The sequence below is a fragment of the Glacieibacterium frigidum genome (assembly GCF_007097155.1).
GTDB lineage: Bacteria > Pseudomonadota > Alphaproteobacteria > Sphingomonadales > Sphingomonadaceae > Glacieibacterium > Glacieibacterium frigidum.
In genome coordinates, this window is the sequence record NZ_VJWA01000001.1 from 1,344,496 (window position 1) to 1,457,733 (window position 113,238).

Annotated in this window: 108 protein-coding genes and 1 tRNA gene (2 of these 109 cut by a window edge); 66 read left to right on the forward strand and 43 right to left on the reverse strand. The window is 69.2% G+C overall.

Features of this window, described 5'->3' with window-relative positions:
- Positions 1-929, forward strand: the 3' portion of a protein-coding gene (gene araD1, locus FMM06_RS06460) for an AraD1 family protein (protein WP_144236467.1). The gene continues 55 nt to the left of window position 1, outside the view; 929 of the gene's 984 nt are visible here — the last part of the coding sequence; the start codon falls outside the window, past its left edge; the stop codon is at positions 927-929.
- 1 nt (position 930) lies between these two features.
- Here araD1 and FMM06_RS06465 read toward each other — a convergent pair whose 3' ends face one another.
- Together FMM06_RS06465 and FMM06_RS06470 are read right to left on the reverse strand one after the other, a co-directional pair.
- On the reverse strand, positions 931-1,947 hold the full coding sequence (locus tag FMM06_RS06465) for an LLM class flavin-dependent oxidoreductase (RefSeq protein WP_144236468.1): 1,017 nt from the start codon (positions 1,945-1,947) through the stop codon (positions 931-933).
- Complete coding sequence (locus FMM06_RS06470) at positions 1,944-2,861, reverse strand: ATP-grasp domain-containing protein (protein WP_144236469.1); 918 nt, start codon at positions 2,859-2,861, stop codon at positions 1,944-1,946. Before FMM06_RS06470 ends, FMM06_RS06465 begins: the two co-directional genes overlap by 4 nt.
- A gap of 222 nt (positions 2,862-3,083) precedes the next feature.
- Here FMM06_RS06470 and FMM06_RS06475 point away from each other — a divergent pair, with 222 nt between their 5' ends.
- Positions 3,084-3,758 (forward strand): PEPxxWA-CTERM sorting domain-containing protein, encoded by a 675-nt coding sequence (locus FMM06_RS06475; RefSeq protein WP_185965071.1) that lies wholly within the window; start codon positions 3,084-3,086, stop codon positions 3,756-3,758.
- A 62-nt stretch (positions 3,759-3,820) separates the two neighbouring features.
- Here FMM06_RS06475 and FMM06_RS06480 read toward each other — a convergent pair whose 3' ends face one another.
- Both FMM06_RS06480 and FMM06_RS06485 read right to left on the reverse strand, forming a co-directional pair.
- Positions 3,821-5,470, reverse strand: coding sequence for an FAD-dependent oxidoreductase (locus FMM06_RS06480; protein ID WP_144236471.1), 1,650 nt, complete (start codon positions 5,468-5,470; stop codon positions 3,821-3,823).
- 183 nt (positions 5,471-5,653) lie between these two features.
- On the reverse strand, positions 5,654-6,334 hold the full coding sequence (locus FMM06_RS06485; RefSeq protein ID WP_235889114.1) for a DUF1013 domain-containing protein: 681 nt from the start codon (positions 6,332-6,334) through the stop codon (positions 5,654-5,656).
- A 114-nt stretch (positions 6,335-6,448) separates the two neighbouring features.
- Here FMM06_RS06485 and kynU point away from each other — a divergent pair, with 114 nt between their 5' ends.
- Together kynU and FMM06_RS06495 are read left to right on the forward strand one after the other, a co-directional pair.
- Complete coding sequence (gene kynU / locus FMM06_RS06490; protein WP_144236472.1) at positions 6,449-7,660, forward strand: kynureninase; 1,212 nt, start codon at positions 6,449-6,451, stop codon at positions 7,658-7,660.
- Positions 7,657-8,409, forward strand: a complete 753-nt coding sequence (locus FMM06_RS06495) for a tryptophan 2,3-dioxygenase (RefSeq protein ID WP_144236473.1) — start codon at positions 7,657-7,659, stop codon at positions 8,407-8,409. The genes kynU and FMM06_RS06495 overlap by 4 nt, the downstream gene beginning before the upstream one ends.
- A gap of 41 nt (positions 8,410-8,450) precedes the next feature.
- Here the strand turns inward: FMM06_RS06495 and FMM06_RS06500 are convergent, their stop codons facing one another.
- A complete protein-coding gene (locus FMM06_RS06500; RefSeq protein ID WP_144236474.1) occupies positions 8,451-9,185 on the reverse strand; it encodes a GTP pyrophosphokinase in 735 nt (244 codons plus the stop codon).
- A 292-nt stretch (positions 9,186-9,477) separates the two neighbouring features.
- Here FMM06_RS06500 and FMM06_RS06505 point away from each other — a divergent pair, with 292 nt between their 5' ends.
- Both FMM06_RS06505 and FMM06_RS06510 read left to right on the forward strand, forming a co-directional pair.
- Positions 9,478-10,638, forward strand: a complete 1,161-nt coding sequence (locus FMM06_RS06505; protein WP_144236475.1) for an FAD-binding domain-containing protein — start codon at positions 9,478-9,480, stop codon at positions 10,636-10,638.
- A gap of 57 nt (positions 10,639-10,695) precedes the next feature.
- Positions 10,696-11,838 (forward strand): hypothetical protein, encoded by a 1,143-nt coding sequence (locus FMM06_RS06510; RefSeq protein WP_144236476.1) that lies wholly within the window; start codon positions 10,696-10,698, stop codon positions 11,836-11,838.
- Here FMM06_RS06510 and FMM06_RS06515 read toward each other — a convergent pair.
- Positions 11,835-12,821, reverse strand: a complete 987-nt coding sequence (locus FMM06_RS06515; protein ID WP_144236477.1) for an NAD(P)H-quinone oxidoreductase — start codon at positions 12,819-12,821, stop codon at positions 11,835-11,837. The two genes, FMM06_RS06510 and FMM06_RS06515, sit on opposite strands and share 4 nt — an antisense overlap.
- Before the next feature lie 46 nt (positions 12,822-12,867).
- On the opposite strand from FMM06_RS06515, the gene FMM06_RS06520 reads away from it, so the two are divergent.
- The 3 genes from FMM06_RS06520 to FMM06_RS06530 are packed head-to-tail and all read left to right on the forward strand — an operon-like array spanning position 12,868 to position 14,667.
- Positions 12,868-13,068, forward strand: coding sequence for a DUF1192 domain-containing protein (locus FMM06_RS06520; RefSeq protein WP_144236478.1), 201 nt, complete (start codon positions 12,868-12,870; stop codon positions 13,066-13,068).
- 1 nt (position 13,069) lies between these two features.
- Positions 13,070-13,954, forward strand: coding sequence for an aminotransferase class IV (locus FMM06_RS06525; RefSeq protein WP_144236479.1), 885 nt, complete (start codon positions 13,070-13,072; stop codon positions 13,952-13,954).
- Positions 13,951-14,667, forward strand: a complete 717-nt coding sequence (locus FMM06_RS06530; RefSeq protein ID WP_144236480.1) for a sulfotransferase-like domain-containing protein — start codon at positions 13,951-13,953, stop codon at positions 14,665-14,667. The genes FMM06_RS06525 and FMM06_RS06530 overlap by 4 nt, the downstream gene beginning before the upstream one ends.
- Here the strand turns inward: FMM06_RS06530 and FMM06_RS06535 are convergent.
- Positions 14,664-15,077 carry a hypothetical protein gene (locus FMM06_RS06535; protein WP_144236481.1) on the reverse strand — a complete coding sequence of 138 codons (414 nt, stop codon included), beginning with the start codon at positions 15,075-15,077 and terminating at the stop codon, positions 14,664-14,666. The genes FMM06_RS06530 and FMM06_RS06535 overlap by 4 nt on opposite strands.
- Before the next feature lie 110 nt (positions 15,078-15,187).
- On the opposite strand from FMM06_RS06535, the gene FMM06_RS06540 reads away from it, so the two are divergent.
- From FMM06_RS06540 to FMM06_RS06590, 11 genes are all read left to right on the forward strand, one after another.
- Entirely contained in the window at positions 15,188-16,288 is a 1,101-nt protein-coding gene (locus FMM06_RS06540) for an acyl-CoA dehydrogenase family protein (RefSeq protein WP_144236482.1), read from the forward strand.
- A 12-nt stretch (positions 16,289-16,300) separates the two neighbouring features.
- A complete protein-coding gene (locus tag FMM06_RS06545) occupies positions 16,301-17,515 on the forward strand; it encodes an acyl-CoA dehydrogenase family protein (protein WP_144236483.1) in 1,215 nt (404 codons plus the stop codon).
- A 135-nt stretch (positions 17,516-17,650) separates the two neighbouring features.
- The gene (locus FMM06_RS06550) at positions 17,651-18,265 is read left to right on the forward strand and encodes a PEPxxWA-CTERM sorting domain-containing protein (RefSeq protein ID WP_144236484.1); all 615 of its coding nucleotides are present in this window, start codon (positions 17,651-17,653) and stop codon (positions 18,263-18,265) included.
- 66 nt (positions 18,266-18,331) lie between these two features.
- Positions 18,332-18,613 (forward strand): exodeoxyribonuclease VII small subunit, encoded by a 282-nt coding sequence (locus FMM06_RS06555; RefSeq protein WP_407925187.1) that lies wholly within the window; start codon positions 18,332-18,334, stop codon positions 18,611-18,613.
- Complete coding sequence (locus FMM06_RS06560; protein ID WP_144236485.1) at positions 18,613-19,527, forward strand: polyprenyl synthetase family protein; 915 nt, start codon at positions 18,613-18,615, stop codon at positions 19,525-19,527. Before FMM06_RS06555 ends, FMM06_RS06560 begins: the two co-directional genes overlap by 1 nt.
- Positions 19,524-20,018, forward strand: coding sequence for a pantetheine-phosphate adenylyltransferase (coaD, locus tag FMM06_RS06565; RefSeq protein WP_144236486.1), 495 nt, complete (start codon positions 19,524-19,526; stop codon positions 20,016-20,018). Before FMM06_RS06560 ends, coaD begins: the two co-directional genes overlap by 4 nt.
- Positions 20,019-20,079: 61 nt before the next feature.
- On the forward strand, positions 20,080-20,766 hold the full coding sequence (locus tag FMM06_RS06570) for a peptidylprolyl isomerase (protein ID WP_144236487.1): 687 nt from the start codon (positions 20,080-20,082) through the stop codon (positions 20,764-20,766).
- Positions 20,767-21,789 (forward strand): tRNA preQ1(34) S-adenosylmethionine ribosyltransferase-isomerase QueA, encoded by a 1,023-nt coding sequence (gene queA / locus FMM06_RS06575; RefSeq protein WP_144236488.1) that lies wholly within the window; start codon positions 20,767-20,769, stop codon positions 21,787-21,789.
- An 83-nt stretch (positions 21,790-21,872) separates the two neighbouring features.
- Complete coding sequence (locus tag FMM06_RS06580; protein ID WP_235889116.1) at positions 21,873-22,463, forward strand: PEPxxWA-CTERM sorting domain-containing protein; 591 nt, start codon at positions 21,873-21,875, stop codon at positions 22,461-22,463.
- Positions 22,464-22,491: 28 nt separating this feature from the next.
- Entirely contained in the window at positions 22,492-23,610 is a 1,119-nt protein-coding gene (gene tgt, locus FMM06_RS06585; RefSeq protein ID WP_144236489.1) for a tRNA guanosine(34) transglycosylase Tgt, read from the forward strand.
- Positions 23,611-23,658: 48 nt separating this feature from the next.
- Positions 23,659-23,922 carry a PepSY domain-containing protein gene (locus tag FMM06_RS06590; protein ID WP_144236490.1) on the forward strand — a complete coding sequence of 88 codons (264 nt, stop codon included), beginning with the start codon at positions 23,659-23,661 and terminating at the stop codon, positions 23,920-23,922.
- Between the two features lie 9 nt (positions 23,923-23,931).
- Here the strand turns inward: FMM06_RS06590 and FMM06_RS06595 are convergent, their stop codons facing one another.
- From FMM06_RS06595 to FMM06_RS06615, 5 genes are all read right to left on the reverse strand, one after another.
- On the reverse strand, positions 23,932-24,621 hold the full coding sequence (locus tag FMM06_RS06595; protein WP_144236491.1) for a CPBP family glutamic-type intramembrane protease: 690 nt from the start codon (positions 24,619-24,621) through the stop codon (positions 23,932-23,934).
- Positions 24,618-25,421, reverse strand: coding sequence for an enoyl-CoA hydratase-related protein (locus FMM06_RS06600; RefSeq protein WP_144236492.1), 804 nt, complete (start codon positions 25,419-25,421; stop codon positions 24,618-24,620). The genes FMM06_RS06595 and FMM06_RS06600 overlap by 4 nt, the downstream gene beginning before the upstream one ends.
- Positions 25,422-25,482: 61 nt before the next feature.
- Positions 25,483-27,042, reverse strand: coding sequence for a DEAD/DEAH box helicase (locus tag FMM06_RS06605; RefSeq protein WP_144236493.1), 1,560 nt, complete (start codon positions 27,040-27,042; stop codon positions 25,483-25,485).
- A 137-nt stretch (positions 27,043-27,179) separates the two neighbouring features.
- Entirely contained in the window at positions 27,180-30,218 is a 3,039-nt protein-coding gene (locus FMM06_RS06610) for a TonB-dependent receptor (protein WP_144236494.1), read from the reverse strand.
- A gap of 187 nt (positions 30,219-30,405) precedes the next feature.
- Positions 30,406-30,831 (reverse strand): hypothetical protein, encoded by a 426-nt coding sequence (locus FMM06_RS06615; protein WP_144236495.1) that lies wholly within the window; start codon positions 30,829-30,831, stop codon positions 30,406-30,408.
- 157 nt (positions 30,832-30,988) lie between these two features.
- Between FMM06_RS06615 and FMM06_RS06620 the strand changes: the two genes are divergently transcribed.
- The 5 genes from FMM06_RS06620 (at position 30,989) to FMM06_RS06640 (ending at position 35,071) form a co-directional block, all read left to right on the forward strand.
- Positions 30,989-32,398 (forward strand): FAD-binding oxidoreductase, encoded by a 1,410-nt coding sequence (locus FMM06_RS06620; RefSeq protein WP_144236496.1) that lies wholly within the window; start codon positions 30,989-30,991, stop codon positions 32,396-32,398.
- Between the two features lie 100 nt (positions 32,399-32,498).
- Positions 32,499-33,263 (forward strand): SapC family protein, encoded by a 765-nt coding sequence (locus FMM06_RS06625; RefSeq protein ID WP_144236497.1) that lies wholly within the window; start codon positions 32,499-32,501, stop codon positions 33,261-33,263.
- Positions 33,264-33,360: 97 nt separating this feature from the next.
- The gene (locus FMM06_RS06630) at positions 33,361-33,966 is read left to right on the forward strand and encodes a YceI family protein (RefSeq protein WP_144236498.1); all 606 of its coding nucleotides are present in this window, start codon (positions 33,361-33,363) and stop codon (positions 33,964-33,966) included.
- A gap of 2 nt (positions 33,967-33,968) precedes the next feature.
- Complete coding sequence (locus FMM06_RS06635) at positions 33,969-34,523, forward strand: cytochrome b (RefSeq protein ID WP_144236499.1); 555 nt, start codon at positions 33,969-33,971, stop codon at positions 34,521-34,523.
- On the forward strand, positions 34,520-35,071 hold the full coding sequence (locus FMM06_RS06640) for a YceI family protein (protein WP_144236500.1): 552 nt from the start codon (positions 34,520-34,522) through the stop codon (positions 35,069-35,071). The genes FMM06_RS06635 and FMM06_RS06640 overlap by 4 nt, the downstream gene beginning before the upstream one ends.
- Positions 35,072-35,227: 156 nt before the next feature.
- On the opposite strand, the gene FMM06_RS06645 is transcribed toward FMM06_RS06640, so the two are convergent.
- Positions 35,228-36,112 (reverse strand): N-formylglutamate amidohydrolase, encoded by an 885-nt coding sequence (locus FMM06_RS06645; RefSeq protein WP_144236501.1) that lies wholly within the window; start codon positions 36,110-36,112, stop codon positions 35,228-35,230.
- 88 nt (positions 36,113-36,200) lie between these two features.
- Between FMM06_RS06645 and FMM06_RS06650 the strand changes: the two genes are divergently transcribed.
- The 4 genes from FMM06_RS06650 (at position 36,201) to FMM06_RS06665 (ending at position 40,587) form a co-directional block, all read left to right on the forward strand.
- Positions 36,201-36,275 (forward strand) — tRNA-Val (locus FMM06_RS06650).
- Positions 36,276-36,313: 38 nt separating this feature from the next.
- Positions 36,314-37,285 carry a glucokinase gene (gene glk / locus FMM06_RS06655; RefSeq protein WP_207790274.1) on the forward strand — a complete coding sequence of 324 codons (972 nt, stop codon included), beginning with the start codon at positions 36,314-36,316 and terminating at the stop codon, positions 37,283-37,285.
- A gap of 29 nt (positions 37,286-37,314) precedes the next feature.
- On the forward strand, positions 37,315-38,727 hold the full coding sequence (locus FMM06_RS06660; protein ID WP_144237118.1) for a mannitol dehydrogenase family protein: 1,413 nt from the start codon (positions 37,315-37,317) through the stop codon (positions 38,725-38,727).
- Between the two features lie 63 nt (positions 38,728-38,790).
- A complete protein-coding gene (locus tag FMM06_RS06665; RefSeq protein WP_144236503.1) occupies positions 38,791-40,587 on the forward strand; it encodes an IlvD/Edd family dehydratase in 1,797 nt (598 codons plus the stop codon).
- A 4-nt stretch (positions 40,588-40,591) separates the two neighbouring features.
- Here the strand turns inward: FMM06_RS06665 and FMM06_RS06670 are convergent, their stop codons facing one another.
- Positions 40,592-41,518 (reverse strand): Gfo/Idh/MocA family protein, encoded by a 927-nt coding sequence (locus FMM06_RS06670; protein ID WP_144236504.1) that lies wholly within the window; start codon positions 41,516-41,518, stop codon positions 40,592-40,594.
- Entirely contained in the window at positions 41,515-42,126 is a 612-nt protein-coding gene (gene eda, locus FMM06_RS06675) for a bifunctional 4-hydroxy-2-oxoglutarate aldolase/2-dehydro-3-deoxy-phosphogluconate aldolase (RefSeq protein WP_144236505.1), read from the reverse strand. Before eda ends, FMM06_RS06670 begins: the two co-directional genes overlap by 4 nt.
- Before the next feature lie 55 nt (positions 42,127-42,181).
- On the opposite strand from eda, the gene FMM06_RS06680 reads away from it, so the two are divergent.
- Entirely contained in the window at positions 42,182-43,828 is a 1,647-nt protein-coding gene (locus tag FMM06_RS06680; RefSeq protein ID WP_144236506.1) for a thiamine pyrophosphate-binding protein, read from the forward strand.
- Here the strand turns inward: FMM06_RS06680 and FMM06_RS06685 are convergent.
- The 3 genes from FMM06_RS06685 to FMM06_RS16730 form a co-directional block, all read right to left on the reverse strand.
- Positions 43,825-45,144 carry a sensor histidine kinase gene (locus FMM06_RS06685; RefSeq protein WP_144236507.1) on the reverse strand — a complete coding sequence of 440 codons (1,320 nt, stop codon included), beginning with the start codon at positions 45,142-45,144 and terminating at the stop codon, positions 43,825-43,827. The genes FMM06_RS06680 and FMM06_RS06685 overlap by 4 nt on opposite strands.
- Positions 45,141-45,821: a winged helix-turn-helix domain-containing protein gene (locus FMM06_RS06690; RefSeq protein ID WP_144236508.1), complete on the reverse strand. Its 681-nt coding sequence runs from the start codon at positions 45,819-45,821 to the stop codon at positions 45,141-45,143. Before FMM06_RS06690 ends, FMM06_RS06685 begins: the two co-directional genes overlap by 4 nt.
- Positions 45,822-45,920: 99 nt before the next feature.
- Positions 45,921-46,079: a hypothetical protein gene (locus FMM06_RS16730; RefSeq protein WP_185965072.1), complete on the reverse strand. Its 159-nt coding sequence runs from the start codon at positions 46,077-46,079 to the stop codon at positions 45,921-45,923.
- Positions 46,080-46,238: 159 nt separating this feature from the next.
- Here FMM06_RS16730 and FMM06_RS06695 point away from each other — a divergent pair, with 159 nt between their 5' ends.
- Entirely contained in the window at positions 46,239-47,765 is a 1,527-nt protein-coding gene (locus FMM06_RS06695; RefSeq protein WP_328591548.1) for a Ppx/GppA family phosphatase, read from the forward strand.
- Here FMM06_RS06695 and rnd read toward each other — a convergent pair.
- Together rnd and FMM06_RS06705 are read right to left on the reverse strand one after the other, a co-directional pair.
- The gene (gene rnd / locus FMM06_RS06700; RefSeq protein ID WP_185965073.1) at positions 47,762-48,925 is read right to left on the reverse strand and encodes a ribonuclease D; all 1,164 of its coding nucleotides are present in this window, start codon (positions 48,923-48,925) and stop codon (positions 47,762-47,764) included. The genes FMM06_RS06695 and rnd overlap by 4 nt on opposite strands.
- 76 nt (positions 48,926-49,001) lie before the next feature.
- Positions 49,002-49,733, reverse strand: a complete 732-nt coding sequence (locus FMM06_RS06705) for a PEPxxWA-CTERM sorting domain-containing protein (RefSeq protein ID WP_144237120.1) — start codon at positions 49,731-49,733, stop codon at positions 49,002-49,004.
- Positions 49,734-50,125: 392 nt separating this feature from the next.
- Here FMM06_RS06705 and aspS point away from each other — a divergent pair, with 392 nt between their 5' ends.
- Together aspS and FMM06_RS06715 are read left to right on the forward strand one after the other, a co-directional pair.
- Positions 50,126-52,018, forward strand: a complete 1,893-nt coding sequence (gene aspS / locus FMM06_RS06710; RefSeq protein WP_144236510.1) for an aspartate--tRNA ligase — start codon at positions 50,126-50,128, stop codon at positions 52,016-52,018.
- A 124-nt stretch (positions 52,019-52,142) separates the two neighbouring features.
- A complete protein-coding gene (locus tag FMM06_RS06715; protein WP_144236511.1) occupies positions 52,143-52,958 on the forward strand; it encodes a polyphosphate kinase 2 family protein in 816 nt (271 codons plus the stop codon).
- Here FMM06_RS06715 and FMM06_RS06720 read toward each other — a convergent pair.
- Entirely contained in the window at positions 52,915-54,912 is a 1,998-nt protein-coding gene (locus tag FMM06_RS06720; protein ID WP_185965074.1) for a lytic transglycosylase domain-containing protein, read from the reverse strand. The two genes, FMM06_RS06715 and FMM06_RS06720, sit on opposite strands and share 44 nt — an antisense overlap.
- 86 nt (positions 54,913-54,998) lie before the next feature.
- On the opposite strand from FMM06_RS06720, the gene dapA reads away from it, so the two are divergent.
- The 12 genes from dapA to FMM06_RS06780 all read left to right on the forward strand — a co-directional run bounded on the left by dapA (position 54,999) and on the right by FMM06_RS06780 (position 66,991).
- A complete protein-coding gene (gene dapA / locus FMM06_RS06725; protein ID WP_144236513.1) occupies positions 54,999-55,874 on the forward strand; it encodes a 4-hydroxy-tetrahydrodipicolinate synthase in 876 nt (291 codons plus the stop codon).
- Complete coding sequence (gene smpB / locus FMM06_RS06730) at positions 55,874-56,356, forward strand: SsrA-binding protein SmpB (protein WP_144236514.1); 483 nt, start codon at positions 55,874-55,876, stop codon at positions 56,354-56,356. The genes dapA and smpB overlap by 1 nt, the downstream gene beginning before the upstream one ends.
- A gap of 221 nt (positions 56,357-56,577) precedes the next feature.
- Entirely contained in the window at positions 56,578-57,225 is a 648-nt protein-coding gene (locus tag FMM06_RS06735) for a sulfite oxidase-like oxidoreductase (RefSeq protein WP_144236515.1), read from the forward strand.
- Positions 57,222-58,751: a hybrid sensor histidine kinase/response regulator gene (locus FMM06_RS06740; RefSeq protein WP_144236516.1), complete on the forward strand. Its 1,530-nt coding sequence runs from the start codon at positions 57,222-57,224 to the stop codon at positions 58,749-58,751. The genes FMM06_RS06735 and FMM06_RS06740 overlap by 4 nt, the downstream gene beginning before the upstream one ends.
- Before the next feature lie 132 nt (positions 58,752-58,883).
- The gene (locus tag FMM06_RS06745; protein ID WP_144236517.1) at positions 58,884-59,243 is read left to right on the forward strand and encodes a response regulator; all 360 of its coding nucleotides are present in this window, start codon (positions 58,884-58,886) and stop codon (positions 59,241-59,243) included.
- A 91-nt stretch (positions 59,244-59,334) separates the two neighbouring features.
- Complete coding sequence (gene recA / locus FMM06_RS06750) at positions 59,335-60,441, forward strand: recombinase RecA (RefSeq protein WP_185965075.1); 1,107 nt, start codon at positions 59,335-59,337, stop codon at positions 60,439-60,441.
- A 160-nt stretch (positions 60,442-60,601) separates the two neighbouring features.
- A complete protein-coding gene (locus FMM06_RS06755) occupies positions 60,602-61,969 on the forward strand; it encodes a dihydrolipoyl dehydrogenase family protein (protein ID WP_144236518.1) in 1,368 nt (455 codons plus the stop codon).
- 31 nt (positions 61,970-62,000) lie between these two features.
- On the forward strand, positions 62,001-62,915 hold the full coding sequence (locus FMM06_RS06760) for an acyl-CoA desaturase (RefSeq protein WP_235889118.1): 915 nt from the start codon (positions 62,001-62,003) through the stop codon (positions 62,913-62,915).
- A 31-nt stretch (positions 62,916-62,946) separates the two neighbouring features.
- Positions 62,947-65,604: an alanine--tRNA ligase gene (gene alaS / locus FMM06_RS06765; RefSeq protein ID WP_144236520.1), complete on the forward strand. Its 2,658-nt coding sequence runs from the start codon at positions 62,947-62,949 to the stop codon at positions 65,602-65,604.
- Positions 65,594-66,118, forward strand: coding sequence for a hypothetical protein (locus tag FMM06_RS06770; RefSeq protein WP_144236521.1), 525 nt, complete (start codon positions 65,594-65,596; stop codon positions 66,116-66,118). Before alaS ends, FMM06_RS06770 begins: the two co-directional genes overlap by 11 nt.
- Before the next feature lie 18 nt (positions 66,119-66,136).
- A complete protein-coding gene (locus FMM06_RS06775; protein ID WP_144236522.1) occupies positions 66,137-66,526 on the forward strand; it encodes a VOC family protein in 390 nt (129 codons plus the stop codon).
- 93 nt (positions 66,527-66,619) lie between these two features.
- Complete coding sequence (locus FMM06_RS06780) at positions 66,620-66,991, forward strand: YdbL family protein (RefSeq protein WP_235889120.1); 372 nt, start codon at positions 66,620-66,622, stop codon at positions 66,989-66,991.
- Between the two features lie 3 nt (positions 66,992-66,994).
- Here the strand turns inward: FMM06_RS06780 and FMM06_RS06785 are convergent, their stop codons facing one another.
- From FMM06_RS06785 to FMM06_RS06795, 3 genes are all read right to left on the reverse strand, one after another.
- Positions 66,995-68,749, reverse strand: a complete 1,755-nt coding sequence (locus FMM06_RS06785) for a cation:proton antiporter domain-containing protein (RefSeq protein ID WP_144236523.1) — start codon at positions 68,747-68,749, stop codon at positions 66,995-66,997.
- 113 nt (positions 68,750-68,862) lie between these two features.
- Positions 68,863-70,659, reverse strand: a complete 1,797-nt coding sequence (locus FMM06_RS06790; protein ID WP_144236524.1) for a DUF885 domain-containing protein — start codon at positions 70,657-70,659, stop codon at positions 68,863-68,865.
- On the reverse strand, positions 70,656-72,458 hold the full coding sequence (locus FMM06_RS06795; RefSeq protein WP_144236525.1) for a DUF885 domain-containing protein: 1,803 nt from the start codon (positions 72,456-72,458) through the stop codon (positions 70,656-70,658). The genes FMM06_RS06790 and FMM06_RS06795 overlap by 4 nt, the downstream gene beginning before the upstream one ends.
- A gap of 137 nt (positions 72,459-72,595) precedes the next feature.
- Here FMM06_RS06795 and FMM06_RS06800 point away from each other — a divergent pair, with 137 nt between their 5' ends.
- A complete protein-coding gene (locus tag FMM06_RS06800; RefSeq protein WP_144236526.1) occupies positions 72,596-73,234 on the forward strand; it encodes a retropepsin-like aspartic protease family protein in 639 nt (212 codons plus the stop codon).
- 315 nt (positions 73,235-73,549) lie between these two features.
- Here the strand turns inward: FMM06_RS06800 and FMM06_RS06805 are convergent, their stop codons facing one another.
- Positions 73,550-74,764, reverse strand: a complete 1,215-nt coding sequence (locus FMM06_RS06805; protein WP_144236527.1) for an NADP-dependent isocitrate dehydrogenase — start codon at positions 74,762-74,764, stop codon at positions 73,550-73,552.
- A gap of 8 nt (positions 74,765-74,772) precedes the next feature.
- Positions 74,773-75,348, reverse strand: coding sequence for an LOG family protein (locus tag FMM06_RS06810; protein ID WP_144236528.1), 576 nt, complete (start codon positions 75,346-75,348; stop codon positions 74,773-74,775).
- A 94-nt stretch (positions 75,349-75,442) separates the two neighbouring features.
- Here FMM06_RS06810 and FMM06_RS06815 point away from each other — a divergent pair, with 94 nt between their 5' ends.
- The 4 genes from FMM06_RS06815 to FMM06_RS06830 are packed head-to-tail and all read left to right on the forward strand — an operon-like array spanning position 75,443 to position 78,319.
- Positions 75,443-76,228 (forward strand): c-type cytochrome, encoded by a 786-nt coding sequence (locus FMM06_RS06815; protein ID WP_185965076.1) that lies wholly within the window; start codon positions 75,443-75,445, stop codon positions 76,226-76,228.
- A complete protein-coding gene (locus tag FMM06_RS06820; protein WP_144236530.1) occupies positions 76,225-76,701 on the forward strand; it encodes a GNAT family N-acetyltransferase in 477 nt (158 codons plus the stop codon). Before FMM06_RS06815 ends, FMM06_RS06820 begins: the two co-directional genes overlap by 4 nt.
- 38 nt (positions 76,702-76,739) lie before the next feature.
- Positions 76,740-77,507 (forward strand): phosphatidylserine decarboxylase, encoded by a 768-nt coding sequence (locus FMM06_RS06825; protein WP_144236531.1) that lies wholly within the window; start codon positions 76,740-76,742, stop codon positions 77,505-77,507.
- A 2-nt stretch (positions 77,508-77,509) separates the two neighbouring features.
- On the forward strand, positions 77,510-78,319 hold the full coding sequence (locus FMM06_RS06830; RefSeq protein WP_328591549.1) for a CDP-alcohol phosphatidyltransferase family protein: 810 nt from the start codon (positions 77,510-77,512) through the stop codon (positions 78,317-78,319).
- Here FMM06_RS06830 and FMM06_RS16735 read toward each other — a convergent pair.
- Positions 78,267-78,434 (reverse strand): hypothetical protein, encoded by a 168-nt coding sequence (locus FMM06_RS16735; RefSeq protein WP_185965077.1) that lies wholly within the window; start codon positions 78,432-78,434, stop codon positions 78,267-78,269. The two genes, FMM06_RS06830 and FMM06_RS16735, sit on opposite strands and share 53 nt — an antisense overlap.
- Positions 78,435-78,714: 280 nt before the next feature.
- Here FMM06_RS16735 and FMM06_RS06835 point away from each other — a divergent pair, with 280 nt between their 5' ends.
- Positions 78,715-80,346 (forward strand): long-chain-fatty-acid--CoA ligase, encoded by a 1,632-nt coding sequence (locus FMM06_RS06835; RefSeq protein ID WP_144236532.1) that lies wholly within the window; start codon positions 78,715-78,717, stop codon positions 80,344-80,346.
- A 10-nt stretch (positions 80,347-80,356) separates the two neighbouring features.
- On the opposite strand, the gene FMM06_RS06840 is transcribed toward FMM06_RS06835, so the two are convergent.
- The 5 genes from FMM06_RS06840 to FMM06_RS06860 all read right to left on the reverse strand — a co-directional run bounded on the left by FMM06_RS06840 (position 80,357) and on the right by FMM06_RS06860 (position 85,451).
- The gene (locus tag FMM06_RS06840; RefSeq protein WP_235889122.1) at positions 80,357-81,097 is read right to left on the reverse strand and encodes a TonB family protein; all 741 of its coding nucleotides are present in this window, start codon (positions 81,095-81,097) and stop codon (positions 80,357-80,359) included.
- 34 nt (positions 81,098-81,131) lie between these two features.
- Positions 81,132-82,202, reverse strand: coding sequence for a PA0069 family radical SAM protein (locus FMM06_RS06845; protein WP_144236533.1), 1,071 nt, complete (start codon positions 82,200-82,202; stop codon positions 81,132-81,134).
- 139 nt (positions 82,203-82,341) lie between these two features.
- Positions 82,342-82,869 carry a molybdenum cofactor biosynthesis protein B gene (gene moaB / locus FMM06_RS06850; RefSeq protein WP_144236534.1) on the reverse strand — a complete coding sequence of 176 codons (528 nt, stop codon included), beginning with the start codon at positions 82,867-82,869 and terminating at the stop codon, positions 82,342-82,344.
- Entirely contained in the window at positions 82,859-84,709 is a 1,851-nt protein-coding gene (locus FMM06_RS06855; protein ID WP_144236535.1) for a lytic transglycosylase domain-containing protein, read from the reverse strand. Before FMM06_RS06855 ends, moaB begins: the two co-directional genes overlap by 11 nt.
- Positions 84,702-85,451: a uracil-DNA glycosylase gene (locus FMM06_RS06860; protein ID WP_207790251.1), complete on the reverse strand. Its 750-nt coding sequence runs from the start codon at positions 85,449-85,451 to the stop codon at positions 84,702-84,704. Before FMM06_RS06860 ends, FMM06_RS06855 begins: the two co-directional genes overlap by 8 nt.
- 103 nt (positions 85,452-85,554) lie before the next feature.
- Between FMM06_RS06860 and FMM06_RS06865 the strand changes: the two genes are divergently transcribed.
- The 6 genes from FMM06_RS06865 to FMM06_RS06890 all read left to right on the forward strand — a co-directional run bounded on the left by FMM06_RS06865 (position 85,555) and on the right by FMM06_RS06890 (position 92,995).
- Complete coding sequence (locus FMM06_RS06865) at positions 85,555-87,201, forward strand: electron transfer flavoprotein-ubiquinone oxidoreductase (RefSeq protein WP_144236537.1); 1,647 nt, start codon at positions 85,555-85,557, stop codon at positions 87,199-87,201.
- Between the two features lie 109 nt (positions 87,202-87,310).
- On the forward strand, positions 87,311-89,197 hold the full coding sequence (locus FMM06_RS06870) for a S9 family peptidase (RefSeq protein WP_144236538.1): 1,887 nt from the start codon (positions 87,311-87,313) through the stop codon (positions 89,195-89,197).
- The gene (locus tag FMM06_RS06875; protein WP_144236539.1) at positions 89,194-90,906 is read left to right on the forward strand and encodes a tetratricopeptide repeat protein; all 1,713 of its coding nucleotides are present in this window, start codon (positions 89,194-89,196) and stop codon (positions 90,904-90,906) included. The genes FMM06_RS06870 and FMM06_RS06875 overlap by 4 nt, the downstream gene beginning before the upstream one ends.
- The gene (locus FMM06_RS06880) at positions 90,876-91,718 is read left to right on the forward strand and encodes a 4-(cytidine 5'-diphospho)-2-C-methyl-D-erythritol kinase (protein WP_144236540.1); all 843 of its coding nucleotides are present in this window, start codon (positions 90,876-90,878) and stop codon (positions 91,716-91,718) included. Before FMM06_RS06875 ends, FMM06_RS06880 begins: the two co-directional genes overlap by 31 nt.
- Positions 91,719-91,890: 172 nt before the next feature.
- A complete protein-coding gene (locus tag FMM06_RS06885; protein ID WP_144236541.1) occupies positions 91,891-92,199 on the forward strand; it encodes a hypothetical protein in 309 nt (102 codons plus the stop codon).
- A gap of 103 nt (positions 92,200-92,302) precedes the next feature.
- Entirely contained in the window at positions 92,303-92,995 is a 693-nt protein-coding gene (locus FMM06_RS06890; RefSeq protein ID WP_144236542.1) for an N-formylglutamate amidohydrolase, read from the forward strand.
- Here FMM06_RS06890 and glmM read toward each other — a convergent pair.
- Positions 92,992-94,332, reverse strand: a complete 1,341-nt coding sequence (glmM, locus tag FMM06_RS06895; protein WP_144236543.1) for a phosphoglucosamine mutase — start codon at positions 94,330-94,332, stop codon at positions 92,992-92,994. The genes FMM06_RS06890 and glmM overlap by 4 nt on opposite strands.
- Positions 94,333-94,376: 44 nt before the next feature.
- Here glmM and FMM06_RS06900 point away from each other — a divergent pair, with 44 nt between their 5' ends.
- The gene (locus tag FMM06_RS06900) at positions 94,377-95,372 is read left to right on the forward strand and encodes an aldo/keto reductase (RefSeq protein WP_144236544.1); all 996 of its coding nucleotides are present in this window, start codon (positions 94,377-94,379) and stop codon (positions 95,370-95,372) included.
- Positions 95,373-95,376: 4 nt separating this feature from the next.
- Here the strand turns inward: FMM06_RS06900 and FMM06_RS06905 are convergent, their stop codons facing one another.
- The 5 genes from FMM06_RS06905 to FMM06_RS06925 all read right to left on the reverse strand — a co-directional run bounded on the left by FMM06_RS06905 (position 95,377) and on the right by FMM06_RS06925 (position 101,431).
- Complete coding sequence (locus FMM06_RS06905; protein ID WP_144236545.1) at positions 95,377-96,180, reverse strand: SDR family NAD(P)-dependent oxidoreductase; 804 nt, start codon at positions 96,178-96,180, stop codon at positions 95,377-95,379.
- On the reverse strand, positions 96,177-96,833 hold the full coding sequence (locus FMM06_RS06910) for an NnrU family protein (RefSeq protein WP_144236546.1): 657 nt from the start codon (positions 96,831-96,833) through the stop codon (positions 96,177-96,179). The genes FMM06_RS06905 and FMM06_RS06910 overlap by 4 nt, the downstream gene beginning before the upstream one ends.
- 43 nt (positions 96,834-96,876) lie before the next feature.
- Entirely contained in the window at positions 96,877-98,160 is a 1,284-nt protein-coding gene (locus tag FMM06_RS06915; RefSeq protein ID WP_144236547.1) for an amidohydrolase family protein, read from the reverse strand.
- A gap of 89 nt (positions 98,161-98,249) precedes the next feature.
- On the reverse strand, positions 98,250-99,668 hold the full coding sequence (locus FMM06_RS06920) for an amidohydrolase (RefSeq protein WP_144236548.1): 1,419 nt from the start codon (positions 99,666-99,668) through the stop codon (positions 98,250-98,252).
- A complete protein-coding gene (locus tag FMM06_RS06925) occupies positions 99,668-101,431 on the reverse strand; it encodes a peptide MFS transporter (RefSeq protein WP_144236549.1) in 1,764 nt (587 codons plus the stop codon). Before FMM06_RS06925 ends, FMM06_RS06920 begins: the two co-directional genes overlap by 1 nt.
- 101 nt (positions 101,432-101,532) lie before the next feature.
- Between FMM06_RS06925 and FMM06_RS06930 the strand changes: the two genes are divergently transcribed.
- Genes FMM06_RS06930 through FMM06_RS06940 form a run of 3 tightly spaced genes read left to right on the forward strand, consistent with a single transcriptional unit; the run spans position 101,533 to position 103,273 of the window.
- Positions 101,533-102,096 (forward strand): nitroreductase family protein, encoded by a 564-nt coding sequence (locus tag FMM06_RS06930; protein WP_144236550.1) that lies wholly within the window; start codon positions 101,533-101,535, stop codon positions 102,094-102,096.
- Positions 102,097-102,128: 32 nt separating this feature from the next.
- Positions 102,129-102,470: a GntR family transcriptional regulator gene (locus tag FMM06_RS06935; protein ID WP_144236551.1), complete on the forward strand. Its 342-nt coding sequence runs from the start codon at positions 102,129-102,131 to the stop codon at positions 102,468-102,470.
- A 17-nt stretch (positions 102,471-102,487) separates the two neighbouring features.
- Positions 102,488-103,273, forward strand: a complete 786-nt coding sequence (locus FMM06_RS06940) for a 3'(2'),5'-bisphosphate nucleotidase CysQ family protein (protein WP_144236552.1) — start codon at positions 102,488-102,490, stop codon at positions 103,271-103,273.
- Here the strand turns inward: FMM06_RS06940 and FMM06_RS06945 are convergent.
- The gene (locus tag FMM06_RS06945) at positions 103,270-104,454 is read right to left on the reverse strand and encodes a class I SAM-dependent RNA methyltransferase (protein WP_144236553.1); all 1,185 of its coding nucleotides are present in this window, start codon (positions 104,452-104,454) and stop codon (positions 103,270-103,272) included. The genes FMM06_RS06940 and FMM06_RS06945 overlap by 4 nt on opposite strands.
- Positions 104,451-105,848 carry an NAD(P)H-hydrate dehydratase gene (locus FMM06_RS06950; RefSeq protein WP_235889124.1) on the reverse strand — a complete coding sequence of 466 codons (1,398 nt, stop codon included), beginning with the start codon at positions 105,846-105,848 and terminating at the stop codon, positions 104,451-104,453. The genes FMM06_RS06945 and FMM06_RS06950 overlap by 4 nt, the downstream gene beginning before the upstream one ends.
- 57 nt (positions 105,849-105,905) lie before the next feature.
- Between FMM06_RS06950 and FMM06_RS06955 the strand changes: the two genes are divergently transcribed.
- Entirely contained in the window at positions 105,906-106,133 is a 228-nt protein-coding gene (locus FMM06_RS06955; RefSeq protein WP_144236555.1) for a hypothetical protein, read from the forward strand.
- Here the strand turns inward: FMM06_RS06955 and FMM06_RS06960 are convergent.
- From FMM06_RS06960 to FMM06_RS06970, 3 genes are all read right to left on the reverse strand, one after another.
- The gene (locus FMM06_RS06960) at positions 106,127-106,735 is read right to left on the reverse strand and encodes an acyloxyacyl hydrolase (RefSeq protein WP_235889126.1); all 609 of its coding nucleotides are present in this window, start codon (positions 106,733-106,735) and stop codon (positions 106,127-106,129) included. The two genes, FMM06_RS06955 and FMM06_RS06960, sit on opposite strands and share 7 nt — an antisense overlap.
- A gap of 33 nt (positions 106,736-106,768) precedes the next feature.
- Positions 106,769-108,481 carry a dihydroxy-acid dehydratase gene (ilvD, locus tag FMM06_RS06965; protein WP_144236557.1) on the reverse strand — a complete coding sequence of 571 codons (1,713 nt, stop codon included), beginning with the start codon at positions 108,479-108,481 and terminating at the stop codon, positions 106,769-106,771.
- An 83-nt stretch (positions 108,482-108,564) separates the two neighbouring features.
- Positions 108,565-109,347: an EAL domain-containing protein gene (locus FMM06_RS06970; protein ID WP_456237316.1), complete on the reverse strand. Its 783-nt coding sequence runs from the start codon at positions 109,345-109,347 to the stop codon at positions 108,565-108,567.
- 221 nt (positions 109,348-109,568) lie between these two features.
- Here FMM06_RS06970 and thiD point away from each other — a divergent pair, with 221 nt between their 5' ends.
- The 4 genes from thiD to FMM06_RS06990 all read left to right on the forward strand — a co-directional run.
- Positions 109,569-110,342 (forward strand): bifunctional hydroxymethylpyrimidine kinase/phosphomethylpyrimidine kinase, encoded by a 774-nt coding sequence (gene thiD / locus FMM06_RS06975; RefSeq protein ID WP_144236558.1) that lies wholly within the window; start codon positions 109,569-109,571, stop codon positions 110,340-110,342.
- A complete protein-coding gene (locus tag FMM06_RS06980; protein ID WP_144236559.1) occupies positions 110,339-110,968 on the forward strand; it encodes a ribonuclease HII in 630 nt (209 codons plus the stop codon). The genes thiD and FMM06_RS06980 overlap by 4 nt, the downstream gene beginning before the upstream one ends.
- Positions 110,969-111,145: 177 nt before the next feature.
- Entirely contained in the window at positions 111,146-112,225 is a 1,080-nt protein-coding gene (locus tag FMM06_RS06985) for a DNA-methyltransferase (protein ID WP_144236560.1), read from the forward strand.
- Between the two features lie 18 nt (positions 112,226-112,243).
- Positions 112,244-113,238 carry the 5' portion of a CocE/NonD family hydrolase gene (locus tag FMM06_RS06990; RefSeq protein WP_144236561.1) on the forward strand. It continues 874 nt past the right edge of the window, so 995 of the gene's 1,869 nt are visible here — the first part of the coding sequence; the start codon lies at positions 112,244-112,246; its stop codon lies off the right edge, out of view.

Here is a 113,238-nt window from a genome sequence, read left to right on the forward strand (position 1 = left end):
CGGCGGACGGTGCCGACTGGCGGCGCGTCGCCGGCGTCGCCTCTATCCGCGAACTGGCGCAGCGGGCGATCGATACCGCGACCGGCCTCGAGGCCTTCGCGCGCGCGTCGCTCAGCGATGCGGTCGATGTCGCGGCGGCGCTCGACGAGGGGCGCCTGCTGCCGCCGATCGACCATCCCGATCCGGCGCATGTCTATCTGACGGGCACCGGACTGACCCACCTCGGCTCGGCGCACGGGCGCGACCAGATGCACCGCACTGCCGTTCAGGGCGTCACAGACAGTATGCGGATGTTCCAGTCGGGGCTGGAGGGCGGCAAGCCTCCGCTTGGCGAGATCGGCAGCCAGCCCGAGTGGTTCTACAAAGGCAACGGCAACTGCCTCGTCGGCACCGGTGCGGACCTTAGCATGCCAGCCTTTGCCCGCGACGGCGGCGAGGAGCCCGAGATTGCAGGGATCTACCTGATTGACGGCGCAGGGCAGCCTCGGCGGCTCGGCTACGCGCTCGCGAACGAGTTTTCGGATCACGTCACCGAGCGCGAGAACTATCTTTACCTCGCGCACTCCAAGCTGCGCGCTGCGGCGCTGGGCCCCGAGCTGATCGTCGGCGACCTGCCTGCCGAGGTGGTGGGTGTGTCACGCATCCGGCGTGGCGGCAGCGTGCTGTGGGAAAAGCCCTTTCTGTCGGGCGAGGCGAACATGTCTCACACGCTCGCCAACCTCGAGCATCACCATTTCAAGTACGCGCTGTTCCGCCAGCCGGGCGACGTCCACGTGCACTTCTTCGGTACCGCGACCCTGTCGTTCGCCGACGGCATCCAGACCGCCGAGGGCGACGTATTCGAGATCGAGGCGGCGCCCTTCACGCTGCCGCTCCGCAACCGCCTCGTGCGCGCCGCCGACACGCCGGTGCGGGTCGAGCCCCTCTAGGTCAGTTCATGACCTGCGCGGCGAAGCGCTCCATCTCCTCGGCCTGCGGGCTCATCTGGAGGAGCAGCAGGTCGACGCCCGCATCCTCGAACGCCGCGATGCGCTCGCGCAGCTGCTCGGGCGTGCCGACGAGGTCGGGGCGCAGGCCGCGGTTCGACACTGAATATTCCTGGACCTTCATCTCGCGCTCGAGCTGAGTCCCCGACAGCCACTGGTCGAAATTGGCATAGCCTGCGGGAGGCGGGCCGTTGAGCGTGGTGATGCGCGCCAGTTCGCGCCGCGCCTCCGCCTCGCTGTCGCGGACAATGGCATAGGCCGCCATGCCGTGGATCATCGGCGGCTTGCCGAGCGCTTCGCGCCGCGCGCGCATGTCGGCGATCTTCGGCGCGACCGCCTCGACCGGATCGCCGTGCATGACATAGGCGTCGCAGCGTTCGGCGATCATCGCCTTCGCGGCTTCGCTCTCGCCGCCGGCGTAGATCGTCGGGCGCGGTTTCGCGAGGGGCTTGGGGGCGCAGATCGCGCCTTGCGTGCGGTAAAAGCGCCCTTCGAAGTCGAAGCGCTCCTCGCGCCACATCCCGTCGACGACGCTCAGCCATTCGGCGGTGCGTGCGTAGCGGTCGTCGTGGACATCGAACTGCAGGCCGTACTGCTTCGCCTCGTCGGCCCACCATGACGACACGACGTTGAGCGACAGGCGCCCGCCGGCGATATTGTCGATGTTCGCCGCCTGCTTGGCGAACAGCGCCGGGTGGTGGAAGTTGGGGCGCACTGCGACCATCAGCTCGAGCTTCGTGGTGATCGCCGCCAGTGCCGCTGCGGTCGACCAGGCGTCGAGCGCGGGCTGCTCGATGCCCTTGATGTCGTTGAGGTTGAGCTCGGCAATGAGGGTCAGGTCATAGCCCAGTGCCTCGGCACGCAGCGTCAGGTCGCGCGCATAGGCCCAGCTCGCGGCGCGCTCGTCGGGGACGTTGCGCAGCCAGCCGCCGAACACCGGCATCCAGAAGCCGTACCTCATGACGCTTTCGTCTCCGCGATGACCGACTGGAGGTAGGCGACGAGATCGTCGTGCGGGTCCCAGCCCAGCACATTGACCGGGTCGGCGACGAAGTTCGACAGCGCGTTGATGTCGAAAAAGCGGGCGGTGCCGTCGCGGTCGTCGATCAGATACTCCATGCCCCCGACGTCGAGGTGTGCCGCCTGCGCGATGCGTTCGGCGGCGGCGATCATCTCGGGCGGCGGCTCGACGCGCGTCATGCTGATCGCCGGGCGGCCGACCGCGCAGGCATCGGCGGGGCATAGATCGAAAGTGTCGCCGCTGCTCTCGATGTCGATCGCGTAGAGGAATTTGCCGGCCAGCGTCTCGACGCGGGTGATCTTGCCGCCGCGCCGGGGCGAGTATTCCTGGACCAGGGTCACGCCGTTGATGCCCGCCGGCGTGCTGCGATCTGCGACGGCGGCGGCCAATTCGGCCGGTGCATCGTACTTCACGATGCCCGCACCGGCCCCGCCGATGTCGGCCTTGACGACGACCGGGAAGCGCAGGTCCGCGGCGGCACCTACAAGGTCGGCCGCCCGGTGCACGACGCGCGTCGCGGGCGCCTGCAGGCCAAGCGCGGCGATCAGCGACAGCTGCCGCGCCTTCGACGCGTCGATCGCCAGCGCGCGTGTGCCGTTGACGACCCGCGCGCCAAGACCCTCGAACTGCCCGAACAGCGCCTGCGCGTAGAAGATCGGATGCTCGGTCTCGCGCAGGAAGCTCGACATCGCGACGCGATTGAACACCACGTGAGCCGGCACGCCGGTCGCGGCGGGATCGAAGACATGATCGCCGATCGGCGTGGCGCTGTACGCGACGCCGGCGCGGTCGAGCGCGGCGAACAGCGGCACGAACCACGACGGGTGTTCGTAGAAGATTGCGAGGTCGGTCATCACCGCGCTTGTGGCTCAGCCCGGGCCGCCAGCCAACCGCCTGCACGACAAGAATTTCTTGGTCGCACCACAATGGCCCTCGTTACGGCAACCGTCGCCAATCTTTACACATTGCTGACAAACATTTCGGTGGCGTAACTCCATCTCGTTGTTTTTGCGCGTTCGGGTCCGTTGGCACGACGTTTGCTAGGAGACTGTAAACCTTTCTCCAGGAGCGTATCCGTGAAGACCTTGATCGCTATCGCCGCAGCCGCTTCTGCCCTCGTCGCCATTCCTGCCGCGGCAGTGACCTACGACGCCGCTGCGTCGTTCTCGCCGGCCGCCAACCCGTCGGGCCAGTTCACCTTCGGCAGCTATACCGGCGGTGTGTTCACCCCGTTCCCGGTCGGCGGCACATGCGACTTCGGCGGCACGATCTGCCTGACCGCCGGCAACTACCTCGGCGTGTTTGCGTCGCCGAACGGCCAGTTCTTCGAGAGCGGCACCGGCAACTTCCCGGCGTCGACCCTGGTCCTTCACCCGGGGCAGAACGGCGAGCTGTCCGTGATCCTGTTCACCGCACCGCGGGCGGGCAGCTACAGCATCAGCTTCAGCGCCCAGCAGTCCGATGACAACGCCGCGACACAGACGGTCGGCTACCTGCTCGGCGGCACGCCGACGCCGCTCGCCGACCTGACGACCTCCGCGCCGGGCTATACGAACGGCGGCAACCTGTTCCTTGCACAGGGCCAGCAGGTCGGCGTGTTCGTCGGCAACAACGGCGTTTACTTCAACGACGCCACAGCCGTCACTTTCTCGGCGTCGCTGGTCCCCGAGCCCGCGACCTGGGGCCTGCTGATCGCCGGCTTCGCGATGACCGGTGTTGCGATGCGCCGTCGCAAGGCCGTCGCCGCGTAAGGCTTTCGGCAGACCGATAACAGGGCGGGCCGCCGATGGGTGGCCCGCCTTTGTTCGTGGGCTCAGATCGGCGGGTGCAGGTAGGCGTGCACCGCCGCGATCACCACCGACCCCTCGCCGACGCCCGACGCGACGCGCTTGACCGACCCCGACCGCACATCTCCGATCGCGTAGATGCCCGGCCGCGCGGTGGCATAGGGCGAGGGCAGGGGGGTGCCGGCGTCGTCGGTCCCGGTGCGCACGAAGCCCTTGTCGTCGAGCGCCAGGCAGCCGCCCAGCCAGTCGGTGTTCGGCTCGGCGCCGAGCATCAGGAAGACGTTGCCGATGTCGTGCGTTTCGGTCGCGCCGTCGGTCGACCAGGTAACGCGCCGCAACCGGTCGTCGCCGTCGAGCGCGACGATCTCGGTGTGGGTGTGCAGCGTGATCTTCGGCGACTGCTCGATGCGCCGCACCAAATAATCGGACATCGTCGCCGCCAGCCCGCCGCTGCGCACCAGGATGTGGACATGGGCGCAGGTGCGCGACAGGAAGACCGCCGCCTGGCCCGCCGAATTGCCCCCGCCGACGACGATGACGACCTCGCCGCCGCACAGGCTCTGCTCCATCGCGGTCGCGGCATAGTGGATGCCGGCACCTTCGTACTTGTCGAAATTGGCGAGCGCGAGCTTGCGGTAGCGCGCTCCGGCGGCAACGATCACGGCATTCGCCAGCACCGCTGCGCCGTCGTCGAGGGTCAGGCGATACGGCCGCGTCTCGCAATCGAGCCCGGTGACATGGCGTGAGATCGCCAGCCGCGCGCCGAACTTCTGCGCCTGCACCTGTGCGCGGCCGGCGAGTGCCTGGCCCGAGATGCCGGTCGGAAAGCCGAGGTAGTTCTCGATCTTCGAACTCGTCCCCGCCTGGCCGCCGGGGGCGGTGCCTTCCAGCACGATCGTCTCCAGCCCCTCCGACGCCGCATAGACCGCCGCCGCCAAGCCTGCCGGCCCTGCGCCGACGATCGCGACCTCGTAGACATGGCTCGCGTCGCGCTCCTCGGTCATGCCGAGCGCGTCGGCGAGCGCGGGGGTGGAAGGATTGCGCAGCACGTCCGCCCCGCCCAGGATCACGACGGGCAGCTGGTCCGAAGTCACGTCGAAACAGTCGAGGAAGCCCGCCGCGTCCGGGTCGCTCGCGGTGTCGAGCAGCCGATGCGGGTAGCCATTGCGCGTCAGGAAGCGTTGCAGGCGCAATGTGTCGGCGGTGTGGGCGTCGCCGATCAGCACGACGCCGCCTTGCGCATGCTGGATCAGCCCGACGCGGCGCAGGATGAAGGCGCGCATCATGATCTCGGCGATGTCGGGCTCGCCGGTGACGAGGCGGCGGAAGTCGGTACGGGGCACGCGCACCACCTGCGTCGCGCCGCGCGTCCGGCCGGAGACGAGCACCATGCGGTCGTTGAACAGGTCGAGCTCGCCGGTGAACTGGCGCTCGCCGTGGGTGTGGAAGACGTGCGCGCCGCCGTGCTCGTCGGTGTCGAACACCTCGATCGCGCCGCTCAGCACGAAGAAAAAATCGACCGAGCGGTCGCCGCGGGCGAAGACTTCGGTGCCGTCGGGGAGGGTTTCGGTGCGGCCGTAGGCGGTGATGCGGGCCGCCATTTCGGGCGTGAGCTGCGGGAAGGTCTGCGGCTCGCGCTCGTAGGAGTCGGACTGCAGGTGTTCGGGCGTGGTCATGGCCGCGAAGTTAGGGTGACGCTAGCGTGACCGCAACGATTCGAAAGGCGAGGAAGAGCGTCGCGGCAAAGCCGCGCCGTCGGACGGGCGGCGGCTTATCCGCCGCTCCGCCGGCCGGTCTCGCGCGAGTCCGAGCCCAAGTCGACGAACGCGAAGGGCGTTCCTCGCTTTAATCTCGGCCGCTCATCGACGGAAAAGCGCATCCCCCTGCTGCTGCGCCGTCCCGACCTCGGTCGGTGCCGGGCCGTGCTCGGCGATGTAGGCGGCCTGAACGCGCTCGGCGTTAAGCTGCTCGATCATCGCGGCGCGGTCGTCGTTGAACTTGCCCATGTCGACGGTGATCTCGATGCCCGCCTTCTTGGCGGCGGCGGTGACCAGCGCGTCCATCTCGCGCTGCGTCGTCAGGCCCAGCGTGACCGGGTCCTTGGCGGTGATGTTCGCCATGTTCCAGTGCGACTTGTCGCGGATCTTGGCGATCGTATCCTTGGTCGTGCCGATCAGCTTCGAAATCTGGTTGTCGGTGATCTCGGGGTGGTTGCGGACGATCCAGTAGATGCCATCGGGCTTGTCCTGGCGCTTGCTGACCGGCGTGTAGCGCGGGCCCTTGGTGCGGCGCAGCTGCTCGGGCTGCTTCTCGAGCACGAGGCGCGCGTTCGGGTCCTGCGAGACGCGGTCGATTTCGGCCTGCGTCAGCTCGCCCGAACGGATCGGGTCGCGACCGGTCATCTTGGTCGCGGCGGTGTCGTCGGCGATCGCTTGGATCTCCAGGATATGCAGCCCGCAGAACTCGGCGATCTGCTGGAAAGTCAGCGCGGTGTTGTCGACGAGCCAGGCGGCGGTCGCGTGCGGCATCAAGGGAGTCATGGTCGGCTCTTTCGCGAATACAGGAACAGCCGCCCCTCGCGGGACGGCTGTGACAGTTCGATGTAATGCCAAGCGGGGTGATGTTTCAAGCGGAATGCAGCTATTGGTCCGCGAATGTTCACTCGCGCCGACGCCCTCGCCCTCGATGCCGACGACCCGCTCGCCTTCGCCCGCGCGCGCTTCAGCCTGCCGGTCGGCCTGACCTATCTCGACGGTAACTCACTGGGCGCATTGCCCAGGCGGACCGCGACGCGGGTGGGCGACACGATCGCGCGCGAGTGGGGGCAGGGCCTCGTCGGCAGTTGGAGCGAGTGGTTCGGCTGGCCGGCGAAGCTGGGTGCGAAGATCGCGCGGCTGATCGGCGCGGGTCCGGACGAGGTCATCGTCACCGACAATACCTCGGTCAACGTCTTCAAGCTCGCCGCCGCCGCGCTGTCGCTGCGCCCCGAACGACGCGTCATCGTCACCGAGGCAGGCAACTTCCCGACAGACCTGTACATGTTGCGCGGCCTGGGTAGCCTGACGGACATCGAGGTCCGCGCCGTCGCGCCGGCCGAGATCGCAGGCGCGCTCGACGAGCATGTCGCCCTGCTGTGGCTGACCCACACCCATTACCGCACCGGCGCGGTCCACGACATGGCAGCGCTGACCGCCGCCGCTCACGCCAAGGGCGCGCTGGCGGGGTGGGACCTCAGCCACTCCGCGGGCGCAGTCGCGGTCGACCTCAAGGCGGCGCAGGCCGACCTCGCGACGGGTTGCGGCTACAAATACCTGAACGGCGGCCCCGGAGCGCCCGCGTACGCCTATGTCGCGGGCCGCCACCACGAGGCACTGACGCAGCCGCTGACCGGCTGGATCGGTCACGCCGCACCCTTCGACTTCGGCGACGACTATGCCCCCGCGCGCGGCGTCGCGCGGCTGCTGACCGGCACTCCCGGCGTCCTCGGCCTAGCAGCGCTGGCGAGCGGGTTGGCGACCTTCGACGGCATCGACATGCCCGCCGCCGCCGCCAAGAGCCGCGCGCTCGGCGACCTGTTCCTCGACCTCGCCGCCGAGCACTGCCCGGCCCTCGAACCCGCCTGCCCGCGCGAGGGGCGCGGCGCGCAGGTCAGCCTCCGCCACCCCCACGCCGAGCCAATCATGCAGGCGCTGATCGCCCGCGGCGTTGTCGGCGACGTGCGCCCGCCCGACGTGCTGCGCTTCGGGTTCCCGGCGCTTTACACGCGCTACGTCGACGTCTGGGACGGCGTCGAAGCCCTCGCGCAGGTGCTGGAGAGTGGCGAGTGGCAGGACTCCCGCTTCGCCCAGCGGCGGGCCGTCACATGAGCGGCGCGTTCGAGAACCCCGATCTCAGCTACGGCGATTACCTCGGCCTCGACCGACTGCTCGCCGCGCAGGCGCCGCTGTCGGACAGCCACGATGAGTTGCTGTTCATCATCATCCACCAGGCGTCGGAGCTGTGGATCAAGCTGTCGATCCACGAACTGACCGGCGCGCGCGACCGCATCGCCGCCGACGACCTGGGCGCCGCGTTCAAGATGATCGCGCGCGTCAGCCGCATCCAGACGCAGCTGATCCAGTCGTGGGACGTGCTCGCGACGATGACGCCGAGCGACTACCACGCCTTTCGCCCCAGCCTCGGCCAGTCGAGCGGCTTCCAGTCCTTCCAATACCGCGAGCTCGAATTCCTGCTCGGCAACAAGACCGCCGGCATCGGCGTTCACGCGAGCGACCCCGAGATCCACACCCACCTGCAGGCCGTCCTCGCCGCCCCCAGCCTGTACGACGAGTGCATCGCACTCCTTCGCCGCCGCGGTTTCGCCGACAGCGTCGATGCGGCATGGCTGACAGTGTACCGCGAGCCCGAACGCCACTGGGACCTTTACGAACTCGCGGAGAAACTCGTCGACCTCGAATTCCGCTTCCAGCAATGGCGCTTCGCCCACCTCAAGACCGTCGAACGCATCATCGGCCACAAGATGGGGACTGGGGGCACGGGCGGCGTGTCGTACCTCGCAAAGGCGTTGGAACAGTCGTTCTTTCCGGAATTGTTGAAGGTGCGAACGTCTATTTAGCGACCGTGAAAACTGAATGTAAAAAACAGCTGACCGACGAATCAACTTTCGCGAAAGCCTTCCCGAGCGTCACTAGCAAGTTTTTCTTCAGCAAGTTCTTGATATGCGTCACGCAAAAGACGCAACGAACGATCTTCGCTAGCTAGGCGCTCCGAGATCTCGGACATCAACCTCTCGTAGGTCAGGTTTACAATACCTGCATTGGCTGCCTTGTAGTGAAACTCGTGAGTTAGATCGGCCCAGGCGTCCTGAAGCTTTGTTCGGATCTGAATCTCACATTTAATCTTGTCATCGACAACTATTACATTATTATATCGGTCGCGACGTACGGCATCATAACTTACGTCAGCAGTCAAATGCAACGAACGATAGCCCGACCCCTTCGGCTTAGAGATGTAGTCTTCTGCCTCTCCACCAATCGCAAGATGGTTTGATTTCTCAATAAAATGGCGAATACCCTCACAATCATCAATAAACCAGCATGTCACTCGAGCCCCGATCAAGTCTCCTACAACTTCGGTCGGATAGTAGAATTGCGGCCAATCTTTTCTGCTAAGCTTAAGAAGGAAGCTCTGAAGTGACTTTACTCGGGAGCCGATTGTCACAGCCTCCGGAGGTAGTTTGTTAGCGATAGTGTACGCAAGGGCGAGCTGGCTAAGCCGTATATTGAGCACCTCCCGTATTTGCTCGAGATCGCGCCCATAGCGGCTGTAGAAGCGCGTGGCGCGGGAGGTTAACTGTACAGAATCGAGTGGTAGCAAACTTTGGTCGATCATAAGCGTCCCCCGATTGAGCACCGTGTCTCAAATGCGGAAAACACTAGAACAGTCATTTACGAATGTGTCACTGCTTCGATCCGCGGATGTGACTCCGCCGCGTCGGGTGGGGCGCAACATCGGTTACCGGCCGCGCCCCAAGAAGAACAACGGCACAGTTCGCGCACGGGCGTGGCAGAAAGGACGTCTCGAATGCCGCTCGACATCTACGCAGGATGGCGTTGACAAGGGTGACGAGGCGGCGCGACCTTCTACCACGCGCCCATAATCGGGTTCGCCGCTACCACGCCCCATGCTCTTCACCCCCACCCGCGCCGCCGCCCTCGCCACACTCGCTGCCTTCGTCGACCGCGCGGGCCGCGACTATGCCGAGACGCGCAACTTCGACCATGGGCCGGGCGAGCGGGGCAACGTGTCGGGGTTGTCGCTCTATCTCCGCTACCGGCTGGTGACCGAGGACGAGGTCGTCGCCGCGGTGCGGGCTCGGCATCCGGGGCAGGCGGCCGACAAGTTCGTGCAGGAGGTGATCTGGCGGAGCTATTGGAAGGGGTGGCTCGAGCTGCGGCCGAGCGTGTGGACCGACTATCTGGGCGATGTCGCGCGGCTGGAGGGCCAGTCGGGCGGGTGGCGGCGCGATTATGAGCGGGCGCTTGTCGGGCGAACCGGGATCGACTGCTTCGACGCCTGGATCGCCGAGCTGGCCGAACACGGCTACCTCCACAACCACGCGCGGATGTGGTTCGCGAGCATCTGGATCTTCACGCTGAACCTGCCGTGGCAGCTCGGCGCGGCGCTGTTCGAGCATCATCTTTTCGACGGCGATCCGGCATCGAATACCTTGTCGTGGCGCTGGGTCGCAGGACTGCAGACGGTCGGCAAGACCTATCTGGCGACCGCCGGCAATATCGCGCGCTACACCGGGGGGCGGTTCGTGTCCGCCGGGCTGGCGACGCAGGCGCGGCCAATTGCCGGGCCACCGGTGCCGCCGGCGGGGACGCTCGCTGCGGCCGACCCGCGGCCGACCGGGCGGGTCGGGCTGTTGATCGGCGAGGACGATCTGTCGCCGGAAACGCTCGATTTGGGCGGACTGGAGATCGCGGCGGTCGCCGGCCTTGGCCAGACCCGAGGGCGCGCCGCCGCGGTCGAGACATTCGTTCGCGACGCCCTCGACGATGCCTGTGGACGCGCCGCCGCCGCGTGGCAGGTTCCCGCGACCGCCCTCACCGATGCCACGCCCGCCACGGTCGCGAAGTGGGCGTCCGCGCACGGTCTCGATCGGATCGTCGTCGCCCATGCCCCCGTCGGGCCGGGGGCGCAGCATCTGGCCGAGATCACGCAGGCTCTGCAGCAGCAGGGCATCACCGTCAGCCGCATCCGCCGTCCGTGGGACGAGCGCGCCTGGCCCCACGCGACGCGCGGGTACTTCGCTTTTCGCGAGCGTTTTCAGGCCTGAGAGGCACCGATCCGGCTTCCCGTCGTTACTGCGCCACACATGCGCAGGGAGGTCGCCATGTCCAGAGTCGGTGCCGTTGCCATTGTCCCCGTGGCGCTGCTGGCGGCGGCCGCGGCGCCGGCCGGGTGGGTCGAGCGGGCGGGGCAGGGGCCCGGGGTGGTGTACGACTCGAAGGCGGCTCCGATGACGTCGGTGATCGTATTTCCGCCGAATGCGGTACCCGGCTTCGGTGCCGAGACGCTGCGCAAGCTGATCGGCAGGATACCGGTCTGTCCGGTCGCGGGGCGGATCGACGCGCCGGCCGGCGAAGGCAGCCTGCGACTGATCGCCGGCGCCGCCGACCGGCGCTGCATCGTGCAGGCGCGGCAGCTGACGGGCGGTGAATGGCGGGTCGTGCTCGGCATGGCGTCGGGGCGCGGTGCGATGGCGGAGAGCGCGCTGCTGAGTGCGGTAGGGCAGTTCGCGGGCACGTCCGCAGCGCGCAGGCCTTCAACAACCTTGCCGGCTCCGGTCGGAACGCAGGCGCCGGGCATCGCAGCGTCGGTGCCGGCCGGCGGCAGGCTGCCACAGCCCGTCGGCGCGGTGATCCGCGGCGCGAGCAGCTTCGTCGGCTATCCGCCGATGATGACCTTCACCAACACGCCCTGGTTCCTGTTCCCCGGCGGCATCGCGACCGACTGTACGCAGGTCGCTCCCGGCGCGCCGCCGACGTTGGCGATGCTGCGGGCGCGCAAGGATTGTACGGGCGGGCGCTGGAGGCGCGCGGGCGGCAAGATCGCGCTGCAGGTCGAGGACGGCGACCCTTGGATCACCGACATGGTGCACGAACTGGCCCCGGTGCCGCGCGGCACCCGTCTCGACTTCCGCGGGCAGACGAAGAGCGGCGCAGGGTTCGACAACGCCATGGGCGGCGGCAGCACGTCGACGACGAGCTACGGCGGCTTCACGCTGACCGCGGACGGACGGATCGAGACGAGTATGTCGTCGTCGGTCAACTTCAGTAGCAGCAGCGCCGTCGCTTATGCGGGCGGCAGGAAGCAGGGGGTACGCGGGCGCTACGAGATCGACGGCTATGTGCTGCGCGTCGCGCTCGACGGCGGGCCGGTGACCGACCGCTATGTTCTGTTCGACAAGGGCGGCAAGCCGACCTACGGCCATGTCTATTTCGAGGGGCGGCAGTACTGGCTGCCGCGCCGCTAAGTCGCGAGGATGATCTTCCCAACGTGATCGCCCGCCTCCATGCGGCGGTGCGCCTGCGCGGCGTCGGTGAGGGGCAGGACGATGTCGGTCACGGACTTGAGCTGACCGCTCGCGAACAGTGGCCAGACCTCGCGCTCCAGCGCCGCTGCGATCGCCGCCTTGAACGCCTTCGGGCGGGGGCGGAGGGTGGAGCCGGTGAGGGTAAGGCGACGGCGCATGACGTCGCTGAAATTGACCTCCGCCTTCGGCCCGCGCTGGAAGGCGATCGAGACGTGGCGGCCGTCGTCGGCGAGGCTCGCGATGTTCTTCGGGATATAGTCGCCGCCGACCATGTCGAGGACGACGTCGACGCCCTTGCCGCCGGTGATCGCGGTGACCTCGGCGGCCCAGTCTTGTGTCTTGTAGTTGAGCGCGTGGTCGGCCCCCAGCGCACGTGCGGCGTCGCACTTGGCGTCGCTGCCGCAGGTGACGATCACCGTCAGCCCGCGCGCCTTCGCCAGCAGGATCGCGGTGACGCCGATGCCGCTGGTGCCGCCGTGGATCAGCACGGTCTCGCCCGCGGCGGCGCGGCCGCGCTCGAATAGGTTCGACCAGACGGTGAAATAGGTCTCGGGGATACCGGCGGCGTCGGTCAGGCTCATACCCGCCGGCACGGGCAGGCACTGGGCGGCGGGGGCGACGGCATATTCGGCATAGCCGCCGCCGGCGATCAGCGCGCAGACCGTGTCGCCTGCCTGCCAGCGCCCGCTGCCGGTGACGACCTCGCCCGCGACCTCGAGGCCGAGGATCGACGGCGTGCCCGGCGGCATCGGGTAGAGGCCGAGGCGCTGCAGCACGTCGGGGCGGTTCACGCCCGCGGCGGCGACGCGGATCAGGACTTCGCCGTCGCCGGGGATGGGGACGGGGCGGGTGACGGGGACCAACAGCTCAGGGCCGCCGGCACGCTCGGGGTCGATCGCGGTCATCGTTGTCGGGATGGTCATGGGGGCGATATTGACTTGGGGGCTCGCCGGGTCAACGATTCCGCGCATGGACATGGACGACCTGATGCCCCCGCCGCGCAAGGACGGCGCGCTCGCGCAGCTGCTGGCCGAGGACCTCGACCGGCTGTCGCTGACTGAGCTCGACGCCCGCATTGCGGCGCTGGAGGGGGAGGTGGCGCGCACCCGGGCAAAGCGCGCAGGGGCGACCGCCTTCCGCAGCGCCGCCGACAGCCTGTTCAAGCGCTAGGATGGCGGGCAGCCAGGACTTCGCGCCCGATCCGCGCAACGCCGACCTGAAGATCTGGCTGAACGGCACGCTGGTGTCGCGCGCCGAAGCCAAGGTGTCGGTGTTCGATGCGGGGTTCGTGCTCGGCGACGGCATCTGGGAGGGGCTGCGGCTGCACCGGGGGCGGCTGTTGTTCCAGGAGGCGCATCTCGACCGGCTGTATCGCGGCGCGACGAGCATCGCGCTCGACCTGCCGCCGCGCGCGTATTTCCTGGACGCGATGGTCGAGGTGCTGGCAGCGAACGACATGCACGACGGGGCGCATTTGCGGCTGATGGTGACGCGCGGCGAGAAGCGGGCGGCGAACCAGGATCCGCGCAATGCGCTGGGGGTGCCGACGGTGGTGGTGCTGGCGGAGTACAAGCAGCCGACGCCGAACATGACGCTTCGGCTGCACACGTCCACGATCCGAACGACTTCGGCGCAGATGTTCGACATGCGGATCAACTCGCACAGCCGCCTGCCGCTGATCCTCGCGCTCAACGAAGCGATCGCCGCCGGAGCGGACGAGGCGCTGATGCTCGATCCGCAGGGCAATATCGCGAGCTGCAACGCGACCAACTTCTTCTGGGTGCGGGACGGCGAGGTGCGGACGTCGAGCGGCGACTACTGCTTCAACGGCGTGACGCGCGCCAACGTCATCGCGCTGTGCGAGGCGAACGGGATACCGCTGCGATGCGGGGACTTCGCGCCGAGCAACCTCAAGGATGCGAGCGAGGCGTTCGTCACCGGCACCTTCGGCGGGCTGACACCGGTTTCCGCGATCGATGGGCGGGCATTGTCCACGGGACAGGTCACGTCGCGGCTTAAGGCGCTCTATGAAGCGCTGAAGGACGCCGACGCATGAGGATCGCGATGTGGTCGGGGCCGCGCAACCTGTCGACCGCGCTGATGCGCAGCTTCGGCGCGCGGGCGGACACGTTCGTCAGCGACGAGCCCTTCTACGGCGCTTACCTGCGCGAGACCGGCGACGATCAGCCGATGAAGGCGGAGGTGATCGCCTCGATGGACTGTGACTGGGCCTCGGTGGCCCGCACCATGTCCGGATCGATCCCGGGCGGCGCGCCGATCTGGTATCAGAAGCACATGGCGCACCACATGGAGGGGCCCGTCGGCATCGCCGATCTGTCCGGACATGCCCACGCCTTCCTGATCCGCGACCCGGCGCGGGTGATCGCCAGCTATGCCGCGAAGCGAGTGGCGGTGCGGGCGGACCATCTGGGCCTCGCGCGCCAATGCGAATATTTCGACCGCGAGGCCGACCGGCTGGGTCATGCGCCGCCGGTGGTCGATGCGGTCGACATCCTCCGCAACCCAGCGGACGTGCTGGGGCGGCTGTGTGTCGCGCTTAGGATCGCGTGGGATCCGGCGATGCTGAGCTGGGAGCCGGGGCGGCGCGCGACCGACGGCGTGTGGGCAGCGCACTGGTACGGTGCGGTCGAGGCCTCGACGGGGTTCGGCGCGCCTGACGACAGGGTGCCGTCAGTGCCTGACGAGGTGCTGCCCGTGCTCGACGCGTGCCGGCCGCATTACGACTATCTGGCGGGCTTCAGGCTCTAGACCAGCGGCGGCCCGTCGCTCGCCGCGATCAGCTTGCGCGCGACATCGTCACCGCTGCCGAACACGATCCACATCGGCGCACCCACCGCGGTCCCGAGCGCGGTCAGCACTGCGAACATGCCGCCGAACAGCGCGACCATCGCGGTCGCGCCCGCGACGCCGGCGCGCTCGGCGGGGGAGCGCTCGTCCCAGGCGTTGCGCTTGATCGCGTCGCCCAGGCGGCGGATGATCGGCCAGCCGGCCTTGCCGTCGATCGTCGCCATGAACGCCTCGCGCGACTTGCTGAACGGGTCGTCGCTGCTGCCCCGGATATCGAGCAGCTTCTGCGCCCAGGCGGCGATCGCGCGCCGCTCCTCGGGCGTGGAGCCCTCGATCAGTTCCTCGACGACCTTGGCTTCGACGCTGCTCATCGCTGCTGCTCCCGGTGTAGTGCCTTGCTCAAACACTGTGGCGATGCAGCGCCCCTTGCGCAAGGCTGACGTTAACGTAAGGTGCGCCGACCTCTGGGGAGAGCGACCGCGTGAATTTCGATTTTTCCGACGATGCCAAGGCGTTGCGCGAACAGGCGCGGCGCTTCCTCGACGAGCGCGCGACGACCAAGGTGGCGCGCACGCAGATGGCGGCCGACTCGCCTTATGACACGATGCTGTGGACGCAGGTCGTCGAGCTCGGCTGGACCGCGGCGCGCGTCCCCGAGGCGATGGGCGGCCTCGGCCTTGGCGGCGACGAGGCGTGCGTGCTGGCCGAGGAGATCGGCCGCAGCCTAGCGCCCGTGCCGTTCATGTCGACCCTGCTCGCCACCGAGGCGCTGGTGCTCGTCGGCACAGAGGAGCAGCAGACGCGCTGGCTCGGCGGCTTTGCCGAGGGCGCGCTGATCGGCTGCGTCGGCTGGGGGGAGGGCGATGCCGCCTCCCCGGCGCGCGCGGGCGCCAAGGTGACCGGCGACCGCATCACCGGCATCAAGGTGCCGGTGCCCGACCTGATGGCCGCCGACGTCGCGCTGGTCTCGGCGCAGGGGCCCGACGGGGTGCAGCTGTATGTGATCGACCTCAGCGATCCCGGCGTGACGCGCGAGGCGGCCGACACGATCGATCTCGTCCGCCGCCACGGCAGACTGACGCTGACCAATGCGCCGTGCGCACCGCTCGGCACCCCCGACACCTACCACGAGTGGCTCGACCGCGCCGCGATCCTGACCTCGTTCGAGGCGCTGGGGACGGCATCGGCGGCGATGGCGATGGCGATCGGCTATGCCAAGGAGCGCACCGCCTTCGGCCAGAAGATCGGTCGCTACCAGGGCGTCAAGCACAAGTGCGCCGACATGTACATCAAGCTCGAACTGGCCCGCGCGCACGCGCTGCACGGCGCCTGGGCGATGCAGGACGGGGCGGCCGAGCTGCGCCAGGCTGCGGCAGCAGCGCGCGTCGCCAGCCTCGATGCGCTCGCCTATTGTGCCGAGGAAAATCTGCAGATCCACGGCGGCACGGGGTTCACCTGGGACAGCGACTGCCAGTTTTACTACCGCCGCAACCGCGCGATCGTCGCGGCGCTGGGGTCGAAGACGTGGTGGTCGGACCGGCTGGTGCGTGCGCTTGAACGGCGCAACGCGCTGGCGGCTTGAGGGAGTAGCGACATGGACTTCAACGATACCCCCCAGGAAGCCGAGTATCGCACCAAGGTGCGTGCCTGGATCGACGCCAATATCGGCGAGTTCCGCGATGTGCCCGACACCATGGACCGCGCCGACTTCGTCGCGCGCTCGAAGCGCTGGCAGACCAAGAAGTACGAGGCCGGTTTCACCGGCATCACCTGGCCCAAGGCGTTCGGCGGGCAGGGTCTCGGCCCGATGAACCAGATCGTCTTCAACCAGGAGGAAAGCCGCTTCCACGCGCCTACCGAGCTGTTCTCGATCGGGCTCGGCATGTGCATCCCCACCGTGTTCAGCCACGGCTCGCAGGCGCTGATCGACCGCTATGTCGCCAAGGCGCTGAGCGGCGAGGAGGTCTGGTGCCAGCTGTTCTCCGAACCCGTCGCGGGATCCGACCTCGCGGGCATCCGCACCAAGGCGGTCAAGGACGGCGACGACTGGGTGATCGACGGCCAGAAGGTTTGGACGACCAACGCGCACCTCAGCGATTTCGGCATCATCGTCTGCCGCACCGATCCGTCGAAGCCCAAGCACAAGGGCCTGACGATGTTCATCGTCGACATGCACGCGCCGGGCGTCGAGGCGCGGCCGCTGAAGCAGATGTCAGGGGGCAGCGACTTCAACGAGGTGTTCTTCACCGGCGTGCGCGTGGCCGACAGCCACCGTGTCGGCGCCGAGGGCGACGGCTGGAAGGTCGCGCTGACCACGCTGATGAACGAGCGCCTCGCGGTCGGCGGCAAGCCGCGCCACGCGCCGGGCTATGCGACGCTACTCGACATGGCGAAGCGCGTGCAGCGCGACGACGGCGCGGCGATCGAGGCGGCCGACGTGCGCCAGCGTATCGCTGCGACGTACATCGCCGACGAGGGCATCAAGCTGACCCAGATGCGCGCGCTGTCGGCGCTGTCGAAAGGCGAGATGCCCGGGCCTGAGTCGTCGATCGCCAAGGTCGTCGTCGCCAAGACGATGCAGGACATGGCGGCGTTCGCGCTTGACCTGTCGGAGAGCGGCGGTTTCGTGACCGGCGCCGAGACCGACCCCGACGTGGCGCGCCTGCAGGGCAGCTATCTCTGGTCGGCGGGCCTGCGCATCGCCGGCGGCACCGACGAGATCCTGCGCAACATCATCGCCGAACGCGTGCTGGGCCTGCCGGGCGACCTGCGGCCCGACAAGGACCTGCCGTTCAACGCGGCGGCGTGATTTATCACCGATATGTCGGATAACCTTACATTCCGGTTCCGCAACGACTTGTAAGTCGTTGGATTGGCGTGTGCCGGAGTCTGGCACATCTATTGCATCTCGAAAATCATTCGTGCCGTTAGTGGAGTCGCAAAGATGTTCGCCAAGACTGTTCTGGGTTCGGTCATCGCGGCAACCGTGTCGGTCGCCGCGCACGCCGTCACCGTCGTGCCCGTCAGCGCCGTCGGCTCGTCGAGCTTCCCGACCTACAACGACACCTTCGCGATCGACCAGGGCCCGGGTTCGGCCACCACCGACTGGGCATCGCTCGGCCAGGGCAGCGCCTCGCGCCTCAACCTCGACCTCGGCGCGGTCTACACGCTCGACACCGCATTCGTCACCGACCGCGTCACCTCGGGCGGCGGCAACGGCGGCTATGTCGGCGGCACGACCGACTTCACCACCAGCTTCTTCCTGCAGGCCTATACCGACGCGACCTTCACCACGACGCTCGGCAGCGCGGTGATCGTCAACCAGGCGACGCCGGGCAGCCCGTCGGGTCCGTCGAGCTTCCTGAACACCGTGTCGCTGAGCGGCTTTACCGCGCGCTATATCCAGTACGGCGTGATCAGCTCGAACGGCGCCAACCCCGGCCTGTCGAACATCGCCTTCAACGCAGTGCCCGAGCCCGCGACCTGGGGCCTGCTGATCGCCGGCTTCGCCGTGGTCGGCATCGCCGCCCGCCGCCGCCGCACGGCCGTCGCCGCCTGAATTCGGCACGAGTGAAACGATCGACGGCGGCGGGTCACACCGCCGCCGTTTTCGTGAGCGCGCTGCATGCTTGACCCCCGCCAGCCGCCCGTCCATCACGTGCCGATGACCGATGCGCCGACCACCGACCTGAGCTTCGAGGACGCCCTCGCGCGGCTCGAGAAAATCGTCCAGCAGCTTGAGGCGGGCGATGCCCCGCTGGAGGCGTCGATCGACCTTTATACCGAGGGCCAGCGCCTGAAGGGCGTCTGCGAGGCGAAGCTCGCGGGCGCGACCGCTCGGATCGAGGCGATCCAGCAGAATGCCGACGGCCAGGCGGTCGGCACCCGCCCGTTCGACGCCGCCTGATGCCGGCGCTGCACTTGGTACAGGCCTCGATCAGTCTGAAGCCCGCGCTGGATGCCATCGGCAAGTCGATGGATCAGCGCTTCGACCGGCTGCTCGCCGTGCCCGACGACGGCCGCGCACGGCTGTACGAGGCAATGCGCCACGCGGTCATCGGCGGCGGCAAGCGGATGCGGCCGCTGCTCGTCGTCGCCGCCTGCGACCTGTTCCACGTCGACCGCGAGCGCGCGCTGCGCGTCGCCATCGCGATCGAGGCGGTGCACTGCTATTCGCTGATCCACGACGACCTGCCGTGCATGGACGACGACGACCTGCGTCGCGGCAAGCCGACCGTTCACAAGGCCTTCGACGAGGCGACCGCGGTGCTGGCTGGCGATTCGCTGCACGCGCTCGCCTTCGAGGTGCTGAGCGAGCCAGCGACGCACGAGGATCCGTTCGCGCGCGCCGAACTGGTGCTCGAACTCGCCCGCGCCAGCGGCCCGGCGGGCATGGCAGGCGGCCAGATGATGGACCTGACCGCCGAGCACGCGGCGTTCGACATCGGCGCCACCACCCGCCTGCAGCAGCTCAAAACAGGCGCGCTGATCGGCTTCTGCCTCGAGGCGGGCGCCATCATGGGGCGCATCCCCGAAAGCGGGCGCACGCCCCTGCGCGGCTATGCCCGCGACCTGGGCCTCGCGTTCCAGATCGCCGACGACCTGCTCGACGTCGAGGGTTCGTCGGCCAAGACCGGCAAGGCGGTGCAGAAGGATGCGGCCGCCGGCAAGGCGACCTTCGTCTCGCTGCTCGGCGTCGACCGCGCGCGCCAGCAGGCGACGATGCTGATCGACCAGGCGATCGAGCACCTCAAGGATTTCGGCCAGGAGGCCGACCTGTTGCGCGCCATCGCGCGCTTCGCGATCGAGCGCGACCGGTGACCACCCGCATCGGCGTCTATCCGGGCACGTTCGACCCCGTCACGCTGGGCCACATGGACATCATCCGGCGCGGTGCGAAGCTCGTCGACCGGCTCGTGATCGGCGTCGCGACCAACCCGTCGAAGTCGCCGATGTTCACGCTGGCCGAGCGCGTCGCGCATGTCCGGCGCGAGACCGAGGGCATGACGAATATCGCGGTCGTCGAGTTCGACGCGCTACTGATGAAGTTCGCCGAGAGCCAGGGCGCGTCGATGATCGTCCGCGGGCTGCGCGCCGTCGCCGATTTCGAGTATGAATACCAGATGGCGGGGATGAACCAGCAGCTCAACAGCCGGATCGAGACCGTCTTCCTGATGGCCGATGTCGCGCTGCAGCCGATCGCGTCGAAGCTGGTCAAGGAAATCGCGATGTACGACGGCGACGTCCGCAAGTTCGTCACGCCGCGCATCGCCGCCGACATCACGGCGCGCGTCGCGCAGCTGAAAGGGTGACGTTCAGCCCCGCGAAAGCGACAGGACGTTACGCGGCGAGCAACTTCATGGGGACCTGCACTTGATCCGACGTTCCATCCTGACCGGCCTGGCCGTGCTGGCGCTGAGCCCCGCCTTCGCGCAGGGGCGCAAGGAGCCCGAGGTCGCGACGACGCCCAAGCCGCTGCCGACGCAGACCAAGGACGTCGTGCTGACGACGCCGCCGGTGACGCCCGAGAATACGCTCAACCTCGACCTGTCGAGCGGCGGGCGCGTGTCGATCCAGATGCGCCCCGATGTCGCGCCGCTGCATGTCGAGCGCATCAAGACGCTGGTGCGCGAGAAATTCTACGACGGGCTGGTCTTCCATCGCGTCATCGAGGGCTTCATGGCGCAGGGCGGCGACCCGACCGCCACCGGCCAGGGCGGATCGAAGCTGCCCGACCTGAAGGCCGAATTCAACGACCTGCCGCACGTCCGCGGCGCGGTCGCGATGGCGCGCGCTACCAGTCCCGACAGCGCCAACAGCCAGTTCTACATCGTCTTCCAGCCGGTGCTGAAGCTCGACCGCAACTACACCGTCTGGGGCCGCGTGTTTGCGGGCATGGACATCGTCGACGCGATCGAGCGCGGCGAGCCGCCCGCCAACCCGACCAAGATCGTCCGCGCCTCGATCGGCAGCGACAACGTGCCCCCGCCGGCACCGAGCACGCCGATCCCCGCGGCGCCTGCGCCTGCGCCCGTCGTGCCGGGGACGCCGCAGCTCTAAGTGCGCGTCGCCGACTTCGATTTCGAACTGCCCCCCGACCGCATCGCGCTGCGCCCCGCCGAGCCGCGTGACAGCGCGCGCCTGCTCGAGGTCACGCCGCACGCGCTGAGCGACCTCGGCATCGCCGACCTGCCCGGGCGGTTACGGCGCGGCGATGTCCTCGTCTTCAACGACACGCGCGTCATCCCGGCGCAGCTGTCGGGCACCCGCGGCCAGGCGCGGATCGGCGTGACGCTCCACAAGCGCGAGGGCGTGTGGCGCTGGTGGGCGTTCGTCCGCAACGCGCGGCGGCTGGCGGTGGGCGACACGGTCGACTTCGGCCACGGGTTGTCCGGAAAGGTCCTCGAAAAGGCCGACGACGGCGCGATCCTGTGGGAGTTCGCGGCCAGCGTGCCGTTCGAAATCGCGCTCGCAGCCGCCGGGGTGATGCCGCTGCCGCCTTACATCGCGTCGAAGCGCCCCGCCGACGACCGTGACGCCGCCGACTACCAGACGATGTTCGCGCGGGAAGCCGGGGCAGTCGCCGCACCCACCGCCGGGCTGCACTTCACCCCCGCGCTGCTCGCCGCGCTCGACGCGGCGGGGATCGCGCGCGAGACGGTAACCCTCCACGTCGGCGCGGGCACCTTCCTGCCGGTCAAGGCCGAGGACACCGACGACCATGCGATGCACGCCGAATGGGGCAGCCTCGACGCCGCGACCGCCGCGCGCCTGCAGGCCGTCCGCGCGAGCGGCGGCCGGGTGATCGCCGTCGGCACGACAAGCCTGCGCGTACTGGAAAGCGCTGGGCTCGACGCCTGGTCGGGCGACACCCGCATCTTCATCACCCCCGGCTACCGCTTCCGCGCGGTCCACGGTTTGCTGACCAACTTTCATCTGCCGCGTTCGACCCTGTTCATGCTGGTCAGCGCAATGATGGGGCTGGACACCATGCGTGCCGCCTACGCGCACGCCGTCGCGCACGAATACCGCTTCTACAGCTATGGCGACGCATGTCTGCTGTTGCCCGATACGCAGGCGTAACAAGCTGAAACTTCACGATTAAGTAACGAAACTGTCGAACTCGCGGGGCTAGTCTGGCGCTGGAAATTGCCACCGGGAGCCCCATGATGCTGCGCAGCCTGTTGACCGTCCTCGCCCTTGCCGCAGCCGTGCCGCTGCACGCGGGCGTGCTGACCGAGGACTTCGGTTCGCCCTATGCCGGGTGGGAGACGCGCTGGTTCGCGCAAAATTCGAACGCCACGCGCGTGTTCTTCGATCCCAACGACCGCGGCAACAACGTCACCGGCCTGACCGTTTTCGACGGCAACCCCTTCGACGGCGGCCAGGTCCGCATCCTGTTCGATGCCGACTTCGCCCGCACGATCCGCAACTTCTCGTTCGATATCCTCGGCTACAACCAGCAGACGCTCGACGTCTTCGACATCGACGGCAACTCGCTGCTCAACGTCGTCATCACCCCCGTCGCCGGCCCGCCGTACGACTTCGCGCAGAGCGGCTACACCCGCTTCAGCGTCGATTCGACCAATGGCATCGGCGGCTTCTCGCTGCTGCCGTTCGGCGCCGAGTACAACTACTCGATCGACAACCTCGCCGCGACGGTTCCCGAGCCCGCGAGCTGGGCGCTGATGATCGGCGGCTTCGGGCTGGTCGGTGCGGCGCTGCGCCGTCGCCGCGGGGCGTCCGCGCTGGCGTGAGCCCGGGGCGGCGGCTACACGCCGCCGCATGACCACACGCTTCGAGTTCAGCATTCAGGCCCGCGATGGTGCCGCGCGTACCGGCACCATCGCGATGGCCCGCGGCACCATCCGCACGCCTGCCTTCATGCCCGTCGGCACCGCCGCGACGGTGAAGGCGATGCGCGCCAGCGAGGTGCGCGCGGCGGGCGCCGATATCATCTTGGGCAACACCTATCACCTGATGCTGCGCCCCGGGGCCGAGCGCGTCGCGCGGCTGGGCGGCCTGCACGATTTCATGGGCTGGTCGGGGCCGATCCTGACCGACAGCGGCGGCTATCAGGTGATGAGCCTGAGCACGCTGACCAAGCGCAGCGAGGAGGGGGTGGCGTTCGCGTCGCACCTCGACGGGTCTAAGCACATGGTGACCCCCGAACGCTCGATCGAGATCCAGCGCCTGCTCGGCTCCGACATCGTCATGGCGTTCGACGAGCTCGTCGCGCTGCCCGCCGAGCGCCCGGTGGTGGAGGCGGCGATGCAGCGATCGATGCGCTGGGCGGCGCGGTCGCGCACTGCGTTCGATGCGCTCGGCGACACCGGCGCGATCTTCGGCATCCAGCAGGGCGGTCTCGACGAGCGGCTGCGCGCCGAGAGCGCCGCCGCACTGACCGGCATCGGCTTCCACGGCTATGCGATCGGGGGCCTGGCGGTAGGGGAGGGGCAGGAGGCGATGTTCGGCGTCCTCGACTATGCGACCGCGCAACTGCCCGCCGAAGCGCCGCGCTACCTGATGGGGGTCGGCAAGCCCGACGACATCGTCGGCGCAGTCCGGCGCGGCGTCGACATGTTCGATTGCGTGCTGCCGACGCGCTCGGGGCGCAACGGCCAGGCCTTCACGCGCGACGGGCCAGTGAACCTGCGCAATGCGAAGCACGCCGAGGACAAGGCACCGCTCGATCCCGGCTGCGCCTGCCCGGTGTGCAACGGGCCGTCGCGCGCCTACCTCCACCACCTGACGAAGGCAGGCGAGATGCTCGGCGCCATGCTGCTGACCGAGCATAATATCTGGTTCTACCAGCAGCTGATGGCCGACCTGCGGGCGGCGATCGCGGAGGGGCGGTTGGAGGCATTCGCGGAGGGGTTCCTCGCGCGCTACCGCCAGGGTTGAGGGAACGACCTTTCGTCGCACCGGTTTGACCGGGCGAAGGAGAGACCAATGCTTAAGATCGTACTGCTCGCGACGACCCTCGCGGTTGCAACTCCGGCGCTGGCCGACGACCGTGCCCCCAACGCCGCCGAGACGGTCGCGCTGAAGAAGAGGATGGCCAGCCTCGGCTATGTCAGCTGGGAAGAGGTCGAGCTCGACGATGACGGTCCGTATTGGGAGATCGACGACGCCCGCAAGGCCGACGGCAAGCGCTTCGATGTGCGGCTGGCCCCCCGCACGCTTGCCCTGATCCGCGCGGTCGCCGACGACTGATCGCGGCGCCTAGCGCGTCCGCCGCCCGCCCGCCCAGGTCGCATAGGCGATCGCCGCGATCATCAGCGCGATCTGCGCGGGCCAGAACAGCATCTTCGCCGCCGCGTGCCAGGCGACCGCGACCGCGACCGAGCGTGTCCGACGGACTGCCTGCGCGAGGCCGAAGCTCGCGACGGCGACCAGCGCCGCAAAGCCCGCCGCGAATTGCAGGCTGTCGTACAGGTCGGCCAGGAAGGTCCAGTGCCAGGCGTACCACAAGGGCGCTGTGATGACCGCGACCTGCCATGTCTTCAGGCTCGCGAGTTCGTCGTGCAGCCAGCCGCGCCAGCCGAGCTCCTCCCCGATGCAGTAGATCACCACGGTTAGCGCGAAGGTGAAGCCGTCGACATGCGGCCCCAGGTGCGGCTTTGCGAGGCCGAAGGCAGCGACGAGGATGATGGGCGCGAGAAGCGCGAGCAACGCTGTGCGCGGGCTTTGGCCGAGGAAGGTCACGATATCAGGCCGCCGCCGCGTCACCAGCAGCGCCGCCATCGCGCCCGCCGCGGGTCCGAAGCCCACGAGGATCGAATCGTCGATACGCAGTGTCGTGTCGCCGACCGGAAAATGCAGCGCACCCCAGCGAGCCGCCGCCCAGGACCACAGGCACGCGACGACGAAGAACAGCGCGACCGCGCCCCAATTCGGTCGCCGCGTCGTCATTTGCCGCTGAACGCCGCCGGCCGCTTCTGCAGGAAGGCGCTGACGCCCTCGATGAAGTCCGGCGACCCGCCCGCCAGCCGCTGGTTGCGGCGTTCGAGCATCAGTGCCTCGGTCAGCGACTTGTCGAGCGAATCGCGAATACCGTGGCGGATCAGCGACAGCGCGCGCGTCGGGCCCTTCGCGAGCTTGGTGGCGATCGCGGTCGCGGTCGGCATCAGCTCGACATCGTCGACCACCTGGTAGATCATGCCCCAGTCGAGCGCGGTCGCGGCGGGAATGCGCTCGCCCAGCATCATCATCGCCTGCGCGCGCGCCTTGCCCGCGAGGCGCGGCAGCAGCCACGTCGAGCCGACGTCGGGGACGAGGCCGATGTTGACGAACGCCTGGAGGAAATACGCCGACTTCGCCGCGATCACGATGTCGCCGCTCAGCGCGAACGAGCAGCCGGCGCCCGCCGCGGGCCCGTTGACCGCGGTGACGAAGGGCACCGGCAGCGCGAACAGCCGCTCGAGCAGCGGATTGAAATGGGTTTCGAGTACTTTGCCCGCGTCTACCGCGCCGCCGCTAAGCGCGCTGCTCGCGGTATCTCCGCCCGCCAGGTCGGCCCCGCTCGAAAAGCCGCGGCCCGCGCCGGTCAGCAGCAGGCAGCGCGACTTGCCCTCGTCGCGAACCCGGTCGACGGCGTGGATCATCTCGGCGATCAGCGCGGTGTGCAGCGCGTTGAGCATCGCGGGGCGGTTGATCGTCAGCGTCGCGACGCCGTCGGTCTCGTCGAACAGGATATGCTCGTAGGTCGTCATGGTCGCCCCCAAGGTTGACGTTTGCGTCAACCCTAGCAGCTTTGCGCGCGACCGGAAGGCGTCAGATGACGACGGTCGCCTTGGCAAGCAGGAACGACGGGATGCCTTCCTCGCCGAACCCGACGAAGCTGGGTCCGTCGCCGTCGTCGCGGCGGCCGCGACGATCGTCGCCATCTTCGCGACGGCCACGGCCACGATCGGACTCGCGCCCACGATCGGACGTGCGGCCACGCTCGGGCTCGCGCTCACGGCGGGGCGGGGCGGGGCGCTCCTCGCGCGGCTCGCTGCGCGGGGCAGGGGCCTCGGCGACCGGAGCGGCCGCCTCGACAGCCTGCTCGGCACGCTCGCCACCGCTGCGACCCTTGCCGCCGCGACGGCGGCGCTTTCGCGGCGCTTCGCCATCAGCGCGCGGGGCGCGCTCTTCCTGCAGGGCCTCGGGGTCGGCAACGGCGTCGGTCGGGACCGCGAGCACTTCGGCGACCTCGGCGACTTCCTCGGGCGCGGCGGCGACGGCACCGTGGCGGGGCACCTTGTGGCCGATCAGCTTCTCGACCTCGCGGAGGTTCTCGTCCTCGTCGGGGGTCATCAGCGTGTAGGCAATGCCCGTGCGCCCGGCGCGGCCGGTGCGGCCGATGCGGTGGACATAATCCTCGGCATGGTGCGGCACGTCGTAATTCACGACATGGCTGACGCCCGGAACGTCGAGGCCGCGTGCCGCGACGTCGGAGGCGACGAGGATCAGGATCTCGCCCGACTTGAAGCGGTCGAGCTCGCGGATGCGGTCGCCCTGTTCCATGTCGCCGTGGATCTGGCCGGCGCTGAAGCCCGCCTTCTTGAGCACGTCGGCGAGCTCGCGGACGTCCTTCTTGCGGTTGCAGAACACGATGGCGTTGCGGACCTCGTCGTCGCGCAGCAGCTTGCGCAGCGCCTCGCGCTTGCCGCGGCTGGTCGTCTCGACGACGAACTGCGCGATCGACGCGTTGGTGGAGGCTGGCCGCGCGACCTCGATCGTCTTGGGATCGGTCATGAAGCGGTCGGCGAGCTTCTTGATCGGCGCGGGCATGGTGGCCGAGAACAACAGGGTCTGGCGCGGCGTCGGCAGCTTGGTGCAGATTTCCTCGATGTCGGGGATGAACCCCATGTCGAGCATGCGGTCGGCCTCGTCGATGACGAGCAGGCTGCACTGGTTCAACATGATCTTGCCGCGCCCGAACAGGTCCATCAGGCGGCCCGGCGTCGCGATCAGCACGTCGACGCCCTTTTCCAGCGCCGCGAGCTGGTCGCCCATCGACACGCCGCCGATCAGCAGCGCCATGCTGAGCTTGTGATACTTGCCATACTTGTCGAAATTCTCGCTGACCTGCTGCGCCAGTTCGCGCGTCGGCTCGAGGATCAGCGAGCGCGGCATGCGCGCCCGGCTGCGCGAGCCCGCCAGGATGTCGATCATCGGCAGCACGAACGACGCCGTCTTGCCGGTGCCGGTCTGTGCGACACCGACGATATCGCGGCCCATCAGGACCGACGGAATGGCCTGCTGCTGGATCGGCGACGGGGTCGTGTATCCGCTGTCTGCGACGGCGCGGAGCAATTCCTCCGACAGGCCGAGGGCTTCGAAACTCATGCAAATCCTAGGTCAGTGGCGGCGGTATCGCGCACCCGGCCCGCGCATGCGCAAGCTTTGAGGGAAAAGTCAATGTTGGCCCTAAGAAAAGGGCGGGGATTGCTCCCCGCCCTTGCCCCTGCTGACCAGCGGGAAGGCTAGAACTTGACGCCCGCCGCGATGCCGTAGCGGCGCGGTTCGAGGGTGAAGATGTTGGTGAACAGGCCCGACGACTGGTCGGTGACGTACTGGCCGGTCACCGCGTCGTTGTCGCCCAGGTTCTGGACGAAGCCGCGGACGAACCAGCGCTCGCCGGGGCCGTTGAGTTGGATCTGCGCATTCATGATCGTGTAGCTCGGGATGCGGTTGATCAGCTTCGTCTGGCCGGGCGTGTCGCCGTTGAAGACGCTGCCGAAGCTGTCGCCGGTCAGCACGATGTCGAAGCGCGGCACGACCGACCAGCCGTTGCTGCCGACGTCGGCCGTGTACTGGATGCCCGCCGACGCCTTGTAGTTCGGCGACTGCGGCAGCTCGTTGCCCTTGATGTTGACGGTCTGACCCTCGCTCAGCACCTGGATGCCGCCGAAGTTCGCGCCAGCCGCCGCCGCGACACCGGTCAGCGCCGCGCAGACGCTGAATGCGCCCGTCGCGCCGTTGATGCCGCTGCCCGCCGGGAAGGCGGTCGGGGCGCGCAAGCCCGCGCCGGCCATCAGGCCCGGGATACCACCGGCGTTGATCGTATTGTTGACGAACCCGACGAAGGCATTGGCACCCGCCGCATTGCCCGCCGTGGTCGGCACGACGGTGCAGTTCGAGCCGTTGGCGATGTCCTTGATGATCACCGCGTCGCTGCGGCCGCCCGACGGATCGCGCGGGTTCGACAGGAACTTGTCCTGCGCGACCTTGGTGTGGAGGTAGCTGATGCCGAAGTTGAGGACGAGGGCGCGGATCGGCGCGACGATCGCGTCGATCTCTAGGCCGTAGATGTTGGCGTTGACGTTGTCGTTGACCGACGTCCGCGCGACGATGCGGCTGAGCTGCAGCCCCTTGTACTTGTAGTAGAAGGCGGTTGCGTTGAGGCGCAGCGTGCCGTCGAGGAAGCTGTTCTTCGACCCGACCTCGAAGGCGTCGATGAACTCGGGGTCGAAGCTGTCGGTCACCGCGAACACTGGCGACAGCGGCGGGTTCACGCCGCCCGACTTGTAGCCGCGCGAGTAGGATGCGTAGAGCAGGTTGTCGTCGGTGATCTTCCAGTCGACCACGGCGCGCCCGGTGAACTCAGAGAAGTTGGCGTCGCGCTCTTGGAACAGCTGGTTGCCGGCGCGGCCCGGATCGGCGTCGAAGCTGCCGACGAACGGCGAGTTGAAGGCGTCGGTCGCGCTGTACGGCACCGGGAAGGCGGCGAGCGCGGTGCGCTGGCGCACGAACTTCTTGTCGTTGTTGTAGCGGACGCCGACGGTCACCTTCACCGTGTCGGTCAGGTTGTAATAGGCCTCGCCGAAGATGCCGTAGGACTTGAGCGTGAAGTCCTTCTGGTTGTTACGGAAGAACGGCGAGCCGAGATAGACCGGCGGGAAGCTGGTGTTGCCCGCCCCCTGCTGGCCCAGCGCCGTCGCCGCACCGAGGACGCCGGCGATATAGTCGATGCCGAACGCGTTGACATAATAGTCGACGTCGGTCGTCTCGACCCGGTTGTAGATCGCGCCGAGCAGGAAGTTGAAGGCGCCGTCGAACTGGCTGGAGAGCACTGCCTCGCCGGTATACGCCTTGTTCTTGTAGCTCGACCGGTCGTAGTCCTGCGCGGTCGCCGAGCAGACACCGTTGCCGCCGAAAACGCCGGTGCCGGTCGGCTCGGGCAGCGACGAGCACAGCTGGCCGGTCGGGCCGTTCGGGATGAGCGCACTGGCAACCGGCCTGAAGACGTTGGCGAGCGCCGCGCCGCCCGCACCGCCCGCATAGGCGGCGAGCGTGCCGAGGCCCTGTGCGTACAAGGCGCGGTTGGTCACCGACAGGTTGTAGTCCTGCGACGAGCGCAGCTGGTTCTGCTGATATTGGCCCGAAATCTTGATGCTGACGCCGCCGAAGTCGTGCGTGATGCGCGCCTGCGCCTGGATTTCGTCGGTGAAATAGGTCGGCGTGAAGTCGGTGTTGACGACGCGCGGGTCGGCCGGGTTGACGTTGCCCTGATAGGTGTCGGGGCCATACAGGCTGCCGAGGCCGAGCGCGCCGATCGCGGCGCCGCCCTGGGTCGTCAGGAATTCGCGCGACGACAGGGTGCCGACGAAGGTCGCGTTGTTGTTGGTCGTGCCATAGGCGGCGCCGCTGGGCAGGCAGCCCAGGATGCCGGTCGGGTCGCGGTCGCACAGCTGCTTCTGGATGCGCAGGCGGTTGTCGCTCTCGCGGAAATAATAGCCCATCAGGTCGATGGTCGTCGCGTCGGTCGGCTTCCAGCGGAGCGAGCCGCGGATCGCGTACTGGTCGCGGTCGTCGATGCGCGAATTGTCGAACAGGTTCTTCGTGTAGCCGTCGCGCTTCAGGTACGTGCCCGCGACGCGCGCCGACAGGTTCTCGCCGAGCGGGATATTGATGAAGCCCTTGGCCTTGTACGATTCGTAATTGCCGTACTCGCCTTCGATCCCGGCCTTGAACTCGCCGAGCACCGGCTTGGCGGTGATGAAGTTGACGACGCCCGCGGTGGCGTTGCGGCCGAACAGCGTGCCCTGGGGCCCGCGCAGCACCTCGACCCGCTCAATGTCGAAGAACTCGGTCTCGAACAGGCGCGTACCGAACAGCGGCAGGTCGTTGGCGTGGATCGCGGTCGCGCTGTCACAGGTGCCGCCGACGCACAGGTCGCCAACGCCGCGGATGGTGAAGGTGGAGCCGGTGAAGTTGCTCTTGGTGAAGGTGACGTTGGGCAGCGTCAGCTGAAGATCCGACGGGTTGTCGATCTGTTGCTTCTCCAGCGCCTCGGCGGTGAAGGCGCTGACGGCGATCGGCACGTCCTGCAGGCTCTGGCCGACGCGCTGGGCGGTGACGATGATGTCGTCGATGCCGCTCGACTCGTCGAGGGCGGCCGCAGCTGGGGCAGGGGCGGGCGGTGCCGCCGGCGCCTGAGCGGCCGCGGGCATCGAGAGCAGCGCAGCCGCGGAAACGCCCGAGACGAGCATGGCGCGCGTGAAATTATTGATAGGCCGCATGCGGCGATCCTCCCCTGTTTGCCCGCGACGCCGCACATGTTGCCCATGCAGTCGTCGACACCGCACGGGACCTACCGGCGGCTTCGGACCCGATACAACAGGCTTTGACGGCGCTTGTCCAGCGCAGGCGGCGCTTTGGACGCTGCAGGCCAAGTGCGGCCGCAAGCGTGGCCGATCTGCAACAATTTCAGCGTTGGCGGCGCGGGCGCTTCAGCGCCTTGATCGGCACGATGCTGGCGATCGCACACTCGCCTCCGGACCGCGCGATGATCGCGTCGCGTCCGGCGCACAACCGCCCCTGCTCGGCGCGGCGGTAGTAGAAGCCGTCGTAGAAGCTCAGCGCCGGGCAGGCCTGGGCGAAGTACATGCGCCAGCGCTTGCCGCCCTGCAGCGTCAGTTCGACCGAGGCATCACCGAACACTTGCGCGGCGGCGACGCGGCGGACGTCGACGCAGGCCGCGCGCCCCGATGCGGGCGGTGCCGGACGTACCGGCTGTTCCGCCGGTGCCGCGGGCTGTGCGGCGGGCGGCACCACCTTGATGCGCTCGACCTTCTTCTTGCCGAACGGCCAGAGGCCCGCCGCGGCAGGTGCCGGCAGCGTCAGCAGCGCCATGGCCAGGGCGCAGGCGGCAGATTCATAAAGATCGGGGATACGCATCGAACCGGCGTCGTTGGCCAGCGCGGCTTGAACGCCAAATGAATTTTCGCATGCGCCTTGCATCAGTGCCGCGACACTGGCCCGAAAGACACACTCGCGCTAAGTCCCGGGGATGCTGCCGATCCCTTCCGACGCCGCGCTCGACGCCCTGAAGGCGGCAGCGGGCAACTGGTCGGACGATCCCGCGACGCTCGCGCCGCACCTCGTCGACTGGCGCGGCAAGGTGCGTGGGAATTCGCCACTTCTGCTGATGCCCGCGACGACCGCGGCGGTCGCGGCCATCGTGCGGGCGGCGGCGGCATATCGCGTCGCGCTCGTCCCGCAGGGGGGGAACACCGGGCTGGTCGGCGGCGGCATTCCCGACGCGGGCGGGGGTGCGGTACTGGTGTCGCTGGCGCGGCTGAACCGCATCCGCGCGGTCGATGCGGCGGGCCTGACGCTGACGGCCGAGGCCGGCGTGATCCTCTCGACGGTCCACGACGCCGCGCTAGCGGAGGGGTGCGTGTTCCCGCTGTCGCTCGCCGCCAAGGGCAGCGCGACGATCGGCGGGCTGGTGTCGACCAACGCCGGCGGGGTGCAGGTGCTGCGCCACGGCACGATGCGGGCGCTTGTTGCAGGGATCGAGGCGGTGCTGCCCGATGGGTCGATCCTCGACCAGATCACCGGCCTCGCCAAGGACAACAGCGGTTACGACATCAAGCAGCTGCTGATTGGCGGGGAGGGGACGCTGGGCATCGTCACCGCCGCCGCTCTTCGCCTCGTGCCCGCGCCGCCGCACCGCGCGGTCGCCTGGGCGGGCGTCGAGGGGCCGCACGCTGCCCTCGCACTGCTGGCACGCCTGCGCCGTGCGTCGGGCGGGCAGGTCGAGAGCTTCGAGCTGATCCCCGCCGCCGGGGTCGATCTCGTCGTCCAGCATATCGCCGACCGCCGCGCGCCGTTGTCGAGTCCGCACCGCTGGCACGTGCTGATCGAACTGGCGGGCGCGGCGACGCTCGATGCGGTGCTTGAGGCGGCGCTCGGCGAGGCGGCAGCGGCTGGCGAGATCGAGGATGCCGTCATCGCCCAGTCGAGCGCGCAGGCCGCAGCGCTGTGGCGGATCCGCGAGGAACTGCCCGAGGCCGAGCGGCGCGACGGGCCGTCGCTGCACCACGATATCGCGGTCGCCGTCGCCGCGCTGCCGGGGTTCGCCGAGGCTGCGACGGCGCGGGTCGAGGCGGACTTCGCCTGGGCGCGGGTGCTGGCGTTCGGTCACCTCGGCGACGGCAATCTGCATTTCAACGTGCGCCCGCCGGCGGACAGCGACGCGGCGGCATGGGTCGCCTCACACGGTGCTGCGGTGACCGGCCTGGTCTTCGACCTCGTGACGGCGGCAGGCGGCTCGATTTCCGCCGAGCACGGCATCGGCAGCATCAAGCGTGCCGATCTGGCGCGTCTCGGTGATCCGGCGAAGCTTGCGGCGATGCGCGCAGTCAAGTCGGCGCTTGACCCGCTCGGCATCATGAACCCCGGCAAGGTGGTTTAGACCCCGCTTGCCAGTTCCGCGCGGCTTGCCTAAACGCACGGCTTCGCGGACCCCCGGGGGGTCTAGGTTCGCAACATCCGTATCGAAAGTATCCAGTTTCATGGCTACCAACGCACCCGCCGCAGATGCCGGCCAGCAGCTGCCCCTGTTCTACGGCTCGCTTGTCCCGCTGTCCTCGCAGTTCCACCCCAACCACGGCCTGAAGCAGCGCGACGGCTTCGCCTTCGCCAAGGTGACGCACGCCATCCCCGTCACCGTCGACGAGTTCGCCATTGTGCAGCGCCATTACCCGATCGTCTTCGGCTTGGGCGACAACCCTGCGCCGCTGGCGCTGGTCGGCCTGAGCGAAGGGCAGAACCTCTACGTCGACGCCGACGGCACCTGGCAGGCGGGCGCCTATATCCCGGCGTTCGTGCGCCGCTACCCGTTCATGCTGGCGAAGCTGCAGGAGAACACGCAGGAGCTGTCGCTGTGCTTCGACGACACCTCGGGCCAGGTCACGGCTGAAGCCGAGGACAAGCTGTTCAACGGCACCGAGCCGAGCGAGTCGACCAAGTCGATCCTGGCGTTCTGCGAGCAGTTCGAGCAGGCCGTTGCGCGCACCCGCGGCTTTATGGACGAGCTTGCAAAGCTCGACCTGCTGATCGACGGCGAAGTGACGATCCAGCAGCCGAACATGCCCGAGCCCGCGATCTACCGCGGTTTCCGCATGGTCGCCGAGGAGAAGCTGCAGAACATCCGCGGCGACCAGGCGCGCAAGATGGTCCAGAACGGCATGATGGGCCTGATCTACGCGCACCTGTTCGGTCTCGCGCAGATCGGCGGGCTGTTCGAGAAGCAGTCGGGCGCTCAGGCCACCGCCTGACACCAAGCTGCGCTTCGCCGGAGGCACAATGAAGTTGCTTCCGGCGGGCGCGACGCTGCGCTAGGCTGAGCTCCACGCCACTACAGGAGCTTCGTCGATGCGCGCGCTGATCGTTTCGCTTGCCTTGCTCACCGCCGCGCCGGCCCTTGCCGCGCCGCTCGACGCCCCGTCGGGCAAATACGATGTCGACCTGACGCACACCAGCGTGACGTGGCGCGTCAAGCACCTCGGCCTGTCGATGTACACGGCGCGCTTCGCCAAGGTCGCCTCGACCGTCCAGCTCGACGCAGCCAAGCCCGAGAATTCCAAGCTTGAAGTCACGATCGACGCCAATTCGGTGCGCACCGACTTCCCGTTCCCCGAGAAGGAGGACTTCGACAAGGTGATCGGCGGCGACGCGCGCTTCCTCGACGGCGGCAAGTTCCCCCAGATCAAGTTCGTCTCGACGAAGATCACGCCGACGGGGCCCAAGACCGGCAAGATCACCGGCGACTTGACGCTGCGCGGCGTCACCAAGCCGGTCACGCTCGACGCGACGTGGAACGGCAGCCTGGCGCCGAACGCGATGATGAAGACGCAGAAGATCGGCGTGTCGGCGCGCGGCATGATCAAGCGCACCGACTTCGGCATGACCTTCGGCACGCAGTTCCTCGGCGACGAGGTCGAATTGCAGATCGAGGCCGAATACAACAAGGCCGGTTGAGCGTGGCGATCCACGCCGGGCGAAGCCGCTATTCGAGCGTCGCGATCGCCTTCCACTGGGTGATTGCGGTGCTGCTGATCGGCAACCTCGCGGGCGGCCTGTTGTTCGACATCATCGAGGACGCCGACAAGTCGCTGTTCTTCACGCTGGTGCAGCTGCACAAGTCGACGGGCATCACCATCCTGGTGCTCGCGGTGCTGCGGCTGGCGTGGCGGCTGATGAACCCGGCGCCGCCGTTGCCCGATCACATGACTCCCGCCGAGCGCGTGCTGGCGAAGCTTTCGCATTGGGGCTTCTACGTCCTGATGATCGCACTGCCGCTCAGCGGCTGGGCGATGACGTCGACCGCCAAGATCAAGTTCCCGATGCTGTGGTACGGCCTGTTCGAGGTGCCGCCGCTGCCCGCGCCGACGGGCTGGAACTACCACGACTTCCACGGCATCCTGGGGTGGGTCGCGGTCGCGATGATCGTCCTGCATGTCGCCGCCGCGCTGAAGCACCAGTATTTCGACCGCGACGATATCTTCGCGCGCATGTCGATGAAAGGCCGGCGATGAGGGCTGCACTCGCAGCCCTCCTGCTGCTCGGCCCCGTGCCGGCGGCGGCAGTGCCGTGGACCGTCGCGCCGGCGCAGAGCCGTGTCGGCTTCACCGCGACCTGGCTGGGAAAGCCCGTTGTGGGAACTTTCCGCAGCTGGACCGCGGCAATTGATTTCGATCCCGCAGCACCTGCCAAGGCGAAGATCGCGGTGACCATCGACCTCGCCAGCGCGACGACCGGCGACAAGACCGTCGACGGCTCGCTGCCCGGCGACGACTGGTTCGCGGTCAAGGCGGGGCGCAATGCGCGCTTCGTCGCCACCAAGGTCGTGGCCGCCGGGCCAGGCCGCTACGTCGCGAGCGGCGCGCTGACGATCCGCGGACAGGCGGTGCCGGTGACACTGCCCTTCACGCTGGCACAGAGCGGCGACACCGCGACCGTGACCGGCCAGCTGACCGTCGACCGGCGTGCCTGGAAGATCGGCCTGGAGAGCGATGCGACCGCTGAGTATGTGGCGTTCGCGGTGCCCGTCACGGTGCGCGTCGTGGCGAAGCGCGCCCGCTGACCAACGGCGGCGCGTATTCGCACAATTTTTCAGAACCCCGGGTTGCAGCGCAGCATCCGCCTACCCATCTCCGTCTCAGCCGGGCGTTCCCCCCCTTTCGCCCGGTGTCTTCCCTGAACCTTGGCCGCTCCGCGCATCGCGCGGGGCGGCTTTTTTCTACTCCGCGGCCTCGGCGAAGCGTGGGCCGAGCCCAAGCGACGGCGCGGCGGCGAGCAGGTGCGCCACGAGGCCCTGCAGGTGCCCGGCAACCGCTGCAAAGCCCATGTGCCGCGTCAGGCGCTGCGGATCCATGTACAGAGCGCGGTCGATCTCGATCTGCACCGCGTGGATGCCGTGCTCGGGCCGCCCGTGGTGCGCGGTGGTGTAGCCGCCGGCATAAGGCACGTTACGCGCGACGCGCAGGCCGCAGCCCAGGAAATGCGCCTCGATCAGCGCGACCAGCGCCGACGCCGCGCTGCGCCCGTGCAGGTCGCCGATGACGATCTGCGGCGCACCGCCCGCGACCGGCGGCGGGGTCGGCATCGAGTGGCAGTCGAGCAGGATGGCGTAACCGTGGACGTCGCGGGCGGCCATCGTCAGTCGCTCGAGCGTCGCGTGCCACGGCGCGTGTACCGACGCGATGCGGGCACGCGCATCGTCGACCCGCAGACGCGTGGGATAGATGTCGAGGCCCTGCGCGGCGATCCGCGGCACGACCCCCAGCCCCGCGACGACGCGGTCGCTCGCCTGGTCGGCATGAGCGTCGAGCGGCTCGACGTACATCGCCGGGTCGAGCTCGTCGGGCGCGCGGTTGAGGTCGAGCCAGCTGCGTCCGAAGCGCGCGCTGAGCCGCGGTACCCCCAGCGCTGCGGCACCGTCGAGCAAGGTGTCGACATAGGGGTCCTCGGCCCGCCGCAGTTGCGCCAATGTCAGCCGGGTGCGTGCAAGGAATTCGGGCGGATAATCGCGCCCCGAATGCGGCGACGCGATGACCAGCGGCAGCGCGCCGTGCCGGTCGCCGGTGAAGACATGGCCGGGGGCAGGGATGACAGGATCGGGCACAGGCGCACTTTAAGCAGCGCAATCCGCAACCGCCAGCCGCGAAGAGGGTTGCGTCGTGCGGCGAAACTGTCTTAAAGCCCGCCACAGTGGACGCGTAGCTCAGTGGTAGAGCACTGTGTTGACATCGCAGGGGTCGCAAGTTCAATCCTTGCCGCGTCCACCATTCCCTTCCCGCCGTGTTGCCCCTAGCGGGAGATCATGATGCAGATCGTCGCGGCCGACATCGGCGGCACGCACGCGCGGTTCGCGCTGGCCGAGATCGACGGCGGGCGCGTCGTCGACATGGCCCCGCCGGTCGTCATGAAGGCGGTCGAGCACGCCAGCCTGCAGACCGCCTGGGAAGCCTTCGCCGACGCCGTCGGTCATCCACTGCCCCGCGCTGCCGCCATTGCCGTGGCGTGCCCGGTGCAGGGCGAGGTGCTCAAGCTGACCAACAACCCGTGGATCATCCGCCCGGCGCTGATCGGCGAGAAGCTCGGAGTCGACCGCTTCATCCTGTGCAACGATTTCACCGCTGTCGGCCACGCCGTCGCGCATGTCGGGGCGGACGCGCTGACGCATCTGTGCGGTCCCGACGTGCCGCTGCCGGCGACCGGCGTGACGAGCATCGTCGGACCCGGCACCGGGCTCGGCGTCGCGCAACTCGTGCGCGGTACCGGCCCCTATCAGGTTCTGCCGACCGAGGGCGGGCACATCGACTTCGCACCGCTCGACGGCATCGAGGATGCGATCCTGCAGCGCCTTCGCAAGCGCTTTCGCCGGGTGTCGGTCGAGCGCATCGTCGCGGGGCCGGGCCTCGTCGATATTCACGACGCGCTCGCCGCGCTCGAGGGGCGGACGACCGCGCCCGCCGACGACAAGGCGTTGTGGGCGGCGGCGCTGGCGGGTGAAGACAGTCTCGCGGCCGCGGCGCTCGACCGCTTCTGCCTCAGCCTCGGGTCGGTGGCGGGCGACATCGCGCTGACGCAGGGTGCCAACGGGCTGGTCATCGCCGGCGGCCTCGGGCTGCGGCTGGCGGCGCACCTGCCGAAGTCGGGGTTTCGCCAGCGCTTCGTCGCCAAGGGGCGGTTTGAGGGGATGATGGCGGCGATCCCGGTCAAGCTGCTGACCCACCCGCAGCCCGGCCTGTTCGGCGCGGCGGCGGCGTTCGCGCAGGAGCATGGCGGGTCGTGAGACTGTCAGCTGCGACCATCGCCGACGCGATGCGCCCGCCCTACGACCGCAGCGCGGTGCGGCGTGGCGTCGTGCACCTCGGCATCGGCGCTTTCCACCGCGCACATCAGGCGGTGGTGTTCGACGATGCGCTGCGCGCCGGCGACCTGCGCTGGGGCATCACCGGTGTGTCGCTGCGCTCGGCCGGCGTCCGTGACCAGCTGGAGCCGCAGGACGGGCTGTACACGCTCGTCGTGCGCGATGGGGCGGGCGAGACGACGCGGGTGATCGGCGCGGTGCTGAACGTGCTTGTTGCGCCCGAGAACCCGGCGGCGGTGATCGCGGCTCTGGCGTCGCCTGACACGCACATCGTCACGCTGACGGTCACCGAGAAGGGCTATCCGATCGACCGTGCCAGCAGTGCGCTGCTGACCGACGATCCGGACGTCGCGCACGACCTCGCGTCGCTCGACACACCGCGCACCGCGCCGGGGTTCATCGTCGCGGGGCTGGCCGCGCGCCGCCGCGCAGGGCTGCCGCCGTTCACCGTGATCTCCTGCGACAACCTGCCGGGCAACGGCGGACTGCTGCGCGGCGCGGTGCTGGCGATGGCGCGCGCGCACGATCCGGACCTCGCCGACTGGATCGCGCGCGACGGCGCCTTCCCTTCGACGATGGTCGACCGTATCGTGCCCGCGACGACGCCCGAAGACATTTCGGCACTCGCAGGCCGCGGCTTCGAGGACCGCGCGATGGTCAAGACCGAGCCCTTTACGCAATGGGTGATCGAGGACCGCTTCGCCGGCGCGCGCCCCGATCTCGAGGCGCTCGGCGTCCAGCTGACCGCAGACGTCGCGGCTTGGGAGGCGGCAAAGCTGCGCCTGCTCAACGGCGCGCATTCGGGCATTGCCTATCTGGGCGGGCTGCAGGGCCTCGATTTCGTCAATCAGGTCGTCGGTGCGCCGGGCGGGCAGGGCTTCGTCGAGGCACTATGGGACGAAGCCGCAGCGACCCTCGATCCGCCGCCGGGGCTCAACCTCGCCGCGTATCGCGCCGCGCTGATGGCGCGCTTCGCCAACCCTGCGCTCGAGCATCGGACGCGCCAGATCGCGATGGACGGGTCGCAGAAGCTGCCGCAGCGCCTGCTCGCGCCGATCGTCGAGCGACGGGCGCAGGGACTGCCCGTCGACGCGCTGGCGCTCGCGGTCGCGGCGTGGATGCGCTGGCAGGGTGGGCGCACTGATGACGGCAGCAGCTACAAGGTCGACGATCCGCTGGCCGCGCTCACAGCTGCCGCCGTCCGCGATGACCCGTGCGACATGGTCGAGGCGATGACCGCGATCACAGCGATCTTTCCGTCCGCCTTCGCGCACGACGACGAGCTTAAGTCGCTGCTCGGCGACCATCTGGCACTGCTGGCCGGGCAGGGCGCCAGCGCCGCACTCGCCCGCTATGTTGTCTGACTTATTGTGATCGGGCGGCCCGAGGCCTAACTAGCCTCGACGATTCGAGCGGAGCGCTTTCCAATGTCCGAGACCACGACGCCCAAGCTGCGCAGCCGCGCGTGGTTCGACAATCCCGACAATATCGACATGACCGCGCTCTACCTCGAGCGCTACCTCAACTTCGGGCTGAGCCAGGAGGAGATGCAGTCGGGGCGGCCGATCATCGGCATCGCGCAGACGGGTTCCGACCTGTCGCCCTGCAATCGCCACCATCTGGTCCTCGCCGAGCGCGTCCGCGAGGGCATCCGCGACGCCGGCGGCATCCCGATCGAATTTCCCGTCCACCCGATCCAGGAGACCGGCAAGCGCCCGACCGCAGGGCTCGACCGTAATCTCGCCTATCTGGGGCTCGTCGAGACGCTGTACGGCTATCCGCTCGACGGCGTCGTGCTGACCATCGGTTGCGACAAGACGACCCCCGCCTGCCTGATGGCCGCAGCGACGGTCAACCTGCCGGCGATCGCACTGTCGGTCGGGCCGATGCTCAACGGTTGGCACAAGGGCGAGCGCACCGGATCAGGCACCATCGTCTGGAAGGCGCGCCAGCTGCTCGCGGCGGGCGAGATCGACGACAAGGAGTTCATCCGCCTCGTCGCCTCGTCGGCGCCGTCGACGGGCTATTGCAACACGATGGGCACCGCGACGACGATGAACAGCCTGACCGAGGCGCTCGGTATGTCGCTGCCCGGCTCGGCGGCGATCCCCGCGCCCTACCGCGACCGGCAGGAGGTCGCATGGCGCACCGGCAAGCGCATCGTCGAGATGGTCGCCGAGGACCTGAAGCCTTCCGACATCCTGACCCACGACGCGTTCCTCAACGCGATCCGCGTGAATTCCGCGATCGGCGGGTCGACCAACGCGCCGATCCATCTGACCGCGATCGCGCGCCACGTCGGCGTCGACCTGCCGCTGCAGACGTGGCAGTCGCACGGCCTCGACATCCCGCTGATCGTCAACCTGCAGCCCGCGGGTGAGTATCTGGGGGAGGATTTCTACCATGCCGGTGGTGTGCCCGCCGTGGTCGGCCAGCTGATTGGACAGGGGCTGATCGCCGAAGGCGCGATGACCGCCAACGGCCGCACGATCGGCGAAAACTGCCGTGACGCCAGAATCGAGGACGAAAAGGTCATCCGCCCGTTCGAGCGGCCGCTCAAGGCGTCGGCGGGCTTCGTCGTGCTGCGCGGCAATTTGTTCGACAGCGCGATCATGAAGACCAGCGTGATCGAGGCCGAGTTTCGCGACCGCTATCTGTCGAACCCCGACGACCCCGACGCGTTCGAAGGGCCGGTCGTCGTGTTCGACGGGCCGGAGGACTATCACGCGCGCATCGACGACCCCGCGACGGGGATCACGACCGAGACGCTGCTGGTGATGCGCGGCGCCGGGCCGATCGGTTATCCGGGTGCCGCCGAGGTGGTCAACATGCGCCCGCCCGCGCACCTGATCATGGACGGCGTCCACGCGCTGCCGTGCATCGGCGACGGCCGCCAGTCGGGGACGAGCGGCAGCCCATCGATCCTCAACGCCTCCCCCGAGGCGGCCGCGAACGGCGGGCTGGCGCTGCTCCGCACCGGGGACCGCGTGCGCATCGACCTGTACAAGGGCACCGCCGATGTCCTGATCGACGATGCGGAGCTCGCGGCGCGGCGGCAGGAACTGGCGGATGCGGGCGGCTATCGCTACCCCGCGTCACAGACCCCGTGGCAGCAGATCCAGCGTCAGGTCGTCGGGCAGCTCGGCGACGGGGCGATCCTGGAAGGCGCGGAGGCATACCAGCGCATCGCCCAGACGCGGGGCATGCCGCGGGACAACCACTAGGGGATCAGTCCTCGAAAGCGTCCGTCGTCACCCGCGCGCCGACCATGAAGGCGTCGGCGACGAGGGTCAGCGGCGCGAGGTCGACGTCGCTGCGCCCTTCGGCGATCAGCTTCGCGAAGCGGTCGTAGAGTGCGGGATACTCGCGGTCGGCGGGCACGTCGTGCGGAGCGCCGTCGATGGTCAGCCGGTTGCCGCCGTCCGCCAGCACCAGCGTGCCGCCGTCGGTCTCGACGCTGATGTCCCAACTTTGCGGGCCCGTCTGGCGCCAGTCGAACACCGCGTGGATCGGCGCGCCGCCAGCGCTGCGCATCGTCAGCTCGGCGGCGATCGGGGAAGCGCGGTTGGCCGGCACCTCCATCGTCGCCGCCTCGAGCCGCACCGGGCCCGACAGGATGCGCGTCAGGATCGACAGCGCGTTGATGCCGGGATCGAACACGCCGAAGCCGCCGGGCTGCCAGATCCAGTCCTGCCCCGGATGCCATTTGCGGACATCCTCCTTCCACGCGATCTCGACGCTGCGGATCGTGCGGCTTGCGAGCCAGTCGCGCGCCGGCTCGACCGCTGCCGCCCAGCGCGAGTGCCAGCTGGCGAACAGCACCACCCCGGCGGCGTCAGCAGCGGCGCACAGGTCCTCGACGTCGCTCAGCGTCGCGCCGGGGGGCTTTTCGAGGAAGACATGCTTGCCGGCCGCGATTGCCGAGCGTGCCGCGGCATGGCGCGCCGACGGCGGCTGGCACAGCGAGATCGCCTGCAGGTCGGGCTCGGCGGCGAGCATCGCGTCGATGTCGGGGTAGGCGGGGATGCCGTCGACTTGGCCGTTGCGGCTCGCGGTCGCGGTCAGGGTCAAGTCGGGCGACGCCTCGATCGCGGGGATGTGCTGGTCGCGTGCGATCTTGCCGACACCGACAATGGCGATGCGGGTGGCGGTCATGCGAGGCGCGCAGCGGCGGTGGCGCGCGCCTGGACGGCGGCGAAATCGGTGTCGCCGCGGCCCGCGAGCCACGACCCGCCGACGCAGGTTACGAAAGGTTTCGCCAGCCACTCGGGCGCGGTCGCCTCCGAAATGCCCCCTGTCGGGCAGAATTCGACGTCGCCGAACACCGCCGCGAAGGCCGACAGAACGGGCAGGCCGCCGCTCGCGGTGGCGGGGAAGAACTTGAACTGGCGCAGGCCGAGATCGAGCCCGCGCATGATGTCGCCGGCATTTGCGATCCCGGGCAGGAAGGGGACGCCGTCGTCGATCGCCGCGCGGCCCAGCGATTCGGTCAGGCCCGGCGCGACGATGAACTGCGCCCCCGCATCGCGCGCCGCCTTGAGGTGCGCAAAGTTGAGCACAGTGCCTGCGCCGACCACCGCACCGGGCACCTTCGCCATCTCGGCGATGACCTCGAGCGCGCAGGGGGTGCGCAGCGTCACCTCGAGCACCGTCAGCCCGCCCGCGACCAGCGCCTCGGCGAGCGGCCGCGCATGCGAGGGATCGTCGACGATCAGCACCGGGATGACGGGTGCGAGGCGCATGATGCGGGCGATTTCGGTCATGTCAGGTTCCCGTCGCGGCTCGACTTCGGCGCGCGTCAGCGGCTAAGCCGACGCGATGACCGCGGGCAAGCATATTTTCCTCGACCTGTTGCGCAGCGAGGGCGTCGAGTTCGTCTTCGGCAACCCCGGCACCACCGAACTGCCGCTGATGGACGCTTTCGTCGTCGAGACGGGCATCCGCTACATCCTCGGCCTCAACGAGGTCGTCGTCCTCGGCATGGCGGACGGGTACGCGCAGGCGACGGGGCGGCTGGCGGTCGCGAACCTGCACGCCGCGCCCGGCCTCGGGAACGCCATGGGCATGCTGTACAACGCCAAGAAGGCGGGTGCGCCGATCCTTGTCACGGCGGGGCAGCAGGACACGGGGTTCGCGCTGACCGAGCCGCTGCTGTGGGACGACCTCGCGACGATGGCGCGGCCATTGGTCAAGTGGAGCCACGAAGTCGGGCGGCTCGCCGACCTGCCGCGCGCCGTGCGCCGCGCCGCCAAGGTCGCGCTGACCGCGCCGAAGGGGCCGGTGTTCCTGTCGATCCCCGGCGACGTGCTGACCGACGAGGCCGAGCTCGACCTGATGGCCTCGACCCGCGTGCCGCCGACGGTCGCCGACGCGGCAGCCATCGAGGCTGCCGCCGACCTGATGGTTGGAAGCGCGACCCCCGTGATCTTCGTTGGCGACGCGGTTGCGAAGTCGGACGCGCATGCCGAGCTGGCGGCGCTGGCGGAGGCGATCGGCGCGCCGGTGTATCTCGAGGGGATGGCGAACACCGCCGCCTTCCCGAGCAGCCACTCGCTTTATGCGGGCAGCGTGTCCCGCATGGCGCCGGCGCTGCGCGCGGTGATGGAGCGGCACGACCTGCTGGTCTCGATCGGTGCCGACCTGCTGACGCAGAGCCAGGCGTCGGGGGTCGAGGCGCTGGCGCCCGGCACGCCGCTCGTCCACCTCGACGACGACCCGTGGGAGATCGGGAAGAACCATCCTGCGGCCGCCGCACTCCTCGGCTGCACGAAGGCGACGTTGCCGCTGCTCACCGCCGCGATACTGGCGCGCATGGCCCCCGCCGCCGAGCGCCGCGCCGCGGTCGAGGCGGGCATCGCCGCGAAACAGGCGGCGCTCGTCGCCCGCGCCGAGGCCGAGTACGGCGCGATGCCCGTCAGCCCGCTCGCCGCGCTGCACCTGCTGGGCGGGCTGATCCCCGACGATGCGATCGTCGTCGAGGAACTCCTGTCGTCGGGCATGAACACCGTCCGCCAACTCGTTCCCGCGACACGCCCCGACAGCTGGTTCGGCATGCGCGGCGGCGGCATCGGCGTGGCGCTGCCGCAGGCTGCGGGCATCGCGCTCGGCTGTCCGGGGCGCCCCGTCGTGGTGCTCAGCGGGGATGGCAGCGCGATGTATTCGCTCGCCGCGCTGTGGACGCTGGCGCGCTACCGGCTCCCCGTCGTCGCGGTGATCTTCAACAACCGCGGCTACCGCATCCTCAAGCAGCGCACGCGCGCGATTCAGGGGCATAGCGCCGAAACGGGCAATTTCGTCGCGATGGACATCGACGATCCGGCGCTCGACTTCATCAAGCTGAGCGAGGGTCACGGGGTGCGCGCCGTCCGCGTCGAGACCCTCGACGCCCTGCGCGATGCGTTTACCGCCGGCCTTGCAGGCGATGAGCCACTGCTCATCGAGCTGGTGGTCGACCGCGTCGTCTAGCCCGGCAGGTCGAGCGTCACCACCAGCCCCGGCGCATTGTCGCCCAGCGCCAGCGTGCCGCCATGCAGCCGCGCGACCGCCGCGGCGAGGCTTAGCCCCAATCCCGCCCCCGGCGTTCCCCGTGCCCGGTCGAGGCGGGCGAAGCGTTCGACGGCGCGCGCCCGGTCCTCCGCCGCAATGCCCGGCCCGCGGTCGGCGACGCTCAGCACGACCCGCCCCTCGCCGCTGCGCACCCCCAGCGCGATTGCCCCCGCGCCGTGGCGCAGCGCATTGTCGATCAGGTTGGCGAGCGCCTGGCCCAGCAGTTCGCGGTGCGCGCGTGCCGTCGCCGGCGCGGCGTCGACGGTCAGAAACATGCCGGCGTCCTCGGCGATCGGCCGGTACATGTCGCCCAGCTCCTCGACGAACGCGGCGAGGTCGAGCGCGGCGAAGCGTTCGACGCCGATGCCCGCCTCGGCGCGGCTGATCTCGAGCGCGGTGTCGAGCATGCGAAGCAGCAGCGATGCCTCGGCGGCGATGCCGTCGAGCAGCTCGGGGTCGGGGTGGGTCGCCGCCCGGTCGATGCGCGCGCGCAGCCGGGTCAGCGGCGAGCGCAGGTCGTGCGCCAGCGTGTCGGTGACGATGCGCAGCTCGGCGACCAAAGTCTCGATGCGCGCCAGCATGGCGTTCAACGACACCGCGAGCGCGTCGAATGCATCGCCGTCGCCCGACAGCGGCACGCGCCGCCCGAGATCCCCGCCATCGAAGCGCGACGCCGCGTCGGCGATGTCGCGCACGCGGCTGCCGACGAAGCGGGTCAGCATCCACGCGCCCGCAAGCGCGAGCGCCACCGCCAGCACCATAGCGCCGAGCAGTGCATCGCGCAGCGCCGCGCGCAGTGACGCGAGCGGGGCACGGCTCTCGCCGACCAACAGCCGCCAGCCGCCGGGCAGGCGGCGCGCGACGATGCTGTAGCGCGCCGCCTCGCCGCGCACCGTCAGCTCGATGTTGCTGCGCGTCGCGGGCACCGGCAATCCGGCGGGCCAGCGCGACAGGTTTCCGGCCAGGCGCGCCCCCGCAGGGTCGGTCAGCAGGGTGATCTCGCCCGGCCGCGCTGTGCTGCCGAGCATCGCCGCCGCACCGCCCGCGCCGTCGCGCTCGAACACCGCGGCGATATCATCGGCGTGCTGGTCGATCAGCGCCGCCAAGTCGGCACTCGCGACCGCGTCGGACACGCGCGCGACGAAGGCGAGCAGCGCGGCGCTGGTGACGATCAGCACGACGACCGCGAGCGCCGCGAAGCGCGCGCTGATCGATCCGCGCCGCCTCGGCGTCACGCGCTGCCCAGCCGGTACCCGGCACCGCGCACGGTGTGCAGCAGCGGCGTCGCGAAGCCGTCGTCGATCTTGCGCCGCAGCCGGCTGATATGGACGTCGATGACGTTGGTGCCGGGATCGAAGTGATAGTCCCAGACGCCCTCCAGCAGCATGGTACGGGTCAGCACCTCGCCGGCGTGGCGCAGCAGATATTCGAGCAGGCGGTATTCGCGCGGCTGCAGCTCGATGCGCCGCCCGGCGCGCGTCACGCGGTGGCTGAGCAGGTCCATGACGAGGTCGCCGCAGTCGAGCCGTGTCACGACCGCCTCGTCGCGCCCGCGCCGCCGCAGCAGCGCCTCCAGCCGCGCCAGCAGCTCGGTAAAGGCGAAGGGCTTGGCGAGATAGTCGTCCGATCCAGCGCGCAGGCCCGCGACGCGTGCGTCGAGGCTCGAGAGGGCGGACAGGATGATGACCGGCGTCGACCGGCCCGCGGCGCGAAGCGCGGCGAGCACCGCCATGCCGTCGAGGCCGGGCAGCATGCGGTCGAGCACGATCGCGTCGTAGTCGGACTCGGTGGCGCGGAACAGGGCGTCGCGCCCGTCGTCGGACGCATCAACGGCAAAGCCCGCCTCGCGCAGGCCGCGCACGATGTAAGTCGCTGTTGCGGCGTCGTCTTCGACGACCAGGATCCTGGACACTGCAATCTCCGCTGCCCGGCTTAGCGCGGTGCGGAGGCCGTGGCGAGGGGGCCCGCCGGCGCGGGTGCGACGCCGGCGGGCAGGGGCTGAACGCGCGGCCTACTTCGCCTTGGCGGCCTCCTTCGCGGCCTTCTTCTCGGCCTTGGTCGGCTTCGCCGCCTTGCTGTGCGTCGACGGCGTCGATGCAGTGGCGGCGGTCGCCATCGCGCCGGTGGCGGTGATCATCAGCAGCGCGGCGAGGGCATTGCGAATCGGCATCTCGTGATCCTCATGTCAGCACCGGTCGAACCCGGCAGATGCTGTTTGCGCCGCCGCCGCTTACCTGCCGCTGGCCGCGACATGACAAATCGGTAATGCACTTGCTTGCGCCGCCGCCGCGCCACGCTAGGGTCGCGCCGCTTGCCAACGGGAGTCCGCGTGCCGATCAGTGATTTTCCCGTGCAGCCCAGCCTGGTCGACCTTGCGCCCAGCCGCACCGGGCTGACGGGCATCATCGACATCGGCTCGAACTCGGTGCGCCTGGTGGTGTATCAGGGCCTGTCGCGCACCCCGCCGACGATCTTCAACGAAAAGGTCATGGCGGGGCTGGGTCGCGGGCTGGCGGCCAACGGCCGGCTCAGCGACGCATCGATGGACGTGTCGGTCGCCGCTCTCGCGCGCTTCGCGCTGCTGGCGCACGACATGGGGGTCGAATCGCTGCGCATCGTCGCCACCGCCGCGGTGCGCGAGGCCGCGAATGCACAGGCCTTCATCGAGCGCGTCCGCCAGGTCTGCGGCCTGAGCATCGAGACGATCAGTGGCGAGGCGGAGGCGCGCGGCGCCGCACTCGGCGTCATCGCCGGCATCCCGGAGGCGAACGGCGTCGTCGGCGATCTCGGCGGCGGCAGCCTCGAGCTGATCCGGGTGCAGGGCGGCGAGGCGCACGAGCGCATCTCGCTGCCGATCGGCGCGCTGCGCCTCGACGCGGTCCGCAAGCGCAACCCGCGCGCGCTGGGCGATTTCATCCGCAAGTCGCTCGACAAGGTCGACTGGGCGGCGAAGGGCAAGGGCCTGCCGTTCTACACCGTCGGCGGGTCGTGGCGCGCACTGGCGCAGCTGCACATACATCTGACCGGCTGGCCGCTGCCGGTCGTGCACCAGTACGCGATGGACGTCGGCTCGCCCGCGCGGCTTGTCCGGACATTGGCGCAGCGGTCGCCGAAGTCGCTGAAATCGGTGCCCGCGATCTCGGGCACGCGCGCGCCGTCGCTGCCGGGGGCGGCGATGCTGCTCAGCGCGACGGTCAAGCGGCTGGGCAGCAGCTGCATCGTCGCCAGCGCCTATGGCCTGCGCGAGGGGCTGTTGTTCGCGCAGCTGTCGCCCGAGCAGCAGCGCGAGGACCCGCTGCTCGCCGCGTGCCGGGCCGAGGGCGAGCGTCAGGGGCGCTTCCCCGAACACGGCGACCTGTTGTTCCAGTGGATGGACGGGCTGTTCCGCGGTGCCGGCGAGCCGCCCGGCGACGCGCGCATCCGGTTCGCGACGTGCCTGCTCAGCGACGTCGCATGGCGCGCCCACCCCGATTTTCGCGCCGAACGTGGCTTCGATTTCGCGCTCCACGGCAACTGGGTCGGGATCGACGCGCGCGAGCGGGCGATGCTGGCGGCGGCGCTGTACGCGTGCTTCGGCGGCGATTTCGCGGCGCCCCAGGCGCTGATCCTGCCGCGCCTCGCCGAACCGGCTGCACTGGTGCGCGCGCGGGCGTGGGGCCTCGCGCTGCGGCTCGGCCAGCGCCTGACGGGCGGCACCGCGGCGCCCCTGACCGCCAGCCGCCTGACCCGCGAAAACGGTACCCTCGTCCTGTCGCTCAGCCCAGACCATGCGCCGCTCTACGGCGAGGCGGTCGCGCGGCGGCTGAAGGCGCTGGCGGGCGCGATGGGGGCAGAGCCGGCTTTCCGGGTGGGCTAGAGCGCGCTCATCACCATGCGGCCGTCCTTGACCGCGAACCCCAATCTGCCCTCGACCAGCGCCAGCGCGTCCTTGCCGAACACGTCGAGGCGCCAGCCCGACAGCACCGCGAGGCCGTCGCGCACGCCGCCGGCGATCGCCTCCAACTCCTCGCCGCGCGCGATCAGCTTGGGGGCGACGTTCGATTCCTTGGCGCGGACCTTGAGCAGCAGCTTGAGCAGGTCGGCGATCAGCGCACCCTCGTTGGTCAGGCCGGGACGCGCCGCCTCGCGCGCCGGCATCTCGTCGACGGGCAGCGGCTGGGCATTCTCCAGCGCCGCCATCAGGCGCCGCCCGATGTCGTTGCTCGCCCAGGCGGCACTGAGGCCGCGCACCTTGCCCAGGTCGGCCTGGCTGCGCGGCGGCGAGCCCGCGAGGTCGCCCAAGGTCTCGTCCTTGACGATGCGGCCGCGCGGCACGTCCTTGCCGCGCGCCTCGTGCTCGCGCCACGCCGCCAGCGCCTTCAGGCGGCCCAGCACCTCGGGCTTGCGGTTCGGAAGGCGCAGCCGCTGCCACGCATCGCCGGGCGCCTGAGCATAGGTTGCGGGGTCGCCGGCACGCGCCATCTCCTCGTCGAGCCACACGCCGCGCCCCGTACGGCGCAGCTTGTCGAGCATCTTGGGGAACAGCGTGGCGAGGTGCGTCACGTCGCCGATTGCATAGTCTAGCTGGTTGGTGCTCAGCGGCCGGCGCGCCCAGTCGGTGAAGCGCGCACCCTTGTCGATCGCGACGCCGAGGTACGACTGGACGAGGTTGGTATAGCTGACCTGCTCGCCCTGGCCGAGTGCCATCGCGGCGATCTGCGTATCGAACAGCGGGAAGGGCGTCTTGCCGGTCAGGTTATAGACGATCTCCAGATCCTGCCCGCCGGCGTGGAAGACCTTGAGCACCTGATACTCCTCGACGAGCAGGTCGAGTAGCGGCTTCAGGTCGATGCCGGGCGCCTTGGGATCGATCGCTGCCGCCTCGCCGCCGCCCGCGATCTGCACGAGGCACAGGTCGGGGTAGAAGGTGTTCTCGCGCATGAACTCGGTGTCGACGGTGACGAAGTCGGCCTGGGCGAGGCGGTTGCAGAGCGCGGCGAGGGTCGCGGTGTCGGTGATCAGCGGGTGGATGTGCATCGCACCGCTGATAGGCTGACGGGAACCGGATTTCTAGGGCCGCCCGGCGCGTGCCGGACGGCCCCGGTACGCTGCTTTACGATGCCGTAGTGGGCATGCGGCGACGCGACGCGATCCCGACCATCGCGAAGCCGGCGATCATCAGGCCCCAGGTCGCGGGCTCGGGCACTGCGGTCAGGCTGACGCCGTCGAGCGCGGCGATCGGCGGCAGACCGTTGGGCGTGCCGACCGACAGGAAGGTCAGGACCTGGCTGGTGCTCGTCGCGGTGAAGGTGAACGCCTCGTCGAACCAGCCCTCGAAGCCCTCGCTGGCGACCGAGACGACGTCGGTGGCGAAGGTCGATCCGCCGAAGCTGCCGACCAGCTGCTCGGTGGTCGGGCCGGTGCGATTGATCAGCTGCGATGCGGCCCAGGAGAAGGTCAGGCGGTACTGGCTGCCGACGTTGAGCCCGGTGATCAGTTGCGAGATGCTGCCGTCGTAATCGCTGTCGCCGTCGAGCGCGACGAAGTTGCCGCCCTGCGGGCTGAGCGTCGAGAAGTTGGGGCGGAAATAGCCCTGCGGGTCGTTGAATTGGTTGACGGCATTGGTCGTCGTCTGCGTGCCGCCGAAAAAGTAGAATTGCAGATGGTTGCCGCCGAGGCCGGTCCAGCCGGTGACGCCCTGACCGCCGAAGCCGGCACCGAACTGCGTGTTCGACGTATAGCTCGACTGCTCGAACCCGCCATTGACGACCAGATTGGGGGCGGCGAACGCCGGTGCCGCGATCGCGGCGGACACCGCCACGGCAACGCTAAGTGACTTGAACATATGCTACTCCTGACACACGACCGGGATAGGTCGTACCGGAGACGAAGCAATTCTCGTGCCAAAAGTTAAGAGAAAGCTAATATAGGTTAATCAGGTGTTTAGATAATGCCGGACCGTCGCACCCTGAACGGTCGATAGAGCCGAAACGAGGCGCAAACGTCGGATTTCTTTACACTTCGGGCTTAGTGTCCACCACGCAGCTCAAGGCGAGGATGTCAAAGGACTGGCCGTCGGGCCATTCAGCCTGGAGGGTCTTGCTGGACGGCTAGCCAGTCTCGGGAACCGCTTTCCTGCGTCCTGTCTCGACTTCGCGAACGCCGCTTCGACACGCCCGGCTTGACAGTCGGCGGGTCGAGCGTGTTTCCACGCGCTTTCCCGATCAGGCAGACCAGATGCACGCTTACCGCACCCATACCTGCGCCCAGTTGCGCGCCGAACACGCAGGCACGAGCGCGCGCCTGTCGGGGTGGGTGCATCGCAAGCGCGATCATGGCGGCGTGCTCTTCATCGACCTGCGCGATCACTACGGCCTGACGCAGGTCGTCGCGAACCTCGGCTCGCCCGTCTTCGACATCCTCGACCGGTTGCGCGTCGAGAGCGTCGTGACGGTGACCGGCGACGTGCTGGCGCGTGAAGCGGGCGCGGTGAACCCCAAGATGGCGACCGGCGAGATCGAGCTGAAGGCCGTCGAGGTCAACGTCCAGTCCGCAGCCAACGAGCTGCCGCTGCCGGTGGCCAGCGAGGCCGACTACCCCGAGGAGATTCGCCTCAAGTACCGCTTTCTCGACCTGCGGCGCGAGCGGCTGCACCGCAACATCGTGCTGCGCTCGGGCGTTATCGCGAGCCTGCGCCGCCGCATGATCGAGCAGGGCTTCACCGAATTCCAGACGCCGATTCTGACCGCCAGCAGCCCCGAAGGCGCGCGCGACTTCCTGGTGCCCAGCCGCGTCCACCCGGGCAAGTTCTACGCCCTTCCTCAGGCGCCGCAGATGTTCAAGCAGCTGCTGATGGTCGCCGGCTTCGACCGCTATTTCCAGATCGCGCCGTGCTTCCGCGACGAGGATGCCCGCGCCGACCGCTCGCCCGGTGAGTTCTACCAGCTCGATTTCGAGATGAGCTTCGTCACCCAGGACGATGTTTTTGCAGCGATCGAGCCCGTGCTGCACGGCGTCTTCGAGGAATTCGGCGACAAGAGCGTCACCCCGCCGCCGTTCCCGCGCATTCCCTACGCCGAGTCGATGCTCAAGTACGGCAACGACAAGCCCGACCTGCGCAACCCGATCGAGATCGTCGATGTCACTGAACTCTTTAGAACTTCTGGGTTTTCGCGGTTCGCGGCTATTGCTCAGGAAGGCGGAGTTGTCCGCGCATTTGCAGCTCGGAACGCTGGCGCTGAGAGTCGCAAATTCTTCGATCAACTAAATACGTGGGCGCAGTCGGAAGGGTTTGCCGGGGTTGGCTATGCGATCTCCAAGACGGCCGATTATCATAATCGCTGGCTCAGGTATGTTACCGGAACCGCGAACGGACTCGTTATCTCTGAGAATGCTCCTGAGGAGGTGCGTCAGGAATTGGAACGCGTGCAACGCAAGGAGCCCCACAAGCTTGAAGCGCTAACAGGGCCAATTGCTAAACACCTTAGCTTTCAGGAGCAGGTGAGATTGATTGGCATGACTGGTGCTCGGCCTGGCGACGCGATTTTCTTCTCGGCTGGTGAGACGTCCAAGGCTGTGAAGCTTGCGGGTCTTGCCCGCACCAAGGTAGGCACCGACCTCGGCCTGATCGAGCAGGGCGCGTTCAAGTTCTGCTGGATCGTCGATTTCCCGATGTTCGAATACGACGAGGACGCGAAGAAGATCGACTTCAGCCACAACCCCTTCTCGATGCCGCAGGGCGAGCTCGAGGCGCTCGAGACGCAGGACCCGCTGACCATCCTCGCCTACCAGTACGACATCGTCTGCAACGGCATCGAGCTGTCGAGCGGCGCGATCCGCAACCATCGCCCCGACATCATGTACAAGGCGTTCGAGATCGCCGGCTACACCCAGGCCGACGTCGACCGCGATTTCGCCGGCATGATCAACGCCTTCAAGTTCGGCGCCCCCCCGCACGGCGGCTCGGCCCCGGGCGTCGACCGCATCGTCATGCTGCTGGCCGACGAGCCCAACATCCGCGAGGTCGTGGTCTTCCCGATGAACCAGAAGGCCGAGGACCTGATGATGAACGCGCCATCGGTCGCGACGCCGAAGCAGCTTCGCGAGCTCTCGATCAAGGTGGTGGAGTAGTCTTCCAGCGAGCAGCCCTCATCCTGGCGAACGCCGGCACCGACTGCGGTTCAGAGGCGAGGCTTAGAGGTTGCGGCGCAATGGGTGCTGGCGTTCGCCAGCATGACGAGGTTTAAGTCGGGACATGTCCAAACTCCGCCTCCGCGATTTCGAGCACACTCCCGACGTTAAGCGCGCCGACTATGACAACCGGCTGCTCGCCCTGCAGTATCGCCTCCAGCTCATCCAGGCGGCGTACATCACGCAAGGGCTGAGCGGCATCGTCGCGGTCGAGGGGTGGGATGCGAGCGGGAAGGGCGGCCTCATCAAGCGGCTGACCGCCGAGCTCGATCCGCGGTTCACCAACGTCTACTCGATCGGCGCGCCGACGAAGGACGAGCTCGCGCATCATTTCCTATGGCGCTTCTGGCAGCGCCTGCCTGCCGCGCGCGAGATCGCCGTATTCGACCGCACCTGGTACGGACGCGTCCTCGTCGAGCGGGTCGACAAGCTTACGCCAAAGAAGAGCTGGAAGGCCGCCTACGAGACGATCGAAGCCTTCGAAGCCGAGCAGCGCGCCAACGGGACGCGCATCGTCAAGCTGTTCCTCCACATCACGCAGGACGAGCAGGACAAGCGCCTGCGCGAGCGGCTGGAGACGCCCTACAAACGCTGGAAGACCGGCCTCGACGATTATCACAACCGTTCGATGCGCGACGCCTATACAGAGGCTTACGAGGACATGTTCGACCGCTGCGACAGCGTGCCGTGGTCTGTCATCGCCGCCGACGACAAGAAGACCGCGCGGCTGACCGGCCTCGAAGCCGTGATCGCGGCGCTGGGCGAGGGGGTCGACCTGAGCTTCCCCGAAATCGACCCCGAACTGCGCCGCGTCGCCGAAGCCGCGCTCGGCCCGCTCAACCCGGCGTCGACTTCTGCAGGTACCACGACAGGCGATTGACCGGCGGCGAGGCGGCGGTGCCGGGGTGGAGCAGGTCGTAGACGACGGCGTTTTCGAGGACGCGCTGGATATAGGTGCGCGTCTCGAGCAGCGGCACCGCCTCGATCCAGTCGATCACGTCGACCCCGCTCAGCCGCGGATCGCCCTGATTGCGCACGAACTTGCGCGCGTTGCCCGGCCCGGCATTGTAGGCCGCGACGGCGAGCACGTGACTGCCGCCCAGGCTGCCGCGGATGCGGTCGAAATAGCCCGCGCCCAGCGTCGCATTGTAGATCGGATCGTCGATCAGTCGCGCCACCGAGAACTTGACCCCGGTCTTGCCGGCCTGCTCGGCAGCGGTCGAGGGCAACAGCTGCATCAGGCCGCGCGCGTCGGCGCTGCTCGTCGCAGCGCGGTCGAACTGCGACTCCTGGCGCGCGATGGCGTGGACCATCGTCCAGTGCTGCCCAAGCTCGGGCGGCAGGGTCAGCTGCGGGTAGGCGAAGTCGATCAGGCTCAGCTCGCCGTCGCTGCGCGCGCCCTTGCCCATCAGCACGCCGAGGTCGGGGCGGGCGAGGGAGATCGACAGCTCGGCGGTCAGGCGCGCGGCAGCCGGCGTCTCCGCTCGCTCGACCAGCGCCCGCATGAACAAAGTCTGGCGGTTACGGTCGCCGAGGTCGCCCAGCGCCTGCGTGGCGCGGACCAGCGAGTCGGCGGCGAAGCGTGCACGCACTGGCGCGTCGATGGCGGGCGGTGCGGTGGCGGGCAGCGTGACCGTGCGCCCCAGCCGTTCGGCGCTGAGCTGGCCGTAGAAATAATCGGGGTGGCGCGCCGCCTCGGCGTAATAGCGGTCGGCGTCGGCCTTCATCCCCGCCGCCTGCGCGGCGCGGCCCGACCAGTAATCGCCGCGCGCCTGGCTGACGGGGGTCAGCGCCGCGGCACGCACCGCCACGAAATGCCCGAGCGCGTCCGACGGGCGATTGAGCTCGCGCAGTGCGATCCAGCCCGCCACCCATTCGGCGTCGATGAACGCGGCGCGCTCCCCCAGCGAGCGATCGGCGAGCGCGCGGCCGAGCGGGAAGGCGCGGTGGTTCGCGGCGAGGCGATAGGCAGTGGCCTGGTCACCGGCACGCAGCGCCTCGCGCGCCATCTGGACGCGCAGCTTGAGCCAAGCCTCGGGCTCGACGATCAGCCCGGGGGCATAGTCGATCGCGGCCATGACGGCGCGCGCCTCGCTCTGGTTGCCCGTGCGGCGCAGCCACTGGACACGGTCGTAAGTGATGCCGGGCTCGGTCGCCAGGGCGGCGGGCAGGGCGGCGCGGCCCGTGTCGGCAGCGGCACCGCCGGCCTGCAGCTGCGCGCGCGCAGCGACCCAGGCCTGGCGCTCGGGCGTCAGGCGGGACAGCAGGCGCGCCGCCGCACTCGCCTGGCCGCTCCACAGCAGGCGGTCGGCGCGCGACAGATGGTCGGCGGGGGTCAGCTTGTCGCCAAAGGTCAGCAGCAGCTCGCGCTCGGTGCCCGCGTCGAGCCCGGCCGAGTCCCAGGCGTCGCGTGCCGTCTCGGTCGCAGCGGGGTTGCGCGCCACCAGCTGCGCCTCCGCCAGGCGGAACTTGGCCGCCGCGCTGACCGGGGGCAGGACGGCGAAATAGGCGGTGCGCTGCGCGAACGGCACGCTGGCGTCGATCGCGCGCTCGGCCCGCCGGCGGATCACCACCTCCTGCGGCCAGCCGCGGTTGCGCGTCAGGAAGCCGCTCAGTTCAGCGAACGACGCGCGGTAGCTGTCACGCCGCAGCCGGTCCCATTGCACGACGGCCTCGAGCAGCGGATCGGTCGGCGCGCTGACCAGCGGCGACAGTGCGACGGTCGAATAACGCCCGGCGGCATTCTCGGCGAGGCGCGCGACATAATAGGCGCGCGACGCCTCGGGCACCGCGGCGAGCGCCGGCGCGGAGATGAGGATTGCGGCGACGGCCACGGGAATTGCGTTCATACACCTGCTGACACTAGAACCGCCGCCCCGCGCAACGCTTAGCCGGGGACCTCAAGGACGTAAACGCCGCCATGTTCCACGGATCGATTCCCGCGCTGGTCACACCGTTCGCCCCCGACGGCGCGGTCGACGAGGCGGCGCTGACCAAATTCGTCGACTGGCAGATCGAGCAGGGCTCGACCGCGCTGGTGCCGTGCGGCACGACCGGCGAGGCGTCGACGCTGAGCTTCGACGAGCATTACCGCGTCATCGAGCTGGTCGTGCAGGCCGCCGCAGGCCGCGTACCCGTGATCGCAGGCTGCGGGTCGAACGATACCGCGACCGCGCTGCGCCACATGGCGAAGTCGGCCGAACTGGGTGCCGACGCCGCGCTGGTGGTCTGCCCCTATTACAACAAGCCGTCGCAGGCGGGGCTGCTGGCGCACTTCAGCGCGCTCGCGCAAGCCTCTGATCTGCCGATCGTCCTGTACAACGTCCCCGGCCGCACCGTCGCCGACCTGGCAGTGGCGACGACGGCCGAACTGGCGAAGCTGCCCACGATCGTCGGGATCAAGGATGCGAGCGGCGACCTTGCGCGGGTGACCGCGCTGCGTGGAACGTGCCCGGCCGGTTTCGTCCAGCTATCGGGGAACGACGACCTCACGCTCGGCTATATGGCGATGGGCGGCAACGGCTGCATCTCGGTCACCGCCAACGTCGCGCCGCGGCTGTGCGCCGACTTCCAGGCGGCGTGTGCGCGCGGCGACTATGCCGCGGCGCGCGAGCTGAACGACCGGCTGTATCCGCTCCACGCCGCGATGTTCGCCGACGCGAGCCCCGGCCCGGCGAAGTACGCGCTCGCGAAGCTGGGGGTGCTGGGCGATACGCTGCGCCTGCCGATGACCCCGCCGTCCGACGTCGCACATGCCGCGATCGATGCCGCACTCGCGCACGCAGGGCTCGCCTGATGCCGCGCCCGTCGTCCACCATCGGCCTGAAGATCAAGACCGTCGCCGAGAACCGGCGTGCGCGGTACGAATTCTTCATCGAGGACACGCTCGAGGCGGGGCTCGTGCTCGAAGGCACAGAGGTCAAGGGCTTGCGCTCCGGCCAGGCGTCGATCGCCGAGGCCTATGCCGAGCTGAAGGACGGCCAGCTGTGGCTCGTCAACGCCAACATCCCTGAATACAAGCAGGGTAATCGCTTCAACCACGAGCCCAAGCGCCCGCGCAAGCTTCTGATGCACGACCGCCAGATCGAGAAATGGCACGGCGCCGTGACCCGCCAGGGCATGACGCTGGTCCCCCTGTCGATCTATTTCAACGACCGCGGCCGTGCGAAGGTCGAACTCGCGCTGGCGAAGGGCAAGAAGCTCCACGACAAGCGCGAGACTGAAAAGACCCGCGACTGGAAGCGCGAGGCGGCGCGGGTGATGCGCGAGCGGGGTTAAGCCCAGCTTCTCTCTTCTTCGCGCCTTCGCTTCTTCGCGCCTTCGCGTGAAATCCTGTTTCCGGCTCGACCCACGTGCACAGTCTCTGGCTGAGAGCGGGACATAGTTGTCACGCGAAGGCGCGAAGAAGGAGCGAAGAGAAGTAGGGGGCTTTCATTGCGCAAGGCGGATGCACGCGAACCGTTTCGGCGTATATGAGGGCCGCAACACACGGAGTGCGTATGGCCGAGGGCTACAAGGACAAGCTGGTCGCCACCAAGCAGGCGTGGGCGCGGGCAGGGCGGCTGGTGACCGGCAAGGCGGGCGATCCCGAGCATGACCGCCTGCCGCCCGGGCAGCGGCTGGTCGAGAACTGGCCGGTGCTTGACCTTGGCGTGCAGCCGGCGATCGCGCTTGCGGACTGGCAGCTGACAGTCGACGGGCTGGTCGCCAATCCGCTCACCTGGACCTATGCCGAGCTGCTCGCCCAGCCCCAGACCGAAGACACCAGCGACATCCACTGCGTCACCCAATGGTCGCGCTACGACAACAACTGGACCGGCGTCACGACGCAGCATTTGCTCAATCTCGTCAAGCCGTTGCCGAGCGCGGCTCATCTGGTGCTGCACGCCTATGACGGCTACACCACCAACGTCACGCTCGAGCAGTTCTCCGACGACGACTGCCTGATCGCGCACACGCACGACGGCGCGCCGCTGAGCCGCGAGCATGGCGGGCCGGTGCGGCTGGTGATCCCGCGCTATTATCTGTGGAAGTCGGCGAAGTGGCTTAAGCGCATCGAATTCGTCGGCGCCGACCGCCCGGGGTTCTGGGAAAATCGCGGCTATCATAATTTCGCCGATCCCTGGCTCGAGCAGCGCTACGGGTGACGTTCGCCGCGCCCTATGCGGTGCGGCCGCTGGGTCCGCAGCTCGACACCTTGCTCGACGCGCTGCCGCTCGGCCTCGCGTTGCTCGACAGCGAGGGGCGGCTGATCAACTGCAACGAGGCGTTCGTGCTCAGCGTCGGGTGCGACCTGCAGCGCGGCTCGCCGCTGCCACCGACGATGGTCATCCCCGCCGACCGCGCGGGTCTGCGCACCGCGATCGCCGATGCGCTGCAGGGCGCGACGCTGCCGGTCGAATTGCGCGTCCGCATTGCCGCGCGCCCGGCCGAGCCGCTGGTCGTGACGATGACCGCGCCGCCGCCCGGCGTTCGCGCCACGCTCCTCGTCGCCGTGCGCGACGTCCGCGAGCAGCTGCGCCTCGAGCAGCAGGTCGCGCAGGCCACCAAGATGCAGGCGATCGGCCAGCTCGCGGGCGGTGTCGCGCATGATTTCAACAACATATTGACCGCCAATCAGGGATTGGTCGAGCAGCTGCTGGCCCGCCGCGCGCCCGGCGACGCCGATTACGACGACCTCGAACAGGTGCGGATCAACAACCGGCGCGGTGCCGACCTGGTGCACCAGCTGCTCGCCTTCGCGCGCCAGCAGACGCTGCGGTTGCAGCGCGTCGACGTGCGCGACGTCATCGAACATCTGGTGCCGCTGCTGCGCCGCCTGATCGGCGAGGATATCGAGCTGACCCTGTCGCTCGCCCCCGATGCCGGGCCGATCCGCGTCGATCCGGGGCAGCTGGAGCAGGTCATCGTCAACCTCGCGGTCAACGCGCGCGACGCGATGCCCGGCGGCGGCACGCTGGAGATCGTCACCCACGCCGTACCCGCCGATGCGGTTGCGGCTCTGGGCCATCGCGTCATGCCGCCCGCCGACTATGTCGCGATCCTGGTCTGCGATTCGGGCACCGGCATCCCGCGCGAACTCGCCGCCAAGATCTTCGAGCCGTTCTTCACGACCAAGGACGTGGGGAAGGGCACCGGCCTCGGCCTGTCGACGGTGTACGGCATCGTCAAGCAGTCGGGGGGCTTCGTCTTCAATGCCCCCGGGCCGGCCGCGGGCACGATCTTCTCGCTGTATTTCCCCCGCGCCGAGGATGACGGCGCGAGTACCGAGCCGCCGCCCCCGCCGCCGCCCGCCGCGGCAGATCCGCGCGGCGCACGCGTATTGCTGGTCGAGGACGACCGTGCGGTGCGCCTCGTGCTGCGTCGCGCGCTCGAACGCGGCGGCGTGGTGGTCACCGAGGCCATCGACGCACTCGCCGCTCTGCCGCTGATCGAGGACGCGAGCATTGCCATCGACGTGCTGGTCACCGACGTGATGATGCCCGGCATGGACGGTCCCGAACTCATCGCCCGCGCCCGGGCGTTGCGCCCCGGCCTGCCCGTCGTGCTGATGTCGGGCTATGCCGAGCCGCCGCAGCGCGCCGCAGTCGCCGACCATGCGACGATGTTCCTTGCGAAACCATTCGGCGCAGCGGCGCTACTGACTGCCGTAACGACCGCAGTCCGGCGTTGAAACGAAACGGCAACGCTGCTACCCGATATTTTTACTGCCCGGCGCGCAATGCCGGCAGGCGTGTGCCGGTCTACGGTGCCGCGGGTTGCCGCTTCCCGCATGTGACGGGGCGGCCTGGAGTGTTGACCGTAGATGCGCCGCGTATTGATCGTCGAGGACGAGGTGCTGATCGGCATGGTGCTCGAGGATATTCTCGACATGCTGGGCTGTACGGTGGTCGGTAACGCCACGTCGTTCGACGAAGCATCGTCGCTTCTCGACAGCCTCGGCGCGACCGGATTCGACGTCGCGATCCTCGACGTCAATCTGGGGGCCGATCCGGTATATCCGCTCGCCGACCGGATCGCGGTGTTGGGCCTGCCGATCATTTTCGCGACCGGCTCGCACCCCGACACGCTGCCCGACCGCTTCGCGACGTGCGGCGTGCTCGAAAAGCCCTATGCCTTTGCGGCGGTCGAGACCGCCATCGACGGGCTCGCCATCGCCGCCTGAGAATATTTGCGTTCTCCCCTTGTTCTACTAGAACGGATGCGGTACGGAGGCTGCCTTGTAGGGGCGTCAACCGATCGCTAGGAGACGACACGTGGCAGCAGCACTGAAGGTGGTGGGGAACGTGGCAGCAACGAGCAAGGCCGACGACAAGGCAGCGGGCGACCGCGCCAAGGCACTGGAGGCAGCGCTCGCACAGATCGACCGCGCCTTCGGTAAGGGCTCGGCGATGAAGCTCGGCAGCCGCGAGACGATGGAGGTCGAGGCGATCTCGTCGGGCTCGCTCGGGCTCGACATCGCGCTCGGCATCGGCGGGCTTCCCCGCGGCCGCGTCATCGAGATCTACGGCCCCGAATCGTCGGGCAAGACGACGCTGGCGCTGCATGCCATCGCCGAAGCGCAGAAGATGGGCGGCACCGCCGCCTTCGTCGACGCCGAGCACGCGCTCGACCCGGCCTATGCCAAGAAGCTGGGCGTCAATATCGACGAGCTGATCGTCTCGCAGCCCGACACGGGTGAGCAGGCGTTGGAGATCGTCGACACGCTGGTGCGCTCGAACGCCATCGACGTGCTGGTCGTCGATTCGGTCGCCGCACTCGTGCCGCGCGCCGAAATCGAAGGCGAGATGGGCGACAGCCATGTCGGCCTGCAGGCGCGGCTGATGTCGCAGTCTCTGCGCAAGCTGACCGGCAGCATCAGCCGGTCGCGCTGCATGGTGATCTTCATCAACCAGCTGCGCATGAAGATCGGCGTGATGTACGGCAACCCGGAGACGACGACGGGCGGCAATGCGCTGAAATTCTACGCCAGCGTCCGTCTCGACATCCGCCGCACCGGCCAGATCAAGGACCGCGACGAGGTCGTCGGCAACACGACCCGCGTCAAGGTCGTCAAGAACAAGGTCGCGCCGCCGTTCAAGCAGGTCGAATTCGACATCATGTACGGCGAGGGCGTCAGCCGCATTGGCGAAATCCTCGACCTCGGCGTCAAGGCCGGCGTCGTCGAGAAGTCGGGCGCGTGGTTCAGCTACGACTCGATCCGCATCGGCCAGGGCCGCGAGAACTCGAAGAAGTTCCTCAAGGAAAACCCCGACATGGCGGCGCGCATCGAAAAGACGATCCGCGACAACGCCGCGGGTATCTCCGACGCGCTGATGACCGGCGGCCCGGACGCCGACGCAGGCGACGACGACGAGATGTAGGACTGCACCGCGCGGGTGCGGGTTGCAGCAGCGGAAGTTCGTCATCCCCGCATAGGCGGGGACCCAAGGTCGCTATTTCGGTGACTTTGGGTCCCCGGCCTGCGCGGGGATGACGATGATCAGCCTTGCCCACGCTCGACTCGCGTGGAACACCCTTCTGATGACCGACCATTACGACCTGTGCGTCATCGGCGCCGGTGCCGCCGGCCTCGTCACCTCCGGCGGTGCCGCACAACTCGGCGCTCGGACGCTGCTGATCGAGCAGCATCTGATGGGCGGCGAATGCCTGTGGAACGGCTGTGTGCCGTCGAAGGCGCTGCTTCACATGGGCTCGCTCGCGAAGCAGCGCGGCGGCATGGACTGGACGCAAGCCAAGGCCCATGTCGATGGTGCCATCGCCACCATCGCCCCGCACGACTCGCCTGAGCGTTTCCGCGATTTCGGTGTCGAGGTGCTGCTCGCCCGCGCCACCTTCAACGGCCGCGATACCCTCGAAGCGGATGGCCGCCGCATCACTGCGCGACGCTTCGTCATTGCGACGGGCTCGGCACCGATGATCCCCCCGGTCCCCGGCCTCACCGACGTCCCGTTCCTGACCAACGAGACGATCTTCGATCTGACCGAACTGCCCACTGACCTGCTGATCATGGGCGGCGGCGCGATCGGCACCGAACTCGCCCAGGCCTTCGCCCGCCTCGGCTCGCGCGTCACGATCGTCGAACGCAGCCGCCTGCTCGCGAACAGCGACGAGGAAGCCGCCGCGCTGATCCGCGATGCACTACGGGCAGACGGGGTCACCATCCTCGAACACGAGGAAGTCGCCCGCGTCGATCCCGGCATCACGCTGCACCTCAAGTCGGGCGCGACGCTGACCGGCACCCATTTGCTCGTCGCCGCCGGCCGCGCCGCCCGCGTCGAAGGCTATGGCCTCGACCGTGCCGGCGTCACCGCGACCAAAAAGGGCATCGCGGTCGACAAATACCTCCGCACCTCGAACCGACACATCTTCGCCATCGGCGACTGCCGCGACGGCCCGCGCTTCACCCACGCCAGCGACCAGGACGCCCGCGCCGTCATCGCCAACGCGCTTTTTCCCCGGCCGCTATGGCGCAAATCGACCTACGAAGCGCTGCCCAGCGTCGTCTACACCGACCCCGAACTCGCCCATGTCGGCCTGACCGAGGCACAGGCCCGCGACGCGCACCCCGAAATCCAGGTCCACCGCGCCGACCTCGACCACAACGACCGCGCCGTTACCGAGGGGGTGACCACCGGCTTCGTCAAGCTGATCGCGCGCGGCAACCGCCTGCTCGGCGCGACCATCGCCGGCCCCAGCGCGGGAGAACTCCTGCCGCTCGCGCGCCTCGCCATGACCGGCAAGATCGGCCTGTCCGACATCGCCGCGCAGACCATCGCCTACCCGACCCTGTCCGACGCCCTCCGCCTAGCCGCCGACGCCGCGGGGCAGGCCAAGCTGTTCACCCCGACGGTGCGCCGCATCACGCAGTTCCTGCAAAAACTGCCATGAGGAATGGCCCCGTAAGCCCGGGGGCGTTGCGATGATGGCCGCAGTTCACCGGATCGACGGTGCGGGGGCGTGCGCAGAGGTCGGGCGGCCCGAGTTCGATCCGGGCAAGGCGGCGTGGAACGGCACGATGCTCGCCGCGACGCTGGTTGCCGCGCCGCTCCTGTTTTCCTGGAGCGCGGTAGCGGTCTTTGCAGCGACGACGTGGGTCTCGCTGCTCGTCGGCCACAGCGTCGGGATGCATCGTCTGATGATCCATCGCAGCTTCGATGCGCCGAAGCCGGTCGAGCGCCTACTGATCTGGATCGGCGTGTTGGTTGGCGTCAGCGGCCCGTTCGGGATCATGCGCATCCACGACACGCGCGACTGGGCGCAGCGCCAGCCCGCGTGCCACGATTATTTCGCTCACCGGTGTCCTCTTCTCCACGATTTGTGGTGGCAGCTTGCCTGCCGCTTCGCTTTCGAACGTCCGCCGCGCTTTGCGGTCGAGGCGCATTTCGCCGCCGACCCCTGGTATCGCGCAATGGACGCGACGTGGCGCTGGCACCAGCTTGTCGTCGCGATACCACTGTATATCGCGGGCGGCTGGGCGTGGGTCGTCTGGGGCGTCGGCGTTCGCGTCTTCGTCAGCGCCGCGGGCCATTGGACGATTACCCATTTCTGCCACGGCGAAAGCCGCGACCGTTGGCGCGTCGATGCGGCGTGCGTCCAGGGGCGCAATCGCGCCGGCCTCGGCTGGCTGACGTACGGCGAGTGCTGGCACAACAACCATCACGCCTTCCCCGAATCGGCGCGCATCGGGCTCGAGCGCGGTCAGGCCGATCCGGGCTGGCTCGTCGTTCGCGCGCTCGAGCATGCCGGGCTGGCGCGCAACGTCGGGCAACCGCGCGACCCCGCGCTGCGCGCCGATCTCGACGAGCTCAGCGCCCCTCCGCCCGCCCGCGCTTGAGAACGCCTCGCCGCTCGCCTAAGTCGGTTCCATGACCTCCACCAACGACATCCGCCGCGGCTTCCTCGATTATTTCGCAGGCGCCGGTCACACGCCCGTCGCGTCGGCGCCGCTGGTGCCGCAGAACGACCCGACCCTGATGTTCGTCAACGCCGGCATGGTGCCGTTCAAGAACGTTTTCACCGGCCTCGAGACGCGCCCTTACAAGACCGCGGTGTCGTCGCAGAAGTGCGTGCGCGCCGGCGGCAAGCACAACGACCTCGATAATGTCGGCTATACCGCGCGCCACCACACCTTCTTTGAAATGCTGGGCAATTTCAGCTTCGGCGATTACTTCAAGGAACAGGCGATCCACCACGCCTGGACGCTCCTGACGCGCGATTTCGGTCTGCCGCCCGAGAAGCTGACCGTCACCGTCTACCACACCGATACCGAGGCGGCCGAGCTGTGGAAGCGCATCGCCGGCCTCCCCGACGATCGGATCATTCGCATCGCCACCAACGATAATTTCTGGTCGATGGGCGACACCGGCCCGTGCGGCCCGTGCAGCGAGATCTTCTACGACCACGGCGACCACATCCCCGGCGGCCCTCCGGGCAGCCCGGACGAGGACGGCGACCGCTTCGTCGAGATCTGGAATCTGGTGTTCATGCAGTACGAGCAGGTCGACGCCGCGACCCGCCTCGACCTGCCGCGCCCGTCGATCGACACCGGCATGGGCCTCGAGCGCATCGCCGCAGTTCTGCAAGGCGTCCACGACAATTACGACACCGACACGTTCAAGGCGCTGATCGAGGCCAGCGGAGCACTCAGCAATACCGCGACAACGGGCACGAACCAGGCTAGCCACCGCGTCATCGCCGATCACCTGCGCACCGCGGGCTTCCTGATCGCCGACGGCGTGCTGCCGTCGGCCGAGGGGCGCGGTTACGTGCTCCGCCGCATCATGCGCCGCGCGATGCGCCACGCGCAGCTGCTCGGCACCCCCGAGCCGCTGATGCACCGCCTCGTCCCCGCGCTCGTCGCCGCTATGGGTGCGCCGTACCCCGAGCTGCTGCGCGCGCAGCCGCTGATCGAGGAGACGCTGCGCCACGAGGAGACCCGCTTCCGCGTCACGCTGGCGAACGGCCTGCGCCTGCTCGACGAGGCGACCGGCCACCTTGAGGCGGGCGGCACGCTGCCCGGCGCCACCGCCTTCAAGCTGTACGACACCTACGGCTTCCCGCTCGACCTGACCGAGGATGCGCTGCGCGAGCGCGGGCTGGCGGTCGACCGCGACGGGTTCGACACCGCGATGGCCGAGCAGAAGCGCGCCGCGCGCGCTGCCTGGGCGGGGTCGGGGCAGGCGGCGTCCGAAACCGTGTGGTTCGACATCGTCGAGGAACGCGGCGCGACCGAATTCGTCGGCTATGCGACCGACACCGCGCAGGGCACGGTGCTGGCGCTCGTCAAGGACGGCGCGCGCGTCGACAGCGCGAGCGAGGGCGAGAGCGTCGCGGTCGTCACCAACCAGACGCCCTTCTACGGCGAGTCGGGCGGCCAGATGGGCGACGCCGGGCTGATCGCCAGCGACGGCGCGCAGGTCGCGGTGGCGGACACGGCGAAGCCGCTCGGCAAGTTGCACGTCCACCTAGGCACCGTCGGGACCGGCACGATCCGCGTCGGCGACACGGTGACGCTGAGCATCGACGTCGAGCGCCGCGGCCAGCTGCGCGCCAACCATTCGGCGACGCATCTGCTGCACGCCGCCCTCCGCCACCGGCTGGGCGAGCATGTCACGCAGAAGGGCAGCCTCGTCGCTCCCGACCGCCTGCGCTTCGATTTCAGCCAGCCGCGCGCGCTGTCGCCGGACGATCTCGCCGCGGTCGAGGCCGAGGTGAACCATCACATCCGCCATAACCAGACGGTGACGACGCGCCTGATGACCCCCGACGACGCGATCGCCGCGGGCGCGATGGCGCTGTTCGGCGAGAAATACGGCGACGAGGTTCGCGTCCTCAGCATGGGTGTTCGCGAGGCCGACAGCTATTCGACCGAGCTATGCGGCGGCACCCACGTCGGCGCGCTCGGCGACATCGGCCTGTTCAAGATCGTGTCGGAAAGCGCCGTCGCGAGCGGCGTGCGGCGCATCGAGGCACTGACCGGGGAAGCCGCGCGCATAGCGCTGACCGAGCAGGAGGCACGGCTGTTCGCGGTTGCCGCCGCCTTGCGTGTCCGCCCCGACGAAGCTGCGGCGCGCGTCGTGTCGCTGCTCGACGAACGGCGGCGGCTGGAGCGCGAACTTGCCGACGCCAAGCGCGCGCTTGCCCTCGGCGGCGGCGGTGCGGCGGGTGCCCCCGCGACCGAGATGGTCGGCGGCGCCGGCTTCGTCGGCCAGGTCATCGAGGGCCTCGACGCCAAGAACCTGCGCGGGCTGGTCGACGATGCCAAGAAACAGCTGGGCTCGGGCGTCGCCGTCCTCGTCGCGGTCAACGACGGCCGCGCCTCGGTGGCGGTCGGCGTCACCGACGACCTGACCGCGCGCCACTCGGCGGTCGACCTCGTCCGCCTCGCCGCTGCAGCGGTCGGCGGGCAGGGCGGCGGCGGCCGGCCCGACATGGCACAGGCGGGCGGGCCCGATGGTGCGAAGGCGGCAGACGCGGTCGCGGCGGTGCGCGCGGCGCTGGGCGGGGTCGCGGTTGCCGCCTGACCCGGCCGCGCCGTTCGACAAGGAGCGCTTCGCCGCGTTCCTTGCACTCGCCACATTCCGCCGCGATCTGCGGGAGAGGCGTATCGCCCGGCAGTGGCAGGCGTCGTTTGCGGCGTGGGGCGGCCTGGCGGCGCTGGTCTGGAAGCAGCAGGAACTCGGGCATCCGTATCTGGTCGCGGCGGCGGCGCTGCTCGCCGCGATCGCTCATGCGTCCTGGCTGATCTGGCACGGCCATCGTGCCGAGGGTGACCAGGCGGTGATGCACGTCTACCACGACAAGGCGACGGCGCTGCTCGGCGCCGAGACACCCAGAGACATCGAGTCCGGCTCAACGTTGTCACGCGCTGCATCAGGCACCGGCCCAGGGCCCGGTCGTGCGTGGTTCAATCATCCGGCAGTCTGGCTCCAGCTCGCGACGACCGTCATGCTCGCCGGCATCTGCATCACGCTCGCCTTTACCGACGCTGCACCGCGCTCGGGTGGCGGCGATCAGGTCGACAATGCTGAGCGCTGAGTCTCAGGAGGGCATGAGATGATCGACCACTTCGGTTTCGGCGTCGCCGACTACGCCGTCGCAAAGGCGTTCTACACCGCCGCGCTCGCGCCACTCGGCTACACGCTGGTCATGGAAGTGGCCGCCGCCGACAACCCCTCGGGTGCGCCCGCAGCAGGGTTCGGTCGCGACGGCAAACCCGATTTCTGGATCGGCGGGGAGGGGCGAACGTCACCGCCGATGCACGTCGCGCTCACCGCCGACACCCGCGCCGCAGTCGATGCCTTCCACGCCGCAGCGCTCGTGGCAGGCGCCACCGACAACGGCGCACCGGGGCTCCGGCCGCAGTATCACGCGAATTACTACGCGGCGTTTGTCCGCGACGCCGACGGGCACAACCTCGAAGCCGTCTGCCACGCCCCTGCCTGAGCTGTAGTCGACGCGCCTGATCTTCCGAAGCCTTGTACCGGACGCGAAGTCGTTGCATCCCCGGTTTCAAGATCGCGACGGTGGAGGCAGTTGTTGAGGCCAGTTCTCGCGGGAATCGTCGCGCTCGCCGCCATCCTCACAGGCCCGGCTATGGCGCAGGATGCCTCCCCCGCGCTGCGCGCTTCGGGCCAGGCGGGCGAGCAGGCGGACGGCTATCTCGGTGTCGTCGGCGATGCCGGTCCCGCGATCCACGCGCAGGTCGACGGGGTCAACGCCAAGCGCCGCCTCTATTATGCCGATCTCGCGGCCCGGCGCCGTGCGACAATTAACGAGGTCGCCGCTGTCACAGCCTGCGAGCTGTTCCGCTCCAAGGTCGGCGCCGGGCAGTTTTATCGCCTTCCCGACGGCGTCTGGCGCCAGCGCGACGGCGCGACCCCGATCCCGCTGCCCGACTATTGCGGCTGACGGTCAGCCCGCGTCGCGCAAGCGGCGACGCCTGAGCCGCGGTTCGCGCGTCAGGCGGGGGGCAGCACCCTGAATCGCGGTACGCAGTTCGGCGCGCTTCTCGTGGATCGACGCGATCACCGGCCCCATCGGGACGCCGAGATCGACGAGCACGGCTTCGGCGAGCTGCAGGCTCGATTCGACCGTCTCGGGCACGGCATCGGTGACGCCGAGCTGATACAGGCGGCTGGCGTGGTCGGCGTCGCGGGCGCGGGCGACGACGCACAGGTCGGGGTGTCGCTCGCGGATCAGGCGGACGAGCGTGTCGAGGCTGTCGTTCGCGTCGATCGTCAGCACGATCGCTTTCGCATCCTCGAGGTGCAGGCCGTCGAGAAGTTCGGGGCGGCGCGCATCGCCGTAGACGACGCTCTTGCCCGCCCGGCGCAGGCGCCCGACCGCATCGGGGTCGCTGTCGACTGCCAGGTATGGCCGGCCGTGCGCGTCGAGCATCGCCGCGACCAGCCGCCCGACGCGGCCGAAGCCGATGATGATCGTACGCCCCGCGACGACCGGCGCGGGATCGGCACCGTCGTGCTGCCCCTCGCCGAAGGCGCGCTCCAGCCGCATCCCCGCCAGCCCAAACAGCGGCGCGGCAGCGAGGCTGAGGCCCGTGACCAGCAGCGCGAGATCGGCGACGGGTCCGCTCAGGATGCCCGCCGCGACGCCGGCGCCCAATACGATCAGGCTGGTTTCGGACGGGGTCGCGAGCAGCAGCGCGATGTGCGCGGCGATGCCGGTGGAACGGCGGTTCATCCGCAGCACGACGAACAGCATGACCGCCTTGACCGCGCACACTGCCGCGACGAGGCCAAGGACCAGTGCCGGGCGCTCGGCGACCGCGCCGAGGTCGAGGCGCATGCCGACCCAGATCAGGAAGACCCCGAGCAACAGGCCCTGGAACGGCGCGATCGCCGCCTCGACCTGGCGGCGGTATTCGGTCTCGGCCAGCATGACGCCCGCGACGAGGGCGCCGATGACGGGGGAGAGACCGACCGCGCCGGTCGCCGCCGCGCTGCCCACCAGCACGACGAGCGCGGCGGCAAGGAACAGCTCGGGCCGGCGGGTGCGCGCTGCCTGGAGGAACAGCGGGCGCATCAACAGCCGCCCGGCGACGACGATGCCGGCGATCGCCAGCAGGCCCTTGATCAGCGCGGGGCCGACCCCCGCCGCCGCGCTCCCCGCGCCCAGCACGAGCAGCAGCGGCGCGAGCGCGATGTCCTGGAACAGGAAGATGGCGAACGCGGTGCGGCCCGCCTGGCTGCCCATCCGCCCCGCGCTGCCCAGCATCTGCAGGCCGACCGCCGTCGACGACAACGCCATGGCGAGCGCCAGCGTCAGCGTCGCCGCGATGCCGAGGCCGAACGGCAGGATGAGGAGCGCCAGCACGCCGGCCGCGCTGAGCAGCTGCGCCGGGCCGTAGCTGAAGACCAGCCGCCGCATCGTTCGCAGCCGCTCGATCGACAGTTCGAGGCCGAGCGCGAACAGCAGCATCGCGACGCCGATCTCGGCCGCGGGCGCCAGCGCCTCAGGGTTCTGCAGCGTGAAATCGGCGAGCATCGGCACGCCGCCCAGCGCATGCGGCCCGACCAGCACGCCGACCAGGATGAAGCCGACGACGGGCGAGATGCGCAGCGCCGCGAACGCCGGAATGACCAGCCCCGCCGCGCCGAGAACGACGACGAGCTCCTTGAATCCCGAGGTGTCGAGCGGCAGGGCCATGGGGCCAGCGTGGCACGGTTGGAGCGGGGGGGCCAGCGCCGAGGGCTTTCACTTCATTTTCGTCATCCCCGCGAAGGCGGGGATGACGAAATCAAGCGTGCGCGATGAGGCTTTTAAGCCCGCGCCATCACCACCTGCGCCAGCACGGTCAGCGGCATGTCGCCCAGGCGCAGCACCTCGTGGAAGGCCTTGAGGTCGAATTTCGCGCCCTGCTTCGCGGCAACGGCCTTCCGCAGCCGGACCCATTCGTTGTGGCCGACCTTGTAGCTGCACGCCTGGCCCGGCCAGATGCAGTAGCGGTTGATCTCGCGCGCCGCACGGCCGGGGGCGAAGCCCGTCGCGTCGATCATGTACGCGGTCGCCTTCTCGCGGCTCCAGCGCTTGTGATGCAACCCGGTGTCGACGACCATTCGCGTCGCGCGGAACAGCAGCGACTGGAGATAGCCGATCCGCCCCAAGGGGTCGCCGTCGTACACGCCGAGCTCGGCGGCCAGATCCTCGGCATACAGCGCCCAACCCTCGCCGTACGCGGCATAGCCCCCGGCATAGCGGCGCAGCGCCGGGATGTCGGCCGATCCGTCGCTGATCGCACCCTGCCACTGATGGCCCGGGTAAGCCTCGTGATAGGTCAGCGTCGGCAGGTTGAACTTGGGCCAGTCGGCGGTGTCCTTGAGGTTGATGTAGTACCGCCCGGGCCGCAACCCGTCGGCGCTGGCGGGCAGGGCATAGCCGCCCGGCGCCCCCGCCTCGATATCGGGCGGCACGCGGACGATCTCGACCGGCGCCTTGGGCAGCGTCGCGAAGGCGCGCGGCAGTCGGGTGCGGATATCCTCCATCTGGACGTTCAGCGACTTGAGCAGCGCGGCACGGCCGGCATCGTCGTTGGGCCACAGGTTTTCCGGGCGGCGGCCGAGTGCGGTCAGCCGCGCGCCGACGGTGCCGGTGGTCAGCCCCTGCGCCTTGAGCAGCGGGTCGAGTTGTCCGGACAGGTCGGCGACCTGGCGCAAGCCGAGGGTATGGACCTCCTCGGGCGACAGCGTGGTCGTCGTGTGGAACGCCAGCGCGCCCGCGTAATAGGCGCTGCCGTTCGCCAGCTTCCACACCCCGGCATCGGGCTTCGCCGCCTTGCGCAGGCGGGTCACGGCCTCGATCTGGCGGTCGAGCGCGGGGTTAATCTGGTTCTGGACGATCGCCGCAGCGCGGTTCTGCCAGTCGCCTGCGACGCCTGCCGCGCTCGCCTTGCGCGCGAGGTTGCGGGGCAGGCCGCTCGCCGCGCGCTGGGCCCTCAGCTGCTCGAGCGTCAGGTCGAGCGCGAAGTCCGGGGCGAGCACGCCGCTTTTCGCGTCGAGTTCGGCGGCCTCGGTCGAGGCGTCGAGCGACACCGCATAGGCCACCATGCGGCTCAGCCACGCCTCCGCGTCGCTCGCGGTCGCGACCGGGTGATTGCTGTCGAGGAAGTCGGGAATCGCCTGGTATGGGCCGGACAACTGGCTGAGGACATGGGGCGAATAGGGCGCGTAGCCGAAGCCGTCCGAGCCTTCGCCGAAGCCCCAGCGTGCGCCGCCTTCGCTCGCGGTGCGCGCCTGATAGAGGACGACGTCGTGGTCGATCTTCGCGGCCTCCGACAATTTCGCGCGGTCGATGCTGCGCAGGCGGCGGAGCCGCTGCTGCTGCCGCTCGACCCAGGCGATGCGCCCGGCGCGCGATGCATCGCCGAGCTGTCCGCGCTGCGCCGCACGCTTGCCAGTATCGAGGCCGAGCAGGGTTGCGGTGGCGGGGCTGGCGTCGAGAGTTTCCTCCCAGAACGCATCCAGCAGCGCGCGCAACTTGCTGTCTTCGCTCGTTGCGGCAGCATGGGCGGGGAGGGCGGTGACCGCCGCTGCCCCCGCCAGGAGTTCACGCCGGTTCATGCGCGCGCCAGCACGACGCGCTCGAGGATCACCAGCGGCATCGCGCCCAGCTTGAGCACGTCATGGAACTGCCGCTCGTCGAACTTCGCACCCTGCTTGGCCTTCACCCGGTCGCGCAGCTCGGCCCATTTGGTGTGGCCGACCTTGTAGCTCAGCGCCTGCGCCGGCCCGACCGAGTAGCGGTCGATCTCACGCTGGATGCGCGGCCGCGCCGAACCCGTTGTCGCGATGAGGTAATCGGTCGCCTTCTCGCGGCTCCACTTCTTGTAGTGCAGCCCGGTATCGGTGACGAGCCGCCCGGCGCGGAACAGGAAGCTCTGCAGGTAGCCGATGCGGCCCAGCGGATCGCCCTCGTAGACGCCCAATTCGTCCGCGACCTGCTCTGCGTACAGCGCCCAGCCCTCCGAATACGCCGAATAGCCGCCGCGCCGGCGGATCAGCGGGATATCGGTCGACTCCTGCGCCACGCCGACCTGCAGATGATGCCCCGGCGACGCCTCGTGATAGGTCAGCGTCGCCAAGCTGAACTTCGGCCAGTCGACGGTGTCCTTCAGGTTGATGTAGAACGCCGCCGGGCGCGACCCGTCGAGCGATGCCGACTGGTAATAGCCGTTCGCCGCGCCGTCCTGAATGAACACCGGCACGCGGCGCACCTCGACCGGCGCCTTCGCCAGCGTGTTGAACACCTTGGGAAGCTTGGCATCGAGCGCCTTGATCTGCCCGTTGAGCAGGGTGATGATCTCGACCTTCGCCGCGTCGGTGTTGGGGTACAGCTGGTCGGGCCGCGCACCGAGCGCCGCGAGACGCTCGCCGACCTTGCCCTGGCTCAGCCCCTGCGCCTTGAGCAGCACGTCGAGCCGCCCCTCGATCTCGGCAACCTGCTCGAGGCCGAGGCGGTGGACGTCCTCAGGGCTCAGCTCGGTCGTCGTCGAGGCCTTCACCGCAGCGGCGTAATAGGCCTCGCCGTCAGGCAGGCGCCAGACGCCCGCATCGTGCGTCGCCTTGGCGCGCAGCGCGGTGATCGCGGCGATGTGCCGGTCGAACGCCGGATAGACCTCGCCCTCGACGATCTTCGTCGCGCGGCCGTTGTAGTCGCCGGGCAGCCCCGCCGCCTTGGCGCGCCGGGTCACCGACTCGACGAGCACGGTCGATCCCGCCGGCTGCTTGCGCAGTGCGTTGAGCTGCGCGAGCGTCGTGTCGAGCGCAAAGTCGGGGGCGAAGACACCGCGCGACGCGTCCGCCATCTGCCGCGCCAGGCTGTCGTCGAGTGCCTTCGAGAAGGCGCTCAGCCGCGACAGGTATGCGTCGGCATCGGCCGCATTGGCGATCTTGTGGTTGGTGTCGAGGAAGTCGGGCACCGACGCGTACGGCCCGTTGCGCTGCGCGATGACGTATGGCTGGAAATTGCCGCGCGCCGACCCGAAGGTGAAGCGCGTCTCGCTGTCGACGGTGCGCGACAGGTCGTACTCGACGACGTCATAATCGAGCTGAGAATTCGGCGACAAGGCCTTGCGATCAATGGCACGCAGCCGCTTCAGCCGTGCCTTGACCCGGTCGAGCCGGTCGACCTTCCCTTGCGCCGAATAATCGTTGAGCTTCGACTTCAGCCCCGCGCGCGCGCCGGTGTCGAGGCCCAGGCTGGTGGCCTGCTCTGGCGACTCGTCGACGCCCTCCTGGAAAAACGCATCGAACAGCGCGGAGATCTTGGCATCCTCGAGCGTCGCGGCACGCAACGCGGCGGGTAGGGAGGCGGTGGCGGCAACGGCGGCGGTGGAGGCAAGAAACTGACGACGATGCATGAAACCCGGACCCCTTTATTGGTTGCCGCGCACGTTAAGGGGTGCGGCGTGGGGTGCAATGGGGTTTCTGTCCCTTGCCACGTCACCGCGCGGCCGCGCGCCGGAACTTACTGGGGCGCATGGCCTTCATAGCGCGCATGTCGCTGCTCACCGACCCTGAAGCACGCCTCGCGCTGATCGCTGCAGGCGTGGCGTTGGTGCTCATTGTCCTGTTCAGCCTGCCACGCGTCGGCGCGGTGATCCGCAGCCTGTTCTCCTTCGCGCTGCTGGCGTTCGGCATCTACCTCGTGCTGCAGCAGGCGCCCTTCATCCCGGGGCTGGCGCGGCTGACCGACGTCCTCGGGCTCGACAACCAGCGCGTCACCGGCAGCGAAGTGCGCATTCGCATGTCGCCCGACGGGCATTTCTGGGTGAACGTGCGGATCAACGGCACGCCGGTTCGCATGCTGGTCGACAGCGGGGCGACGGTCACCGCGATCTCGGAGCGCACGGCAACGCTCGCCGCGATCCCGCGCAGCGCCGGCCTGATGCCGATCGTTCTGCGCACCGCCAACGGCAACGTCGCGGCGAAAGCCGGTAGCATCGACCGCCTGACGCTCGGCAGCATCGAAGCGCAGAACCTGAAAGTCGTGACCTCGCCGGCGCTGGGCGACGTCAACGTGCTGGGCATGAATTTCCTGTCCCGCCTCGCTGAATGGCGTGTCGAAGGGCGGACCCTGCGGTTGATCCCGACGGCCGAGGTCGGGGAGGGCGGGGCCGCATCGCCCACCCGTTAGCGCCAGCCAGAGCCGCGTAATCGGGCTGGTTCACGCAAAAATTGCCAGCGGCTCGCAATGCGTTTGCCGAGTAGGCATCGGCGGCGAACAGCGATGCGCGGGCGTCGCTTTAGTGTAAACTCAAGGGGTTAGGGGCAGGGCGCCCACCACTCGTCGTCATCCCCGCGAAGGCGGGGACCCATAGACACGACACGCCGGTGAACGGTCGGACCGCTGCTGCAAGTGCTGGGGGTATGGGTCCCCGCCTGCGCGGGGATGACGGTGAAGAGAGTGCAAACACGCTCCCCACCGTCAAATTCGCTTACTTGTTCAGGTTCAGCCCGCCATCGCGGCGTCGAGATTGGCGCGCACCGCCTCAAAGAACTGCTCGGTGGTCATCCACGACTGATGCGGGCCGACGAGGAGGGCGAGGTCCTTGGTCATCGCGCCGCCTTCGACGGTCTCGATGCAGACGCGCTCGAGCGTCTCGGCGAAGGCCGTGACCTCGGGGGTGCCGTCGAGCTTGCCGCGGTGCTTGAGGCCGCCCGTCCAGGCGAAGATGCTGGCGATCGGGTTGGTGCTGGTCGGCTTGCCCTGCTGGTGCATGCGGTAGTGGCGCGTGACGGTGCCGTGCGCCGCCTCAGCCTCGACGGTCTGGCCGTCGGGGGTAAGCAGGATGCTGGTCATCAGGCCGAGGCTGCCGAAGCCTTGCGCGACCATGTCCGACTGAACGTCGCCGTCGTAGTTCTTGCACGCCCAGATGAACTTGCCCGACCATTTGAGCGCGCTGGCGACCAGATCGTCGATCAGGCGGTGCTCGTAGACGATGCCCAGCGCCTTGTAGCGGTCGGCGAACTCGGCCTCGTAGACCTGCTCGAAGATGTCCTTGAAGCGGCCGTCGTACGCCTTGAGGATCGTGTTCTTGGTGCTGAGGTACACCGGCCATTCGCGGACGATGCCGTAGTTGAGGCAGGCGCGCGCGAAGTCGCGGATGCTGTCGTCGAGGTTGTACATGCCCATCGCGACGCCCGCGGTGGGGTAGTGGAAGACCTCGTGCTCGATGACCTGGCCGTCGTCGCCCTCGAACTTCATCGTCAGCTTGCCGGGGCCGGGGACGAGGAAGTCGGTGGCGCGGTACTGGTCGCCGAACGCATGGCGGCCGATGACGATCGGGTCGGTCCAGCCGGGCACCAGGCGCGGGACGTTCGAAATGACGATCGGCTCGCGGAAGACGACGCCGCCCAGGATGTTGCGGATCGTGCCGTTGGGCGACTTCCACATCCGCTTCAGGCCGAACTCCTTCACCCGCGCCTCGTCGGGGGTGATGGTCGCGCACTTCACCCCGACGCCATGCTCGCGAATCGCGTTGGCGGACTGGACGGTGACCTTGTCGTCGGTGGCGTCGCGGTTCTCGACGCTGAGGTCGAAGTAGATCAGCTCGACGTCGAGATAGGGCAGGATCAGCTGCTCGCGGATCCACTGCCAGATGATCCGGGTCATCTCGTCGCCGTCGAGTTCGACGACCGGCTTGGCTACCTTGATCTTGGCCACGTGAATCCTCAGGTTTCTATGCTTCGTGCCGTAGCGGGCGACGCGCGCCCTAGCAACCGTTCAGCAAGGTCGGGCACGCCGGGCAGGCTCTCGACAAGGTCGAACAGATCGGGCGGCGCGAAGCCCTGGGCGTCGAGGTGGCGCAGCAGCACCATGAACGGGTCCCAGTATCCGTTCGCCCCGACCAGGAAGATCGGCTTGGCATGCAGGCCGAGCTCGCGCCAGGTCATCGCCTCGAACAGCTCGTCGAGCGTGCCGATGCTGCCGGGCAGCGCGACGACGGCATCGCAAAGCTCGTGCATGAGGCCCTTGCGGGCATGCAGCGTCTCGACGACGTGCATCTCGGTCAGCCCGGTCTGCGCCACTTCCTCGCGCATCAGGAAGCGGGGGATGACGCCGATCACCTCGCCGCCGGCGGAGAGGGAGGCACGCGCCGCCTCGCCCATCAGCCCGATGCCGCCGCCGCCGTAGATGAGGCGAATGCCCTCGCTCGCGCACCACGCGCCGAACTCGCGGGCGGTCTCGGTGTGGGCGGGGTCGCTGCCGGCGCGCGAGCCGCAGAACAGGAGGAGGGAAAGGGGCATGGCGCAACGCTGTACGGCGTTCGAGGCGGCGGGGACAGTCTCGCACCCGGGCGCTGCGCTTGCTAAAAGCCGCACGATGCGAGGGGGCGGGACGATGCGAGCGAGCCGGTTCTGGTGTGGCATGGTGCTGGCCGCGATGGTCGCGGCGTCCGCGGCGGCAGCCCCGCGCGGCGATGCGGGCCGCGGGGCGAAGCTGGCGACGGTGCTCGGCTGCCACGACTGTCATGGCGCCGGCCTGACGGGCAAGCCGGTAATCGACGACCCGACGATCGCCAAGCTCAACAGCTCGAACCTGACCCGCGCCGTTCCGCGCTACACCGACCGGGAACTGGCGCGCGTGCTGCAGCGGGGGGTGCGGCCCGATGGCAGCCACCTGTGGTACATGGACGCCGCGCCCTATGCGGTGATGTCGCCCGCCGACCTGCGCGACCTGATTGCCTATCTGCGCAGCGTGCCGCCGGAAGGCGCCGACCAGCCGCGCCTCGTGATCGGGCCGCGGATGTTGAAGGCGGTCCAGGCCGGGCGGTTCAAGCCCGAGAGCGCGACCCTCGCCCATGATCTGGCGCACCCGCCCTTCGACGGCGGGCCCCGGCTGGCGCGCGGGCGCTACCTGGCGCGCACCGCCTGCGCCGGATGCCACACGCCGAGCCTGGGCGGGGTCAAGGACCCGCAGGCGGGCGACCCGCCCGACCTGAACGTCGCCGCCGCATATTCGCAGGCCGAGTTCCGTACGATGATGCGCGCCGGCAAGGGGCCCGGCGACCGCGACCTGGGCGACATGACCAAGGCGGTGCAGGCGCGCTTTGCGGCCATGCCCATCGCCGACGTCGATGCGCTGCATGACTATCTGTCGGCGCGTGCAAAGGCCGCGGGGCAATGACCGGCCTGACCATCCACGAGTTCTCCGACGACCTCGCGCACCACTTCCGCGACATCAACGCCGAGTGGATCGAGGCGATGTACCGGATGGAGGCGACCGACCATGAGGTGCTGGGCGACCCGCGCGGGCGGATCATCGATCCGGGCGGTGCGATCCTGTTCGTCGAGGCCGGCGGGCGGGGCATCGTCGGGGCGTGCGCGCTGCAGCGGACCGCGCCGGCGTGCTTCGAGCTGACCAAGATGGGGGTGCGGTCGGCGGCGCGCGGCACGGGGGCGGGGGCCTTCCTGCTGGCGGCAATGATTGCACGCGCGAAGTCGATGGGGGCGGAGACGCTGTACCTGCTGACCAACCGCAAGTCGGCGGCGGCGATCCATCTCTATGAGAAAGCGGGCTTCGTCCACGACGCCGGGATCATGGCGGACTATGGCGCGCGCTACGAGCGCTGTGACGTGGCGATGCGCTACCCGCTGTAAGTTTGCCCCCGCCGTCCTATCCGCGTAAAGCACCGCAGATGAGCGAAATTCCGACCGAAATCGAAGCCGTTCCGCCGCGCCCCTTGCCCGTCGTGCCGACCGAGAGCGCGCAATGGGCATGGCCGACGGTGCACAAGGAGGGCCACAAGTTCGTCGCCATCGCAGCGCTGGTCACGCTGCTCGTCGGCTTCTGGGCGGGGTGGACGACGCTGGCGTGGCTGCTTGCCGGAGTGACGATCTGGGTCGCGGCCTTCTTCCGCGATCCGATCCGCGTCACCCCCGCCGACCCCAGCGCGATCGTGTCGCCCGCCGACGGGCTGGTCAGCCTGATCGCGCAGGTCGAGGTGCCGCGCCAGCTGGCGGGCGCCGACGGCCTGCCGCCGGGGCCGTGCATGCGCGTCTCGGTGTTCATGTCGGTGTTCGATGTGCACATCAACCGCGCGCCGATCGCAGGCATTGTGCGCCGCGTCGTCTATGTGCCGGGCAAGTTCCTCAACGCCGACCTCGACAAGGCGAGCGAGGACAACGAGCGCCAGTATTTCATCGTCGAGGGTGAGGGCGGGGTGAGCGTCGGCTTCACCCAGATCGCCGGTCTCGTGGCGCGCCGCATCATGCGCTTCGTCGAGGAGGGCAGCGTCGTCCGCGCCGGGCAGCGCATCGGCCTGATCCGCTTCGGCAGCCGCCTCGATATCTACGTCCCCGCGACGCACACCGTTCAGGTCGCTATAGGCCAGCGGGCGATTGCGGGCGAGACGGTGATCGCCCGCGTCGGCGCGCTGCCGCTGCTCGCCACGACGAAGCAATAGCCGTGGAACGCACGCGCGGCGACCTGCGCATTTTCCGCCGCACGCTGCCGATGCGGGTCGTCATCCCCAATGCGGTGACGGTGCTGGTGCTGTGCGCGGGGCTGACCGGCGTGCGCTTCGCGATCACCGGCGAATGGCGCAACGCGGTGGCGATGATCGTCATTGCGGGCGTTCTCGACGGCATCGACGGGCGGATTGCGCGGCTGCTGAAAGGCGCGAGCAAGTTCGGTGCCGAGCTCGATTCGCTCGCCGACCTGACAGCGTTCGGCGTCGCGCCGGCGCTCATCATCTACCTCTGGTCACTCGTCTATCTGCCTGGCATCGGCTGGGTATTCGCGCTCGCCCATGCGGTCGCGTGCGCGCTGCGGCTGGCACGGTTCAACTCGCGGCTGGATGTCGACGACCAGCCGCACAAGCGGGCGGGGTTCCTGACCGGCATTCCCGCCCCGGTCGGCGCGGGCCTCGCGCTGAGCCCGATCTTCGCGTCACTGTGGCTCGGCCCCGACTTCCTGATCGACGTGCGGGTGCGCTTTGCGGTCAGTGCGGCGGTGATCGGCACCACCGCGGCGTTGATGGCATCGAGTGTGCCAACCTATGCCTGGGGGGCCATCCGCCTGCGCCCGACGTGGCGGCTGGTGGCGCTGCTCGGCGTCGGGCTGTTCGCCGCGGCACTGGTCGCCGAGCCGTGGATGACGCTGACGCTGCTCAGCCTGGCCTACGCAGTGTCGGTGCCGCTCGCGATCCGCAGCTATGCGCGGGTCATGCGGCGAAGCGCAGCGGCAGTACCAGCTGGTCCCGGTCCCGCTGCATAGCCGCGCCATCGGCGAGGATCGCCGCGATCTGATGCCGCCGGCCGGCCACCAGGGTTGCGATCAAGGTCAGCAGGCCGCTGAGCAGCAACGCCGAAATCACCGTTGAAATCATCATGTCCGACACCTTGTTAAATTCGTCGCCCCCGCAATGTTCTACATCTGTTCCGCATTGTCAACTTGCCCGTCGGGCCTGCAACAATTAATCCTGGGCACAGGCGGACGGTTCCAGAAAGGGACCGCTGCTCTTGGGGCGGGGAATTGTCGCATGGATATCGTCGATCTCGAATCGCCGCCGGTCGAATCGCCGCTGGCCGAGCGTGCGGCCAATGACGACGGCCCCACTGACGCGCTGCGCCTGATCGGCTAACGTCGCCCCAAATAACGGGGAGACGCGCATGACGACCATGGGAACGATGCAGGACTGGCCGCTGCAGGTGTGGCGGCTGATCGACCATGCCGCGATCAACCATGGCGCGCGCGAGGTCGTCACGCTGACCGTCGAAGGCGGCGTCCACCGGTCGAACTGGGCGACCGTGCGCGGCCGCGCGCTGAAGGTCGGGCAGGCGCTGACCCGCCTCGGCATCGCCCCCGGCGACCGCGTCGCGACGCTCGCCTGGAACACCCACCGCCACGTCGAATGCTGGTACGGCATCTCGGGCGTCGGCGCGGTGGCGCACACGATCAACCCGCGGCTGTTCGCCGACCAGATCGTCTATATCGCCAATCACGCCGCCGACCGCGTGCTGTTCTGCGACCTGAGCTTCCTCGCGCTCGTCGAGAGCCTGGCGCCGCGCCTCGAGACGATCGAGCACTATGTCCTGATGACCGACCGGGCGCACATGCCCGAATCGAGCCTGAACCTGCTGTGCTTCGAGGAGCTGGTCGACGCGTCGGACGGCGATTTCACTTGGGTCTCGGTCGACGAGAATGCGCCTGCCGGCCTGTGCTACACCAGTGGCACGACGGGCAATCCTAAGGGCGTGCTCTATTCGCACCGCTCGAACGTGCTGCACGCCATGGCGGCGGCGATGACCGACACCTACGGCATGTCGCAGCGCACCACCGTGCTGCCGGTCGCGCCGATGTTCCACGCCAACGCCTGGGCGATTCCCTATGTCGCGGCATGCGTCGGGGCCAAGCTGGTGCTGAACGGCCCCAATTTCGATGCGCCGACGCTGCACCGCCTGATCGTCGAGGAAGGGGTCACCCTGTCCCTCGCGGTGCCGACGGTGTGGCTCGGCGTGCTGCAGCACCTCGAGAAGACCGGCGAGACGCTTGGCAACCTCGAGCGCGTCGCGATCGGCGGGTCGGCGGTGCCGCGCTCGATGATCGAGGCGTTCGAGGGGCAGCACGGGGTCAGCGTCGGGCACCTCTGGGGCATGACCGAGATGTCGCCGCTCGGCACCGTCGGCATCCTGTGCAGCAATGCCGCAGCGCTGCCGCCCGAGAACCAGGTCGACATGAAGTGCAAGCAGGGCCGCGCGATGTTCGGCGTCGAGCTCAAGACCGTCGGAGAGGACGGTGTCGAGCTGCCGCGCGACGGGTCGAGCTTCGGCCGCCTGCTCGTGCGGGGCCCGTGGATCGTCGGCCAGTATTTTCGCGGTGACGGCGGCGCGGTGCTCGACGCCGATGGCTGGTTCGACACCGGCGACGTCGCGACCATCGACCGGTTCGGCTATATGCAGATCGTCGACCGGTCGAAGGACGTCATCAAGTCGGGCGGCGAGTGGATCAGCTCGATCGACCTGGAGAACGCCGCCGTCGGCGCGCCGGGCGTCGCCGAGGCCGCGGTGATCGGCGTCGCGCACCCGAAGTGGGACGAGCGCCCGCTGCTCCTCGTCCGCGCCAAGCCGGGCGAGACGGTGACCAAGGCGGGCGTGCTCGATTACCTCGCCCCACGCATCGCGAAATGGTGGACGCCCGACGAGGTGCTGGTGGTCGACGAGCTGCCGCACACCGCGACCGGCAAGCTGCTCAAGACCGAGCTGCGGGCGCGGTACAAGGATTACAAGCTGCCGACCGCCTGAGTGGCCGCGCTCAATCCCCCGGCCGTTCGCGGTCGCCCATGTAGCGCCACACGTGGTCGCCGCGGTACGCTTCGGGGATCTTGCGGCCGTCGCGGTCGCGCGCAGGGCGGTAGCGGCGGCGTTCGATGATCAGGCGGCAGGTGGTCGCGTCGAGGGCGGCGTTGCCGCTTGTTCGGATGACCTCGCACGAGGTGACGCGGCCGTTCACGCCGACGACGAAGCGGATGCCGACGCTGCCGCTGACCCCTGCCTCATAAGCCTCGCGCGGATAATCGGAGTCGCGGATTTCGCCGCGCAACCAGCGCGACGGGGTGCCGCCGCCGTCACCATCTCCGTCGCCATCGTCACCGCTGCCCAGGCCGTCGCCCACGCCGCCCGCACCGGTGCCGGGGCCGGGCAGGGGGGCGGCTCCCGCGCTCGCGTCGAAGCTGGTGCCCGCGACCGGTGCGGCGGCGATCGGCGGGGGTGTCTCGGGCACGATCACGGGCGGCGGTGCGACGACCGGCGTCGGCTGCGCCCGAGCGGCGGGCGGTGCGGCGCGACCGGCGCGGCGACCAGTCTTGAGACGCGGCGGTGTCACGGGCTCGATGCGCGGCGGCGGCACCTCGAAGACGGTCATGGCAGGCGGCTCGGGGGCAACGTCGCGCGCGCGCAGGCCGATCAGCAGCAGGGCGATCAGCAGTGCATGGACAGCAATCGCGATCAGGCCCGCGACGGCGCGGTCGCGGCGGAACGGTGGGTCGCTGGTCACGCACGTACAACGCGCGGCTATCGCTCCCGGTGCGTCAGAACAGCGACCCCTGCGCGGTGGGCACGCGGAACAGGTCGGTGCGCAGGTCGAACTTCGCGTTGACCAGGCCGAGCCGGTCGCGCGCCAAGCGGAAGCGGGTGCGCAGCATGTCGGCGTAGGGGCCCTGACCCCGAAAGCGCGTGTGGAAGTCGGGGTCGTTGTCGCGCCCGCCGCGCATGTCGCGGATCAGCGCCATGACCTTCGCGGCACGGTCGGGGTAGTGCGCGTCGAGCCACGCGCGGAACAGTGGCGCGACCTCGTGCGGCAGGCGGACGGGCAACGAGAAGGCGCCGGTTGCGCCCGCGTCGGCAGCGGCGGACAGGATCGCCTCGATCTCGTGATCGGTGACGCCGGGGACGACGGGCGACACCGAGACGAAGACGGGCACGCCCGCATCGGCCAGCGTGCGCATCGCCGCCAGCCGCCGCGTGGGTGTGGGCGCACGCGGCTCGAGTGTGCGGGCGATCGCCCGGTCGAGGCTGGTCACCGAGATCGCCACCGACGCGAGGCCCTGCGCCGCCATGGGACCAAGTATGTCGACGTCGCGCGCGACGCGGTCGGACTTTGTGGTGATCGTCACCGGGTGGTTGAACTCGGCGAGCACCTCGAGGATGGCGCGCGTGATCCGGTAGGTCGCCTCGATCGGCTGGTACGGGTCGGTGTTGGTGCCGAGCGCGATCGGCCTCGGCTCATAGCCGCGCTTCGACAGTTCGGTGCGGAGCAGGGCGGCAGCACCCGGCTTGGCGGTCAGGCGCGATTCGAAATCGAGGCCCGGCGACAGGCCGAGATAGGCGTGTGTCGGCCGCGCGAAGCAGTAGATGCAGCCATGCTCGCACCCCCGGTACGCATTGATCGACCGGTCGAAGCCGATGTCGGGCGAGGCGTTGCGCGTGATGATCGTGCGCGGCGTCTCAAGACTGACCTCGGTGCGCAGCGGTGTGGGGTCGTCGATCTCTCCACGCGCGTCAAGCCAGTCGCCGTCCGCCTCGCGCGCGGGATCGTCGAAGCGCATGCTGCGCGCGTTGATCGGGGCACCGCGGCCGGGGCGAAGCTCGGGGTTGAGCATCGCGAACGACTAGCGCGGTTATGAGAACAAGACAAGAACGGTCCGGGCGATGGGGTTGCGCATTCCGCCACCGCCCGGCCGCCACCCCGGCGCACAGATGCGCGCATCAGGCTCGAAGCGATTGGACGGAAGCGACGAATCAGCGCTCGGTCAGGCGCGGCATCAGTTCGACGAAGTTGCAGGGGCGGTGGCGGCTGTCGAGCTGCGTGCTCAATATGCCGTCCCACCCGTCCTTCACTGCCCCCGTCGAGCCCGGCAGCGCGAACAGATACGTCCCGCGCGCGACGCCGGCAGTAGCGCGCGACTGGACCGTCGAGGTGCCGATATTGGCGTAGCTGAGCCAGCGGAACAGCTCGCCGAAGCCCGGGATCTCCTTGTCCCAGACCTGCGCGAATGCCTCGGGCGTCACGTCGCGGCCGGTCACGCCGGTGCCGCCGGTCGTTATGATGCAGTCGACCTGCGGGTCGTCGATCCACGCGTTCAGCTGCGCGACCAGCGCAGGTACGTCGTCGCGGACGATGGTGCGCGCCGCCAGCGTGTGGCCTGCCGCCGTCAGCCGTTCGACGAGCGTATCGCCCGACCGGTCGTCGGCGGCGGTGCGGGTGTCGCTGACCGTCAGCACCGCAATGGAAACGGGGATGAAGGTCAGGCTCTCGTCAACTGGCAAGGTCGGTGCTCGCCACGACGATATCGTCCATCGGCAGCGGCGGCGCGAGATAGGCGGGGATCGGCGGCGCGATGTACGTTGGCTGGATCGTCACACCGTCCTGGCCGGCGGTGCCGGGGAATTTCGGCCAAAGGCCCTTCGCCAGCGCGTCGAGGCTGGGCGTCGGCGCACCGTCGCGCAGCTGGTACATCCAGAAATTGCGCAGTACGACCTCGACGTAGTGGCGGGTTTCCTTGAACGGGATCGACTCGATGAACAGCAGCGGGTCGGCATTGTCCTTGAGCGTCGTGTTCCACTTCTGCACCGACCCCGGCCCGGCGTTGTACGCAGCGATCACCTTGGGCAGCAGGCCCGCGGTGTAGCTCATGTCGCGCAGTTCCTGCAGGTAGGTCTGGCCGAGATCGAGGTTGAACGCCGGGTCGCTGAGGTCGCGGATCGCCGCGACTTCGACGAGGCTGCCGTCGGCCATGCGCGCCACGGCGCGCTTCGCGGTCGCGGGCATCAGCTGCATGACGCCCTTCGCCCCGGCCCGGCTGGTCGCGGTGGTGACGAAATTACTCTCCTGCAGCGCGTGCGCGAAGACGAGGTTGCGGTCGACCTGCCAGCCGCGGAACGGCCGCCAGTCGGGAGCGGGGAAGCGCGCGCTGAGCGGTGCGTCGGTGCCGACCGGCGGGCGGTGCGCAAGCTGATACTGCGTCGCGGGCATCGACAGGCGCGCGGCGAGGCGCAGCAGGGGGGCGTAATTGGTCGCGTCGGTGGTGCTGGCGAGATATTTCAGCTCGCGGTCGGCGAGGCCGATCTGACCCGCCTCGACGAGTGCAACGGCGCGCTTCGCACCGGGCAGCTTCGACAGCGTCGTCCAGTCGGCGACGATGAAGTCGGGCTCGGCCCAGTCGAGCGCGGGGATCTGGCCCAGCGCGCGCTGCGCCAGCAGGCCGTAGAATTTGTCACGGAAGGTCGCGGCGCGGACCAGCCGGACCTGCGCCTGCGCGTCGCGCCCGCACTGGCGATGCGCGCGGCTCGCCCAATAGGCCCCAGCGGCGGATAGGTCTTCGCTCGCGAACTTGGTCGCGATGGTGTCGAAATTGCGCGCCGCGGCCTCGCAGTCGTTCATGCGGAACGCCGACAGCCCGGCGACCCAGCCGCCGAGGGCCGCCCATTCGCCGGTGCCCTGCGCCGCATGCTCGGCGAGGCGGCGCGCGGCGACGTCGTCGCTGGCGCGGTAATAGCTCCACGCGGTGCGCTGTGCCCATTCGGTGGCGACGGGTTCGGACGCGGTGCCACTGAGCTGCTGCCACGCCGTCTCGGCCTCGGCATTGCGGTCGGCGGCGAGCAGCGGCTTGATCCGTGCCGCCAGTCCCGCGTCGCCCGGCATGCCGAACCCGACCGCGGCGCGCGGGGTCATCGGCGACTGGAAGCTGACGTTGCGCATCGTCCGGCCGGTCGGCAGCACCGGCGCCGCCGCTCCGACACGCGCCGCGAGCGCGATCAGCTTGGGCGCCTGCGGCAGGTCGGCGTTGGCGGCGAGCCAGGGGTTGAGTTCCTCGACGCTGGTACCGCCGAGGCCCTTGGCGAGCATGATCTGCGCGCGTGCCGTGCTCGTCAGGATCCCGTCGGGCAGGGCGGCGAGGGCACCCTCGGCGGCGGCATGGCGCCCGGCCTCGATGTCGCGGAAGATCTGCGCATAGGCGACGCGCTCGGTGCCGTTCAGCTGCTGGGGGACCTTGCGCTCGCCGACCGTCAGGCGTGCCTGGCCGGTAACGACGATGTCGGCGCCCGGCACGTCGTCGGCGAGTGCCGGGGTGGCGACGAACAATGCCAGGACGAGCAGGCTACGCATCGGTCAGTCGGGCCTTCAGGGTCAGCAGGTCGTGCCACGCCAGCGCCTTGTGCGCGGGCTGACGCAGCAGGTGATCGGGGTGGAAGGTCGGCAGCACCGCGACGCCGTGCGCGCCCGCCTGCCACTTGCCGCGCAGCCGGTTGATGCCGGAGTCGATACCCGTCAGCGCCGCCGCCGCCGCGCCGCCGAGCGCCAGTACGACCTTGGGCGCCGCAAGTTCGATATGCCGCGCAAGGAACGGTGCGCATGCCGCGATCTCGGCAGCCGCGGGCGGCCGCCCGCCCGGCGTCGGCCAATAGACGAGGTTGGCGATGTACGCGCTTTCGCGCGACAGGCCGATGGCCGCGAGCATGCGGTCGAGCAGCAGCCCTGCGGGTCCCGCGATCACGCCGTCGGCGGAGGGCGCGTCGCCGATCAGCATCACCGCGCTGCCCGGCGTGCCGTCGGCGAAGAACGGCGCACCGTGGGCCGCCAGCGTGCAGCCGTCGAAGGCGCGCACCGCCGCATCGAGCGCCTCAAGCGTATCGGCATCGACCACCGCCGCGCGCGCTTCGACGACCGCCTCGGCCTCGCACGGCATGATCGGCTCGGCGACGGGGGGAGGGGGTGCCTGCACGGGTGCGGGCGGCGCGAGCCAAGCGTACGGCGCATCGTCGACGAGCGTATCGACGCCTGCATCGACGAGCCATGCCAGCGCCGACAGCGCCTGTGCGTTCGAATGGATCTGAAGCGCCCCGCTCACGACGGCCATAGTGCGGCGGCGCAGACTCTGGTCAACGGGGAGGCGACCCCGTATCTGACGAACCATTGCAAAGCTGCGACAGACTGCGGGATTGGGAACGAGAATGTCCGAACGCGAATCGATGCCGTACGACATCGTCATCGTCGGCGGCGGGCCGGCCGGCCTGTCGGCGGCGATCCGCGCCAAGCAGGCGGCGACCGAGGCGGGGATCGAACTGGCGGTCTGCGTCCTTGAAAAGGGCTCAGAAATCGGTGCGCACATCCTGTCGGGCGCGGTCGTCGACCCGCGCGCGCTCGACGAGTTGCTGCCGAACTGGAAAGACCTCGACAGCCCGCTGACCGTGCCGGTGACCGAGAACCATCACTGGATCCTGAGCGAGAAGAAGAAGTACGAATTCCCGCACGGCCTGATGCCGCCGTTCATGAACAACAAGGGCTGCTACACCGTCAGCCTCGGCAATCTATGCCGCTGGCTCGCCGGGCAGGCGGAAGCCCTGGGGGTCGAGATCTTCCCCGGTTTCGCGGCGGCCGAAGTGCTGTGGAACGACGACGGCTCGGTGAAGGGCGTCGCGACCGGCGACATGGGCGTGGCGCGCGACGGCACGCGCAAGGACAGCTATCAGCCCGGCCTCGAACTCCACGCCAAATACACCTTCTTCGCCGAAGGCGTGCGCGGGCATCTGTCGAAGCAGCTGATCCGTCATTTCGAGCTCGCCAAGGACGTCGAGCCGCAGGTCTACGGCATCGGTATCAAGGAGCTTTGGGATATCGATCCCGCCAAGCACGTGCCGGGCCGGGTCATCCACACCCAGGGCTGGCCGCTCGGCGAGGCGAATGGCGGCGGCTGGATCTATCATCAGGCGAACGGCCAGGTGTCGCTTGGGCTCGTGACCTGGCTCAACTATTCGAACCCGTACCTCTCGCCGTTCGACGAGATGCAGCGCTGGAAGACGCACCCCGAGATCAAGGCGCTGCTGACCGGCGGACGCCGCGTCAGCTACGGCGCGCGCGCGATCAACGACGGCGGCTGGCAGTCGGTGCCGAAGCTGACCTTCCCCGGCGGTGCGCTGATCGGGTGCAGCGCGGGCTTCGTCAACGTGCCGCGCATCAAAGGCAGCCACACCGCGATGAAGACCGGCATGCTCGCCGCCGACGCCGCGGTCGCGGCGATCACCGCGCAGCGCCAGGGCGACGAGCTCCAGTCGTACATCGACGCCTACAAGGCGAGCTGGGTCTATGAGGAGCTACGCGGCGTCCGCAACACGCTGCCGCTCGTCGAGAAGACCGGCAACGTCGTGGGAACCCTGCTGGCGGGCGTCACGATGTGGGCCGAGCATCTGGGCATCCGCATGCCCTTCACGCTGAGCCACCACCGCGACAACGAGCAGCTGAAGCGCAAGGACCACGTCCACAGAATCGTGTACCCCAAGCCCGACGGGGTGATCAGCTTCGACAAATTGTCGAGCGTTTTCCTGTCAAACACCAACCACGAGGAGGATCAGCCGGTCCACCTGACGCTGCGTGATCCGGACATCCCGATCCAGCACAACCTGCCGCTCTACGACGAGCCGGCGCAGCGCTATTGCCCGGCGGGCGTCTACGAGATCGTCGAGGTCGAAGGGCAGCCGAAGTTCCAGATCAACGCGCAGAATTGCGTCCACTGCAAGACCTGCGATATCAAAGACCCGACGCAGAACATCAATTGGGTGGTGCCAGAAGGCGGCGGGGGGCCGAACTATCCGAATATGTAGCGCAAGCTCGGGCGGCGGCCCGGGCGGCCCACGCTCGGTGCCGTCCGACGGCGCGGCTTCGCCGCGACGCCCCTTCCTTTCTGCCGCGCCCAAGCGCAAACTGGCCCCCATGAAGCTGACCCTCGCCCTGCTGCTCGCGCTCGCCACCCCAGCCGCTGCGCAGGACGCAGCGCTCGCCGCGAAGATCGCCGCACTCGGCCGCATCGGTAGCGCTTCGTCGCCCAGCCTGTCGCCCGACGGCAAGCGCTTCGCCTATCTCAGCAACGCCAGCGGCAGTCCGCAGATCTGGATCGGCGACCGCAGCGGGGGTGCGGCCCGCCAGATCACCAAGCTGCCCGACCCTGTTCAGGCGGTCGCCTGGTCGCCGCGCGGCGACCTTATCGCCTACGCCGTCGCACCGGGCGGCGGGCTCAATTCGCAGATCTGGGTCAGCGCGCCCGACGGCAGCGGCGCGCGCCGCCTGACGCCGGGCGGCAAGGACAATAATGGCCTCGGCGGCTGGACGCGCGACGGCAGCGCGCTGCGGGTCGACAGCAACAAGGACAACCCCGCCGCGCGCGACCCCGCGCTGATCGACGTCGCGAGCGGCAAGTGGCAAATGCTGGCGGCGAACAAGGGGCTCAACACTGTTTCCGATGTGCGCGGCAAGCGCGCCACCGTCGTGCGGCTGGTGGGGCGCGGCGATACCAATGTCTTCCTGATCGATCGCGGAACCGGGCGCGAGGTGCTGCTGACCCCGCACGAGGGCAAGGCGGAGACCGACTGGGCCGAGATGTCGCCCGACGGGCGCACCGTCTATGTCGCGTCCGATGTCGGACGCGACCGCGCGGCATTCGGGACGATCACGCTGGCCGCCGATGGCACGCCTTCGCCGATCCGCTGGTTCGCGACGCGCGACGATGCGGTCGCCGACGCCGGCGTGCTCAGCGACGATGGCAGGACCGCCGCGCTGGCGTGGAACGTCGGTGGGCGGATCGAGATGGCGTTCTACGACACCGCCTCGGGCAAGCTGCGCCCCGTCACCGGGCTGCCGGTCGATTATGGCAGCCCGTTCGAGTTCAGCCGCGACGGGCGCCAGCTCGTCATGCAGGGCGGTGCCGCGAACCGCACCAACGACGTCTACGCCATCGACGTCGCCACCGGCCAGGCGACGCGCCTGACGACGAGCGCCGCCGACGGCGTCGACCTCGCGGCGCTCGTCCGGCCCGAATTGGTCGACTATGCCGCGCCTGACGGGGTCAAGCTGTCGGGCTGGCTGTACCGGCCTGCAAACGCCAAGGGCCCGCTGCCGCTGGTGTTCAATTATCACGGCGGTCCCGAGGGGCAGGCGCGGCCGACGATGAGCCCCGATGCGCAGGCGCTGGTCGCGTCGGGCATCGCGGTGTTCGCGCCCAACGTCCGCGGGTCGAGCGGCTATGGCAAGGCGTTCATGGCGATGGACGACGGCGCGAAGCGCGTCGGCTCGGTCAGCGACATCAAGGCGACGACCGATGCGCTGGTGGCGAAGGGCATCGCCGATCCGGCGCGGCTCGGCATCATGGGCGGCAGCTATGGCGGCTATATGGTGATGGCCGGGATCACCGAATATCCCAAGATGTTCGCCGCCGGCGCCAACCTGTTCGGCATCGTCAATTTCGAGAGCTTCTTCCGCGAGACCGAGCCCTGGATGGCGGCGATCTCGACGACCGAATACGGCAATCCGGTTACCGAGGCGGCGATGTTGAAGAGCCTGTCGCCGATCCACAAGCTCGACCGCATCACGACCCCACTGTTCGTACTACATGGCGCCAACGACACCAACGTCCCCGTCGTCGAGGCCGAGCAGATCGTCGCGTCGCTCAAGGCCCGCGGCGTGCCGGTCAAGTACACGCTGTTTCCCGACGAGGGGCACGGTTGGCGCAAGACGCCGAACCGGGTGCGTTCGACGACCGAGATCGTCGGCTTCTTCGTCGAGCATCTGAAGCCTGCGGGCGCGGCAACCGGAGCGGGCCGATGAAAACCGTGCTCGTCCTTGTGCTCCTGACCACCGCGACCGCGGTCGAGGCGCTGCCGCGCACCACCCAGTCGGCGGCGCAGGGCTATGTGCTGGGGCGGTTCGCCAGCGACGACGGGCAGCTGACCGATGCGGCACGTTACTTCGACGGGGCGCGGCGACGCGATCCGGCGGATGCGGCGCTGACGCGGCGGGCGTTCGAGACGGCGGTCGCGGCGGGCGACCTGAAGCTGGCGGCGGGCCTCGCGGCGCGGCTGACTGCCACGCAGGGCGGCGATTCGACCGTTGCGCTGATCCGGCTGGCGGATGCGGTGCAGCGCGGCGACTGGGTCGCGGCCGACGGCGCGCGCGCCGGGATCGCCGACGTGGGCTATGCCGCCGTCGTCGCGCCGATCGTCGAGGCGTGGACGCTGTTCGGGCGCGGCAAGCAGGCCGAGGCGCTGGCGAAACTCGACCCGGCCGCGATGACCGGCTTCACGCGCTCGTACGTCGCGGAGGCGCGGGCGCACATGCTGACCGCCGCGGGGCGCTATCCAGAGGCGGCTACCGCCTATCGCGACCTGCGCGCCGGGACGGGCCCGGGGGTCAGCTTCCTCGCGATCGGCGAGGCGGATGCACTGCAGCAGGGCGGCGACCGCGACGGGGCGACGAAGCTGCTCGAGGGCCTGCGTGGCGACGCGACGGTCACCGCCGCGCGCGCCCGGCTTGCGGCGGGACGGCGGGTCGGGGCGCTGGCGGGCAGCCCAGCCGACGGAATCGCCTGGCTGTGCGCGCGGCTGGCGACGGACCTGTCGCGCGACAAGCCGGTGCCGCTGGCGCTCGTCTTCGCGCGCGTCGCAACCTTTACCGCGACACCGGGCGGACCGGCTGCGAGTGCGTCGTGGCTCATCGCGGGCGACGTGCTGGCGCGCAGCGAGCGCGGCACGGCGGCGCTCGCTGCCTATGACCGCATCCCGGCGAACGACCCGCTGATCGGCCTGGCCCGGGCGCGGCGGGCCGAGGTGCTGAGCTCGACGGGCCGCGAGGCGGAGGCACGTGCGCTTCTCGAAACCGCCGCCGCAGCGCTGGGTGCGGATGCCGAGGCCTGGTCGCGGCTCGGCGACTGGTTCCGCAAGGCCGACCTGCACCTCGATGCCGCACGCGCCTATGGTCGCGCCATCGCGCTCGTCGAGGCGAACGACGGCAAGCCCAACTGGACGCTGTATTTCCTGCGCGGCAGCAGCTTCGAACAGGCGAGCGACTGGAAGGCGGCGGAGCCGGACCTGCGCCGCGCGCTGGCGCTCGCGCCCGATGAGCCGACGGTACTCAACTATCTCGGCTATGCGCTGCTCGACCGGGGGCTGACGCTCGATGCGGCGCAGACGCTGATCGCGCGCGCGTCGGCACTGCGGCCCGACGACGGCTTCATCACCGATTCGCTTGGCTGGGCGCAGTTCCGGCGCGGCCAGTTCGAGGAGGCGGTGGTGACGCTCGAGCGCGCCGCCGCGGCCGAACCCGGGGACCCGACGATCAACGAGCATCTGGGCGATGCCTATTGGCGCACCGGTCGGCGGATCGAGGCGCGCTTCCGCTGGCGCGCGGCGTACGATCTCGGCACCGTGCCAAAGGCGCGCGCGGCGGTTGCAGCGAAACTGGATTTTGGCCTCGACGTCGCGCTGACGGGTACGCAGGGGGATGCCGCTTGGCTTTCGAACACGCCCCCGCCAAACTGAACCTCGCGCTCCACGTCCGCGGGCGGCGGGCGGACGGCTATCACGACCTCGAAACGCTGTTCGCCTTCACCGCCTTCGGTGACTCGCTGACGGCCGAGCCGGCGCGCGACCTGTCGTTGACCATCGAAGGGGATTTCGCCGGGCCCGCGGGGCAGGGCGACGACAACCTCGTGCTGCGTGCGGCGCGGCTGTTGCAGCGCGAGACCGGGATTCGCACCGGTGCGGCGCTCCATCTGACCAAGCGCATCCCGGTCGCCGCCGGGCTCGGCGGCGGGTCGGCGGATGCGGCCGCAGCACTTCGCTTGCTGGCACGCGAGTGGGGCGTCGAGCGGTCGCGCGCCGACCTGACTGCGATGGCCGCCGAACTCGGCGCCGACGTGCCGGCGTGCGTGGCCAGCCAGACCTGCCTCGGCACCGGTCGGGGCGAGGTACTGACGCCGGTCGATGCCGGCGTGGCGGGGATGCCGGTGCTGATCATGAATCCGCGCGTGCCGGTGCCCACGGGACCGGTGTTCGCAGGGTGGGACGGCGTCGACCGCGGACCGCTCGATCCGGAACTGCATCTGGGCGAACTGCGCAACGACCTCGAAGCACCGGCCGTCGCGCTGGTGCCCGCGATCGCCACGATGATCGAGTGGCTTGCGGCGCGCGAGCACTGCGTCGTCGCACGCATGTCGGGGTCGGGGGGCAGTGTCTTCGCGCTGTTCAGGAGCATGGCGGCGGCTTCGGCGGCCTCGCGCGCGGTGCCTGCCGAGTGGTGGTCGGCCTATACCTCGATGCGCCAGCCGGGTGGCGACGGCGGTCCGCAATAATCCTTGCTGCACCGCAGCAAATCTGTGCTAAAGAAATAGTTCTGACCGACACTCAAATTGCGCTTGACGGCGTTCTGAGTCGGACTTAAAGCGTCACTCAGTTGTTCTGAGTATCACTCAACCGGGACCCAAGGCACTCCTGCCACAGGCCCCCCTGCCAGGAGAGACCGACATGTTGACCCGCCCCATCGCCGCCCCGATCGCCTTCGCCGTCAGCCTCGCCTTCCTCGGCACCGCGACCTCGCCCGCCGTTGCCTCGACCGCCGAGTGCGCCGCCACCGCCGCGCAGCTGCGCAGCGCCGCCGCCACCGCCGAGCCTGCCAAGGCCCGCAAGGCGATCGCCAACATCCGCACCGGCGAGGCGCTGTGCGCCGCCGACAACGCGTTCGAGGCCGGCCGCAAGTTCCGCGTCGCCGCGACCGCGCTGGGCATCGACAAGGACCAGCTCGCCGCCGCGACTTCGGCGACGCCCGCCAACTGACCCTCGGGGCCGGGCTCTCCCTTGCACCGGCCACGCTCGGGCCGCCCGGTTCATCGCCGGGCGGCCCTTTTCTGTGAAGGGCGCGCCCGCTAGTCAGGCGGCCATGCCCGTCGCACTGATCCCCGGCCACGCCTCGCTGCTGCTCGTGGCCGACCATGCGGCGCGCGCTGTGCCGCCGGGCCTCGACCTCGGGGTAGACGCCCACGTGTTGGACACGCACGTCGCGGTCGACCTGGGGGTCGCCGAGCTGACCGCCGCACTCGCCGTCGTGCTCGATGCACCGGCGATCCTGGGCGTCGTGTCGCGGCTGGTGGTCGATCTCAACCGCCCGCCCGAGGCTGCGATTCCGGTCGAGAGCGACGGCATCGCCATCCCCGGCAACCGGATTGACGCCGCCGCCCGCGCCGCGCGACTCGCCGAATGGCACGCGCCCTATCACGGTGCGATCGAAGCGCACCTCGACGCACGGCCGCCGCGCCTGATTGTCAGCGTCCACAGCTTCACCCCCGCACTGTCGTCGCGTGCCGAGCCGCGGCCGTGGCCGGTGGGGATCCTGTACAATGAGGACGACCGCGCCGCGCGGATCGCGCTGCCGCTGCTGCGCGCCGCCGGGCTGAATGCGGGCGACAACCAGCCCTATTCGGGCCGCGACCTCAACTACACGATGGACCGCCATGCCGAAGCGCGGGGGCTGCCCTATCTCGGCATCGAGGTCCGGCAGGACCAGCTGGGCGACGCCGCGGGCGTGGCGCGCTGGGCGGCCATTTTGGAGCCCGTCATTCGAGCGTGCGCCTAGGCGGCGCGCACCGCCGCGCAGATGTCGTCGACCACCGCCGTCACCAGCGCCAGGTCCTCGCCCTCGGCCATCACGCGGATCAGCGGCTCGGTACCCGACTTGCGGATCAGGACGCGGCCCGTGCCCGACAGGCGTGCCTCGCCATCGGCGATCGCTGCCTTGACGCGGGTGTTGACCAGCGCCGCGCCGTCGACCTTCACGTTCTTGAGGAGCTGGGGCAGGGGGTCGAACAGGTGCAGCACCTCCGACGCCGGGCGGCCGCGCGCGACGAGCACCGCGAGCACCTGCAGCGCCGCGACCAGCCCGTCGCCGGTCGTCGCATGGTCGCTCATGATGATGTGCCCCGACTGCTCGCCGCCGACGTTGAAGCCGCCGCTGCGCATCCGCTCGAGGACATGCCGGTCGCCCACCGAAGTGCGCTCGAGGCTCAATCCAAGCCCGCCGAGATAGCGTTCGAGACCCAGGTTCGACATCACGGTCGCCACCAGCCCGCCACCCTTGAGCGCCCCGCGCGCCGCCCAGCTGCCCGCGATGAGTGCCATCAGCTGGTCGCCGTCGACCAGGGTACCGGTCTCGTCGACGACGATCAGCCGGTCGGCATCGCCGTCGAGCGCGATGCCGATGTCCGCCCCGCTGGCCCGCACGCGCTCCTGCAGCGCCTCGGGGTGGGTCGAGCCGACGCCCTCGTTGACGTTGAAGCCGTTTGGCGCGTTGCCGATCGTCTCGACATCGGCGCCCAGTTCCCACAGCGCCGCGGGCGCGACCTTGTAGGCAGCGCCGTGCGCGCAATCGACGACGATGCGCAGCCCGTCGAGGCGCAGGTCCTCCGGGAAGGTCGACTTGGCGAAGTGGATGTAGCGGCCCGCGGCATCGTCGATGCGCTTCGCCCGGCCGATAGCGGCGGGGGCGGCGAGGGGCAGTTCGCTGTCGATCAGCCGCTCGATGCTCGCCTCGTCGGCGTCGGACAATTTATAGCCGTCGGGGCCGAACAGCTTGATGCCGTTGTCGTGGAAGGGGTTGTGACTGGCGGAGATCATCACCCCCAGGTCGGCGCGCAGCGAGCGCGTCAGCATCGCGACTGCAGGCGTCGGCATCGGCCCGACGTGAATGACGTCCATGCCGACGCTCGTGAAGCCGGCGGTCAGCGCCGATTCCATCATGTAGCCCGACAGGCGCGTGTCCTTGCCGATGACGACGCGGTGCTTGTGGTCGCCACGCAGGAAATGCGCGCCCGCCGCCTGGCCCACCCGCATCGCCGCGGCGGGGGTGAGTGCGCCGGAATTGGTCAGGCCGCGGATGCCGTCGGTGCCGAAATAGCGGCGGGGTGCGTTTGTCATCCACCTGCTCTAACCCGGTCGCGACACGCTTGAAAGGAATGACGATGCAGCAGCGCAATCTCGGCGGATTGACGGTCTCGGCGCTCGGGCTGGGCTGCATGGGAATGACCGGCGTCGCCGGCCTGCCCGCGATGTACGGCGTGACCGACGAGGCGGAGGCGATCGCCACGGTTCACCGCGCGGTCGATCTTGGCATCACCCTGTTCGACACCGCCGAGGTCTATGGTCCGTACACCAACGAGGAGTTGCTGGGCCGCGCGCTCGGGCATCGCCGCGCGGGGGTGAAGATCGCGACCAAGTTCGGCTTCACTTTCGAGAACGGCCTGCGCGGCCTCGATTCGTCGCCCGCGCACCTGCGCGCCGTGTGCGAGGCGAGCCTGAAACGCCTCGGCACCGACTTCATCGACCTGTTCTACCAGCACCGCGTCGACCCTGCAGTACCGATCGAGGACACCGTCGGCGCGCTCGCCGACCTCGTCCGCGAGGGCAAGATCGGCCATATCGGGTTGAGCGAAGCCGGCGCCGAGACGCTGCGCCGTGCCGCCGCGGTGCACCCGATTGCCGCGCTGCAGTCCGAGTATTCGCTGTGGGAGCGCGAGGTCGAGGTCGAGATCCTGCCCATGTGCCGCGAACTCGGCATCGGCTTCGTGCCCTATTCGCCCCTCGGGCGCGGCTTCCTCGCGGGCACTGCGAAGCGCGCCGAGGAGTATCCGAAGGATGATTACCGCCACAACGATCCGCGCTTCCAAGGCGCGAACTACGACGCCAATGTCGCGCTGCTGACCGCGGTACAGGGCGTCGCAGCGGCGCACGGGGCGAGTGCTGCACAGGTCGCGCTGGCGTGGCTGCTCGCGCAAGGGTCGGACATCGTGCCGATCCCGGGGTCGAAGCGACGGGCGACGCTGGAGGATTCGGCGGGGGCGGCGACGATCGTGCTGACGCCTGAGGATCTGGATGCGCTCGCGGCTGCGGCGGTGGTCGGCGGCACGGCGGGGCCGCGCTACGGGAACCCCGCGATGCTCGCGATGCTGCGGAAGTAGCGCCTTACTCCCGCGCCGCCATCATCGCCCCCTGCGCCGCCATCACGTCGAACAGCCGCTCGGGATCGATCGACTTGAGCTTCAGCGCCTCGGCGATCGCGCCGCGTGCGACGGGGATCTCGCGCTTGCCCGCGGCGATGCCCGCCAGGATCATCAGCGCCGCCTCGTCGGGCGAGATGCCCGAATCGATGTCCTCGTCGCTGCGGCCGCGTTCGCTGCCGTCGCCCGACCGCGCGTGGGTGGCGATATTCGTCCGGACAAATCCCGGGGTCACGACGGTGACCTTCAGCCCGGCATATTCGTTCTCGGCGCGCAGCGCGTCGGAGTAGCCGATCAGCGCGTGCTTAGCCGCCGAATAGCCGGTGCGCAGCACGCCGCCGATCTTGCCGGCGACCGACGCGATATTGATGAAATGCCCTTCGCCGCGCGCCAGCATCGCCGGCAGCACGAGCTGGGTCAGGCGCAGCGGCGCGAAGAAGTCGACCTCCATCAGCTCGCGATAGACTTCGAACTTCGTGTCCTTGCCGAGGCTGCGCTGCGAGATGCCGGCGTTGTTGACCAGCACGTCGATGCGGCCCTTCCAGCCTTCGGCCTGCGCGACGATGCCGGGCAGGGCGTCGTAGTCGGTCGCCTCGAACGGCAGCTCCAGCGTGTCGCCGCGGCAGGCGCGCGCCACATCGTCGAGTGCGCCGACGCGCCGCCCCGACAGGATGACGCTGGCACCCTGGTCGCTGAACGCCTTGGCGAGCGCCTCGCCTATGCCCGACGACGCGCCGGTGACCCAGACGATCTTGCCCGAATAGCTCATGCGAAGATGCTCCACAGATCGGGGCCGCCCGCGATGGGGTGCAGTGTCATCGCGACGACCAGCAAAACCACGCCGCCCAGCAAGGCGACAAGCCCGGGGCTGCGCACCCCGCGCGCGAAGGGCACGAAGCTCGTCGCCGCCTCGTGCGCTGCCCAGCGCTCGCCGAGCTGGCCGCGCTTCTTGCCGTCCTGGAAACGCGCGCCGACCAGCGCCAGACCGCCGACCGCGACGCACAACGCGACCGTCCGCGCGTCGCCCGACACGATCGCATGAACCAGCGCCCAGAGAGCGAACGACCACATCATCGGATGGCGCGTGATCGCCTGCACGCCGCGCGGACCGCCGCTCGTATCGCGCAGGTCGCCCATCAGCGCGGGATTGGGTGCGCTGACCGACCCGACGAACAGCACGCTCGCGAGCAGCATGACGGGCACCGCCGCCCACCAGACCCACGGCGACGCGCTCCACAGCGGCACCACCTCGGCGCGCCCCCACGCCCATACCGCCCAGCCGAGCGTGACGGCGGCGACGAGCGAATAGACGCCGGTGAAGCCTTTCTCGCCGAGCGCCGCGACGAGGGGCGGGCGGAGGGCATGCGACAAAAGCAGGTGCGTGCCGACGAAACTGGCGAGCGCGATCAGCAGCACCGTCATGTCATCCCCCCGTCGTTCCCCCGCGCCGGCAAGGCGCGACCGTCTACCTCCGGTATGCCAGCGGCGCGTCCTGCAGCCTGAGACCCAGGTAGCGGTCGCGCAACTCGGTCTGGCGGCTGGTCATCGGCTGCGCGACGCCGTCGATGAAGATGTCGGTTGGCGCCGACGTCAGCTCGAGCGGATCGCCGTCCCACACCACCACGTCCGCGCGCTGGGCCGAGCCGAGGAAGCCCGTGTCGCTCATGCCGAAGATGCTGGCGGGCGCGCTGGTGATCGTGCGCATCGCCTGCGCCCAGGTCAGCCCGACGCCGCCGGGCACCTTCGCCTGCGCGACAAGGTTGCCGGCATAGTGGGTCAGGTTGCGCGCCTGGAAGCTGGCGTCCTGTTCGAGGATGCCGAGCGCGACGTTGACGCCCGCCGCGACGAGCCGCCCGGCGTTCGAGCGCGTCGAGGCCAGCGCCTCGAAGCTGTTGGGGTTGTCGAGCATCGGCTGGACGATCACCGGCACCCGCGCCGCGGCGATCTGCGGGGCGACGCGCCAGCCCTCGCGGACGCCGACGAGCACAAGCTTCAGGTTTTCGAACTCCGTGCGCAGCGCGAGCACGTTGAGGATGTCCTGCGCGCTCTCGACATGGACAAGCAGGCGCTGCTGACCTTTAACGACGGGCACGAGCGCAGCGACATCCATGCGCGTCAGCAGCGCATCGCGGTCGCGGCCCTCGGTATAGGCGCCAGGGTTGGCGGCGTAGCGGATCGCCTCGCGCAGGGCGTTGCGGAAGTTGAGATAGGCGACGGGGCGCGACCCGCCCGCCGTCTCGGCACCGTTCTCGCCGAGCTCGACGAACTGGAACGCTTGGCGAGTGGTGACGGTGTCGAGGCCCTTGGCGAGGCTGATCACGACGCCCTGGCCGGCGAAGATCTCGCGGCTGGCGATCGGCGTGACCGCGGCGCGGGTGATGCCGCCCAGCCGCTCGACCGCAATACTCGACGAGGCGGAGTTGATCCCCGGCGACAGGTCGATCGCCGCCGAGAAGGGCGACTTCGACGCGCGCGTCTCGTTGGTGTCGTCGACCGCGTTGACCTCGGCGGCGCCGATGAACGACATGCCGGCGAAGATGCCGGGCGTCACCCACTTGCCCTTGGCGTCGATGACGCGCGCGCCCGCGGGCACGGCCACGTCGCTGCCGCCGACACCGCGGATCTTGCCGCCGTCGATGATCACGGTGCCGCCGACGATCGGCGCGTCGGCGTTGCCCGTGACGACAGTGCCGCCGACGATCGCGACGGTTTCAGCGGTGGCCGGCATGGCGAAGACTGCCGCGAGCATCGTCACTCCGGCAAAAGCCGGGGCCCATTTCGAGGCTCGGGAGATGGGTCCCGGCTTACGCCGGGATGACGGGGTCGGGAGATCAAAGCTCACTTGGTGTCTCCCTTGCCCGGCTGGCCGAGTTCGAAGTCGGTGACGGGTCGCTTGTTGGGGTCGGCCGAATCGTACATCACCGCGCCGTCGATCCAAACCACCTCGGGCCGCGAATAGACCGAGAAGGGTTCGCCATTCCACAGCACGACGTCGGCGCGCTTGCCGGGCTCGAGGCTCCCGGTCTGGTCGGCGATGCCGAGGCCCTTCGCGGGGTTCAGCGACACCCACTGCCACACCAGCTCGGGGGGCAAGGGAATGCCGGCACGGCGGCCGGCGGCGGCGGCCTTGGCAGCCTCCTGGTTCAGGCGCTGGATACCGTCGGCGTCGTCGGAGTGAATGACGGTGCACGCGCCCGCCGCCTGCAGGAAGGCGGCGTTCTCGTTGATGCCGTCGTACGACTCCATCTTGAAGCCCCACCAGTCGGCCCAGACCGCGCCGCAGATATTCTCCCGCGCCATCAGGTCGGCGATCTTGTACGCCTCGACCGCGTGGTGGAAGGTCGTGACCTTGTAGCCGAACTCCTTCGACATCGCGATGATATTGGCCATTTCGTCGGCGCGGTAGCAGTGCTGCTGCAGCAGGATATCGCCATTGAGCACACCCATCAGCGTGTCGTTCGCCAGCTCCCGGCGCGGCGCGTCGGTCGGCTTGGCGCTGCCGGCCTTGGCGCGCCTGGTATAATCCTCCCAGCGGCGCTTGTAGCTCTGCGCGTCGGACCAGACCTGGCGCGCGACGGCGATATTGCCCATCCGCGTCGCCGGCGACTGGCCCTTCGAGCCATACACGCGCTTCGGATTTTCGCCGCACGCCATCTTCAGGCTGGGCTTGGCACCCGGGAACTTCATGTCCTGCGCAGTGCGGCCGAGCACGTTCCTGAGCGTCACGCCGCGTCCGCCGAACAGGTTGGCTGAGCCCGGCAGGACGTGCAGCGTCGTGACGCCGCCGGCCAGTGCACGGGTGAACTGCGGATCCTGCGGCCAGACCGAGTGCTCGGCCCAGACCTCCGACCGGTTGGGGCCCGTCGCCTCGTTACCGTCGCTGTGCGCCTGAACGCCGGGCGCAGGGTAGTCGCCGAGGTGGCTGTGGATGTCGATGATGCCGGGGGTCAGCCATTTGCCCTGGCCCTCGATGATCCGCGCGTTGGCGGGTGTCGCCACGGTCTGCCCGATCTCGGCGACCTTGCCGTTCTCCAGCCGGACGGCACCGCCGATGATCTTGCCGCCCTTGCCGTCGTAGATGTTGACGTTCCGGATCACCGTCGTGACCGACGGATAGGCACGGTAGGTCGACGGGAACGGATCGGCGGGGATCGCCAGCACCTCCTGCGAGCCCGGCGCGGGCCGGTTGGCCTGCGGTCGCGGCGTCGTCGTGCAGGCGGCGGTCAGCAACAGTGCCGCAAGTGTCAGGTTACGCATCAATCGACCCCGTGCATCCAGCGTTTGATAAATGGCGAAATCAGCAGCAGCACGACGCCGATGCCGACCGCGATCCAGCCAATCGTGCTGAACACGCCGGCATAGGTTTCGAGGCTGACGCGCAGGTTGGTGACCTCGCCGCCGACCGTCTCGACGCTAGCGAACTGCGCGACGATGCCGGCGACATACTGCGCGACCGCGATCGACAGGAACCACACGCCCATCATCATCGCGACAATGCGCGCCATCGACAGCTTGGTGATCATGCTGAGGCCGACCGGCGAGATGCACAGCTCGGCCGCCGAATGGATGAAGTAGATCAGCGCGATCCACCCCAGCCCGACCTTGAAGTCCGGCCCCGCGAACTGCGTTCCGAACACCAGCGCCAGGAAGCCAGCGCCCGCACCGATCAGCGCGATGCCGAACTTGACCGGAATGCCGGGCTCCATCCCGCGCCGTGCCAGCTTCAGCCACAGCCAGCTGAAGACGGGCGCCAGCATGATGATGAAGATCGCGTTGAACACCTGCACCTGGCCCGCAGGGACGAGGTACCAGCCGAGGTCGCGCTCGGTATTCTGGTCGGCGAAGAAGGTCAGTGAGCTGCCCGCCTGCTCGAACAGCGTCCAGAACACGACGTTGAAGACGATCAGCACGAACGCCGCGCTCATCATCTGGAACTCGGCCTTGCTGCCCGTTCGCCATGCATACAGCGGGATGCCGACGACGGCCGCCAGGAAGGTCGAGAACATGATCTTGCCGAGCAGCGGCAGCGCGACGAAATAGCCGATGATCCCGGTGCCCGCCTTGGCGGCGGCGGCGGCGCTCTCGGCGACGTCCAGCGTGTTGCGGAACAGCAGCCAGACCAGCGGGATCGCGGCCAGCGCGGCGATATAGATCACCAGGTCGCGGCTGCCCTTCTGCGGCGGCGGCTCGCCGTGGCCGGCCAGGCCGCCACGGTCGAACTGGAACAGCAGGTACGACAGCAGCATGCCGACCGCCGCCAGCCCGAAGCCGAGCGACCAGCCGAAATACAGCGCGATCAGCGGCAGGAAGAACTGCGACAGGAAGGCGCCGATGTTGATCCCCATGTAGAAGATCGTGAACCCGGCATCGCGCCGCCGGTCGCCATCGGCGTAGAGGCCGCCGACCATCGTCGAGATATTGGGCTTGAAGAAGCCGTTGCCGACCGTCACCGCCGACAGCGCCGCCAGCATGATGAAGACATAAAGCTCCGACCGCTCGCCGCCCGAGACCAGCGCGCCCTTGGGCAGGGTGCGGGCAGGGGTGTCGTCGGCGCGCAGCAGCGCGACGCTGCCGTCGTCGTTGCCCTTGATGCGCAGCCGCTCGCCGTTGTCGACGATGAACTGGCGCGACGTCTCGCCCTGCTTCTCGACCTGCACTTCATAACGCTGGCCGTCGATCGTCGCGAAGGGCTTGGCCGCGTCACCGCCGAAGCACAAAGTGAAATAGCCCGCCGCCATCAGCAACGCGCCGAACTTCACCGCCTTTTTGGATCCGAGATAGCGGTCCGCGAGCAGCCCGCCGAGCAGCGGCGTCAGATAGACCAGCGCGGTGAACGCGCCGTAAAGGCCGTTGGTCGTCGACTGGCTGAACAGGAAATGTTCGGCGAGATACAGCGTCAGCAGCGCCCGCATGCCGTAGAAGCCGAAGCGCTCCCACATCTCGGTCGAGAACAGGCGCGCCAGCTGTCTCGGGTGGCCGAACCAGCCGGTGTCGGCGGTCGGTGCGGGGGTAGTGGCCATGCAAATCCCTGATGTCGGCCGCTCTGATGGCGGCGCTTCAAGCGCGGCACAGTAGCGCCGCAAACTTGCGGGGCAAGAGGGCGGATGTTAGCGCCGCCGCCATGTTCAATGACCGCTCGACGCCGCTCAGCCTGCTCGCCACGCGCCGGTCGGGAAAGGCGCGCGACCTCGCCGCGCCCGGGCCGACGCCGGGGCAGCTCGACCGCATGCTCGGCGTCGCGATGCGCGTGCCCGATCACGGCAAGCTCAGTCCGTGGGCGTTCGTGGTGATCGAGAACCGCGCGGCGTTCGCCGACCTGCTCGAGGCGACCTACCGCGCCGAAGTCGCCGACGTCGACGTCGGCCCGCTGCGTGCCTTTGCGCACCAGTCGCCGTGCCTTGTCGCGGTGCTCAGCCGGGTCGTCGAGCCGCACAAGATCTCGCGCTGGGAGCAGGAGCTGTCGGTCGGCGCGGCCTGCGGCCTGCTGTGCGCCGCGGCCTCGGCAATGGGCTTCGCCGCGAACTGGCTGACCGGCTGGGCGGCCTATTCGCCGGGCGTCACCGCCGCGCTCGGGCGGCCCGGCGACCGCATCGCGGGCTTCGTGTTCATCGGTACGCCCACCCAGCCGCTCGACGAACGCGTTCGTCCCGACCCCGCTACCGTAGTAATGCACTGGGACGGTTGACAGCACCGCTGTTTGAGCGCGATACCACACCTGTGTTTCACGGCGACCGCCCCATCTATCTCCAGATCCGCGACATCATCGTCGCGCGCATCATCGACCGCACCGACGGTGACGGCGACCAATTGCCATCGGTTCGCGCGCTGGCGGTCGAGCTTGCGGTCAACCCGCTTACCGTCGCCAAGGCGTATCAGGAGCTGCAGGCCGCTGGCCTCGTCGCCGCCAAGAAGGGCGTCGGCCTGTATGTCGAGGCCGGGGCGCGCGCGACCCTGCTGCGCTCCGAACGCACCGCCTTCCTGCGCGAGGAATGGCCGCGCATCCGCACCCGCGTCGAGCGGCTGGGCCTGTCTCCATCGGACCTGTTCGCCGACGCTTGAACGTCTATGAGGGGACCATGCAGTCCCATCCGCTGATCGACGCCCTGACCCCCGCGATGTTCGCGGCCGGTGAACTGATCGAGGCCGTCCGCACCGGCGGCTTCGCGGTGTCCGACAAGGCCGACGCCTCGCCCGTCACCATCGCCGACGAACAGGCCGAAGCGCTGTTGACCGCTGCGATCCGCGCGGTCGACGACGGCGAGATCGTCGGCGAGGAGGCGCACGCCGCCGGCCACCGCCCCGACCCGTGCGCGCGTTTCTGGTTGATCGACCCACTCGACGGCACCCGCGACTTCATCGCAGGGCGCCCGGCTTATTCGGTCAATATCGCACTCGTCGAGGGCGGGGTGCCCGTCCTGGGCCTCGTGCTGTCGCCGCGCGACGGGGTGTTGTGGGCGGGCGCGCGAGGGCACGGCGCGTTCCGGCAGGACGGCAGCGACAGCGTGCGCCGCCCGATCACGACCCAGCCGATGCGTCCGCTGCCCGTCGTCGTCGTCAGCCACAGCCACATGGACCCGCTGACCACCGACTGGGTGACCAGCCTGGGCGCCTGCGCGCTCGAACCCGCGGGATCGAGCCTGAAGTTCTGCCGCCTCGCGGAGGGGTCGGCCGACGTCTACCCGCGCTACGGCCCGACCTGCGAGTGGGACACCGCGGCGGGCCACGCCGTGCTGCTCGCGGCGGGCGGCGCGATGCGCGGGCTCGACGGGGCGGACTTCGGTTATGGGAAGGCCGAGTACAAGAACGGCGGATTCCTGGCGGTCGGCGATGCGGGAGCTTTCGGGGTGCTGCCGCCGCTCTAGCGCACGAACCGCGCGACCAGCTCGACGTGCGTCGACCAGCGGAACTGCCCGACCGGCCATAGCTGCTCCAGCCGGTAGCCGCCGCCCGTCAGCAGCGCGGCGTCGCGCGCGAAGGTGCTGGGGTTACACGACACCGCGACGATGCACGGCACCTTGGACTGCGCCAGCAGCGCGACCTGCGCCGCCGCGCCCGCACGCGGCGGATCGAACACCACCGTGTCGAAGCGGTCGAGCTCGAACACAGTCAGCGGATTGCGGAACAGGTCGCGGTGCTCGGTCAGCAGCAGGCGGCCGATCGCTGCAGCCTTGAGCGCGACCATTGCCGGCCCCGCCGCATCGGCCGCGAGCACGCGCGCGGCGTTCGAGAGCGGCAGTGCAAAGGTGCCGAGCCCCGCGAACAGGTCGGCGACCTTGCCCGCGCCGCGCGTCGCGCTTAGCACGGCGGCGACCAAAGCCGCCTCGCCGTCCTCGGTCGCCTGCAGAAAGGCGGCGGGCGGCAGCGCGACGTCGACTCCGCCCAGCCGCACCAGCGGGGCGCGGCGTTCGGCGATGGTCTCGACGCCGCCCTCGTTCTCGACCGACAGGCGCGCGAGGTCGTGGGCGTCGGCAAACGCCGTCAGCCGCTCGATGTCGCCGAGCTTCGTCGCCGCGACGTTCGACAGCAGCAGGTCAATGCCCGTCGTCGTCATCGTCAGCGTGACGCCCGCACCTTGGCCGTCCTTCAGCGCCGACGACAGCAGGCCGCGCAAAGGCGCGACAAGCGCGAACAGGCCGGGCAGCAGGACATGGCATTCGCGGATATCGACGATGCGGTGGCTCGCTTCGGCATTGAAGCCCAGCACGAGCTGCCCGCCGCGCTTGACGCCGCGCAGGGACGCACGTCGACGACTGCGCGGCGGCGAGAGGTGGACAGGCATGACCTCGCCCGGGGTCACGCCGGCACCGCCGAGCGCATGGACGATGCGCGCCACCGCCCAGTCGGCATAGGCGGGATCGGCGACGTGCTGGAGCTGGCAGCCGCCGCACTCCGGGAAGTGACGGCACGGCGGGTCCTGGTGGTCGGGGCCGTGGACCAGCGTGCCGTCGTCGGCGAGCGTGTCGCCCGGCACGCCGAACGGCACGAAGCGCCCATCGGCAGTGACGCCGTCGCCGCGCGCGCCGATGCGGATGACGGGACTCATAGCGCAGCCAGTGCAGCGGGAAGGAGCGCGTGCATCGCGTCCGCGGTCAGCCCGGGCCCGCCGCGCACCCCCAGGTCGCCGTGCAGCCAAACGCCCGCGCAGGCGGCGTCGAAGGAGTCGCGACCGCCCGCGAGCAGCCCGGCGATGATCCCCGCCAGCACGTCGCCCGATCCTGCGGTCGCCAGCCAGGGCGCGGCATGGGTGTTGATCCGCACGCGGCCATCGGGGGCGGCAATCACGGTGTCAGCAGCCTTGAGCACGACGACCGCGCCGGTCAGCGCGGCGGCGGTGCGCGCGCGGTCGATCCGGTTGCCGGGGCGGTCGCCGAACAGCCGCGCGAATTCGCCTTCGTGCGGGGTCAGCACGACCGGCCCGCGGACGGCCTTCGCGAGCCGCCCGGGATCGCCCGCGAAATGCGTGAAGGCGTCGCCGTCGAGGACCAGCGGCACGCCGCTCGCGAGGCTCCCGTCGATTAGCGCGGCGGCGCGCGCATGGGTGCCGAGTCCCGGTCCCGCGACCAGCGCACGAGGCCTGGCAGCCGAAATCAGCGCGGCGAGCGCCTCGGCATCGTCGACCCGGCGCAGCATCGGCGAGTCGAGCCGCGCGGCATTCTCGATCACGGCCGCACCCGGCACGCCCAGCGTCACGGCCCCGGCAAGGTGCAGCGCCGCCTGCGCACTCAGCCGCGCCGCACCGCCGCGTCCGACTCCGCCGCCCAGCACGATGACGTGTCCCCGCGTGTATTTGTGCGCATCGGCAGCGGGAGTGGGGAGGGGAGGGCGCAGGTTGTCCGTACAACTCGTGTCGAGCGGCCCCAGCCCGACATCTGCCACGACGATCCGCCCGCAGCGCGACCGCGCGGGCTCGAGCAGATGCGCGGGCTTGAGCGCGCCGAATGCCACCGTCAGATCGAACGCCGGAACCTCGCCGAGCAGCGCACCGTCGTCGCTGGCCGCCCCGCTCGGCAGGTCAAGCGCCACCGACGTCCGCGCCGCGCCGGCCAGTCGCGCCAGCGCCGCCGCCTCGGGAGCGGGCAGGGCACGCGTCAGCCCGGTGCCGTACAGCGCGTCGACGCACAGCGTGGCAGGCTCGGCATCGAAATATTCGACCGCCCCGTCCCACGCCGCAGCCGCCGCCCGCGCCGGGTCGGAACGCGGCGGGCCGCTCGTCGCGACGCGCACCGCGACGCCCGCCGCCGCGAGCAGCCGCGCCACGACATAGCCGTCCCCGCCGTTATTGCCGGGTCCGCACAGCACCACCGCCGACGACGGCGGATCGAACGCCAGGATCGCCGCGACCGTCGCCGCGCCGGCACGCTCCATCAGGTCGAGGGCCGGGGTGCCGGCGGCGATCACGCGCGCCTCGGCCGCCCGCATTTCGGCGGCGGTCAGCACGGGTCGCGGATCGCAGCTTGTCAAAGTCATGGCGTCCTGTAACTGGCAGCCGCGATGATGCGTAACCTGTTTCTGCTGGCCGGCACCGCACTGGGCCTCGCGGCGTGCGCCCCGTCGCCACTCTACGTCGGCCAGCCCTACAAGCGCGGCACCCCCGGCGAAGTCCCCCGCGACGGCACCGGCGAACCCTTGTGGGACGCGATCCAGCCTGCGCCGCCGACCGCCGCACCGCGCGTCATGCCGCCCGCGCCGGGTATCCCGATCACGCCGGTCTCGCCCTACTGACGCCGGCCAAGCGCGCGGACCAGCCGGATCCCGACGCTGTTGATCCCCGGGTTCTGCTTCGAAAAGACCTGGGCGTGGCTGAAATGTTCGAAGGCCGCCTCGACCGCCCAGCGCTGGTTCAGCCGCACCCCGATCGATAGGTTGGGGTTGAACAGCACGCGTGATCCGAACGAGGTCCGCTCGATGTAGAGGTCGAAGCGCCGGGCTGCCTCCGCCGCCGACAGCCCGGAAGCGAACGGGTCGGGGGTGAAGCGATAGCCGTCGTGGACCGTCAGGCCGATGCCGATCTGCCCGTAGATGCGATCGTTCAACACGTGTTGCCGCCACTCGGCGCCGACGCTGGCGAAGCTCGTGCGCCCCTCGGTATTGACCTGCAGCCGCGCAGTCAGGCGGGGCTTGAGCGCCTTGGTCAGCGGCGCGCTGCGATAGACCAGTTGGATGTCGGCGCTGCCGCGCTCCTCCTCGCCTTGGTAAATGAAGCCCGGCGGCGGGTCGTCGCGGAACGGCTTGCGGATCGCGTGATCGAGAACACCGATAGCGATCTCGGGACCAGCGACCTGTGCCGCCGTCGGGAAGGCCGCGAGCGCCAGGGCTGCGGTCATAACGCACTTTACGCGGTACATGAACTCAGATCCCTAGATATCGGCGTACATGTGGCGCTCGGCCTTCGCGCCAGGATGCGTCAGCGCACCAAGCGACGCCGGGCCGACGGTCTGGGCATAGCGGTACAGCGCCCCCGACTGGTAGGCGTTGACGCGCGGCTGCCACGCCACCCGGCGCAGCTCGAGCTCGTCGTCGCTGACCAGCAGATCGATCGTTCCCGCCTCGGCGTCGATGGACACGACGTCGCCATCCTGGACCAGCGCGATCGGGCCGCCGTCGGCCGCTTCGGGCCCGACATGGCCGATGCAGAAGCCGCGGGTGGCGCCCGAGAAGCGGCCGTCGGTGATCAGCGCGACGTGCTCGCCCAGCCCCAGGCCGTACAGCGCGGCGGTGGTCGACAGCATCTCGCGCATGCCGGGGCCGCCCTTGGGGCCTTCGTAACGGATGATGACGACCTCGCCCTTCTGGATCAGCCGCGCCTCGACCGCCGCGAAACAGTCCTCCTCGCAGTCGAACACCCGCGCCGGCCCCTCGAATTGCAGGCGGTGGAGGCCCGCGACCTTGACGATCGCCCCGTCGGGGGCGAGCGAGCCGCGCAGGCCCACGACGCCGCCGGTCGGGCTGATCGGGTCGCTCACCGGGCGGATGACCTTGTTCTCCACCCACTCGATTTCGCTCAGGTTCTCGGCGAGGGTCTTGCCGGTAACCGTCATGCAGTCGCCGTGCAGGAAGCCGCCGTCGAGCAGGGTGCGCATCACCATGTAGATCCCGCCCGCGTCGTACAGGTCGCGCGCGACGTAACGGCCGCCGGGCTTGAGGTCGGTGATGTACGGCGTGCGCTTGAAGATCTCGGCGACGTCGAACAGCGTGAAGTCGATCCCCGCCTCGCTCGCCATCGCGGGCAAGTGTAGCGCGGCGTTGGTCGAGCCTCCCGTCGCCGCCACCACGGTCGCGGCATTTTCGAAGGCTTCGCGCGTGCAGATGTCACGCGGACGGATATTCTTCGCCAGGCAGTCCATCACCGCCGCGCCCGCCGCGACAGCGATCTCCCCGCGCCCGGCATAGGGGGCGGGCATCATGTTGGACGACGGCAGCGACAGCCCGATGGCCTCGGCGACGCACGCCATGGTGTTCGCGGTGAACTGCCCGCCGCATGCGCCGTGGCCGGGGCAGGCGACCTTTTCCAGCGCGGTCAGCCGCGCCAGCGGGCAGGCACCGGCGGCATACTGGCCGACTGCCTCGAACACGTCGACGACGGTCACGTCCTTGTCCTCGAAGCGTCCCGGCAGGATCGACCCGCCATAGACGAATACGCTGGGCACGTTGAGGCGCAGCATCGCCATCATCATGCCGGGCAGGCTCTTGTCGCAGCCTGCGAAGCCGACCAGCGCGTCATAGCTGTGGCCGCGGACGCTCAGTTCGATCGAGTCGGCGATGACCTCGCGGCTGACGAGGGACGACTTCATGCCCTGGTGGCCCATCGCAATGCCGTCGGTGACCGTAATCGTGTTAAACCGCCGCGGCGTGCCCCCGCCAGCGATCACGCCCTCGCGGCAGGCATCGGCCTGCGCGTCGAGAGTGGTGTTGCACGGGGCGCTGTCGTTGCCCGCCGAGACGACGCCGACGAAGGGCTTGGCGATGTCCTCGGCGGTCAGGCCCATCGCGTAGTAATAGCTGCGGTGCGGCGCGCGCTCCGGCCCGACGGTGACGTGGCGGCTCGGCAGGCGGGACTTGTCGAACGTCATCACGGGGCTCCCCTTCGGCGCGCCTAGTGGCGGGGGAGGGGGTCGCGGGTCAAGTTCTCGCTGGTCCCGGTGCTGACGCGCCACTAGATCGCGATTGCGGTGCTAGCCGGCCAGTGGACGGGGGCGAGGCTGCGGAAGCCAGGCCGGGCAAAGACGTGGCCCTGGATGTAGCGCACGCCGATCTGCCGCAGCACGTCGAGCTCGGCCACGGTCTCGACGCCTTCGCCGATCACCACGATGCCGAGCTCGGCGCACATGCGGACGACGTGCGCGACGATGGTGCGCTTGACGCTGCTGGCGGCAATGCCCTGCATCAGCGCCATGTCGAGCTTGATGATATCGGGCTGGATCGCCGCGAGCAGCGCCAGACCCGCATGGCCCGCGCCGAAATCGTCGAGCGCGGTGGCGAAGCCCATCTTGCGGTACGCTGCGACGATGTTCGCGACGTGTGCCGGATCGGGCATCTGCTCGTTCTCGGTGAACTCGAAGATCAGCCGGTCGGTCGGAAAGCCGGTCGCCGTGGCGGTGGCGAGCGTCAACTGGATGCACGCGATCGGTGAATAGACCGCGTTGGGCAGGAAGTTAATCGACAGCTTAGCATCGTCGTCGAGGATGCCGGCCGCGACCGCACCCCGGATGGCGGCGACGCGGCACTTTTGGTCGAACGCATAGCGGTTTTCGGCGCTGACCTGCGACAGGACGCCCTGCGCGCTTTCGCCGTTCGGGCCGCGGACCAGCGCCTCATAGGCGTAGACGCGCTCAAGGCTGACATCGACGATCGGCTGGAACGCCATGGCAAGATCGGGCGCGAAGCTCTCGCCGTCGCGGCATCCGGGGCAAGGCCGCGGCGGCTTGATCATCTCCATGGCTGCATCACCCGGTAAGCACAGTCTCGATCGACGGCGCATGATCGTCCGCGGCTGTCGGGGTAGCCATACGGTATTGCCCCCGTGCCGATCGATGCGGACGTCCGAAGCTGGTCAATCAACCCTCGCGATTTCGGCGGATCAGAGTATTCGACCAGAGACTTGCACAGCTTCAATCGGACCAGGATGATCTACATCAAGCTCAGCGACCGGCGCGCGGCATGATCCCGCGGGTATTGATCGTCGCCGGGTCGGACTCATCGGGCGGGGCGGGCATCCAGGCCGACCTGCGCACCGTCCAGGCGCTCGGCGGCTATGGGATGACTGCGGTGACGGCGATCACCGTGCAGAACACGCTCGGCGTCACGGGTGTGCACGGCGTGCCGGCGGCGATGGTCGCCGATCAGATGCGCGCGTGCCTCGACGACATCGGCGCCGATGCGATCAAGATCGGCATGCTGGGGTCGGCGGAGATCATCCGCGCGGTAGGCGACGTGCTGGCGGGGGTCGGCGTGCCCGTGGTGCTCGATCCGGTGATGGTCGCCAAGGGCGGCGCGGCATTGCTCGACGAGGATGCAGTGGGCGCGATGGCGGGGCTGCTGCGGCTGGCCAGCGTCGTCACCCCGAACACCCCCGAACTCGTCGCGCTGACCGGCGTTGAGGTCGAGGATGAGGCCGATGTCGTGCTGGCGGCGCAGGAACTGCTGGGACAGGGCGCGCGCGCCGTGTTCGCCAAGGGCGGGCATCTCGAGGGGGACGAGATCGCCGACTGGCTGGTGACGCCGCTCGCGCAGGTACGGATGACGTCGACGCGCATCGACACGCGGCACACGCATGGGACCGGGTGCACGCTGGCGTCGGTGCTGGCGGTCGGGCTGGCGCGCGGATTGCCGCTCGAACAGGCGGCGCGCGAGGCGCGGGACTATGTACACGCGGCGATCTTGGCGGCACCGGGCTTTGGGCAGGGGCATGGGCCACTAGGCATCCCGAAGTGAAGGGTCCGACGTATCGCCGCGAGAAGAAGCATGGCGGGCGCGTTGCCGGCGTCGACGAGGCGGGGCGCGGGCCCTGGGCCGGGCCGGTGGTCGCCGCCGCGGTGGTGCTCGACCCGAAGTGCATCCCGAAGGGGCTCAACGATTCGAAGCAGTTGACGCACGAGCGCCGCGAGGCGCTGTGGGCGATGCTCGTCGACTGCGCGCAATTCGGGGTGGGCATCGCGTCGGTCGCGGAAATCGACGAGATCAACATCCACTGGGCGACGATGCTGGCGATGGAGCGTGCGGTCGCCGCACTCCCGACCGATCCCGACCATGTCCTGATCGACGGCAACCGCAAGCCGCGCTGGACGCGCAGCACCGAGACCCTCGTGTCGGGCGACGCGCTGTGCGTCTCGATCGCTGCCGCCTCGATCATCGCCAAGGTGACCCGCGACCGCATGATGATCGAGCTGGCGGGTGCGCACGACGGCTATGGCTGGGCGACCAACAAGGGCTATGGCACCGCCGAGCACGCCAACGGTCTGCGCACGCTGGGACCATGCGCGCATCATCGCCAGAGCTTCTGGCCGGTACGCGAGTGGCGCACCCTCGAACCGCGCAAGTTCGGAAAAGCCGCGGCGTGAGTCTTTGCGGCAACACGCTAGGGGTGGGAGTCCCGCGGCTGCCCGGACTCAACCCCTAGCGGTTTCGAGTCGAATTGCCGCCACCTCGCGCAAGCCACTGATTCATGACGTTTCCGCAACGCGATTGACGGGCGACTCCTGCATGATTCATGCCTGCGGCGAGAGGGCAGGGGCGCCATGGAATTGAACCGCATCATCACCGGCGACTGCATCGCGGCGATGAACGCCATGCCCGCGAAGTCGGTCGACCTGATCTTCGCCGATCCGCCGTACAATCTTCAGCTCCACCACAACCTGCTGCGGCCCGAGGGCGGCAAGGTCGACGCAGTCGACGACGACTGGGACAAGTTCGACAGCTTCGCTGCATACGACGCCTTCACCCGCGCCTGGCTGGCGGCGGCGCACCGCGTTCTGAAGGACGACGGCTCGATCTGGACGATCGGCAGCTACCACAACATCTTCCGGGTCGGCGCGGCGCTGCAGGACCTGGGCTTCTGGGTGCTGAACGACATCGTCTGGCGCAAGACCAACCCGATGCCCAACTTCAAGGGCACGCGCTTCACCAACGCGCACGAGACCCTGATCTGGTGCGCCAAGTCCGAAACCGCGCGCTACCGCTTCAACTATCACGCGATGAAGGCGCTGAACGAGGACCTGCAGATGCGCAGCGACTGGCTGCTGCCGATCTGCACGGGCGCCGAGCGGCTGAAGTCGGGCGGCACCAAGGCGCATCCGACGCAGAAGCCCGAGGCGCTGCTGTACCGCGTCCTGCTGGCGTGCACCGAGCCCGGCGACGTGGTCCTCGATCCGTTCTTCGGCACCGGCACGACCGGCGCGGTGGCCAAGCTGCTGGGCCGCGACTGGATCGGCATCGAGCGCGAGGAGAAGTATGTGGCCGTCGCGCAGGCGCGCATCGACGGGCTGCTGCCGCTGTCGGGCGGCGACATGGCGGTCAGCGAGGGCGCCCGCGGCCTGGCGCGCGTGGCGTTCGGCGCGCTGGTCGAGACGGGCATGATCCGCCCCGGCACGACACTGTGGGATGCGCGGCGTCGCCACCGCGCCCGGGTCCGCGCCGACGGCTCGGTCGAGCGCGACGGCCGTGCCGGGTCGATCCACCAGATCGGCGCGGCCGCCGAGGGCGCCGCGGCGTGCAACGGCTGGACCTATTGGCATGTCGAGGAGGGCGGCGGCCTCGTCGCCATAGACGCCAAGCGCGTCGCCTACCGGGCCGCGACGGGGGTTGCGTCCGCAGGCTGACCGCCGCACTACAGTTCCATGAAATCATTGCTTATCGCGGCGCTGTTCGCCGCTCCCGCCGCCGCCCAGACCCCGGTCATGCAGCCCGACATCACGGGCGCGAAGTTCGCCTTCCCGGCTGCGGTGCGCGACCACGAGCGCCGCGAGATCATGATCCCGATGCGCGACGGGGTGAAGCTGTACACCGTCATCGTCGTGCCCGCCGGTGCGAAGCGTGCGCCGATCCTGCTGACGCGCACGCCCTACAACGCCGGCAAGGCGACCAGCCGCACCGCGTCGGGAAAGATCGAGGCGATCCTGCCCGTCGCCGATACCGAGTTCGTCCGCGACGGCTATATCCGTGTCTATCAGGACGTCCGCGGCAAGTATAAGTCGGAAGGCGATTACGTCGTGAACCGGCCCCTGCGCGGGCCGCTGAACGCCACCGCGGTCGATCACGCGACCGACGCGTACGACACGATCGACTGGCTGGTGAAGAACGTCCCCGAGAGCAACGGCCGCGTCGGCATCACCGGATCCTCCTACCCCGGCTTCACCTCGCTGATGGCGCTGATCGATCCGCACCCGGCGCTGAAGGCCGCGGTGCCGCAGAGCCCGATGGTCGACGGCTGGATGGGCGACGACTGGTTCCACAACGGCGCCTTCCGCCAGACGATGGTCGACTGGATCGCCGGCCAGACCGCGACCAGGGCTGACGACACGCTGATCCCGACCGGCATCGACGACAGCTATGCGCGCTTCCTGCCCTATTCGGCGGGTGATTACGTCCGCCGATACGGGCTCGATGCGTTGCCCTTCATGCGCAAGCTGATGGAGCACCCTGCCTACGACGCCTATTGGCAGGGACAGGCGGTCGACAAGCTGCTCGCCGGCCGCCAGATGACGGTGCCGACGATGCTCGTCACCGGGCAGTGGGACCAGGAGGACAGCTACGGCGCCCCCGCCGTGTGGAACGCGCTGCAGGCGAAGGCGGGCGACAAGCTCCACCTCGTCATCGGTCCGTGGCGGCACAG

Bases quoted from the DNA above. Each gene is read 5' to 3' on its own strand.
- FMM06_RS06465 (WP_144236468.1), bottom strand. From the start codon at position 1,947: ATGAGGTACGGCTTCTGGATGCCGGTGTTCGGCGGCTGGCTGCGCAAC.
- FMM06_RS06470 (WP_144236469.1), bottom strand. From the start codon at position 2,861: ATGACCGACCTCGCAATCTTCTACGAACACCCGTCGTGGTTCGTGCCG.
- FMM06_RS06480 (WP_144236471.1), bottom strand. From the start codon at position 5,470: ATGACCACGCCCGAACACCTGCAGTCCGACTCCTACGAGCGCGAGCCG.
- FMM06_RS06485 (WP_235889114.1), bottom strand. From the start codon at position 6,334: ATGACTCCCTTGATGCCGCACGCGACCGCCGCCTGGCTCGTCGACAAC.
- kynU (WP_144236472.1), top strand. From the start codon at position 6,449: ATGTTCACTCGCGCCGACGCCCTCGCCCTCGATGCCGACGACCCGCTC.
- FMM06_RS06495 (WP_144236473.1), top strand. From the start codon at position 7,657: ATGAGCGGCGCGTTCGAGAACCCCGATCTCAGCTACGGCGATTACCTC.
- FMM06_RS06500 (WP_144236474.1), bottom strand. From the start codon at position 9,185: ATGATCGACCAAAGTTTGCTACCACTCGATTCTGTACAGTTAACCTCC.
- FMM06_RS06505 (WP_144236475.1), top strand. From the start codon at position 9,478: ATGCTCTTCACCCCCACCCGCGCCGCCGCCCTCGCCACACTCGCTGCC.
- FMM06_RS06510 (WP_144236476.1), top strand. From the start codon at position 10,696: ATGTCCAGAGTCGGTGCCGTTGCCATTGTCCCCGTGGCGCTGCTGGCG.
- FMM06_RS06515 (WP_144236477.1), bottom strand. From the start codon at position 12,821: ATGACCATCCCGACAACGATGACCGCGATCGACCCCGAGCGTGCCGGC.
- FMM06_RS06520 (WP_144236478.1), top strand. From the start codon at position 12,868: ATGGACATGGACGACCTGATGCCCCCGCCGCGCAAGGACGGCGCGCTC.
- FMM06_RS06525 (WP_144236479.1), top strand. From the start codon at position 13,070: ATGGCGGGCAGCCAGGACTTCGCGCCCGATCCGCGCAACGCCGACCTG.
- FMM06_RS06530 (WP_144236480.1), top strand. From the start codon at position 13,951: ATGAGGATCGCGATGTGGTCGGGGCCGCGCAACCTGTCGACCGCGCTG.
- FMM06_RS06535 (WP_144236481.1), bottom strand. From the start codon at position 15,077: ATGAGCAGCGTCGAAGCCAAGGTCGTCGAGGAACTGATCGAGGGCTCC.
- FMM06_RS06545 (WP_144236483.1), top strand. From the start codon at position 16,301: ATGGACTTCAACGATACCCCCCAGGAAGCCGAGTATCGCACCAAGGTG.
- FMM06_RS06550 (WP_144236484.1), top strand. From the start codon at position 17,651: ATGTTCGCCAAGACTGTTCTGGGTTCGGTCATCGCGGCAACCGTGTCG.
- FMM06_RS06555 (WP_407925187.1), top strand. From the start codon at position 18,332: ATGCTTGACCCCCGCCAGCCGCCCGTCCATCACGTGCCGATGACCGAT.
- FMM06_RS06560 (WP_144236485.1), top strand. From the start codon at position 18,613: ATGCCGGCGCTGCACTTGGTACAGGCCTCGATCAGTCTGAAGCCCGCG.
- FMM06_RS06580 (WP_235889116.1), top strand. From the start codon at position 21,873: ATGATGCTGCGCAGCCTGTTGACCGTCCTCGCCCTTGCCGCAGCCGTG.
- tgt (WP_144236489.1), top strand. From the start codon at position 22,492: ATGACCACACGCTTCGAGTTCAGCATTCAGGCCCGCGATGGTGCCGCG.
- FMM06_RS06590 (WP_144236490.1), top strand. From the start codon at position 23,659: ATGCTTAAGATCGTACTGCTCGCGACGACCCTCGCGGTTGCAACTCCG.
- FMM06_RS06595 (WP_144236491.1), bottom strand. From the start codon at position 24,621: ATGACGACGCGGCGACCGAATTGGGGCGCGGTCGCGCTGTTCTTCGTC.
- FMM06_RS06600 (WP_144236492.1), bottom strand. From the start codon at position 25,421: ATGACGACCTACGAGCATATCCTGTTCGACGAGACCGACGGCGTCGCG.
- FMM06_RS06605 (WP_144236493.1), bottom strand. From the start codon at position 27,042: ATGAGTTTCGAAGCCCTCGGCCTGTCGGAGGAATTGCTCCGCGCCGTC.
- FMM06_RS06610 (WP_144236494.1), bottom strand. From the start codon at position 30,218: ATGCGGCCTATCAATAATTTCACGCGCGCCATGCTCGTCTCGGGCGTT.
- FMM06_RS06615 (WP_144236495.1), bottom strand. From the start codon at position 30,831: ATGGCGCTGCTGACGCTGCCGGCACCTGCCGCGGCGGGCCTCTGGCCG.
- FMM06_RS06620 (WP_144236496.1), top strand. From the start codon at position 30,989: ATGCTGCCGATCCCTTCCGACGCCGCGCTCGACGCCCTGAAGGCGGCA.
- FMM06_RS06625 (WP_144236497.1), top strand. From the start codon at position 32,499: ATGGCTACCAACGCACCCGCCGCAGATGCCGGCCAGCAGCTGCCCCTG.
- FMM06_RS06630 (WP_144236498.1), top strand. From the start codon at position 33,361: ATGCGCGCGCTGATCGTTTCGCTTGCCTTGCTCACCGCCGCGCCGGCC.
- FMM06_RS06640 (WP_144236500.1), top strand. From the start codon at position 34,520: ATGAGGGCTGCACTCGCAGCCCTCCTGCTGCTCGGCCCCGTGCCGGCG.
- glk (WP_207790274.1), top strand. From the start codon at position 36,314: ATGCAGATCGTCGCGGCCGACATCGGCGGCACGCACGCGCGGTTCGCG.
- FMM06_RS06660 (WP_144237118.1), top strand. From the start codon at position 37,315: ATGCGCCCGCCCTACGACCGCAGCGCGGTGCGGCGTGGCGTCGTGCAC.
- FMM06_RS06665 (WP_144236503.1), top strand. From the start codon at position 38,791: ATGTCCGAGACCACGACGCCCAAGCTGCGCAGCCGCGCGTGGTTCGAC.
- FMM06_RS06670 (WP_144236504.1), bottom strand. From the start codon at position 41,518: ATGACCGCCACCCGCATCGCCATTGTCGGTGTCGGCAAGATCGCACGC.
- eda (WP_144236505.1), bottom strand. From the start codon at position 42,126: ATGACCGAAATCGCCCGCATCATGCGCCTCGCACCCGTCATCCCGGTG.
- FMM06_RS06680 (WP_144236506.1), top strand. From the start codon at position 42,182: ATGACCGCGGGCAAGCATATTTTCCTCGACCTGTTGCGCAGCGAGGGC.
- FMM06_RS16730 (WP_185965072.1), bottom strand. From the start codon at position 46,079: ATGCCGATTCGCAATGCCCTCGCCGCGCTGCTGATGATCACCGCCACC.
- rnd (WP_185965073.1), bottom strand. From the start codon at position 48,925: ATGCACATCCACCCGCTGATCACCGACACCGCGACCCTCGCCGCGCTC.
- FMM06_RS06705 (WP_144237120.1), bottom strand. From the start codon at position 49,733: ATGTTCAAGTCACTTAGCGTTGCCGTGGCGGTGTCCGCCGCGATCGCG.
- aspS (WP_144236510.1), top strand. From the start codon at position 50,126: ATGCACGCTTACCGCACCCATACCTGCGCCCAGTTGCGCGCCGAACAC.
- FMM06_RS06715 (WP_144236511.1), top strand. From the start codon at position 52,143: ATGTCCAAACTCCGCCTCCGCGATTTCGAGCACACTCCCGACGTTAAG.
- dapA (WP_144236513.1), top strand. From the start codon at position 54,999: ATGTTCCACGGATCGATTCCCGCGCTGGTCACACCGTTCGCCCCCGAC.
- smpB (WP_144236514.1), top strand. From the start codon at position 55,874: ATGCCGCGCCCGTCGTCCACCATCGGCCTGAAGATCAAGACCGTCGCC.
- FMM06_RS06735 (WP_144236515.1), top strand. From the start codon at position 56,578: ATGGCCGAGGGCTACAAGGACAAGCTGGTCGCCACCAAGCAGGCGTGG.
- FMM06_RS06745 (WP_144236517.1), top strand. From the start codon at position 58,884: ATGCGCCGCGTATTGATCGTCGAGGACGAGGTGCTGATCGGCATGGTG.
- FMM06_RS06755 (WP_144236518.1), top strand. From the start codon at position 60,602: ATGACCGACCATTACGACCTGTGCGTCATCGGCGCCGGTGCCGCCGGC.
- FMM06_RS06760 (WP_235889118.1), top strand. From the start codon at position 62,001: ATGATGGCCGCAGTTCACCGGATCGACGGTGCGGGGGCGTGCGCAGAG.
- alaS (WP_144236520.1), top strand. From the start codon at position 62,947: ATGACCTCCACCAACGACATCCGCCGCGGCTTCCTCGATTATTTCGCA.
- FMM06_RS06775 (WP_144236522.1), top strand. From the start codon at position 66,137: ATGATCGACCACTTCGGTTTCGGCGTCGCCGACTACGCCGTCGCAAAG.
- FMM06_RS06785 (WP_144236523.1), bottom strand. From the start codon at position 68,749: ATGGCCCTGCCGCTCGACACCTCGGGATTCAAGGAGCTCGTCGTCGTT.
- FMM06_RS06790 (WP_144236524.1), bottom strand. From the start codon at position 70,659: ATGAACCGGCGTGAACTCCTGGCGGGGGCAGCGGCGGTCACCGCCCTC.
- FMM06_RS06795 (WP_144236525.1), bottom strand. From the start codon at position 72,458: ATGCATCGTCGTCAGTTTCTTGCCTCCACCGCCGCCGTTGCCGCCACC.
- FMM06_RS06800 (WP_144236526.1), top strand. From the start codon at position 72,596: ATGTCGCTGCTCACCGACCCTGAAGCACGCCTCGCGCTGATCGCTGCA.
- FMM06_RS06810 (WP_144236528.1), bottom strand. From the start codon at position 75,348: ATGCCCCTTTCCCTCCTCCTGTTCTGCGGCTCGCGCGCCGGCAGCGAC.
- FMM06_RS06815 (WP_185965076.1), top strand. From the start codon at position 75,443: ATGCGAGCGAGCCGGTTCTGGTGTGGCATGGTGCTGGCCGCGATGGTC.
- FMM06_RS06820 (WP_144236530.1), top strand. From the start codon at position 76,225: ATGACCGGCCTGACCATCCACGAGTTCTCCGACGACCTCGCGCACCAC.
- FMM06_RS06825 (WP_144236531.1), top strand. From the start codon at position 76,740: ATGAGCGAAATTCCGACCGAAATCGAAGCCGTTCCGCCGCGCCCCTTG.
- FMM06_RS16735 (WP_185965077.1), bottom strand. From the start codon at position 78,434: ATGATGATTTCAACGGTGATTTCGGCGTTGCTGCTCAGCGGCCTGCTG.
- FMM06_RS06835 (WP_144236532.1), top strand. From the start codon at position 78,715: ATGACGACCATGGGAACGATGCAGGACTGGCCGCTGCAGGTGTGGCGG.
- FMM06_RS06845 (WP_144236533.1), bottom strand. From the start codon at position 82,202: ATGCTCAACCCCGAGCTTCGCCCCGGCCGCGGTGCCCCGATCAACGCG.
- FMM06_RS06855 (WP_144236535.1), bottom strand. From the start codon at position 84,709: ATGCGTAGCCTGCTCGTCCTGGCATTGTTCGTCGCCACCCCGGCACTC.
- FMM06_RS06865 (WP_144236537.1), top strand. From the start codon at position 85,555: ATGTCCGAACGCGAATCGATGCCGTACGACATCGTCATCGTCGGCGGC.
- FMM06_RS06870 (WP_144236538.1), top strand. From the start codon at position 87,311: ATGAAGCTGACCCTCGCCCTGCTGCTCGCGCTCGCCACCCCAGCCGCT.
- FMM06_RS06875 (WP_144236539.1), top strand. From the start codon at position 89,194: ATGAAAACCGTGCTCGTCCTTGTGCTCCTGACCACCGCGACCGCGGTC.
- FMM06_RS06885 (WP_144236541.1), top strand. From the start codon at position 91,891: ATGTTGACCCGCCCCATCGCCGCCCCGATCGCCTTCGCCGTCAGCCTC.
- FMM06_RS06890 (WP_144236542.1), top strand. From the start codon at position 92,303: ATGCCCGTCGCACTGATCCCCGGCCACGCCTCGCTGCTGCTCGTGGCC.
- glmM (WP_144236543.1), bottom strand. From the start codon at position 94,332: ATGACAAACGCACCCCGCCGCTATTTCGGCACCGACGGCATCCGCGGC.
- FMM06_RS06900 (WP_144236544.1), top strand. From the start codon at position 94,377: ATGCAGCAGCGCAATCTCGGCGGATTGACGGTCTCGGCGCTCGGGCTG.
- FMM06_RS06905 (WP_144236545.1), bottom strand. From the start codon at position 96,180: ATGAGCTATTCGGGCAAGATCGTCTGGGTCACCGGCGCGTCGTCGGGC.
- FMM06_RS06910 (WP_144236546.1), bottom strand. From the start codon at position 96,833: ATGACGGTGCTGCTGATCGCGCTCGCCAGTTTCGTCGGCACGCACCTG.
- FMM06_RS06915 (WP_144236547.1), bottom strand. From the start codon at position 98,160: ATGCTCGCGGCAGTCTTCGCCATGCCGGCCACCGCTGAAACCGTCGCG.
- FMM06_RS06920 (WP_144236548.1), bottom strand. From the start codon at position 99,668: ATGCGTAACCTGACACTTGCGGCACTGTTGCTGACCGCCGCCTGCACG.
- FMM06_RS06925 (WP_144236549.1), bottom strand. From the start codon at position 101,431: ATGGCCACTACCCCCGCACCGACCGCCGACACCGGCTGGTTCGGCCAC.
- FMM06_RS06930 (WP_144236550.1), top strand. From the start codon at position 101,533: ATGTTCAATGACCGCTCGACGCCGCTCAGCCTGCTCGCCACGCGCCGG.
- FMM06_RS06940 (WP_144236552.1), top strand. From the start codon at position 102,488: ATGCAGTCCCATCCGCTGATCGACGCCCTGACCCCCGCGATGTTCGCG.
- FMM06_RS06945 (WP_144236553.1), bottom strand. From the start codon at position 104,454: ATGAGTCCCGTCATCCGCATCGGCGCGCGCGGCGACGGCGTCACTGCC.
- FMM06_RS06955 (WP_144236555.1), top strand. From the start codon at position 105,906: ATGCGTAACCTGTTTCTGCTGGCCGGCACCGCACTGGGCCTCGCGGCG.
- FMM06_RS06960 (WP_235889126.1), bottom strand. From the start codon at position 106,735: ATGACCGCAGCCCTGGCGCTCGCGGCCTTCCCGACGGCGGCACAGGTC.
- ilvD (WP_144236557.1), bottom strand. From the start codon at position 108,481: ATGACGTTCGACAAGTCCCGCCTGCCGAGCCGCCACGTCACCGTCGGG.
- FMM06_RS06970 (WP_456237316.1), bottom strand. From the start codon at position 109,347: ATGGAGATGATCAAGCCGCCGCGGCCTTGCCCCGGATGCCGCGACGGC.
- thiD (WP_144236558.1), top strand. From the start codon at position 109,569: ATGATCCCGCGGGTATTGATCGTCGCCGGGTCGGACTCATCGGGCGGG.
- FMM06_RS06985 (WP_144236560.1), top strand. From the start codon at position 111,146: ATGGAATTGAACCGCATCATCACCGGCGACTGCATCGCGGCGATGAAC.